At 51.6% G+C, this 115343-nt stretch carries 90 protein-coding genes, 5 tRNA genes and 1 pseudogene (2 of these 96 cut by a window edge); 56 read left to right on the top strand and 40 right to left on the bottom strand.

Annotated features, from left to right (window positions below):
* Positions 1-239 carry the end of an SGNH/GDSL hydrolase family protein gene (locus ACYVHB_RS06100; protein ID WP_461051031.1) on the top strand. It extends 394 nt beyond the left edge of the window, so only the last 239 of its 633 coding nucleotides appear in the window; its start codon lies off the left edge, out of view; its stop codon occupies positions 237-239.
* A 4-nt stretch (positions 240-243) separates the two neighbouring features.
* On the opposite strand, the gene ACYVHB_RS06095 is transcribed toward ACYVHB_RS06100, so the two are convergent.
* From ACYVHB_RS06095 to ACYVHB_RS06025, 15 genes are all read right to left on the bottom strand, one after another.
* A complete protein-coding gene (locus ACYVHB_RS06095) occupies positions 244-939 on the bottom strand; it encodes a DUF2306 domain-containing protein (protein WP_461050588.1) in 696 nt (231 codons plus the stop codon).
* Positions 940-1132: 193 nt separating this feature from the next.
* Positions 1133-2056 (bottom strand): LytR/AlgR family response regulator transcription factor, encoded by a 924-nt coding sequence (locus ACYVHB_RS06090; protein ID WP_461050586.1) that lies wholly within the window; start codon positions 2054-2056, stop codon positions 1133-1135.
* Positions 2057-2130: 74 nt separating this feature from the next.
* A complete protein-coding gene (locus tag ACYVHB_RS06085; RefSeq protein ID WP_461050584.1) occupies positions 2131-2754 on the bottom strand; it encodes a rhomboid family intramembrane serine protease in 624 nt (207 codons plus the stop codon).
* 91 nt (positions 2755-2845) lie between these two features.
* Positions 2846-3817 (bottom strand): polyprenyl synthetase family protein, encoded by a 972-nt coding sequence (locus ACYVHB_RS06080; protein WP_461050582.1) that lies wholly within the window; start codon positions 3815-3817, stop codon positions 2846-2848.
* A 63-nt stretch (positions 3818-3880) separates the two neighbouring features.
* Entirely contained in the window at positions 3881-4708 is an 828-nt protein-coding gene (locus ACYVHB_RS06075; protein WP_461050580.1) for a hypothetical protein, read from the bottom strand.
* A gap of 124 nt (positions 4709-4832) precedes the next feature.
* A complete protein-coding gene (locus tag ACYVHB_RS06070) occupies positions 4833-6629 on the bottom strand; it encodes a sensor histidine kinase (RefSeq protein WP_461050578.1) in 1797 nt (598 codons plus the stop codon).
* A 2-nt stretch (positions 6630-6631) separates the two neighbouring features.
* Positions 6632-7762: a sensor protein KdpD gene (locus tag ACYVHB_RS06065; protein ID WP_461050576.1), complete on the bottom strand. Its 1131-nt coding sequence runs from the start codon at positions 7760-7762 to the stop codon at positions 6632-6634.
* Between the two features lie 69 nt (positions 7763-7831).
* Entirely contained in the window at positions 7832-9034 is a 1203-nt protein-coding gene (locus tag ACYVHB_RS06060) for a porin (protein WP_461050574.1), read from the bottom strand.
* Positions 9035-9149: 115 nt separating this feature from the next.
* Entirely contained in the window at positions 9150-10877 is a 1728-nt protein-coding gene (kdpA, locus tag ACYVHB_RS06055) for a potassium-transporting ATPase subunit KdpA (protein WP_461050572.1), read from the bottom strand.
* 59 nt (positions 10878-10936) lie between these two features.
* Positions 10937-11500, bottom strand: a complete 564-nt coding sequence (locus ACYVHB_RS06050) for a K(+)-transporting ATPase subunit C (protein ID WP_461050571.1) — start codon at positions 11498-11500, stop codon at positions 10937-10939.
* A gap of 57 nt (positions 11501-11557) precedes the next feature.
* Entirely contained in the window at positions 11558-13615 is a 2058-nt protein-coding gene (gene kdpB / locus ACYVHB_RS06045; protein ID WP_461050569.1) for a potassium-transporting ATPase subunit KdpB, read from the bottom strand.
* A 44-nt stretch (positions 13616-13659) separates the two neighbouring features.
* Positions 13660-15375 (bottom strand): potassium-transporting ATPase subunit KdpA, encoded by a 1716-nt coding sequence (gene kdpA / locus ACYVHB_RS06040; RefSeq protein WP_461050567.1) that lies wholly within the window; start codon positions 15373-15375, stop codon positions 13660-13662.
* 17 nt (positions 15376-15392) lie between these two features.
* Positions 15393-15473: a potassium-transporting ATPase subunit F gene (locus ACYVHB_RS06035; protein ID WP_114408399.1), complete on the bottom strand. Its 81-nt coding sequence runs from the start codon at positions 15471-15473 to the stop codon at positions 15393-15395.
* Positions 15474-16148: 675 nt separating this feature from the next.
* Positions 16149-16673, bottom strand: a complete 525-nt coding sequence (locus tag ACYVHB_RS06030) for a response regulator (protein ID WP_461050565.1) — start codon at positions 16671-16673, stop codon at positions 16149-16151.
* Positions 16674-17240: 567 nt separating this feature from the next.
* Positions 17241-17313: transfer RNA gene (locus ACYVHB_RS06025), tRNA-Gly, on the bottom strand.
* Positions 17314-17418: 105 nt separating this feature from the next.
* Between ACYVHB_RS06025 and ACYVHB_RS06020 the strand changes: the two genes are divergently transcribed.
* The 9 genes from ACYVHB_RS06020 (at position 17419) to purB (ending at position 31643) form a co-directional block, all read left to right on the top strand.
* Entirely contained in the window at positions 17419-19470 is a 2052-nt protein-coding gene (locus tag ACYVHB_RS06020; RefSeq protein ID WP_461050563.1) for an OPT family oligopeptide transporter, read from the top strand.
* 139 nt (positions 19471-19609) lie between these two features.
* A complete protein-coding gene (locus ACYVHB_RS06015; protein WP_461050561.1) occupies positions 19610-20221 on the top strand; it encodes a SprT-like domain-containing protein in 612 nt (203 codons plus the stop codon).
* A gap of 6 nt (positions 20222-20227) precedes the next feature.
* Positions 20228-23737 (top strand): type IX secretion system sortase PorU, encoded by a 3510-nt coding sequence (gene porU, locus ACYVHB_RS06010; RefSeq protein ID WP_461050559.1) that lies wholly within the window; start codon positions 20228-20230, stop codon positions 23735-23737.
* Positions 23738-23852: 115 nt separating this feature from the next.
* Positions 23853-25052 (top strand): type IX secretion system outer membrane channel protein PorV, encoded by a 1200-nt coding sequence (gene porV, locus ACYVHB_RS06005; protein ID WP_461050557.1) that lies wholly within the window; start codon positions 23853-23855, stop codon positions 25050-25052.
* Between the two features lie 135 nt (positions 25053-25187).
* Positions 25188-26477: a M16 family metallopeptidase gene (locus tag ACYVHB_RS06000; RefSeq protein WP_461050555.1), complete on the top strand. Its 1290-nt coding sequence runs from the start codon at positions 25188-25190 to the stop codon at positions 26475-26477.
* Positions 26478-26637: 160 nt separating this feature from the next.
* Positions 26638-27297, top strand: a complete 660-nt coding sequence (gene plsY, locus ACYVHB_RS05995; RefSeq protein ID WP_461050553.1) for a glycerol-3-phosphate 1-O-acyltransferase PlsY — start codon at positions 26638-26640, stop codon at positions 27295-27297.
* 96 nt (positions 27298-27393) lie between these two features.
* Positions 27394-28755, top strand: a complete 1362-nt coding sequence (locus tag ACYVHB_RS05990; RefSeq protein ID WP_461050551.1) for a dipeptidase — start codon at positions 27394-27396, stop codon at positions 28753-28755.
* Between the two features lie 57 nt (positions 28756-28812).
* A complete protein-coding gene (locus ACYVHB_RS05985) occupies positions 28813-30210 on the top strand; it encodes a DUF1207 domain-containing protein (RefSeq protein WP_461050549.1) in 1398 nt (465 codons plus the stop codon).
* Between the two features lie 92 nt (positions 30211-30302).
* On the top strand, positions 30303-31643 hold the full coding sequence (gene purB / locus ACYVHB_RS05980; RefSeq protein ID WP_461050547.1) for an adenylosuccinate lyase: 1341 nt from the start codon (positions 30303-30305) through the stop codon (positions 31641-31643).
* A gap of 212 nt (positions 31644-31855) precedes the next feature.
* Here the strand turns inward: purB and proC are convergent, their stop codons facing one another.
* The 7 genes from proC to ACYVHB_RS05945 form a co-directional block, all read right to left on the bottom strand.
* On the bottom strand, positions 31856-32659 hold the full coding sequence (gene proC, locus ACYVHB_RS05975) for a pyrroline-5-carboxylate reductase (protein WP_461050545.1): 804 nt from the start codon (positions 32657-32659) through the stop codon (positions 31856-31858).
* Between the two features lie 135 nt (positions 32660-32794).
* Positions 32795-33931 carry a redoxin domain-containing protein gene (locus ACYVHB_RS05970; protein ID WP_461051030.1) on the bottom strand — a complete coding sequence of 379 codons (1137 nt, stop codon included), beginning with the start codon at positions 33929-33931 and terminating at the stop codon, positions 32795-32797.
* Positions 33931-35436 (bottom strand): Asp-tRNA(Asn)/Glu-tRNA(Gln) amidotransferase subunit GatB, encoded by a 1506-nt coding sequence (gene gatB, locus ACYVHB_RS05965; protein WP_461050544.1) that lies wholly within the window; start codon positions 35434-35436, stop codon positions 33931-33933. Before gatB ends, ACYVHB_RS05970 begins: the two co-directional genes overlap by 1 nt.
* Before the next feature lie 99 nt (positions 35437-35535).
* Positions 35536-36372, bottom strand: coding sequence for a phytoene/squalene synthase family protein (locus ACYVHB_RS05960; RefSeq protein ID WP_461050542.1), 837 nt, complete (start codon positions 36370-36372; stop codon positions 35536-35538).
* Between the two features lie 60 nt (positions 36373-36432).
* A complete protein-coding gene (locus tag ACYVHB_RS05955) occupies positions 36433-37905 on the bottom strand; it encodes a phytoene desaturase family protein (RefSeq protein ID WP_461050540.1) in 1473 nt (490 codons plus the stop codon).
* Positions 37906-38106: 201 nt separating this feature from the next.
* Positions 38107-38622, bottom strand: coding sequence for an RNA polymerase sigma factor (locus ACYVHB_RS05950; RefSeq protein ID WP_461050539.1), 516 nt, complete (start codon positions 38620-38622; stop codon positions 38107-38109).
* Between the two features lie 369 nt (positions 38623-38991).
* On the bottom strand, positions 38992-39960 hold the full coding sequence (locus ACYVHB_RS05945; protein ID WP_461050537.1) for a KpsF/GutQ family sugar-phosphate isomerase: 969 nt from the start codon (positions 39958-39960) through the stop codon (positions 38992-38994).
* A gap of 107 nt (positions 39961-40067) precedes the next feature.
* Between ACYVHB_RS05945 and recQ the strand changes: the two genes are divergently transcribed.
* The 3 genes from recQ to ACYVHB_RS05930 all read left to right on the top strand — a co-directional run bounded on the left by recQ (position 40068) and on the right by ACYVHB_RS05930 (position 45001).
* Entirely contained in the window at positions 40068-42278 is a 2211-nt protein-coding gene (recQ, locus tag ACYVHB_RS05940; RefSeq protein WP_461050535.1) for a DNA helicase RecQ, read from the top strand.
* A 102-nt stretch (positions 42279-42380) separates the two neighbouring features.
* Complete coding sequence (gene purD, locus ACYVHB_RS05935) at positions 42381-43667, top strand: phosphoribosylamine--glycine ligase (protein ID WP_461050533.1); 1287 nt, start codon at positions 42381-42383, stop codon at positions 43665-43667.
* A 281-nt stretch (positions 43668-43948) separates the two neighbouring features.
* On the top strand, positions 43949-45001 hold the full coding sequence (locus tag ACYVHB_RS05930; RefSeq protein ID WP_461051028.1) for a PSP1 domain-containing protein: 1053 nt from the start codon (positions 43949-43951) through the stop codon (positions 44999-45001).
* A gap of 75 nt (positions 45002-45076) precedes the next feature.
* Here the strand turns inward: ACYVHB_RS05930 and ACYVHB_RS05925 are convergent, their stop codons facing one another.
* The 3 genes from ACYVHB_RS05925 to ACYVHB_RS05915 form a co-directional block, all read right to left on the bottom strand.
* On the bottom strand, positions 45077-45493 hold the full coding sequence (locus ACYVHB_RS05925; RefSeq protein ID WP_461050531.1) for a hypothetical protein: 417 nt from the start codon (positions 45491-45493) through the stop codon (positions 45077-45079).
* A gap of 77 nt (positions 45494-45570) precedes the next feature.
* On the bottom strand, positions 45571-47349 hold the full coding sequence (locus ACYVHB_RS05920; RefSeq protein ID WP_461050529.1) for a M56 family metallopeptidase: 1779 nt from the start codon (positions 47347-47349) through the stop codon (positions 45571-45573).
* A 4-nt stretch (positions 47350-47353) separates the two neighbouring features.
* Positions 47354-47716, bottom strand: coding sequence for a BlaI/MecI/CopY family transcriptional regulator (locus tag ACYVHB_RS05915; RefSeq protein ID WP_461050527.1), 363 nt, complete (start codon positions 47714-47716; stop codon positions 47354-47356).
* Positions 47717-47825: 109 nt separating this feature from the next.
* On the opposite strand from ACYVHB_RS05915, the gene ACYVHB_RS05910 reads away from it, so the two are divergent.
* Positions 47826-48302 carry a gliding motility lipoprotein GldH gene (locus ACYVHB_RS05910; protein ID WP_461050525.1) on the top strand — a complete coding sequence of 159 codons (477 nt, stop codon included), beginning with the start codon at positions 47826-47828 and terminating at the stop codon, positions 48300-48302.
* Between the two features lie 7 nt (positions 48303-48309).
* Positions 48310-48939, top strand: a complete 630-nt coding sequence (locus ACYVHB_RS05905; RefSeq protein WP_461050523.1) for a phosphatase PAP2 family protein — start codon at positions 48310-48312, stop codon at positions 48937-48939.
* Between the two features lie 57 nt (positions 48940-48996).
* Here the strand turns inward: ACYVHB_RS05905 and ACYVHB_RS05900 are convergent, their stop codons facing one another.
* On the bottom strand, positions 48997-49506 hold the full coding sequence (locus tag ACYVHB_RS05900) for a DUF4293 domain-containing protein (protein ID WP_461050521.1): 510 nt from the start codon (positions 49504-49506) through the stop codon (positions 48997-48999).
* 51 nt (positions 49507-49557) lie between these two features.
* Here ACYVHB_RS05900 and mnmC2 point away from each other — a divergent pair, with 51 nt between their 5' ends.
* From mnmC2 to rpsG, 20 genes are all read left to right on the top strand, one after another.
* Positions 49558-50226: a tRNA (5-methylaminomethyl-2-thiouridine)(34)-methyltransferase MnmC2 gene (mnmC2, locus tag ACYVHB_RS05895; RefSeq protein WP_461050519.1), complete on the top strand. Its 669-nt coding sequence runs from the start codon at positions 49558-49560 to the stop codon at positions 50224-50226.
* A gap of 88 nt (positions 50227-50314) precedes the next feature.
* Complete coding sequence (locus ACYVHB_RS05890; protein ID WP_461050517.1) at positions 50315-50905, top strand: thioredoxin family protein; 591 nt, start codon at positions 50315-50317, stop codon at positions 50903-50905.
* 149 nt (positions 50906-51054) lie between these two features.
* Positions 51055-53142, top strand: a complete 2088-nt coding sequence (locus ACYVHB_RS05885; RefSeq protein ID WP_461050515.1) for a M13 family metallopeptidase — start codon at positions 51055-51057, stop codon at positions 53140-53142.
* An 88-nt stretch (positions 53143-53230) separates the two neighbouring features.
* Entirely contained in the window at positions 53231-53758 is a 528-nt protein-coding gene (locus ACYVHB_RS05880) for a hypothetical protein (RefSeq protein ID WP_461050513.1), read from the top strand.
* Positions 53759-53914: 156 nt separating this feature from the next.
* Positions 53915-53997: transfer RNA gene (locus ACYVHB_RS05875), tRNA-Tyr, on the top strand.
* Positions 53998-54011: 14 nt separating this feature from the next.
* A tRNA-Gly gene (locus tag ACYVHB_RS05870) sits at positions 54012-54084 on the top strand.
* 91 nt (positions 54085-54175) lie between these two features.
* Positions 54176-54247, top strand: a tRNA-Thr gene (locus ACYVHB_RS05865).
* Between the two features lie 140 nt (positions 54248-54387).
* The gene (gene tuf / locus ACYVHB_RS05860) at positions 54388-55575 is read left to right on the top strand and encodes an elongation factor Tu (RefSeq protein WP_461050511.1); all 1188 of its coding nucleotides are present in this window, start codon (positions 54388-54390) and stop codon (positions 55573-55575) included.
* Between the two features lie 179 nt (positions 55576-55754).
* Positions 55755-55828, top strand: a tRNA-Trp gene (locus ACYVHB_RS05855).
* 14 nt (positions 55829-55842) lie between these two features.
* Entirely contained in the window at positions 55843-56034 is a 192-nt protein-coding gene (gene secE / locus ACYVHB_RS05850) for a preprotein translocase subunit SecE (RefSeq protein ID WP_461050509.1), read from the top strand.
* Positions 56035-56119: 85 nt separating this feature from the next.
* Complete coding sequence (gene nusG / locus ACYVHB_RS05845; RefSeq protein ID WP_461050507.1) at positions 56120-56680, top strand: transcription termination/antitermination protein NusG; 561 nt, start codon at positions 56120-56122, stop codon at positions 56678-56680.
* Positions 56681-56832: 152 nt separating this feature from the next.
* Positions 56833-57276: a 50S ribosomal protein L11 gene (gene rplK, locus ACYVHB_RS05840; protein ID WP_461050505.1), complete on the top strand. Its 444-nt coding sequence runs from the start codon at positions 56833-56835 to the stop codon at positions 57274-57276.
* Positions 57277-57302: 26 nt separating this feature from the next.
* Positions 57303-58001: a 50S ribosomal protein L1 gene (rplA, locus tag ACYVHB_RS05835; RefSeq protein ID WP_461050503.1), complete on the top strand. Its 699-nt coding sequence runs from the start codon at positions 57303-57305 to the stop codon at positions 57999-58001.
* Between the two features lie 3 nt (positions 58002-58004).
* Positions 58005-58535 (top strand): 50S ribosomal protein L10, encoded by a 531-nt coding sequence (rplJ, locus tag ACYVHB_RS05830; RefSeq protein WP_461050501.1) that lies wholly within the window; start codon positions 58005-58007, stop codon positions 58533-58535.
* Between the two features lie 64 nt (positions 58536-58599).
* The gene (gene rplL, locus ACYVHB_RS05825) at positions 58600-58983 is read left to right on the top strand and encodes a 50S ribosomal protein L7/L12 (protein ID WP_461050499.1); all 384 of its coding nucleotides are present in this window, start codon (positions 58600-58602) and stop codon (positions 58981-58983) included.
* A 249-nt stretch (positions 58984-59232) separates the two neighbouring features.
* Positions 59233-63102, top strand: a complete 3870-nt coding sequence (gene rpoB / locus ACYVHB_RS05820) for a DNA-directed RNA polymerase subunit beta (RefSeq protein ID WP_461050497.1) — start codon at positions 59233-59235, stop codon at positions 63100-63102.
* 112 nt (positions 63103-63214) lie between these two features.
* Positions 63215-67585: a DNA-directed RNA polymerase subunit beta' gene (rpoC, locus tag ACYVHB_RS05815; RefSeq protein WP_461050495.1), complete on the top strand. Its 4371-nt coding sequence runs from the start codon at positions 63215-63217 to the stop codon at positions 67583-67585.
* 88 nt (positions 67586-67673) lie between these two features.
* Positions 67674-67997, top strand: a complete 324-nt coding sequence (locus ACYVHB_RS05810) for a DUF3467 domain-containing protein (protein ID WP_461050493.1) — start codon at positions 67674-67676, stop codon at positions 67995-67997.
* A gap of 118 nt (positions 67998-68115) precedes the next feature.
* On the top strand, positions 68116-68544 hold the full coding sequence (gene rpsL / locus ACYVHB_RS05805) for a 30S ribosomal protein S12 (RefSeq protein WP_461050491.1): 429 nt from the start codon (positions 68116-68118) through the stop codon (positions 68542-68544).
* 125 nt (positions 68545-68669) lie between these two features.
* Positions 68670-69137 carry a 30S ribosomal protein S7 gene (rpsG, locus tag ACYVHB_RS05800; RefSeq protein WP_461050489.1) on the top strand — a complete coding sequence of 156 codons (468 nt, stop codon included), beginning with the start codon at positions 68670-68672 and terminating at the stop codon, positions 69135-69137.
* A 153-nt stretch (positions 69138-69290) separates the two neighbouring features.
* Here rpsG and ACYVHB_RS05795 read toward each other — a convergent pair whose 3' ends face one another.
* A complete protein-coding gene (locus ACYVHB_RS05795) occupies positions 69291-70169 on the bottom strand; it encodes an OmpA/MotB family protein (RefSeq protein ID WP_461050487.1) in 879 nt (292 codons plus the stop codon).
* A 313-nt stretch (positions 70170-70482) separates the two neighbouring features.
* On the opposite strand from ACYVHB_RS05795, the gene ACYVHB_RS05790 reads away from it, so the two are divergent.
* Both ACYVHB_RS05790 and ACYVHB_RS05785 read left to right on the top strand, forming a co-directional pair.
* The gene (locus ACYVHB_RS05790; protein ID WP_461050485.1) at positions 70483-71625 is read left to right on the top strand and encodes a lactonase family protein; all 1143 of its coding nucleotides are present in this window, start codon (positions 70483-70485) and stop codon (positions 71623-71625) included.
* Positions 71626-71654: 29 nt separating this feature from the next.
* Positions 71655-72251, top strand: a complete 597-nt coding sequence (locus ACYVHB_RS05785; RefSeq protein ID WP_461050484.1) for a 3-keto-disaccharide hydrolase — start codon at positions 71655-71657, stop codon at positions 72249-72251.
* Positions 72252-72331: 80 nt separating this feature from the next.
* Here ACYVHB_RS05785 and ACYVHB_RS05780 read toward each other — a convergent pair whose 3' ends face one another.
* The 4 genes from ACYVHB_RS05780 to ACYVHB_RS05765 all read right to left on the bottom strand — a co-directional run bounded on the left by ACYVHB_RS05780 (position 72332) and on the right by ACYVHB_RS05765 (position 76923).
* Positions 72332-72820 carry a VOC family protein gene (locus ACYVHB_RS05780; protein WP_461050482.1) on the bottom strand — a complete coding sequence of 163 codons (489 nt, stop codon included), beginning with the start codon at positions 72818-72820 and terminating at the stop codon, positions 72332-72334.
* 38 nt (positions 72821-72858) lie between these two features.
* Entirely contained in the window at positions 72859-74973 is a 2115-nt protein-coding gene (locus ACYVHB_RS05775; protein WP_461050480.1) for a penicillin-binding protein, read from the bottom strand.
* A complete protein-coding gene (locus ACYVHB_RS05770; protein ID WP_461050478.1) occupies positions 74963-75361 on the bottom strand; it encodes an FtsL-like putative cell division protein in 399 nt (132 codons plus the stop codon). The genes ACYVHB_RS05775 and ACYVHB_RS05770 overlap by 11 nt, the downstream gene beginning before the upstream one ends.
* 68 nt (positions 75362-75429) lie before the next feature.
* Positions 75430-76923 carry a M20/M25/M40 family metallo-hydrolase gene (locus ACYVHB_RS05765; RefSeq protein WP_461050476.1) on the bottom strand — a complete coding sequence of 498 codons (1494 nt, stop codon included), beginning with the start codon at positions 76921-76923 and terminating at the stop codon, positions 75430-75432.
* A gap of 192 nt (positions 76924-77115) precedes the next feature.
* Here ACYVHB_RS05765 and ACYVHB_RS05760 point away from each other — a divergent pair, with 192 nt between their 5' ends.
* The 7 genes and pseudogenes from ACYVHB_RS05760 (at position 77116) to ACYVHB_RS05730 (ending at position 89821) form a co-directional block, all read left to right on the top strand.
* Complete coding sequence (locus ACYVHB_RS05760; RefSeq protein ID WP_461050474.1) at positions 77116-78657, top strand: YifB family Mg chelatase-like AAA ATPase; 1542 nt, start codon at positions 77116-77118, stop codon at positions 78655-78657.
* 89 nt (positions 78658-78746) lie between these two features.
* Entirely contained in the window at positions 78747-80921 is a 2175-nt protein-coding gene (locus tag ACYVHB_RS05755) for a glycoside hydrolase family 31 protein (RefSeq protein WP_461050472.1), read from the top strand.
* An 89-nt stretch (positions 80922-81010) separates the two neighbouring features.
* Positions 81011-82498, top strand: a complete 1488-nt coding sequence (locus ACYVHB_RS05750) for an arabinose isomerase (RefSeq protein WP_461050470.1) — start codon at positions 81011-81013, stop codon at positions 82496-82498.
* An 87-nt stretch (positions 82499-82585) separates the two neighbouring features.
* Positions 82586-85048 (top strand): annotated as a pseudogene (locus tag ACYVHB_RS05745) (family 78 glycoside hydrolase catalytic domain); the annotation flags it as partial.
* Positions 85025-85399, top strand: coding sequence for an alpha-L-rhamnosidase C-terminal domain-containing protein (locus ACYVHB_RS05740; protein ID WP_461051027.1), 375 nt, complete (start codon positions 85025-85027; stop codon positions 85397-85399). The pseudogene ACYVHB_RS05745 and the gene ACYVHB_RS05740, both read left to right, overlap by 24 nt.
* Before the next feature lie 263 nt (positions 85400-85662).
* Positions 85663-88776 carry a PVC-type heme-binding CxxCH protein gene (locus ACYVHB_RS05735; protein WP_461050468.1) on the top strand — a complete coding sequence of 1038 codons (3114 nt, stop codon included), beginning with the start codon at positions 85663-85665 and terminating at the stop codon, positions 88774-88776.
* A 103-nt stretch (positions 88777-88879) separates the two neighbouring features.
* The gene (locus ACYVHB_RS05730; protein WP_461050466.1) at positions 88880-89821 is read left to right on the top strand and encodes a hydroxypyruvate isomerase family protein; all 942 of its coding nucleotides are present in this window, start codon (positions 88880-88882) and stop codon (positions 89819-89821) included.
* Between the two features lie 87 nt (positions 89822-89908).
* Here the strand turns inward: ACYVHB_RS05730 and ACYVHB_RS05725 are convergent, their stop codons facing one another.
* On the bottom strand, positions 89909-90217 hold the full coding sequence (locus tag ACYVHB_RS05725; RefSeq protein WP_461050464.1) for an isoamylase early set domain-containing protein: 309 nt from the start codon (positions 90215-90217) through the stop codon (positions 89909-89911).
* 374 nt (positions 90218-90591) lie between these two features.
* Between ACYVHB_RS05725 and ACYVHB_RS05720 the strand changes: the two genes are divergently transcribed.
* Positions 90592-91161 carry a DUF308 domain-containing protein gene (locus tag ACYVHB_RS05720; RefSeq protein WP_461050463.1) on the top strand — a complete coding sequence of 190 codons (570 nt, stop codon included), beginning with the start codon at positions 90592-90594 and terminating at the stop codon, positions 91159-91161.
* A 68-nt stretch (positions 91162-91229) separates the two neighbouring features.
* Here the strand turns inward: ACYVHB_RS05720 and ACYVHB_RS05715 are convergent, their stop codons facing one another.
* The 3 genes from ACYVHB_RS05715 to ACYVHB_RS05705 form a co-directional block, all read right to left on the bottom strand.
* On the bottom strand, positions 91230-92720 hold the full coding sequence (locus ACYVHB_RS05715; protein ID WP_461050461.1) for a TonB-dependent receptor: 1491 nt from the start codon (positions 92718-92720) through the stop codon (positions 91230-91232).
* Positions 92721-92810: 90 nt separating this feature from the next.
* Entirely contained in the window at positions 92811-94328 is a 1518-nt protein-coding gene (locus ACYVHB_RS05710) for a S41 family peptidase (protein WP_461050459.1), read from the bottom strand.
* A gap of 186 nt (positions 94329-94514) precedes the next feature.
* Positions 94515-94868 (bottom strand): YraN family protein, encoded by a 354-nt coding sequence (locus ACYVHB_RS05705; RefSeq protein ID WP_461050457.1) that lies wholly within the window; start codon positions 94866-94868, stop codon positions 94515-94517.
* A gap of 93 nt (positions 94869-94961) precedes the next feature.
* Here ACYVHB_RS05705 and lipB point away from each other — a divergent pair, with 93 nt between their 5' ends.
* The 3 genes from lipB to rnr all read left to right on the top strand — a co-directional run bounded on the left by lipB (position 94962) and on the right by rnr (position 98860).
* Complete coding sequence (gene lipB / locus ACYVHB_RS05700; protein WP_461050455.1) at positions 94962-95720, top strand: lipoyl(octanoyl) transferase LipB; 759 nt, start codon at positions 94962-94964, stop codon at positions 95718-95720.
* Between the two features lie 11 nt (positions 95721-95731).
* Positions 95732-96136, top strand: a complete 405-nt coding sequence (locus ACYVHB_RS05695) for a hypothetical protein (protein ID WP_461050453.1) — start codon at positions 95732-95734, stop codon at positions 96134-96136.
* A gap of 171 nt (positions 96137-96307) precedes the next feature.
* Positions 96308-98860: a ribonuclease R gene (gene rnr / locus ACYVHB_RS05690; protein WP_461050451.1), complete on the top strand. Its 2553-nt coding sequence runs from the start codon at positions 96308-96310 to the stop codon at positions 98858-98860.
* 83 nt (positions 98861-98943) lie between these two features.
* Here rnr and ACYVHB_RS05685 read toward each other — a convergent pair whose 3' ends face one another.
* A complete protein-coding gene (locus ACYVHB_RS05685) occupies positions 98944-101076 on the bottom strand; it encodes a S9 family peptidase (protein WP_461050449.1) in 2133 nt (710 codons plus the stop codon).
* A gap of 48 nt (positions 101077-101124) precedes the next feature.
* Here ACYVHB_RS05685 and ACYVHB_RS05680 point away from each other — a divergent pair, with 48 nt between their 5' ends.
* Positions 101125-101799, top strand: a complete 675-nt coding sequence (locus ACYVHB_RS05680; RefSeq protein ID WP_461050447.1) for a DUF3431 domain-containing protein — start codon at positions 101125-101127, stop codon at positions 101797-101799.
* Between the two features lie 61 nt (positions 101800-101860).
* Here the strand turns inward: ACYVHB_RS05680 and rsmH are convergent, their stop codons facing one another.
* Positions 101861-102766 carry a 16S rRNA (cytosine(1402)-N(4))-methyltransferase RsmH gene (gene rsmH, locus ACYVHB_RS05675; RefSeq protein WP_461050446.1) on the bottom strand — a complete coding sequence of 302 codons (906 nt, stop codon included), beginning with the start codon at positions 102764-102766 and terminating at the stop codon, positions 101861-101863.
* 40 nt (positions 102767-102806) lie between these two features.
* Here rsmH and ACYVHB_RS05670 point away from each other — a divergent pair, with 40 nt between their 5' ends.
* The 4 genes from ACYVHB_RS05670 to ACYVHB_RS05655 all read left to right on the top strand — a co-directional run bounded on the left by ACYVHB_RS05670 (position 102807) and on the right by ACYVHB_RS05655 (position 107373).
* Positions 102807-104075 carry a TlpA disulfide reductase family protein gene (locus tag ACYVHB_RS05670; protein WP_461050444.1) on the top strand — a complete coding sequence of 423 codons (1269 nt, stop codon included), beginning with the start codon at positions 102807-102809 and terminating at the stop codon, positions 104073-104075.
* Positions 104076-104150: 75 nt separating this feature from the next.
* Complete coding sequence (locus ACYVHB_RS05665; RefSeq protein ID WP_461051025.1) at positions 104151-104621, top strand: MarR family winged helix-turn-helix transcriptional regulator; 471 nt, start codon at positions 104151-104153, stop codon at positions 104619-104621.
* 11 nt (positions 104622-104632) lie between these two features.
* Complete coding sequence (locus tag ACYVHB_RS05660; RefSeq protein ID WP_461050443.1) at positions 104633-104881, top strand: hypothetical protein; 249 nt, start codon at positions 104633-104635, stop codon at positions 104879-104881.
* 56 nt (positions 104882-104937) lie between these two features.
* Positions 104938-107373 (top strand): 3-hydroxyacyl-CoA dehydrogenase/enoyl-CoA hydratase family protein, encoded by a 2436-nt coding sequence (locus ACYVHB_RS05655; RefSeq protein ID WP_461050441.1) that lies wholly within the window; start codon positions 104938-104940, stop codon positions 107371-107373.
* 111 nt (positions 107374-107484) lie between these two features.
* Here the strand turns inward: ACYVHB_RS05655 and ACYVHB_RS05650 are convergent, their stop codons facing one another.
* Positions 107485-108126 (bottom strand): DedA family protein, encoded by a 642-nt coding sequence (locus tag ACYVHB_RS05650; protein ID WP_461050440.1) that lies wholly within the window; start codon positions 108124-108126, stop codon positions 107485-107487.
* A gap of 89 nt (positions 108127-108215) precedes the next feature.
* Positions 108216-110117, bottom strand: a complete 1902-nt coding sequence (locus ACYVHB_RS05645) for an ABC-F family ATP-binding cassette domain-containing protein (RefSeq protein WP_461050438.1) — start codon at positions 110115-110117, stop codon at positions 108216-108218.
* A gap of 153 nt (positions 110118-110270) precedes the next feature.
* Between ACYVHB_RS05645 and ACYVHB_RS05640 the strand changes: the two genes are divergently transcribed.
* The 3 genes from ACYVHB_RS05640 (at position 110271) to ACYVHB_RS05630 (ending at position 113180) form a co-directional block, all read left to right on the top strand.
* Positions 110271-111284 carry a formylglycine-generating enzyme family protein gene (locus tag ACYVHB_RS05640; protein WP_461050436.1) on the top strand — a complete coding sequence of 338 codons (1014 nt, stop codon included), beginning with the start codon at positions 110271-110273 and terminating at the stop codon, positions 111282-111284.
* A gap of 94 nt (positions 111285-111378) precedes the next feature.
* Positions 111379-111852, top strand: a complete 474-nt coding sequence (gene folK, locus ACYVHB_RS05635; protein WP_461050434.1) for a 2-amino-4-hydroxy-6-hydroxymethyldihydropteridine diphosphokinase — start codon at positions 111379-111381, stop codon at positions 111850-111852.
* Between the two features lie 110 nt (positions 111853-111962).
* Positions 111963-113180 (top strand): pyridoxal phosphate-dependent aminotransferase, encoded by a 1218-nt coding sequence (locus ACYVHB_RS05630; protein WP_461050432.1) that lies wholly within the window; start codon positions 111963-111965, stop codon positions 113178-113180.
* Positions 113181-113273: 93 nt separating this feature from the next.
* Here the strand turns inward: ACYVHB_RS05630 and ACYVHB_RS05625 are convergent, their stop codons facing one another.
* A protein-coding gene (locus ACYVHB_RS05625; protein ID WP_461050430.1) for a TonB-dependent receptor crosses the window boundary here: on the bottom strand, positions 113274-115343 show its 3' portion. The gene runs 360 nt beyond the window's last position; 2070 of the gene's 2430 nt are visible here — the last part of the coding sequence; its start codon lies off the right edge, out of view; the stop codon is at positions 113274-113276.

Here is a 115343-nt window from a genome sequence, read left to right as displayed (position 1 = left end):
CTTTTGCAAGAGACCGTGACCAAAAAGAGATCGCTACCGAAATCGATTCGTTCAATGCCATTGCGCGGGACGAATGCCAGAAAGCAGGCGTCGCTTACGTAGACATCATGCCCCTCTCGCGCAAAGTGGCTGGCGACGATTCGCACTTTACTTCTGATGGGTTACACTATTCCGGGAAACAGATGCGAGAGTGGGCTGAGCAGGCCTTGCCCGTGGTCAAAGACCTGCTAAAAAAGTAGTAAATCAGGCGACGGTCGGCTTCGACAAATTAAACTTAACAATGTAGTAGCGCACCGTCCGCCCAATGAGCATGCCCCCAACCAGCGATGGAGCAATCCAGAGCAGCGTAGCAATCCATTCGGGTGAGCCAGCGGGTGCGATCCGACCAATGTTGGTGACGATAGCCGCCGTAAATGTGGCGATGTAGGCCCCGCCCATCCGGGTGAAATGTTGGAAGAACCAGTGCATTTTTTGGGTTGGTCGCTTCATCAACTGAATGTCTCGCCGGGCAAACACGAACGTCAACCCGCCGAAGAAAGCAAACACGATCGGGAAAAATGATGTGCCATACGTAACGAGCAAATACATTCCGTAGCTAATCATTACTACACTCACGGCCAGCGTCACGTAGGTTAGGCTTCGGTCAAACGTCGTAATCTGACCATTCTTTTGCTTTGTAGCCCGCCAGCCTGTTATGGTCAAATAAAAGCTGAATACGGCAATACCCGTTAAGAACAACCGCATCAGCTTGAACGGCTGCAACACGCACAGTAACAGGGCCGTTATGGCCACGGTAATCATGCAGTAGACGAATACCAGCCCAGCCCGTTTGTGAAGCACATTGCCCTTCTGGGCAAACATGGGGATTAGGCCAACCAGCAAGGCAATGCATCCGGTGACAATATGGACGATGAGCAGGGAGGTGATGAGCGTTTTCATGACTGTCTTTGGCTTGCGTTTCGATGACGTAAATGTAAGACGTCTGATTAGCCCGCGTCGATAGGAAGGGCCGGGTGGCACTGTTTGGGACGTTTGGCAACGAAATTGGGACGTTGGGACAAACGGCAAATGCCTTAACCGGCCCGCTGCATTCCCGATTGTTCAGGCTACCTTCTGGTATTAACGGCCGGAACTATGGCGTCAGTGATTTTAACTGAACAATCAGCCCGTCATTAAAACGCCGGGCTACCGGCACCTGAAATTGCCCCCCCAGTAGGTGCAGTTTGTAGCCTTGTGCGTTGCCCGTTACCCGCTCGACCCGATCAAGATTGACAATGTAAGACCGGTGACTGCGAACAATATGCGGCTGATTGATCTGACCCTCTAAACGGCTCAGGCTGCTGCGGAGAAGGGGCTTAACGGGCTGGTCAATTCCTGTTGCGTTGCTTTTAAGACAGACCACGGTAGAGTAATTGTCGCTCGATTCAATGAAAAGCAGGGTGTTGGCACGAAGAATCAACTTGTCTTTTTCGTTGTCGGCAACAAGGGTTAGCAGGGTATCTGGCGCGTCGTTGGCCCGAACCGTCGATACCCGCTCCTGAAGCCACGGCTCCCCCGGTGCCGACGGGGGTGAGTGGTGCGGTAATTCGGCCGCCACGCGCGAGTATCGGCGAAGTTGAACAATATAGCTGGTCAGCACCCCCCCCACCGTTGGAAACAGACCGATTATGAACGTCATCCCGATCATCGCCAACCAATCGTGCGCAATTGATGGCTCGCGTATCAACCAGCCCAAGTAGAGCCGATTGCCAATGGCAATGACGATAATGAATAAGAGCGTACGGACAATTTCGTGGCCAACGGTCCAGCGTTCGTTCGAGAAATAGCGGGGGAACAGAAGCGGCAGAATAAACGAGTCAGCAGTCAAGACGAAGAACGTGACCAAGCCAAAGCCCAGAATCTTCAGCGTCTTGGCGGGGGTTTGCCACTCATATAACCCGAACGGCTGAAATACGAGCAAAAAAAATCCAACGAAAGCGCCAATAAGAAAAGCCCTGATAAGCCACCGGCGTACCGACTCCTCGGTGGGGTAAGGCTGGCGGAGTAACCTGAGCATGATTAGCTAACGAACCGGTAATTCGTTGATTTCGATGCGGGTAGAAAGAAAGTTATCAGCAGTGCTGCACCTTGTCAGAATAGGCGCCACCCGGCAATTTGATCAATAAAATTCGGTAGTACCGGCGGATACGCGGCAATCACAAACAAAATGCCAAATAGGGCACCGTAAAAGTGTGCATCGTGGTTAACATTGCCCCGCCCCCGCTGGGCTTCGTAATACGAGTAACCCAGATACAAGCCACCGAAGATAAAACCAGGAATACCGATTGGAATAAACATCAAAGAAAGCTTTATGAGCGGGTAGAACATGATAGCCGCGAACAAAATAGATGATACGCCCCCTGATGCGCCCAATGAGTTGTAGCCAGGATCGTTGCGATGTTTCAGAAAACTCGGAATGTCGGATACCAGAATACCGACTAAGTAAAAGCCAATCAGATACACGGGTCCAGCGGCCCCAAATAGTTCAGCAAAAATCTGCTCGATTATGCCCCCAAAGGCGTACAGGCTAAACATGTTGAAAAACAAATGACCCCAGTCCGCGTGCAGAAATCCCGACGTAATGAGCCGATAGTATTGCCCCCGGCTGGCTACCTGATGCGGATTCATAATCCAGCGGTCCATCAGCAATGGGTTGTTCCAGGCTAATAGACTGATACCGACGGTTATGATTATAATAATCAGCGTGACGCTCATGTTTGATGGGTGATAGGTCGTTTTGTGTATGTATGTGTTTAAGTTTTCCTGACAACCAAACACTAAATACTTAAATACAAGCACTTACTTTTCAACTTTCCCGCTCGGCTAATTGACGGACAAATTCGATGAGAAGCGTTTTGCGATCAGGGTCAGCGTTAATCTGGTCGAAGCTGGAGAAACCCCGTGAGAAGTATTCGCCGATGCGGGTCTCCGTAATCTGACGGATCTGCAATTGCTCGTAGATGGCAGTGATCGACCGTACTTTCTGGGCTTTATCGGTGACGGGTTTGCTGAGCCAGCCGATCAACTCATCCCGGACGGGTCCTTTGGCCTGTTCGAGTGCTTCGATGAGCAGAAACGTTTTTTTGTTGGCCAGGATGTCACCCCCAACCTGCTTGCCAAACTTAGCCGGATCGCCATACACATCGAGCAGATCATCTTTCAACTGAAATCCGATACCAATGTTCACCCCTGCTTCATACAGATGCCGCGTCGTTACGGCGTCAGCCCCGGCAATCAGTCCACCAAGTTCAAGGGCGTAACCCAGCAAAACCGACGTTTTAAGCCGGATCATTTCAATGTACTCGGCCTCGGTTACATCCCAGCGCGTCTCGAAATTCATGTCTAACTGCTGCCCCTCACACACCTCGGCCGCCGTCCGGCTAAACCGGGTCATCACCGGCTTCAGCTTGTCGGTGTCAACAGTAAGTAGTAACTCATAAGCATTAACCAGCATAACGTCGCCCGACAGAATAGCAATGTTTTGATTCCATTTTTCATGCACGGTCAACTGGCCCCGGCGCAGCGGTGCCTGGTCCATGATGTCGTCATGCATAAGGGAAAAGTTGTGAAAAACCTCTACTCCCAGTGCAGGCTGAATGGCTATCTGCCAGTCGTCGGTGAACAGGTGAGTAGCCATCAGTGTCAGCAGCGGGCGCATTCGCTTGCCGCCAAGGCTCATGATATAGCGGATCGGATCGTAGAGTTCGGGCGGGTGCTGCCCATAGTTAGTAAGCTGAAGTTGGTTTTGAATAGCGTCAACAAACGTGGCAGGATTCATTCGGTATCGGGCGGCATTCCGCTGGGTTTTGCGCTCAAAAATAAGCCAAACGCCCTCAAAAGCCTAACGGCTGAACTGGCGTCGGTAATTACGCTGTCGGGGTGTAATGAGCGTATAGATGAGCCGGGCCGACACAATCAGATAGCCATCGTTCCGCTTGGGATTTCCTCGTTTGGCGCCGGCGGAATTAGGGGCGGTGCCAATCTCCATCCTCCGGTCCGACAAGGAAGCCGCTACGGGCGTCATACCGCTTCGGTCTGGATAAACCGTGCTCACGTCGTCGAGGTAGTCGCTCATAACATGTGTATACAGGCCTTCGATATTGCCCTTAAACCGGGTCATGCTGAACAGCGGCACGCCAACGCCGTACCGTAAGATCAGCGGTAACCGGTTGTACGTTATGTCTTCTGTATGGAGTGGTGCCAGGCTGTAGGTAGCGCCGGAATAAGTAGCTTTGGGCGTCATGTAGGTCAGTCCGAAACCGGCAACACCATAGGGAATGATCGTGTGGTTTCGGTCCTGAGACGGCCAGAAATCATACTGAACACCAACCGACAAATCGGGATTTAAGCTGCGAAACGATAAATTGTTGTATTCCAGATGGGTGTCTTTCTGGGTGCCCCGGATGTAATAAATCTGTACGTCGCCCCGCAAGGCGAGTTGGTCCGTTAAGCGATAAACAGTTGCAGCGCTTAGGGCCACACCCGTTTGTAGATGAGCCAGATTGAAACGCTCATTGAAGTCGCCGAGGTAGCGGGATGGCCCTGCGCCCACGTTCAACGACCAGGTGCCGGGTTTCTCCTGCCAGATAACCGACCGTTGTGCTGTTATGGGAGCAACCTTTACCAGCAAACACACCCCGGTAAGCAGAAACAATCTATAAAAATTCACAAAGTCAGTACGTTACGGTGTCTTCCGAGAGGAAATGTACTGACTGTATCAGACAAATAAAAGTGATGTTCAAGGTTAACTGTATTCAACTTTCTCGCTGCACAAACGGCAGTCAGTAATAGAACTAAGCGACGGCTAATCGGAAGTAAAAAGCCGCGCCGAGGTCCACACCACTATGCAGGCCAATTTGCCCCCCCATTGACTGGATGAACTCTCTGGAGATGGCCAGCCCCAAACCCGTTCCACTATGCTGACCGTTGGGCTGGTAGCTACCAACCGCAGGCGCTTTAAAATAGCGGTCAAAAACGCGTTCCCGGTGCTCAGGTCGCAAACCTGGCCCGTAGTCGCGCACCGTAAATTCAACCTGGTCAGCTACCTGGTGGGTAGTAATGTCGATAGATGACTGGTCTGGGCTATGCCGGATGGCATTCGACAGAAAATTAATCAGCACCCAGGACGCCTTGTCGAGGTCAGCCTTCACAGACGGCAATTCAGGGGGGACAGTTACCGTGAAGCGAATTTGTTTCTGTTCAGCCTGCGTTCGCAGGGCATTGGTAGCTACCTGTACTAATTCGGCCGGGTTCACGGCCCGAATTTGAAGTTCAATATGCCCTGATTCGACTTGTGCCATGTTGAGCAGTTCGCCGGTCAGTCTGAGCAGGCGGTCGGCGTTTTCCTGCACGTGCGTGACCATTTCCTGCTGTTCGTCGTTTAACGTACCTAATCGCTTGTCCAGCAGCAGCTTTAAACTCATTTTGATGGCCGAAATAGGCGTCTTCAGCTCATGTGATATCGTGGCAATAAAATTCGTCTTAGCCAGATCAAGCTCTTTGTAAGACGTAATATTCTGGAGCACAATCAGGTAGCCAGCAGGAACGGTCTGGGTTTCACCAGTGGGTGTTACATCTACCGTGTGAATTTTCTTGTTGAAGTAACTTTCTTTGCCTTTACCCGTTGAACCCGGATCATAAATCTTCAGTAGATCCCCCGGCGTGTCAATACCAGCCGCGCTGGTCGATACGGATGTTTTGGCGATGACCGGATCAGTCATAGTGTCCTGAATGAGCGCCCGCAGCAAATCGTTGGAGGTGGCTACATCCGGGGCGTACTTACCCACCAACTGTTGCCGTTCAACGCCAAGCAATCGCTCGGCCACCGGATTGACGAACAGAATCCGGCGTTTTTCATCCAAACCAATAATGCCGTCGGGCATGATCTCCACCAGCGTATCAATTCGTTTCTTCTCAAACAAGACCTGGGCCAAATTTGAGTGTTCGTATTCGTCTAATTTTTGGGCCATGGAATTGAACGAACGCGCCAGTTCACCAAATTCATCACTGGAACGGAAGTTCAGCCGCTCTTCAAAATTGCGACTGGCCACTTGCTTAATGCCCCGCGTCAGTTCGCGCAGCGGATTGGCAATGTAGCTGGGTACGTTAATAACGAAGGAAAAAACGATCAGAAAAATCAACGTGCCAACGGCCGCCAGCCAAAACAGGCCGTCTTTGGCAGTCCCCTCGGCCGTTTCGCTTTTACGTGCGATGGCCTGCCGGTTCAAATCATCAAGCACAAACAGGTCCTGCCGGATTCGACTGATCGTCTGTTCGGTCCTAACGCCACTCCGTAACCGGGCGAACTCCCTTCGTACGGCGATGGTAGCCTGCTGTTCGCCTACCTCTGTGATGTTGGCTTCCTGTTTCTTCAGATTTGTCTCAAAATCTGTCAGCGCATTTGGATCATTAAGCGTAACTAACGCCTTTTGCATGTTGCTGACGAATTCGAGCGAGTCATAATTGTCCTCAAGAATCGCCTTTGAATCGTCCGACAGCTTGTTCAGGTAAAAGGCCGCCAACCCACCCAGCACCAGAATAATGCTGAAGAGAAAGACGAGCGAGAGCGATATTTTGGATTTGAGCGTCATCGTTACGAAAGGATGATCAAGTCGGTGTCCGATTCGGAAAGGCGGTTGAGGAGCTGGTTGAAAGCAAATGTGCGCAGAATAATCTGAACCAGATTGAAGTGCGGTTTACCAATGCAGACCGTCGTTACGTTCCGTTTCTGAACCTCTTCCATAATGCAGTTTACCACGTCGCTTCCCTTGGCCTGAATCACCTCTGCGCCCAGTTCAGTGGCCAATTTAAAATTATTAATCAGGTGTCGCTGAACGTCTAATCGAATGCGGTCTGGTGATTCGGCGGGCGTCTGTACGTAGAGCACATACCACCGCGAATTGAAATAAGCCGCCAGACGGGCCGTTTTGCGAATAACCCGACGGGCAATGTCCGAATTAGAACTGATACTGGCTAAGAACCGCTCCGGCTTAGCGTGCACGTTCGTCGGCATCGACGTTTCAATCTTCCGCTCGACGGCCGTGGCTACCTCGCGCAGGGCCAGTTCGCGGAGTTGGAGAATTTTCTCGGGCTGAAAAAAATTAACCAGTGCGGTTTCTACTTTAGCCTTATCGTAAATTTTACCTTCCTTCAGCCGGGTAATCAAGTCATCGGCGGTTAGGTCGATGTTCACCACTTCGTCAGCTACGTGCAGCACCCGGTCGGGCACGCGCTCGGTTACGCCGACGCCCGTAATCTCCTGCACTTCATCGTACAAACTCTCAATGTGCTGGATGTTAACCGCCGAAATCACGTTGATGCCCGCGTCCAGAATTTCCAGCACGTCCTGCCAGCGTTTCTCATTTTTTGAGCCAGGAATGTTCGTATGCGCCAGTTCGTCCACAATCGCCAGTTCGGGGTGCGCGTTGATAACGGCCTGCACGTCCATCTCCTCCAACTCGCGACCCTTGTAAAATAATTTTCGGCGGGAAATTACCGGTAGCCCTTCGGTTAATGCCTGCGTTTCGGCGCGGCTGTGGGTTTCAATAAAGCCGATTTTAACATCAATACCACTCCGCAACAGCGCATGGGCTTCCTGCAACATGCGGTAGGATTTGCCCACGCCCGCACTCATACCGATGTAAATTTTAAACTTACCCCGGCGGGACTCCTGAATGAGCCGAAGGAACTGTTCGGCAGATTGATCGCGGTCGTCGGTTTGCATACGGGTCAGTGGGTTGCTGAGCGACATTGCTATCCACGCAATGTCGCTCAGCACCGGTAGTAAGCAGCGTTAAAAACTAATTGCTAAACTCGTGGTCAGCGATGTGTTGGTTTTGCTAAGCCCGTTATCCGTCTCAAAGATGGCGTCTTTGCTGTTGTAGATTTTGCCTTCAATACGGAACAGAGCATTGGGTAAAATGGCATAGTCGTATCCTAACGAGTAACCGGTCGTCCGAAAACCAGGAATACCAATAATGACGGCGTCCCGGTCATCGTAATACTCAATCCGTCCGTTCAGGTAACTCTTGTCACTGGTGGCAAACCGGGCAATAATCACAGGCGAATACCATATGTAGCTGCCATCGCCCACCCGGCGGTCACCACTGACAACCGGCTTGCGGTCGGAGCCAATGTCGAAGCCCAGAATCACGCCGAACTTTCCAGCCGGATTGATGTAGGCGTAAAAGTTGTTGAAGAACCGACCCTGTTTGAGCGAATCCGGCCGGTCGGAACCAACAAACGAACTCCAGTTCAGCGTTAGCTTCGGCGACGGGCGGTACTGCACCTGTGTACTGACCGACGGGCCACTGTAGCCATCCAACCGCTTAATTCGCTGCCAGCCGTTTATGACTGATCCCAACAACGTCAACTTACCATTCGACGCGTTGTAGGTAAGTTTGGCACCCGACAGATAATACGGCGAGTTTTCGGCCAGAATGCTGCGGGTCAGCGTCCAGTTATCCTTCCCGATGGCCCCTTCAAAGCCGATGTGTGATGAGAAAACGCCTGCGTCGAGCCACAAATCACTCGTTTTGCTGAGTTTAACACCTGCGTTGGCTTCAAAAATATTCTTCACCAAGTCCTGCTCAGCAGCATAGTTGTACTGCGCGTACGTACCGGCCTGAATGGCCAGATTACCCCGAACGCGCTCGCCAACGTATGCGCCCTTGATGAACGCCAGATTGACGTTTACCTCCCGATTTCGCCTGAAATTGTAAAGAAAGCCGGGGCGTTCCTGATTCGTTTTCGGAGCCGTGAAGTCGTGGCTGTAGTACGCTTCTAAATAACCAGTCACGGTTAGACCGGAGTTGGGCGCGACTGTTGTGGCCGAACCGTCGGGCCGCGACTGGGTTGGAGCCGATGCAATTGTTGTGTCAGCCCCCAATCCTTTAACGGCTGGCGTCCCGGCGGTCGGCGTTCCGGTAGTATCGGCAGCCGACGTTCCGGTCACCTGGGCAAAAGAGTGACTCACAATCACCGATAATGCGACCATAGAAATGATATTTTTTTTCATGATTCAAGTTGACCCGATCTAACGGATCTGTGTGTTTTGTTGTACTCAAAATTTACTGCTACCGTCCAGTCTGGGTCAATCCATCGGTCCGTCGTCACGGCTGGGACAAAAACTCTGCAATGGGTCCAATAGCTAATGACGGAAATGAACTCAAGGCTCCGATAATAACAATGACGGCTGTTAGCAGCAGTCCGAACGTCCACGACTCCGTCGGCAGCACCCCCATTGTGGGCGGGGTGTAGCGTTTCTCAAATAAAAGCCCTCCAATAGCCAGCGGCCCAATGATAGGAATGAACCGGCCGAAGAACATGACGAATGCCGTTGACAAATTCCAGAAGGGTGTGTTATCGCCTAATCCCTCAAAGCCCGAGCCGTTACCAGCCGCCGAGGAGACATATTCGTACAGGATCGTTGTAAATCCGTGAAAGCTGGTCGGTCGGTCGTTCCCGTTGCTGAGCCAGCCGATGTCGGGATTGGCATTCTGAATGGCCACCGCCAAACCCGCTGCACCAAGGTACAGCAGGGGCAGCATGACGATCACAAACGAGGCAATCTGAATCTCCGGGATGCCCACCTTTTTGCCCAATAGTTCGGGAGTTCGGCCAATCATTAGGCTACCAATGAAGATGGCTATGATGATGTACAAAAACATGTACAAGAAGCCCGTTCCCACTCCGCCGTAAAACGAGTCCAACTGCATGCCCAACAACATAAATACGCCCGAAAGTGGTGTATAGCTGTCGTGCATCGATGTGAGCGTACCCGCCGGAATCACCACGTTTACTCCGCACCAGAAGGCCGATGCCAACGTACCAAAACGCATTTCCTTGCCTTCCAGACTTCCTGAAGACTGGTCGATGCCTAATTGCGTAATCGCTGGATTACCAATCAATTCCTGCTGCATCGTCGGAATCGTCAGCGCTAACCCGCAACCCGTCATAATCGTGAACAGGATGATGCCCAGTTTCCGGCGGTTCAGAAAATAACCCACAAAGACAACGAACGCCAGGGGCAACAGGAACACGTTGATCAGGTTCAGGAAGTAGCTGACAAAACTTGGATTCTCGAACGGATGAGCAGTATTCGCCCCGAAAAACCCACCACCGTTCGAGCCAAGGTGCTTGATCGACAGCATAGCCGCTACCGGACCGGTCGTCACCGTTTGTTCGGCACCCTGCAAGGTTTTGATAACCTGATACGGCTCAAACGTCATCGGAACACCCGTGAAGGTCAGCAATGCCGCACCCAGCAACGACAGCGGCACAAACAGCCGCGTGATCGACAGGATAAAATCCTGGTAAAAGTTGCCCACGCTCGTGCCCGTTTTGTCCTGCAACGACCGCACCACCGCTACGCCAACCGCCAGACTTGTTCCGGCTGACACAAACTGCAAAAACGTTAACACGGCCATCTGCGTGAAATAGGTTGCCCCACTTTCGCCCGAGTAGTGCTGTAGGTTCGTGCTGGTTACGAAGCTGATGGCCGTATTCAGCGCCAATGTCCATTCCATTGAGGGAATGTTGCCCCCCGTGGATTCAGCTTGGTTCCAAATAGGAATGTCGGCTTGCAGCAACAGCAGAGCGAAGGCATAGACCAACCAAACTCCATTAATGGTAAGCATCGCTACGGCATACTGACGCCACGTCATCGCTTGAGTGGAGTCAATGCCGCTAATTCGGTACATTAACCGTTCCAGCGGAACCAGAAAGCCGGAAACAGTCCGTTCACCTTTGAACACACGGGTCATGTACCGACCCGTTAGAACAGCTAAGCCAACGGCTGCACCGAAGAGTAGACCGAGACCAATAAGTTGAGTAATCACGACGGTGTCTAATTGAGAACCGGCCTATCCGGTCAACAACCGGACAAGCCGGTTATGAGCTACTTAAGTTGGTCAAGTGCCACGTTCAGAGCTAACACGTTCACTTTTGCCGGTCCGAAAATGCCCAGCAAGGGAGCCAGGGTTTGTTCGTCAACCAACTGAGTAAGTCGATCAACGGACAATCCGCGCACTTTAGCAATCCGGGCAACCTGAACTTTAGCCCCGGCAGGCGACAAATCCGGGTCGAGACCCGAACCCGATGCCGTTACCAATTCAGCGGGAATGTCCGCTTTGTTCACACCCGGATTATGCACTAAGAATGTGTCGATGCGGGCCTGCACCGCTTTCAGGTAATCGGGGTTGGAGGGCCCTTTGTTCGATCCGGCTGAACCGGCCGCGTTATACTCCACCGCCGAGGGACGGCTGTAGAAATACCGGTCTTCCGTGAACTTCTGACCAATCAGCTTGTAGCCAACCACCTTGCCGTTGACCGTCACGGTCTCGCCCTTGCCTCCGCCGGGTGCCAGGCGGGCGATACCCGCTACTAACAGGGGATAAATAACCGCCAATAATACCAGCATGACAAGCGTCAGGCGAATGGCTGGCCCAATGTGCGTTTTCATAATTTTAATCAAGTTTTGAGCTAATCAACGCACTGATTCAGTGCCTTGATTTTATCCTTACACGAATAGTCCGACGACTAAGTCAATCAGTTTAATGCCGATAAAGGGGGCAATGAGACCACCCAACCCATAGATCAGCAAGTTCCGGCGCAGCAACGCCGACGCGCCAATCGGTTTATACTCAACACCCCGCAGAGCCAGCGGAATCAGCATTGGAATGATGATGGCGTTGAAGATTACCGCCGACAAAATCGCTGATTCGGGGGAGTGCAATTGCATAATGTTCAGCGCCTGCAGGGCCGGAATAGACACCGTAAACAAGGCTGGAACAATGGCAAAGTATTTGGCTACGTCGTTGGCAATACTGAACGTCGTCAGCGTACCCCGCGTGATGAGCAACTGCTTCCCAATTTCAACGACTTCGATCAATTTCGTTGGGTCGTTGTCTAAGTCCACCATGTTTCCCGCTTCCTTAGCCGCCTGCGTACCCGAGTTCATGGCCACGCCTACGTCGGCCTGTGCTAAGGCGGGGGCGTCGTTGGTACCGTCACCCATCATGGCGACGAGTTTACCACCCTGCTGTTCGGTGCGGATGTACTGCATCTTATCCTCCGGCTTAGCCTCGGCGATGTAGTCGTCAACGCCCGCTTTCTCCGCGATAAACTTGGCCGTCAGTGGGTTATCGCCCGTCACCATCACGGTTTTAACACCCATTTTACGCAGCCGGTCGAAGCGTTCGGCAATGCCCGGCTTGATTATATCCTGTAGCTCGATAACGCCCTTTACTTCTTCATTTTCAATCACGACCAATGGCGTTCCACCATTAGCAGCAATCGCTTTGGCCTGGGTATCTGTCTCGGGGGGAAAGTGGTTGCCAACCTTTTCAACGATGTTCCGAATCGAGTCGGTGGCTCCTTTACGAATCCGCTCTCCGGTTAACAAATCAATACCCGACGAGCGGGTTTCGGCCGTGAACTTAATCAGCTTAGCACCGCTCGTGTTCAGACCGCGAGTAACGTCATTGCCCGCCAGTTCGACGATGGATTTGCCTTCCGGCGTTTCGTCGGCCAGCGAACTGAGCGCCGAAATACGGACCATATCCGCCTGCTTAATGCCGGGGGCGGGGTAAAAGTTGGTCGCTTTCCGATTACCAATGGTGATGGTACCCGTTTTGTCCAGCAGCAACGTATCAATATCACCTGCCGTTTCGACGGCCCGCCCTGATTTAGCGATGACATTAGCCCTAAGCGCCCGATCCATACCCGCTATACCGATGGCCGACAGCAGTCCGCCAATGGTGGTTGGAATCAGGCAGACAAACAGCGAAATCAGAGCCGCAATCGTAATGGTTGTATTCGCATAATCGGCGAAGGGTTTCAGAGCCACGCAAACGATGATAAATATCAGCGTAAAACCCGCCAACAGAATCGTCAGCGCGATTTCGTTTGGTGTTTTCTGCCGGGTGGCTCCTTCAACCAGCGCGATCATTTTGTCCAGAAACGATTCACCGGGTTGGGTTGTCACCTGCACTTTAATGCGGTCGGAGAGCACCTTCGTACCACCCGTCACCGACGATTTGTCGCCACCTGCCTCTCGAATCACCGGAGCCGACTCACCCGTAATAGCCGATTCGTCGATTGTTGCTAGCCCTTCGATAATCTCCCCATCGGACGGGATAATGTCGCCTGCTTCGCAGAGAAACACATCACCCTTGACGAGTTGGGCCGACGAGATTGTTTCAACCGCACCCGCCTTCCCGTTGGTTGAGCCGCCCCGAATGACTTTGGCAGGCGTTTCCTGACGGGTTTTGCGGAGTGATTCGGCCTGAGCTTTGCCCCGTGCTTCGGCAATGGCCTCGGCGAAGTTGGCGAATAGCACCGTAACCAGCAGAATGAGCGTGATAACGATGTTGTAACCCAGCGTTCCCTGCGTGGTATCGCCCGACACCGCGATGTAGATCGTTACCAGCAGCATAATCAGCGTGCCGACTTCAACGGTGAACATCACCGGGTTTTTAATGAGAATGGTGGGATTTAATTTGACGAATGACTCCCGAATTGCCGATCCAACAAGCTCTCGCTGGAATAGGCTGGGGGAGGATGATTGCTTTGCCATTTTGGTATTTTTTAGAAATATCACGCCGAATGCTCAGCGTTGCATTATTTCAGTGAGAAGTACTCCGCCAGTGGTCCCAGCGCGAGCGCGGGGAAGAATGACAGGGCGGTAAGGATGAAAATGACGGCGAAAATCATCAGGCCAAACGTCGGCGTATCAACTGGCAATGTGCCCGAAGATTCAGGAACGTACTTCTTCCGGGCCAGCAAACCCGCAATAGCTACCGGGCCAATGATGGGGATGAATCGTCCTAAGAGCATTACGAGGCCAGTCGAAAAATTCCAGAACACGTTATTATCACCCAACCCCTCAAAACCTGATCCGTTGTTGGCATTAGCCGAGGTGAATTCGTATAGCATCTCCGAAAAACCGTGAAACCCGGGGTTGTTGAGCCAGGCTGAGGGTTTCACTGCCCAGTCGGCGTCGCCATAGTTGATGAACACCCAGGCTGCCATAGCCGTACCGCCTTTCACAAGCAATGTGCTGAGCAGAGCTACAATTGACGCAATTTTGATTTCCCGAGCTTCTACTTTCCGACCGAACAGTTCGGGTGTGCGACCCACCATCAGACCGGAGATAAATACGGCGATGATCAGGAAATAGTAGAAGTTGAGCAGACCAGCCCCCACCCCGCCGTAGAAAGCGTTGACCATCATGCCCAGCAGTTCCATCATGCCCGACAGCGCCATTGACGAATCGTGCATGGAGTTGACTGACCCCGTCGAAATAACCGTTGTCGCGATACTCCAGTAGGCCGAGGCTAAGGGTCCGAAACGAACTTCTTTGCCTTCCATGGCGCCCGTCGGCTGGGCAATACCCATCTGCGCAATCGCCGGGTTGCCACTCAGTTCGCTAACAATAGTTGGGAAGACCAACAGCGCAAAACCAACCGTCATCACAGCGTAGATCATCCAGGCAAATCGTCGGCGATTGATGTAGAAGCCCAGGGCAAAAATCATGGCGATGGGAATCAACATCTGCGCAATCATCTGGACCATGTTGGTCAGGTAATTCGGGCTTTCGAGCGGATGAGACGAGTTTGCCCCAAACCAACCGCCACCGTTTGTACCGAAGTGTTTGATGGCAATCATACCGGCCGCCGGTCCGCGCGACACGCCCACCGTATCACCCTGCATGGTGATGAGGGTATCTTTTCCATCGAAACTGGCCGGGGTGCCGTTGAAAGCCAGGAAGATGGCAATAACGAGTGAACCGGGCAGCAACAGGCGGGTGATTGAGCGAGTAAACAGTACGTAGAAGTTGCCGACCGTCTCGGACATCTTCGGCAAAAAGGAGCGGAACAGCAGCACCGCAGCCGAAATACCCGTAGCCGCCGATACAAACATCAAAAACATTATGACGCCTAATTGCGTCAGATATGTCACTCCCGATTCGCCGGAATAGTGCTGTAAGTCGCAGTTGACCATGAAACTAATAGCCGTGTTAAACGCCAAGTCGGGCGTCTGCGAAGGGTTGCCATCGGGGTTGAGCGGTAAACTGCCCTGCGTCAGCAACAGCACAAACGCCAGCAGCAGCCAAACAAGGTTGATCGTCAGCAGCGCGGCTAAGTTCTGTTTCCAAGTTAGGTCAGCCGTTTCATCAACGCCCCCAATGCGATAAATAAGCCGCTCTAAGGGCTTCATGAAGTCGAAGAGGTTAGGGCTACCCCTAAAAACACGGGCAAGATACTTACCCAGCGGAATTGCCAGCAGGACCGTCAGGCCGTACATGACGATAACGCCAATCCATTCGGTAGTCATTGTATTGTGAATGATGGTTAGAATTTTTCTGGTTTAATCAGCACGTACAGCATGTACGCAAAAACCAGCAGTGCGGCAATAAAAACGAGCGTAATCATAGTGATCCGGTATTTACATTAAATGTGTTCGAACCACTCAATGGCTTTATAGAAAGCAGCAAAACAGAGCAGAGCCGAACCGATCAGCAACAAGAGAATACCCATAATTTGTGAGTGATACTGTTTAGTTTGATACGCTTATGCCAAAAAGTTGTCCACTTCTATATAGAATCAATGAATTAATAGCAACTATTTGACTGTCAGATTTTTAATAAAAAATTTACAGAGGCAGTGAGCAAAGCTTTGCAACAGACCATACCGAAATGGAATGGTGAATTCTCATTTTGGAGGCCCATTTTAGTTATTGTCTAAAAGCAGGAGTATCTATTGAATTGTATGGCAAACAGAGTCTGGTTCGGCGTAATCGTCGTAGGAGAAGGGTCGTAGAATGTATGGGAGATCAACTCAACGAAAACTTTCGGACCAAACGAAATTCAGCTTTCGGCAAGCATAAACGTTAGGTTCTAAACCATACCCACTTAAATTAGTTGTATGTTTATTATGCGGCTTAACTGACTCGTCAGTAAGTCGTATGGTGTGGATAGAAGCGGAAAGCAGACTGACAATGTCGGTCTGTTTTTTTGTGTTTAGCTAAAAAAGAGCCGGTCAGGTTGACCGGCTCTTTAAGTACCACCGTAATCTGTACTAACTCAATAAGGTGTGCTTAGCGGTCTACTAAAGGCTTACAACGCCTGGCGTTGGCTCCGCGCTGGTGTGTCGGTTCAAGTTAAAGGGAAACGGTAAAGTGACTAATTCCCACCAGTAGCGCCGGAAAGAATAGATACACTTAAGCCATTGATGATAAGTTGTGGGCTTAACAATGTAAGAAGCAACGTTATTGGCATAGGCTTGTTTAATATCCTGTTGGTCTTGAGAATGGCTTAAAACAATTAGGGGTATGTGTTGATGCTGGGGATTGCCTTTGATGAGCTTAATTAGGGACCGGCCATCTTCGGGGCGTGGTAGGTGCAGTTCCAGCAAGACCAGCCACGGGAGCTTACTTTGATCGAGCGCTGACTGTTCCAGATAGCCTACTGCCTGGGCCGCGTTATTGACCCAGACGGGTACTACTTCGGGAAAACACTGGGCCAAAGCAGACCGAATAATGAGCCAATGATCGGCGTCGTTTTCCACAACTAAAACCGGAACCCGGTCGGCTTTACGTCGTTTGAGGAGAGTAGTTTTGTCTATCTTGAGCATAAAGTGTAGTATATATTGTGATTTGACCTCACTTTAATCAATAGGTCACCGTTTAATATACAAAATTTTTATATGGCGATTTGTGTAAATGACATTAGAATATTTGTGATGAAGAGGAAAAAGCAGAAAAGCCAACCAAGTTGGTCGGCTTTTCGTGTACTCCCTTAATAGGTATTGATTGATTGTATGTATTTAGCGTTCAGGATAATTCTCATTCCCGACTTAATTCCCGCGCCAACTCTCTCAAATTATATTTTAATAGGTACATAAACGTCAATAGGGCATGATACACATTGCTATCATTTCAAAAGGAGATAGAGTGACCAAATGCGCGACGTGCTTCTGATGATGAGCGGTTCCGCTTTACTACACTAACCGACTCTCACTGTTGAGAGTCTAACTTATACCAACCCCGGCAATCGTCGGGGCTTTTTCATATTGATAGGTGAGGTTAAGTAAAGCGACAAAATGAAAATGCAAACCGTAGTGCAAACCGCCTAACCTCAACAACAAGATAAGCAGCTTACCTGATTAGGTAAGCTGCTTATCTTCAACCTATTACGAGTGAGCGGGAAATGGGGTTCGAACCCACGGCCTGCAGCTTGGGAAGCTGCCGCTCTACCAACTGAGCTACTCCCGCTTAAATTGGTTTAGTAGAACAAACATACGGGTAAACGGGGCACATTGTCAAGCCATTTCGGTAGATGCTGATTTTTCTTCACTTTTGGCCCCAAACTACGTTTACATGGTCTCCAACGCCCAACCCGTCCATAAACCTTTTATTTCTGCCACCGAATCTCCGGCGGAATTTACCCTGAAAGCTATTATCACCGGCGCTGTATTCGGTGTGCTATTTGGGGCAGCTACGGTTTACCTATCGCTCAAGGCCGGGCTGTCGGTGTCGGCTTCGATTCCAATTGCAGTGCTGGCTATTTCGCTCGGACGCCGGTTTCTGAATACCACTATCCTCGAAAACAACATCATTCAAACCACCGGTTCAGCGGGCGAGAGCATCGCGTCAGGCGTGGTTTTCACAATGCCGGGCTTTTTATTTCTGACAGATGGTGTTAGCGCAGATTTCTTCAACTACTGGACTATTCTGACGCTGGCTATTCTGGGCGGCCTGGTCGGAACGCTGATGATGATCCCGTTGCGCCGGTCGCTTATTGTGCAGGAACACGGCACACTGCCTTATCCGGAAGGCACAGCCTGCGCGTCGGTGCTGATTGCGGGCGAACGGGGTGGCGATTTTGCCAAAACGGCGTATCAGGGCTTAGGAGTAGCCCTTTTGTACGCGTTGTTACAAAAGGTATTGCATGTCATTGCCGAGGTGCCCGTTTGGGCGACAAAGCAGACCAATCGCTACTTCCCATCGGCGCAAGTAGCCGGGGAGATTACGCCGGAGTACCTCGGCGTGGGGTATATTATCGGTTTCAAAATCTCGGCCATGCTGGTGGGGGGGGGCATTCTGGCGTGGCTGGGGCTAATTCCATTACTGGCATCGGTGGTGCCAGGCGATACCATTGCGCTTCAACTTCAGAAGCTGGGCTACCTCGCTAACCTGCAAACGGCGGGCGGACCCGGCGGCTGGAACCCGGCAACCCATACGTTTGGCGATACGGCAGCGGCCATCTACCGGGCTTACATCCGGCAGATCGGCGCGGGAGCCGTTACGGCGGGCGGGTTTATGACACTGCTCAAAACCATCCCGACGATTGTATCATCCTTTAAACAGAGCTTTGGAAAAGGTCGTGTCGACACGGGTAACACGGCTGGCGTTGTACCCCGCACGGAGCAGGACCTGAGCGTACGCGTCGTTATTATTGGCAGCGTCATACTGATTGGTCTGATGGTCGTTTTACCCCAGATTCCGGGTGATTCGGTATTGACCAAACTACTGATTGCAGTGTTGGTAATCGTTTTCGGCTTCTTTTTCGTGACCGTTGCCAGCCGAATTGTTGGGCTGATTGGGTCATCGTCGTCGCCGGTGTCGGGCATGACTATCGCGACCATCATGGGCACCTCATTAGTGTTCATCGCTTTCGGATTAACGGGTAAGGTCTACGAACCAGCCGTACTGGTGGTAGGAAGCATGATTTGCGTGGCAGCCGCCAACGCCGGAGCTACATCGCAGGACCTGAAAACGGGTTATTTGATTGGGGCAACGCCCAAGTATCAGCAAATGGCCCTGTTCATTGGCGTCGTGGTTTCGTCATTAGTCGTTGGCGCAACGGTGAAAATTCTGGACTCGCCAACGCCCGACCTGTTAGCGCAGGGCATCACTCACGCCATTGGGTCCGACAAGTTTCCGGCTCCGCAGGGTACGCTGATGGCGACGCTTATCAAAGGCCTGCTGTCGTTCAACCTCGACTGGCAGTTTGTGCTGGTTGGCGCGTTCATCGCCTTTGTTTTCGAGTTAGTGGGCGTCAGTGCGCTGGCTTTTGCCGTAGGGCTGTACCTGCCGTTATCCACAACGTTGCCTATTTTTGCGGGTGGATTAGTCAAATACATTGTAGATTACGGAGCAAAACGGCGCGGTACGGTAGAAGAGGATGCTGACTTAGGCAAAGGCAACTTGTTTGCAACTGGTCTGGTGGCGGGCGGGGCACTGGCAGGCGTAGCGGTGGCGTTGTTATCGGTAAACGATGGCATATACAACGCCCTGACATCGATCACGCTCGAACCCACGCTCAGTGGGGCGCTGGGCGAAAGCGGCTATGGGTTGCTGGGAGCGCTGGCCTTCGCGGGTCTGGCGACCGTACTGTGGCGCGTGGCGACGAAAAGTTCACAACCCTAAAGCGGTGGGCTGATACCGGTCGTAATCAGCTACGGTTTGGGGTTACCTATTTGTTATCTGCTCACAGCTTCGCCAATTTACCTATAACTCCAGCTATCAGCCCACCGCTTTAGCGTTGGGATTATAAATTTTCCATCTCTTGACCGATATTTTTGACACTCACCTTCCGGCGGCATCGGCCGCGTATGGCCGGAAACTTTGGCAGCACTATGGTTTCATCTTCCGTGTGGTTCGGCCGCGCCAAACGCGGTTGGGCGATTTTCGAGTAGCGCCCAAGGGACAAACGGCCATTACGGTCAATACCGATCTGAATCCCTATGCGTTCCTTATTACGTATGTTCATGAGGTGGCCCACGCTCACGTCCATCAGGCATACCGACGACGGCAGAAACCGCACGGGCGGGCGTGGAAATCGGCTTTTCAGCGACTTATGGAACCGCTCCTGACTGATGCCGTTTTCCCAACGTTTATTCTGGAACCGTTACAAACGTACATGGCTGATCCAGCTGCCACTACGTCGGCCAACCCAGCCTTAATGCTGGCTCTACGGCAAATTGACGCGTCTGCAACCAATCAAATGACTCCGGGACGGGCTTTACTCCGCGACGTGCCGGAGGGTCAGGCGTTTCGGTTCGCAAAAAAGACGTACGTGCGCGGTACGTTACGCCGAACCCGCGTCGTTTGTAAAGAAGTAGCGTCCGGAAAATCATATGCCATTCTGGTTCATGCGCTGGTGGAGATAAATGAGTAATGTGTAATGAATAACGTACAAGATGTAATGAACAAGGGTAGCCTGCTCCAATTTGTCAGCGTTGGTAGGGCATTGCTTGTCATTATCCATTGCTCATTATTCATTATTCATTGCACACAAGGCCAATCGGTTCTGCAACAGGGCATTTGGGTGAAGATTGGCGTAACTGAATCGGGCGTGTATCGGCTCGATCAGGCGGCACTCGTCCGGCTAAACCCCGCTTTTGCAACGGCTGACCCCCGCCGAATCCGGCTCTACGGCAATAACGGGGCCGCGCTGCCCCAACCCAATGCGACGCCCCGCCCGGCAGATCTTACCGAAAACGCAATCCAGGTAACCGGCGAAGCAGATGGTCGCTTCGACTCAGGAGATGCACTGCTGTTTTTTGGACAAAGTCCGCACGTTGTTCGGTACGATTCTGTGGCCCATCGGTTCGCTCATCACATAAATCCGTACGCCGATACCACGTTTTATTTTGTGACTGTTGGCACTTCAGCCGGCCGACGAATCGCCGGGCAGTCGGCGGGTACAACTGGTGCTTCGCCCACCGTTACGCTGTTCGATGACTATCGCTTCCATGAAAAAGAATTAGCCAAAATCCCGACCGTGCGCTCTGGACGGGAGTGGCTGGGTGAATTCCTGAGCACCGACACCACTACGGTCGTTTCGTTTGATATGCCGGGTATTGTGCCCAATTCAGCCGTTCGGGTTAGGGCGTCGGCGGTCGCCAATGCAGCCGTATCAACAAAATTCAGCCTCCAACTGAACGATAAACCGGTGGGCGTACTGCCAATCCCTCCCCTTCCCTATTACGATCTGCGTAATAGGGACGAGGACGTCAATTATAACGACAATGCCTATAGCCAAACCGACACGTTTTCGACCGTACTGGCTACCGTTCCTACTGCACTTCGGTTAGCCATTACGTTTCAGAAAAACGGTCAGAATTCAGCGCAGGGGTATCTTGATTTTCTCTCTGTTCAGGCCCGGCGCGAACTCCGGCAATACGACCAGCCAACGTGGGTGCGTCGATTGCCGGTTGGTCAGGTTGGCGTTCGACAGACTACGGCCAGCCTGCGCGTTTGGAACGTAACCGACCCACTCGCACCCGCCGAACAGTCGTATGTTCGGTCGACTGCGCAGGAAGTTAGTTGGCGTAACACGCAATTCAGCAATTATTTCTTGTTTACGGATTCGCAGCTACTGACACCCGCATCGCTGGGAACCGTGGCTAACCAGAACGTACGCAGTCAGGCTGCGCCTAATTTGCTGATTATAACACCTGCGGCCTGGCTCGATCACGCTGAACGGTTAGCTGCGTTCCGGCGCGAACACGACAAGTTATCAGTGCTTGTTGTGACGACGACGCAGGTGTACAATGAGTTCGGGTCCGGTCAGGCCGACCCCACCGCCATCCGCGACGCCGTGCGGTACTTCTACCAGAAGCAACCCGATCAACTTCGGTATGTGCTTCTGTTCGGCGATGCAACTTTCGATTACCGGAACATTACTAAACAGATCAGCCCGGCGCAATTAGCCAACATGGTGCCCGCTTACCAAAGCCGCGAATCATTACACCCGGTCAGGAGTTTCTCGTCGGACGATTATTTCGGCTTCATGGACGCTGACGAAGGGGAGTGGAACGAAGTTGGAATCGGTCTTGACCCCGACAATGACCCGTTGGTCAACGATCACCGGATGGAGGTAGGCGTGGGGCGGTTGCCGGTGAACTCGCCCAACGAAGCTCGAACGGTAGTGGATAAGCTGATTCGATACGCGTCTGATGCGTCGTTGACGGGCGACTGGCAAACGCGGGTGATGCTTGTCGCCGACGATGAAGATGGCAATATTCACCAGCGCGACGTTGACCAACTGGCTGTCAGCATCGAAAAACGAGCGCCTGCCTACCGTCCCGAACGCCTGTTTCTGGGCGATTTTCAGCAGGAAGTCACATCGGGAGGCCAGAAAGCACCGCTCGTTAATCAGCGTATCAGTCGCGCCATTACCGATGGGCAACTAATTGTTAACTATAGCGGGCATGGTGGCATTCTGACCTTAGCTAAGGAACAGATCGTTACGCTGGAAGACATCCGCTCGTTAACCAACCGGCGACTACCCCTCTTCGTAACGGCTACGTGCCAATTTGGGCGCTACGATGATCCAAACACTACATCTGGAGCCGAGCTACTGCTGCTGAGCCGCACTGGCGGGGCCATTGGCTTACTGGCAACCACGCGGCCGGTGTTTGCCCATACGAACCTGCGGTTGAACGATGCGTTTTACAGAGCTGTCTTTAAGCCCCTCAATGGGCGGATGCCCCGTTTGGGCGACGTAATGCGGGATACGAAGAATAATAGCCTGAGCGGCACCTTCAATCGAAATTTCGCGTTGCTCGGCGACCCATCCATGCAATTGGCCTACCCAAAAGCGCAGGTCACCGTTACGCAGGTTAATAGCCGGACCGTAACGGCCAACCAAATCGACACACTGCGGGGACTGCAAACTGTTGAACTGGGGGGCGAAATTCAGCAACAAGGGCAACGGCTGTCCGATTTCACGGGAACCCTCCGGCTGACGCTCTACGACAAAGCGACCACGAAGACGACGCTGGGAGCCGAGGTCAACAGCCCTAAAATGAGTTATCAGGCATATACCAGTACGATTTTTACTGGTCAGGTGCCGGTGCAGCAGGGCCGTTTTTCGGTGCGGTTTACCATGCCGAAAGATATTGATTATGCTGTGGGACGGGCAAAGCTGTATGCATATGCCGTTCGGGCTGATAGTCTGCTCGACGCAACCGGCAGTTACGACAGCCTGCGCGTTGGGGGTAGCGTTGTGGTTGACAGTCTCGACACGCAGCCACCCGTCATGCAGATTTCGGCCGTTGGCGGAGACACCCAAGGCGACGTCGTTCGGGTGACCGGACCAGACGTGACGCTACGGATCGGCCTGAGCGACAACCGGGGCATAAACGTGGCCCGGTCCGGTTTGGGACATGAATTAACGGCTCAACTTAACGATCGCCCCCCCGTATTGTTAAACGATCTGTACGTAGCAAACGGCTCCGACGGGCGGCAGGGCGACGTTCAATATACCTTTCGCAATGTGGTTTCGGGAACCTACCGGGTGCGGGTGAAGGCCTGGGACATAAACAATAATTCGGTAGAGGGGGCGTTGAGCATTGTAGTTTCCGAACGGCCGGGATTGACACTACGTGCCTTTCGCGCCAGCCCCAATCCCGTTTTGACGGAAGCAACGTTCACCGCTGAACTGGACCGGGCTGGTGAACCGCTCGACTGGACAATTGGCATTTATGATATCAACGGTCGGCTGTTGAATCAGCAAACTGGCCAGTGTGCCGACTGCCCCGCCACCGTGAACGTTGGCACCTGGGACGGTCGCGTTAAGGCCGGACACTTAATGCCGAACGGGTTGTATATCCTGCAATTGCGGGTACGTTCGGCCACCGATGGGTCGACCGTCATGGGTAGCGGACGGTTGTTGTTAACGAAATGATTTGACGGGTTAAATTAGCCCAACTTTTTCTTATCCAACGTTTCCTTGTAATTTTGACCGCGCACAACTGCCATACTATCCCCATCAGTTGCTGTCGTTGACCACCACTTTTTATATGAAGCGCAATTTTTTCTGTGTTCTCCTCGGCGTTTGTAGTTTTCTCCCCCTCGTCATTTTTGCCCAGCCAATTGTTGGTTTGAATGGTCAGCTAAATGTGCCGACAGCAGCCGTTCCGTTCCTCAATTTCACACCCGATGCCCGTTCGGGAGCTTTGGGTGAGGCTGGAGTAGCACTGGGCGATGCCGATGCCAATGCAATTTTCTGGAATCCGTCGAAGCTGGTATTTGCCCGGCAGGACAAAGGCGCGTCGATCTCTTACACACCCTGGCTGCGTGAGCTAATCGGCGACATGTATTACACTTACCTGAGTGGCTACTCTAAAGTTGGCAAGAACTCGGTCGTGGGCGGTTCGCTGATGTACTTTGACCTGGGTACCGTTAATTTCACCACGGCAACGGGCGTGGCCGCCGGTACGTTCAACTCCCGCGAATATGCCATAACAGCGGCTTTTGTGCAGCGGCTCTCGCAGAATTTTTCGCTTGGCGTCGATCTTAAATACCTGAACTCCAGCCTCGCGTCGGGCAGCAGTACACCGGGCCTGAAACCGGGCGCTACGGCCGCTGCCGACATCAGCGCGTTTTACCGCAACGAAGCCCGTGACAATGCAACGGGCAAAGGGCTGGGCTGGGCCTTTGGCGGTATGATTTCCAACCTGGGCGGCCGAATTAGTTACGGTGGCGATCAGCGTAATTTTATTCCTACGAACCTGCGTCTGGGAACCGCCATCACCTATTATGCCGATCAATATAACAAGTTTAACTTCGTGGCCGATGTTAATAAGTTGATGGTGCCGACGCCAAACGTACAGCTTGTCAACGGCGTACCAACGAATATTAACGCTAACAAAGGCTACTTCAGCTCCGTGTTTGGCTCATTTGCCGATGCACCGGGTGGCTTTGGTGAAGAACTCCGGGAGTTCACCATTTCAACGGGCATTGAATACTGGTACAACGAACAGTTCGCCGTTCGGGCCGGTTATTTTGGCGAATCAAACACCAAGGGCGGACGTAAATACGTAACGACTGGTCTTGGACTGCGAGTACAGGATAAGCTCGGCGTCGACTTTTCGTACTTGTTACCCGTTCAGCAGGGTAGCCCCCTATCGCAGACGTTTCGAATCTCGCTGCTGCTAAATCTAAACGGAGCGAACCGACTTCTCAATGACGATGACATTACCAGTTCCGACGACAACTAAATAAATGTGTTTGAGTTGTTGCGTGTGTAGGTGCCCATTGATAGACAAACGCATACACAAACGCTAAAACACAAGGTATCCTGAAGATGGCATTTCTAACCGGAATGCCATTTTGTTTTACCCATTTTGACATCAATGACGCTCGACAGAACTCAGTCACCCGCTTTCCAGGCAATTCAGGCAATTCAACTTCCCCTTGTTCGGAAGCACACTTTAGACAATGGCATTCTGTTGCACTTAATCGCCGTTGAGCAACAGCCCGTGTTGCGGTTAGAATGCATATTTGATGCGGGCACGTGGTATGAGCAGGCCACCGACAGTCGCGGATCAGCGTTTTTCGCCGTTAAAATGCTGGCAGAAGGCATAACATCGCGCTCGGCGGCTCAAATCAGCGAATACTTCGACCGCTACGGTGCATTTGTGGAACTGAACAGCGGTCCCGACCGGGCCAGCGTGGTAGTGTATTGCCTCACCAAGTTTCTGCCCAACGTGTTGCCACTCCTCCGTGAACTGCTTACCGAGCCAACATTTCCAACGAAGGAACTGGACGAGCTTAGAAACATCACGCTTCAAAACCTGCGCGTTAACTATGAGAAGAACGCGTACGTGGCCGGGGTTCTGTTTCGCGAAAAGTTGTTTGGGCTGCACCATCCGTACGGTCGAAGCCAGCGACCCGAAGCCATCGAGCAACTGACCCGCGACAGCGTTGTCGCTTTCTACGAACGAGCCATCCATAACCGGCCTTTTCGGTTGATCGTCGCGGGGCAGGCATCGGAAAACGAGGTGATGCTGATTAATCACGAATTGGGACAACTTCCTATTCGCACCGATAATCTATCCGCGTTCACCGGCGGTTTACCCGCCAACGATGCAACGCCCGTTTTGGCCCAAAAGCCCGATAGTACCCAATCATCCATTCGGGTGGGTCGGCGGTTGTTCACGCGGTCGCATCCCGATTTTTTTAAGATGCTGGTTACGAACGAGCTACTGGGCGGCTACTTTGGTTCACGGCTGATGAAAAACATTCGGGAGGATAAGGGCTTCACCTACGGCATTTCGTCAAATATGCCGTCGTTCCGGCGCGATGGGTATTTCCTGATCGGTACAGACGTTAACAAAGAAAATACGCAGCAAACGTTGGACGAAATTCAAAAGGAGATCCGCATTCTGCAAACTGAACCCGCTTCGGCCGATGAACTCGAAACGGTAAAAAACTACATGGCTGGCGAGTTCGTTGGTTCGCTTAATACACCGTTCGAGATTGCTGACCGCTACAAAGTAATTCTATTAGACGACCTGCCCGCCGATTTTCTGACCACCTACATCCAACGAATGCGGGCCGTTACACCGGCTGATATTATGGAAATGGCAACGCGTTACTTAGCGGACGGTGAATTACACGAAGTAGTGGTGGGCGGCAAATGAGTTGCGCATGGACCGTCAATCAATAATCAAGCAACTAAGTAGACTAAAGGATTGATTAGTTGATAACAAACGCTTAATATTGCGGCCCGTTCCGCTCACTTCATTCGTCATTTTAGTTTATCACCTTGTCTTTCCAACGGCTGTTCAGCCAGTTTCCTTGATGAATAGTTTCCTAATCGGCAGTACGTGTTTAGTAGCTTACCTGATCGGTTCCATTCCAACGGCTGTTTGGTATGGCCAGGGCTTTTTCGGTATTGACATTCGCCGGTATGGGAGCGGTAACGCCGGAGCAACAAACGTATTTCGAGTGCTGGGTAAACGGGCCGGTACGATTGTTATGCTGATCGACGTGATAAAAGGATACACAGCCGCTATTCTTGCTACGCTGCTCTGGCATGCCCATATTATTACGGACACTGAGATTATGACATTGAAGATTGTCTTTGGACTAATCGCCGTCTTGGGGCATTTATACCCGGTTTTTGCCCAATTCAAAGGTGGAAAAGGTGTAGCGTCGCTGCTGGGAATGATGCTGGCCATTCATCCCGAAATGGCGCTGGTTTGCATTGGCATTTTCTTAGTCGTTGTCGTTGCATCACAATACGTATCGCTGGGTTCTATACTGTCCGCACTGGCTTTTCCAATCTTGTTGCTGCTGCGTGTTTTTGGTGAAAAAGAAAGCCCTCAGCTCATCGTATTTGGCTTCATTGTCTTTTTAATGGTCGTGCTTACGCACCAGAAAAATATTGGCCGACTGTTGCGTGGGCAGGAGAATCGCACGGTGCTGATTCGGCTACGCAAAAAGCGAGACGATCAATAAACCTGATTTCGCTTATAAGTTGGAAGCCCCGACGTTGCGCGAAAGTGCGTAACTTCGGGGCGATTTTTTGGTGAATGAAGCTTTTTTATCCGGTCCATGACTACGTACCTCGAACAGAATAAACAGCGGTTTCTCGATGAGCTGCTCGACTTACTACGCATTCCGTCGGTGTCGGCGGATTCTAAATTTAAAGGCGATGTTCGACAGGCGGCTGAGTTCGTTCGGGATAAACTGGCAGCCGCCGGGTTGGACAAGGCCGCGATTTATGAAACGCCCGGCCATCCAATCGTGTACGCCGAAAAATTAGTAGACCCCGCCCGCCCGACGGTTTTGGTTTATGGTCATTATGATGTGCAACCCGCTGATCCCTACGAGCTTTGGCAATCGCCCCCGTTTGAACCAACCATTCGCAATGAGCGGATTTACGCACGCGGGGCGTGCGACGATAAGGGTCAGTTCTATATGCACATTAAGGCGCTCGAAGCCATGCTTGCCACCGACGGGCTGCCCTGCAACGTGAAGGTGATGATTGAGGGCGAAGAGGAAGTGGGGTCTGATCATCTCGGTACGTTTGTGGCCGAACACCGCGACATGTTGCGTACCGATGTTATTCTCATTTCCGACACGAGCATTATTTCCAATGAAACGCCCTCACTCGAAACGGGTTTGCGGGGACTTTCCTACGTGGAAGTGGAAGTGACCGGCTCCAACCGCGATTTGCATTCGGGCGTCTATGGCGGGGGCGTGGCCAACCCAATTAACGTGCTGGCCCGTATGATTGCGTCGCTTCACGATGCCGATGGGCGCATCACCATCCCCGGCTTCTACGACGACGTGGCCGACCTGAGCGATGCCGAACGCACTGAGTTGGCCAAAGCTCCCTTTGACCTGGATGAGTACAAGCGCGACCTCGGCATTGCCGACGTAATGGGCGAAACGGGCTACTCGACTAACGAGCGTACTTCTATCCGACCAACGTTAGACGCGAACGGTATCTGGGGCGGCTACACGGGCGAGGGTGCCAAAACGGTGCTTCCGTCAAAAGCGTCGGCCAAGATCAGCATGCGACTGGTGCCAAATCAGACGCCCGACGCCATCACGGAGTTATTCACCAACCATTTCAAATCCATTGCTCCCGCCGGAGTGACCATCAAAGTAACGCCCCATCACGGCGGCCTACCCTATGTAACGCCGGTGGATTCAGTAGAGTTTGAAGCAGCCAGCAAAGCATTTGAAGATGCATGGGGCAAGAAACCCATTCCCACGCGCGGAGGGGGTAGCATTCCTATTGTGGCTCTCTTTGAGCAGGAGTTGGGCGTTAAGTCTATTCTCATGGGTTTTGGTTTAGACAGTGATGCCCTGCACTCACCAAACGAAAGTTACGGTCTCTTTAATTTTTATAAAGGCATTGAAACCATACCCTACTTTTACAAAAATTATGCACTTTTAAAGCGATAAACAGTATCCGGCGGGCTGCTTTGGTAACTACGTCGGATTGATCCATTTCCAAACCTTATGAAAAAATTGCTGTCTGTTCTGATGCTGATTAGTTTAGCCGGAACGTCGACGATGGCCCAGCAAATACCGGCCACTCCACCGAAACCCACCGCGCCAGCCGTCCGGACGTTAACAGCCGCCGAACAAAAGCAGAAAGACAGAGTAGATCGCGAAGTGCAGCGCGAACGCCAGATTCGGGCCGAGTGGGCGCAGAAACAACGCGAATACGAGGCAAAGCAAGCCGAGAAAGAACGACAGCGACAGGCGAAAAAAGTTGGCAATCGTGAGCAGCCTGTCCAGGTTACACCGGCGCGAAAACCGAGTCCTGCACCACCCATTAGCGTTCCGGCAACTGCCCCTGCTCCCACTCCTCAACCGGCGGCTCCTGTTCCCACTGTTGCCGAACCCACCCGAAAAGAAAAAAGAGAGAAGCGCAAGCAGGAAAAGGCAGTTGAACCAGCTCCGCCGGTGCCGGTAACGGCAGCACCTGAGACACCCGCCCCTGAACCGGTGCGGACGATTTCCGAAGCTCCCAAACCGGAGCGGATAAAGCGCGAGAAGCGAGTCAGACCCGAGCGAGCGGACACCATTTCGACCGTGAGTGCAGGTAGTAATGAGCCGACTACGAGCCGACCAAGCTGGGAGTTTTTACCCAAAGGTCATCTGTTTGACCCGATCCTGCTTGATCCGCTCGAAGCGCAAACCTACGGTAGCCTGTTGCCAATGTACACGACCGAGGGTAAACGGTATGCGGGTAGTATTGTGCCGTTCGCCTTCGGGTTCGCCAAGCCGTTTTACCGCCGAACCACCGAGCCTGGTCGTTCGGAGGAATGGGTGCTCGACCTGGCTTCTTTCACGCAGTTTGAGGCTTACCACGATGACAAACTGAACAAGGCACGACGTCAAATTGTCAACAACGATTACAAAGTCAGCATCATTTATAACGTTCGACGGGGCGCCAACACGTACCGGTTTCGGGTTTATCACTTGTCGTCGCACCTCGCCGATGATTACATCTACCGCAACAAGCTTACGGCTCCTACGCCTAATTCGGTGAATTATGAACTTTTAGATGTTACCTACAGTCGGTTGGCGCAGAACTGGCGGCTGTACGGTGGCATTGGGTTTGTTCTGCGCAAAGCTGAAGAGCGTAAATTGCTGAGTGCTCAACTCGGCGCGTATTATAAAAAACCTTCAGACCGAGCCGCCCGGTTGGTGGGGGGAGTGGACATTAAATTCTGGCAGCAAACCGATTTCCGGCCTGGCATTCACGGGGGGGTAGGTCTCGAAATAGGCCGTACCCAAAACAACCTGACGTTGTTACTGGAAGGATATTCTGGCTTTCGGCCTTACAGCCAGTTCGAGGACCAGCAAACGTCCTGGATTGGCTTGGGTCTATATTTGAATCCTTTTTGACAATGTGTAATGTAAAATGGTTAATGTGTAATGGCTCTGCACCAAGCCATTACACATTAACCATTTTACATTACACATTGTCCCTCATTCTCATGACATTATCTACACTGACGGCTATCTCTCCTGTCGACGGTCGTTATCGGAGGCAGGTTGACTCGCTTGCTCCATACTTCTCCGAATTCGGGTTGATTCGTTACCGCGTTCGCATTGAAATTGAGTACTTTATTGCGCTTTGTGAGTGGCCACTTCCGCAATTGTCAGGCGTTGATTCGGGACAGTTTCTGGGCTTACGAGCTTTATACGAAACATTCTCCGAAGCCGATGCGCAACGGATCAAAGACATTGAGAAAACGACGAACCATGATGTGAAAGCGGTTGAATATTTCATAAAAGAGAAGCTGAAGGGATCGCCGGTAGAGCCATTTCTGGAGTTTGTGCATTTCGGCCTGACGTCCCAGGACATCAACAACACCGCCATTCCACTGTCGCTGAGCGAAGCGATCACGACCGAGATCATGCCCCTTTATCGGCAAGTGCTTGAGCGATTGCAGCAATTAGCCGGGCAGTGGGACAACGTACCAATGCTCGCCCGAACGCATGGCCAACCAGCGTCACCCACGCGCTTGGGCAAGGAGCTATCGGTGTTTGTCGAACGGCTTGAAAAGCAACTTTTGCTGCTGAATGCAGTGCCAACAGCTGCTAAGTTTGGCGGAGCCACGGGTAATTTCAATGCGCACGTTGTGGCGTATCCCAACGAAGACTGGAGATCATTCGGCGATAAATTTGTAGCGAGTTTAGGAATGATCCGCAGCCAGTTTACGACCCAGATTGAGCATTACGACATGATGGCCGCCAAGCTCGACGCTTTCAAACGCCTGAACACAATCCTGATTGACCTTGATCGCGACATCTGGACGTACGTGTCAATGAATTATTTCAAGCAAAAACTGAAGGAAGGCGAAGTTGGCTCGTCGGCCATGCCACACAAGGTGAATCCAATTGATTTTGAGAATTCAGAAGGAAATCTTGGCATCGCCAACGCCCTGTTTGAGCACCTGTCTGGTAAGCTGCCCATTTCCCGTCTTCAGCGCGACCTGACCGATTCAACCGTGTTACGAAGTCTCGGTGTGCCTTTTGCGCACTCGGTCATTGCGTTAGCCTCGCTGCTCAAGGGTTTAGCTAAACTCGAACTAAACGAAGCCGCCATCCACGCCGATCTGGAAAATAACTGGGCCGTAGTAGCCGAAGGTATCCAAACCATTCTCCGGCGCGAAGGGTACCCGCAGCCGTACGAGGCCTTGAAAGCACTCACCCGCACGAATGAGAAAATTACGGAGCAAACCATTCAGCAATTCATTAACGAGTTGAACGTGTCAGACGCCGTTAAGGATGAATTGCGGGCGATTACGCCGTTTAGTTATACAGGGGTTTAATGAAAAATGTAACGTGAGTTATGAATAAAATTGCTGACGCACAGTCCTTCGACAGGCTCAGGATGACAGCCTACTCAAGCTGTTCAGCTAATCTACAGCGGTTAGCCAGTCATCCTGAGCCCGTCGAAAGACTATGCGTCAGCAACACACTGAACAGCAATGCCTTATAACTTAAACCATCCATAATTCACGTTACATTCTTCATTAACAATTCATCCCTTCGACAATTCCGTGGACCGGGCCTGGGCGGCTTTAATTCCCGCCACCAGCGTATCGGACAGCGCACCGCTCTCAAACTCGCGCAGAGCCGCTTCGGTGGTGCCGCCTTTGGACGCCACTGCGTTGATGAGTTCGTCCAGCGATTTATCGGCGGTATTGATCAGGTGATACGAACCAAGCATGGTCTGCTTGACCAGCAAAGCCGACACAGCATCGTCGAAACCCATTTGCTTACCCGCGTCGATCATGGCTTTGACAACATAATAGAAATAAGCTGGTCCACTGCCACTGAGGGCCGTGACAGCGTCGAGCATGGACTCGTCTTCTAAGAATAGTGACCGGCCCGTAGCATTGATCAGGTTCTCAACCCGGCGCAGACTTGATCCATCCACTTCCTTAGCGGCTGTGAAGCCTGTGATTCCCATACCGAGCATAGCGGGCGTGTTAGGCATCGCTCGAATCACAAGCGGGTGGCCTAATTTATTTTGGATTTGCGCGATTGGAATCCCCGCCATTATCGACAGCACAACCTGCTCAGGCTGAATAACCGCCCGTAGAGCTTCGTGCACACTGTTAAAGTCCTGCGGTTTTACCGACAAAATAATCAGGTCTGCTTCACCAACGCGAGTGCCGATGGTGTCAACGACGACACCCGCTTTCTCCAGGCGGAGCGCTGTTGACCGGTCAGCACTTTTCTCGATGAGTAACAAGTCGTCCTGCTTAACCAGATCATACTGCACAAACGATTTGGCGAACGCCATACCCATATTGCCACAGCCAATAATTGCAATTTTCATTTGTTCAGGGCGTGAAATAGTGAAAAATGTACGGGTAAATGAAGTGAGCGCATGGACAACGAAAAGGGTCAGGTTCGACCGAGCTGATGCTCCAGAACCTGACCCCACAAAACTACTGACTCACTGGCGGCTTACCTACTCTCCACCTTTCAGGACTTCCTCCAGTTTCTGCTCCAGCGCTTCTCCACGAAGATTTTTAGCAATGATTTTACCTTCCTTGTCTAATAGAAACGTGGCCGGAATAGCCTGAACACCGTACTGTTGCGCTGCGATTGACTGCCAGAATTTCAGATCTGATACGTGCGTCCAGGGTAGGTTATCGTTACGGATAGCCCGTTGCCACTCCGCCTTTGTCTTGTCCAACGAAACGCTGTAGATCGTGAAACCTTTGTCTTTGAACTTGTTATACATTCTGACAACATTAGGGTTCTCGGCCCGGCAGGGGCCACACCACGAGGCCCAAAAGTCGATCAGGACATATTTACCGCGTAACGACGATAGCGCAATGGCGTTGCCGGTGGTGTCGCTGAGCGTTATCTCAGGAGCCGACGAGCCAACCATAACCCCCTTGATGCGGGCCACCCGGCCAATCAGCGATTTAGCGTGTGGGCTGTTGGGATTCTCTTTCTCGAAGCGTTGTGCCAGCGCGTCATACGTCTCGAAATCAGTCTCGACATTCACGAAGTTCAGCGCGAACAGCGACGCCAGCGACGTACCCATTTCGGGTAACATTGCTTTCACTTTGTCGACTACTTCCCGTTCAGCGGCTGTGTACTCCTGCTCGATTTGAGCGACGCGTTTGTTGTCTTTTTTCTCGGTGGCTGCGGCAACTTGTTTGTTCCAGTTAGCAACACGAGCTTCCATATCAGTGCGCAATGCCATCAGCTTGCCATAATACTCCATATTTTTAGAGCCGGTAACGCTTGCTTTCCCTACCTGACCGGTTTTAGCGTCCATCTTGTAGCCGTCAGCTACGACGTTCAGCGTTTCACCCCCTTCAACAAGCAGTGCCAGTTTCTGGCCACCACCTACGTTCAGTATGAACACTTCTCCTCCATCGGCTACGTCCCGTTTGAGCGTGAATACACTGCCCGTTTCGACCTTGGCTGAGTCAAGTTTGCGAAACGGAGGGGCATTATTTTCTAAGTAGACGAAGCTACCCGGGGTAGCCTTTTCAATCTTGCCCGTTACCGTGAAAGGTTTGGTCGTCTGCGCTTCGGCAACGAGACCGACGCTTAAAAGGCTGGCTATGCAAAAAAACAGGTTTCGTATCATGTTGCTTGTAATTGCTTCGTTACTAACTGATTAACTAATTTCGGGTCAGCCGATCCCTTCGATTTCTTCATTACCTCACCTACGAACATACCCAGCAGGTTTTTCTTACCCCTGCGATACTGTTCAACCTTGTCCGGCCAAGCTGTCAGCACGTCTTTTACCAACGTTTGCAGCGCGTCGGTATTGCGGTTTTGAATCAGACCGTGCGCCGTTGCCAGATCTATGGGCGACGCGTCGGGTTTACCAACCAATAACGAAAACACCTGTTGAGCAGCCGTTTGGCTAATCGTACCGTCGTCAACTAGGATAATCAAAGCGGCTAATTGCTCCACCGATACCGGAAATTGCCGCTCTTGCAGAGTTCGTTCGTTAAGCTGTCCCTTCACCGGTCCGATAATCCAGTTCGAGACCGCTTTATAATTTGTCGTATGAACGCATACGGCTTCGTAATAGTCTACTAATTCTTTGGCGTCGGTCAGCAAAGTAGCGTCGTAGTCAGACAACCCGTAAAAAGTTACGAGATTTCGATACCGCTCGGCCGGCAACGCGGGCATTTGCGCCTGAATATCGGCCAGCCAGGCATCTGAAATCACAACCGGAGTCAAGTCGGGGTCAGGAAAGTACCGGTAATCGTTCATCGTTTCCTTCTCACGCATGGCCTGACTTCGGCCGGTTTGGGCATCGAACGTACGCGTTTCCTGCACAATACGTCTGCCGGATTCGGTCAGTTCAACCTGCCGCTGAAATTCGCTGTCCACCGCCCGCATCACGTTCCGAATCGAGTTCAAGTTTTTTACTTCAACCTTCGTGCCGAGATGCGTCGCGCCTTTGGGCCGGATCGACACGTTAACGTCGCAACGCAATGAGCCTTCTTCCATGTTCCCATCACAGATGCCCAAATAACGTACCAGCCGCCGTACTTCGGTCAGAAACTGTCCGGCCTCTTCAGCGGTGTGTAAGCAAGGCTCGGTCACCAGTTCAATCAGGGGTGTTCCAGCGCGGTTGTAGTCCAGTCGGGTCGTCTTACTACCGATGCCATGAATCGACTTACCGGCATCTTCTTCTAAATGAATGTGATGAATTTGAATGGTCGTCTGATGAGCCAGTCCCGTTTCCTGGTCTTTCAACGTAACGGGAATGCCTCCGCCTGCACAGATTGGCCCTTTATCCTGTGAAAGTTGGTATCCTTTGGGCAGATCAGGGTAAAAATAATTCTTTCGGGCAAACACATTATGGCGCGTGATCTCACTATTACATGCTAGTCCCATAAGCACGGCGTACTCAATAGCTTTGCGGTTCAGTTTGGGCAAGGTGCCGGGATGCCCCAGCGTAATGACGCTGATATTCGTATTTGGCTCAGCCCCAAATGCATTTGTATCAGCCGCGAAGATTTTACTATCCGTTAATAATTGGCAGTGAACTTCCAGTCCAATAACGGCTTCATAGTGAACCGGGCCGTGCTCGGCCGGTGCATCCAGTAGAGAAATAAACTCAGCAGTCATTGTTAGAAAACAAATTTGTTCTCCACAAAGGTAAGAAAACGGGAGGAGGCTACCACTCGTAGCAGACCCTAAACAGCATATGCGTAGTATCCGGTCGCGCTAAATAACATTAAGTCGATACTTGAGGTAGGTTTGAGCCAGCAGCGCAAATTTTTGCGGGTTGGGGACCCGAATGCGCTCGTTTTGGATTCGGGACGCGGAGAGCTGTTTAATCTTATTGAACAACGTCTGGTAATACGAATAAGCCAGATAAACGCCCATCCGGGCACCTTTGGGCAGATTCATGATGCCAATGTAAGCCTCGTCGAAATCGCGTTGAATGTCAGTTTCAATGAGTTGCTTGGCATCGCGTCCAAAATCGTTGAAATTCACACCGGGAAAATACGTCCGGCCACGGTCTACGAAATCGCTCTTCAGGTCGCGCAGGAAGTTCACCTTTTGGAAAGCCGAGCCGAGCTTACGGGCGGGTTCGCGCAACCGGTCGAAATCAACGCAGTCGCCCTCGCAAAATACCCGCAAGCACATAAGACCAACTACTTCGGCGGAGCCATAAATATATTCATTGTAGCCATCGGCGTCGTAATCCTGGTTGTACAGGTCCATCTCCATGCTTTTCAGAAAAGCCTCGATCAGCGCGTGTTCAATGTTATACTGCCGGACAACCAACTGAAACGACTGCAACACCGGGTTCAGGCTGATACCTTCCTCAATGGCCTGATAGGTATCGTGGCTAAACCGGGCCAAGAGTGTTTTTTTGTCAAACTCATGAAACGTGTCCACAATCTCGTCCGCATAGCGCACAAATCCGTAGATAGCGTAGATAGGGAGGTGAAACTTACGGTCGAGGGTCTTGATGCCTAATGTAAACGACGTACTGTACTGCTCCGTGATTAGCTTACTGCATTCCAGTGCGGTTTTGTTGAACAACGCCATCATAAGAGAAAAGGAGATAAATCGGTAGACGGTGTCTACTGGCGAACGGGTTGGGTTTGTAAGTTATACGAATTCTTTAGCAACTTCATCGGCAACGACCAAACCCGATATGAGCGACGGCGGTACACCTGGTCCCGGAACGGTCAGTTGACCCGTGTAGAACAGATTGTTCACCCGTTTGTTCTTCAACGACGGTTTTAAGATAGCGGTCTGCATCAGCGTGTTAGCCAGGCCATATGCATTTCCCCGAAAGGCGTTATAATCACTTTTGAAGTCGCTATGCGCGTAACTGCGCTTGAATAGGATATGATCCCGGACGTTTTCGCCGACGTACGCTTCGAGCCGGTTCATAATCATGTCGAAGTAGCGCTCACGGGTAGCGTCGTCATCGGTTAAGTCGGGGGCAACGGGAATCAGCAGAAATAGATTTTCACAACCTTCGGGTGCCACACTTGGATCGGTCTTGGACGGGGCCGACGCGTAGAAAAGAGGTTTTGTAGGCCACTGAGGTGTTTCGTAGATCTCCTGCGCGTGACGTTTGAAGTCTTCGTCGAAAAACAGATTATGATGCTGCAGGCGGGGGATGCGTTTACCAATGCCTAAATAAAATAATAATGATGATGGAGCCATCACACGCTTGCTCCAATAGTGATCGTCGTAATTTCGGTTTTCCGACGTTACCAGCTTAGTTTCTACGTGGTTGTAATCAGCTCCAGCCACGACAACGTCCGTTTCAAAAATTCCCTGGTCCGTAACGACCTGCGTTGCTTTGCCATTCAACACGTCAATCTTCTGCACTGTCTGGTTGAGCAGGATTTTAACTCCCTTCTCCTCCGCCAAACTGACCATCGCCCGAACTATTTCGTGCATGCCGCCCATTGGATACCACGTTCCCATTGCCATCTCGGCGTAGTTCATTAGACTATACATGGCGGGGGTATTCTCAGGGGTCGCCCCCAGGAAAAGGACGGGAAACTCTACGATTTCGAGCAAGCGGGGGTGCTTGAAAAACTTGCGGGCGTGCGAAGCGAATGATTGAAAAACATCCAGCCGGGTGACGTCATACAACAACTTCAAACTCAGAAATTCGGTGACGGATCGGCTTGGCTTCCACACAAATTTGTTAATACCAACATCATACTTGTAGGATGCCTGTTTGAGAAACTCCCGCAGTCGGGGACCGCTGCCAGGTTCAATCGACTCAAAAAGGGATTCCAGGTTTTCCAGACCAGCGGGCAAGTCGATGGCTTCGTCAGGACCAAACACGACCGTATAGGACGGATCGAGACGGATCAAATTGTAATAGTCGGACGGCTTTCTCCCGAATCGGGCGAAATAAGTCTCGAACACGTCGGGCATCCAATACCAGCTTGGACCCATGTCGAACGTGAAACCCTCAGCTTGGAAAACCCGCGCCCGGCCACCCGGCAAGGTGTTTTTCTCAAGGATTGTAACGTTATAGCCTTTGTCGGCCAGGCTGGTAGCAGCAGCGAGCCCGGCGAACCCGGCACCAATCACAAGAACTCGTTGGGGCATAGTCAACAGTTTGTCGTTTGTTGTTCGTAGTTTTCCAGCGTCAGTTAACTATAAACAGCAAACTACAAACCGTTCATCTAACTACCTGTAACAAAAAAAAGTTGGATGAAATCTCATCCAACTTTTCGAACCTTCCTCTTTTTTAACCAAAAACTACTCAATCTGCGGTTGTGACGTACAACCGCCTAAAAAGTCTCACAATTACGCATTATAATGCGCATAAACTTTCAACTGATCCTTCAATTCTTTTCGAGCAATGTGAATTCTGTTCTTCACGGTGCCAATGGGGATGTCAAGTTTTGCAGCAATTTCGTGGTATTTGAAGCCCCGGAAGTGCATCATAAAGGGCGTCCGGTAGGTGTCATCCAAGCCATTAACGGCCCGATTAATGTCGTTTTGTGCGAACGACGAATAAGCCATATTATCCGTGCTGCTCTCTATTGAGTTGATATAATGAAGGTTGTCCGTTGTATCTATGAAGGTATTTTTACGAACCATCCGCTGATAGTTAGTGATAAACGTGTTTTTCATGATTGTATACAACCAAGCTTTCAAGTTAGTGCCATCCGTATATTTATCGCGGTTAGTGAACGCCTTCAGCAACGTATCTTGTAACAAGTCGTTGGCATCTTCGACATCCTTGGTAAGCCGAAGGGCAAATGGACGCAACGATTTGGATACTTTGCCGATGTGATTGGTAAATTCGATCGCGGTCATGGCTGTTTAAGTTTTCTCTGTTGAACCAATTTTACAGAACCAACAGACAAATATTTAACCAGCCTTCATCAATAACCAATTCCTACTAGTTGAAAATGAGCAAATAGCTGTCTGATAGCTATTTGACGGAAATAAATTTTTCTAAATAGCATCCTTAATAAATGCGCCACCAATGTGGAGTGTGGAATATTTCCCCCATTATGTGGAAAACGGGGTGTGGAATTTGTTTAACCTCAGCCTGATATGCTTAAACAAATCTATCACGGTGGTCGTGTTGAAGGTAATAGGGCAAGCAGAAATGACCTTTCGCTTACTTCACCAAGAGTATTGAAGAGGGTTAACAAAAAATCGCTTTGTCGACATTTGGCTCTATACCAGTCCCTCTCTTAATAGATCGTGCAAGTGGATAAATCCTTTCACTCGCCTACTGTCAGCTACTACAAGTTGAGTAATACTGCGCTCCTGCATAGTTTGCAAAGCAGAAACGGCATATTCATCGGGTGATACGCAGATTGGCGAAGGGGTCATGACATCATGGGCGTGAAGTTGCAGGAATGAGTCATGCACGTAAGCCATACGTCGAATATCACCATCTGTTATAATGCCGACTAAAAATCCATCCGCATCTACCACTGCTGTGGCCCCGAGCCGGTTAGCCGAAATCTCAAAAATAACGTCACGCACCTTCATATCGAGTGACACTTGCGGGCAAGGGTTATGGGGAAATATATCCGCAACCCGCAGGTATAATTTTTTGCCGAGTGAACCACCGGGATGGTAGCGGGCGAAGTCGTTCCGCGTAAATCCCCGCGCTTCGAGCAAACTCACAGCCAATGCATCGCCGAGTGCCAACGCAACGGTTGTGCTGGTAGTAGGTACAAGGTTCATCGGGTCGGCTTCGCGTTCGGTATAGGCGTGCAAAACGTGGTCAGCGTGATGAGCCAAATACGAATGCCGGTCGCAGACCAAGGCAATTAACGGAACGCCCGTGCGCTTCAGCAGGGGAACGAGTACCTTAATCTCAGCCGTACTACCGCTCTTGGAAATGACCATTGCCACATCGTCACTACGGATCATACCCAGGTCACCATGAATGGCGTCGGCAGCGTGCATGAACAAAGCCGGGGTGCCTGTGGAGTTCAGTGTTCCCACGATTTTCTGGCCGATAAGCGCACTTTTGCCCACCCCCGTTACCACTACGCGACCCGTGGCGTTCAACACCGTTTCAACAGCCGCGTCATATTGTTCATCGAGCAGGTCAACGGCCCGTCGAATGGCTTCAGCTTCGTTCAGGAGCACAGAACGGGCAGTGCTTTGATGATTTTTTAGTAGTTTCAACGTCAGTTTCGCGGTGAAGAATAGATTGCAACGTATATTCGCTAACTTTATAAAGCAAAGATACGGCAAGCGCATAGAGTAAAGTAACTTTTGTACGATTTGTAGAAATGATGCAGGTTGATCAGACAGTCCACGTGACTATCAAAGAGCGTTTAAAAGAAATTTTTGGCTACAGTCAGTTCCGGGGCGATCAGGAAGCGATTATTCACAGCATCCTGGCGGGTCGTAATACGTTCGTTATTATGCCGACTGGTGCGGGCAAGTCACTATGCTATCAACTGCCAGCCATCATCAGTGATGGAACTGCTATCGTTATTTCGCCCCTGATTGCGCTGATGAAGAATCAGGTCGACCAATTAAATGCCTTCGGTGTCAATGCACAGTTTCTGAATTCGACGCTGTCGAAAGCCGAAATGAATAAGGTTAAAAAGGACACGTTGAACGGTACACTCAAACTTCTATACATTGCGCCGGAGTCACTGACCAAAGAGGAGAATTTGGATTTTTTGAAGAAAGCCCAAATTTCATTTGTGGCAATTGACGAAGCGCATTGTATATCTGAATGGGGACACGACTTCCGACCGGAGTACCGCAAGATTCGTGGCATTGTGGATGACATCGGTAACCTGCCGGTGATTGCGCTGACCGCCACTGCCACGCCCAAAGTGCAGCAGGATATCCAGAAGAACCTGCAAATGGAAGAAGCTGATCTTTATAAAACGTCCTTCAACCGTAAGAATTTATATTACGAGATTAAGCCGAAAGTTGAGGCAAAAAAACAACTCATAAAATTTGTTAAGCAGAATAAAGGTAAGTCAGGAATTATCTATTGCCTGAGTCGGAAAACCGTCGAGGAGATTGCTGAACTGCTTAACGTTAATGACGTGAAAGCCCTGCCCTACCACGCTGGTTTGGACCCGCAGACAAGGGTACACAATCAGGACGCTTTTTTGAACGAAGATGTTGATGTAGTCTGCGCAACGATTGCCTTCGGCATGGGAATCGACAAACCAGACGTACGGTTTGTGATTCACTACGATGCCCCAAAGTCACTTGAAGGATATTATCAGGAAACCGGTCGGTCGGGGCGCGATGGGCTGGAGGGTAACTGTATCATGTTTTATAGTTACGACGACATTGTTAAGCTCGAAAAATTCAATAAAGACAAACCCGTCACCGAACGCGACAATGCCCGGCATTTGCTGACCGAGATGGTGTCGTACTCAAATCTCGGCGTGTGCCGCCGTCGGCAACTGCTGGGGTACTTCGGCGAGTTTATGGATAAAGACTGCGGTTTCTGCGACAATTGCGTGAAACCGACTGAGAAGTTCAAAGTCCAGCACGAGGTGGTTCTGGCTTTGCAAACGGTGCTGCAAACCGATCAGCGTTTCGATGCAGCCCACCTGAGTGATGTACTGACGGCTACCAATAATCAATATGTGACGAGCTACGAGCACAACCGGCTCGATGTGTATGGCAAGGGGCGGGAATTCAACGAAACGGCGGAGTTCTGGTGTTCCCTCATCAAACAGATCACCATTTACGGGTACCTCGAAAAAGATGTCGATAACTATGGTATTCTGAAGTTGACGCAGCGGGGGATGAATTACATTGAGGATCCCTACCCCGTTACGCTGGCTAAGGATCATGACTACGCCCAAGTAACAACCGATTCTAAAGACGATGACGACCGGGATTCGGATTCGGCGTCGGGTGGAGTGGCCTACGACGAAGAGTTGCTGGGCTTGTTGAAAGCACTCCGCAAGAAGGTGGCTAAAGAGAAAAACCTGCCGCCCTACGTCATCTTCCAGGATCCGTCGATGGAAGAAATGGCGACCACGTACCCCACCACCCGCGAAGAGATGGCGCAGATTAATGGCGTCGGCATGGGGAAGGTGCAAAAGTTTGGTCGGCAGTTCATTGATTTGATTACTAAGTACGTCGAAGAAAACGAGATCGAGACCGACAAAGACGTTGTTGTTAAGTCTACCGTCAACAAATCAAAAGTCAAAATTTACATCATTCAGCAAATCGACCGCAAAGTTGACTTAGACGAGATCGCGGAGTCGAAAGCGCTGTCGATGGAAGACCTGATGGAAGAAATCGAGCACATCTGTTACTCCGGAACCCGTCTCAATCTCGATTATTACATTAATCAGGTGATGGACGAAGACCGGCAGGACGAGATATTTGCTTATTTCATGCGGGCCGAATCCGACAATATTGCCGTTGCCCTCCGCGAATTTGGGGGCGATGATTTCACCGAGCAGGATTTGCGCCTGATGCGTATCAAGTTCCTCTCGGAAGTAGCGAACTAAGTTGATCAGTTGGCAAGTCAGTCAGTTGGCGAGACAGTCGGTTAGTAACTGGCTAATTCGTTAACTGACTAACTCACCAACTGCCCGACTCACTGACTGTTTATGAACATACTAATACTGGGTTTGGGTGGGCGTGAGCACGCGTTTGCGTGGAAATTAGCGCAAAGCCCGTTGTGTGATATGCTCTACGTGGCTCCGGGTAATGCTGGTACGGCCCAAATTGCAACTAACCTGCCAATCAATTTTTCCGATTTTCCGGCCGTTGCTGACGCCGTCCGGGCGCACAGCGTTGATCTGCTCATCATTGGGCCAGAGGAGCCATTAGTGAAAGGGATTGTCGATTTCATGCGTCAGCAACCTGATCTGGCTAATCTATGGATGGTAGGACCTGATGCGAGAGGAGCACAGTTGGAGGGTAGCAAGGATTACTCGAAGCAATTCATGCAGCGCTATGGCATTCCAACAGCCTCCTCGCAAACCTTTACGGCTGCCACGCTGACCGACGGCCTGACTTATCTCGAGACTCACCCGTTGCCAATCGTACTTAAAGCTGATGGTCTGGCAGCAGGCAAAGGGGTCATCATTGCCGAGACACTGGCCGACGCTCAAGCCGCCCTTCGCGACATACTCGACGGACAGAAATTTGGCGAAGCGGGCAGTAAGGTTGTTGTGGAGCAGTTTTTGCGCGGTATCGAGTTGTCGGTATTTGTACTGACCGATGGCGAACACTACAAAATTCTGCCCGAAGCCAAAGATTATAAACGTATTGGTGAAGGTGATACAGGATTAAACACGGGCGGCATGGGGGCTGTTTCGCCAGTGGTGTTCGCCAGTGAAACATTCCTGCGTAAGGTTGAGGAAAAAGTTGTTAAACCCACGTTGGCCGGTTTGCAGCAGGAAAACATCTTTTATCAGGGATTTATTTTTATTGGATTGATGAAGGTAAACGGGGAACCGTTCGTTATTGAATATAATGTCAGAATGGGCGACCCCGAAACAGAGGTCGTGCTGCCCCGAATTCAGAATGATTTTGCCGAGTTGATGGTGGCCACGGTTTCGGGAAAGTTAAGCAGTATTACCATGCAGGTGTCGCCCCAAACCGCCGTAACAACAGTAGTGGTGGCGGGTGGGTACCCCAACGCATATGAGAAAGGTCATATCATCTCGGATCTGGGGCGCTTGGATGATATAATGGCGTTCCATGCCGGAACGATGGCCCAAAACGGTCATATATTGACCAACGGGGGGCGGGTGCTGGCCCTGACGGCTCAGGCGAACTCGCTCGAAAACGCCGTTCGCAAATCGCAGGAAGCGGCCCGAACGGTGCAGTTTGATGGAAAACAGTACCGGAAAGACATTGGACTTGACTTGATCCGGTACGCTGACTGATTCAGAGTTAGTAGTTTGTGGTTCTTAGTTGGCTAACGTAAAGCAATCGTGCCATTCCGCCGATGCGTCAGCCAGCTACGAATTACAAACCACTGACCATAAACATATAAACTATGTCATGTAAATCCTGTGCAACCGGTGGGTGTGGAACCCAACGCACAGCGTCCACTGCGGCCGACGGCTCTACGCCAGTTGTTGCCGTGGCGGGGTGTTCGAGTGGGGGGTGCAGCACCGGAGGCTGTAATAAATTGAATTCGTTTGACTGGCTGAGTGACATTGCAATGCCAGGAAAAGGATATGATGTTGTTGAAGTGAAATTTAAAGGTGGGCGGAAGGAATATTACCGCAACGTCCATCAGCTCGACCTGACGACGGGCGACTACGTAGTGGTCGAAATGCAGTCGGGATTTCACCTTGGGGCCGTGTCGATGCAGGGTGAACTGGTGCGGCTACAAGTGAAAAAGCGAGCCGTCAAAATCAACGACGACACGAAAGTGATTCACCGCGTTGCTACGCAAAAGGACCTTGACCGGCACGAACAGGCCGTTCTACGTGATCTGCCCGCGCTGTATCGCTCCCGCGAAATCGTCCGCGAACTGAAGCTGAATATGAAACTGTCCGACGTAGAATTTCAGTCGGATAACACGAAGGCAACATTCTATTACTCGTCTGAGGAGCGGGTTGATTTTCGAGAACTGATTAAGATGCTGGCGGGTGAATTCAAAGCCCGGATCGAAATGCGGCAAATTAGTCTGCGTCAGGAAGCGGGGCGGCTTGGTGGTATTGGCTCCTGCGGGCGCGAACTCTGCTGCTCCACCTGGCTCACCGACTTCAAGAACATTGCGACCTCAGCGGCCCGATATCAAAACCTGTCGCTCAACCCAGCGAAATTGTCTGGTCAGTGCGGGCGGCTCAAGTGCTGCCTGAATTATGAACTGGACACGTACATGGACGCTCTGCGCGACATTCCGGCCATTGAAAAGCCACTTGAGACCCAGAAGGGCCGCGCTTGGCTGCAGAAGACCGACATCTTCCGTAAGTTGATGTGGTTCGGCTACAGTTCGGAAAGCACCTGGCACCCGCTCCCCATTGCACGAGTGACCGAAATTCTGGAGCTGAACAAGCTGGGCATAATCCCTGAGTCGTTTGACGTGCTGACACCCATTGGCGAGAAGGAACCTATTGTGCTGGCAGCTCTGAACAGCGATCTGCAAAAGTTAGATGCGAAGTATGCGACACGGAGTAGCGGCAACAAAAAGAAGAAAAAAAAGCCCAGGGGCGGGGGAAACGCTAACGGCAACGTGCCGAAACCAACCCCGACCGGAACTGCTTAAACACAAACAGTCCCAACCAATATCAAATTGGTTGGGACTGTTTGCTTTGTGGGTATATATTCTTCGGATAAAAAGCTACGGCCTCAACCCTATCTTCGTCGTAATAAGCACCATACCGTTTCGGACGTTTTTTCCGTAGAGCGCAACAGCCCGACTGCCCTCCAGTACGCTCACCGACGCTACATTCTGTTGGCTCAATGCCCTTAGTTGACCAGCAGTGGCACCCTTCCCATTTACAACATACATCGGCGATCCACGGAATTTAGCTCGTAACCAGGCCGGAGCGGCTTTGCCAACGGCCGGACTTTGTGCAGGCAACTCGTTGAAACGCTTGTCGAGCCGGGTGCCAGGCATAATAATCGGTGCGGGAGCTTGACGAGATATAGTTTTGGGCTGTTGGGTCGCTCTACAAGGGAGCGTATCGGGTGTGATGCCTGACAACGCGGCTGATCCTGCCATTAGAACGAGCCAAAGCGAGAGAAATGATTTCATAGTCGTGTACGTACTGCTTGATGCAAAACGACTGTTGGATGGGAAACGCACCGTGACGTTTAGTCCAGAAGTAGACCCTAAAAATCGCCCGAATAAAACGGGCTAAACACGTAATAGGTACTATCGCGTTTCGCCCGCTTGGGAGTTGTTTGAATGTAAAGTACGAACCGGCGCTTGCGGTCAGTACCGTCGACCCACTCCTCAAACGACCGCTCATTAGCGTATAACCGGTCTACCTCCCGAACGTGTACGCTCTCAATATCTTTTGGTTTTACGGGCAAACCGTTGATGTACAAATCAACATCGGTTTTATAGTCATCGTAGAGCGTCAAGTGATCGTCTTTCGTACGCTTAACGAATGTGAGTTTGTTGCTAAAAAAAGTGGCTTCCAGCAGCTTGTTCATTGAAAATGTACTCGCTTTGCCAAGTGGGTAGTCGGAAACCGCTGCGGCTTTCAGGTATTTTGCCCATTGGGAGCGACGTGGGCTGGTAACCGGCGTTTTGTGCGTGGTGCTGATAAAGATTCGGTACGATTCGGGGTACTTCTCAGCACCGGCGGCATCGTCCCATTTTTGATAGACAAATAAATCAGCAACCTCCTCAAATCGCAGCGCTGATAAAGCTTTTTCGGGCGATTCCGATTGTTGGCCGTTGATAAACACCTTCGCGCGCTCCCCATCCGGTAGCTTCAGTGCCAGTCGGTCGTTTCGTAAACAGAGGATACTGGGATAATGGGTAAATGGAATGATGACTACCCGCCGTCCGTTAATAATTTCGGTTCGTTCCTCATTCTGCACTTTACCAAACAATGCAGACTGCCGAATCCAGGGCATACCTGGCGCATCCAGTTCAGCGGCTAACCGTCGGGTCGAATTCGTTAGGGGAGCATTGGAGTTTATCCGTTTCATTACGAACTGGTCATCTTCTCTTTTATGACGGCAAGCCAGCATTCCAACGCCTATTAACAGTGCCCCCAACATTGCGTACCGTCCCCAAGCTCGATAGCTGGATCGTTGGCGGTTCATCATGCCAACGCGGTGACGTAGCGAGAAGTAGCTAAAATGGTTATTGATAGTCGACCAACCAGCCGACAAACTGACTTTCACTAAGTTGTACTGATACGCTTTCGGGTCGATGCCTTCGGCTAAAACTGCCCGGTCAGCGCTGAATTCGACAGTCTGATGCACCATCTGACGGAACAGGTAAGCCGCCGGGTTGAACCAGAAAATGATGCTTACTAACTCAGCCCCAATCATGTCGACGCTGTGCCACGCCCGAACGTGAACGCGCTCATGCCGCAGAATCTGTTCCAGTTCGTCCGGCTCATGGTGGTCGGGATTCAGTACAACCCAGCCGAAAAACGAAAACGGCGAGGTCACCGCATCATTCCTCAACAGCGTAAAGTCATCGTACGGCTCATGCACCGACTGCCAAATCAACCGCATAAGTGACAGGAGCCGAACCCCAAATCGAATCAATAACATAATGACCACAGCCACATACAAACCAAGTAGTCCCTGTTGCCACGACCAATCAGACGTAATAACCTGTTGCGGGAAGGCCGGGTATGTCGGGCCATTGGGAAACGTAATTGTTACATCGGGCTGCGATACGGGCGGGGAGGGCAACACCCTCGGCACAATTACCCGCGCTGTGCGCTGCATTACCGCCCGTACGGGTTGCGGTCGCCAGTCGGGGAGTTCCAGCAACGGTAGCACGAGTGAAACCATCAGCCCCAGCCAAAGTACCAGTCGGTTGGCCTCAAAAAATGTTTCCCGCCGGAGCAACGCATAGAACGCAGCACTCACAACCGCCAGCAGGCCGTTAACCAGCACAACGTAACGCAGCGTTTCCATAGCCTTATTTCTTTTGTTCGATCATCGCCAAAATTTCCCGCAATTCATCCGCTGAAATCTTCTCGTTTTGGGCAAAGTAGCTGACTAAGTTCTTGTACGAATTGTCAAAATACTCCCCTACTACTTTCTTGATTACGAAGCGGTTCTGGTATTCTTCCTTGCTGACAATGGCGTAATACTCGTGTGTGTTGCCATACGCCCGGTGGCCGATGTAGCCCTTCTCTTCAAGATTACGGACAATGGTCGATACGGTGTTGTAATGCAGGGGCGGGTTGGTAAAATGCGGCACCATGTCTTTCACATAACCTGGCTCCATTTTCCAGAGCACCTGCATTACTTCTTCTTCTTTAGCAGTCAATTTTTCCATAGAACAAACCTAAAACTATTTCTTTCGTTTGCAAACTATCTGTGTAGTTTTTTCTCATTTGAAAAGCCAACTGTCCCATCGTAGCTTTGTATCTATGGTCAGGTACAGGATGAAACGGTTTGGAGTAGCAGTGTTTGTGGCATTGCTGACCTTCGGCTGCGATACAAATGCGGTATATAGCGAATACACCGACATTGAGGATGGTAAATGGTACATTAAAAATGCGCCTTCATTCACGTTCGACATTCAGGACGCATCAGTGCCGTACAATATCTACTATAACCTCCGCAACAGTTTATCCTACGGCTACTATAATCTATACCTAACCCGTTACCTGCGCGATGCCAGCGGCAAAGAGCTCGAATCCCGGCTCGACGAATTACTATTAATGGACCCCAAAACCGGCAAACCTAACGGTAGTGGTCTGGGCGATCTGTTTGATCATAAATTTTTGGTGAAGCGCAACTACCGTTTTCCAAAGCCGGGCCGGTATAGTATGCAGATTCGTCAATACATGCGGCAGGACCCATTGCTGAATATTCTGAGCGTTGGCATTACCGTCGAGAAGGCCGGTCCCGCCAACTAATTCGCCGATGCTATTTACTTTCTTTCGTAGAAACCGAGTCTTCTTCCTGCCCTATGCGTTGCTGTTGCTCACAGTAGGCGTTCTACAGCTACAATACACGCAGGAGAACCTGATGCAGTGGGTTAATGTCCGCAATAGCCCCGTCGCCGACGTTTTTTTCACCTACACGACCTACTTCGGCGATGGGGCGTTTTTCGTAATTAGTTGCGTTATTCTGCTTATCTACAACCGGCGGCTTGGCGCGATGGCATTTGCCAGTTTTGCCCTCTCCTCGTTAACATCCGTGTTTTTGAAGCAGGTTGTCTTTCCCGAACGGCTAAGGCCGTTAAAATTTTTTGAGCATTCTACGTACCAATACCGAATTATTGAAGGGCTGAATATTTACAGCTACAATAGTTTTCCGTCGGGCCATACGACTTCGGCTTTCGCCTTATTCAGCTTATTGGCGTTCATCGACAACCGGCGGGGACGGGGCTGGCTGTGGCTGTTGCTGGCAGCCCTGACGGGTTACTCGCGGGTCTATTTATTCCAGCACTTTGTGGAGGATGCGTATGTCGGCTCGCTCATCGGTACGACTGCGTCGGTCCTTGTTTACCTAACCATGCGCCGGTGGGTAAGCAGCCAGTCGGCCAGTTAGTCAGTTGATGAGTCAAATAGTACTGATTAACTGGTCGACTGGCTAACTTACATTCTTCTACCGTATCCGATCTGACCCACGCACCAGCTTTTCGTCCCGTCGGACAAATCGGTTAGCTAACGCATTGAACACCAATGCGGCAATGATAGCATAAAACCCTGGTAGAAACTCTCCCTGGTCGGCAGCGTTGCCATAGGCTTTACCCGCGTAGAGCGTCCGGTAAAGAACGATACCCATAATAGCCGTTAGCATCAGTGCATTAACCGCGCACAAGCCGGTCTGCGTGAGACGGTTGCGGTATTGAGAAATGGCGTAAAGCGACGACAAGGCTACCAAGGCCAATAACAATCCTAAATACCAGACAGATGTGATGGTTGTGGTCGGCGATGTTGAGGAAGGAACGCCGGGCTGTTGGGCAATTGCCTGTTGTTCGCTGTATTGAAGAGCCGTTAAATATGCCATCTCCATTGACCCTGCACCTGATTTCTCCCAAAGCGGGTTGGATAAAGCGACACCCATGGCGACGACGATGAGAAACAAAAAGATGGTTTGAACGCGTTGAATCATTAGTGATACTTGTGTTTTGAAGCGCAAAAATAGCCTAAATTTCCGTAGCCCATGAACCCAACTGTTCGCGTTGTGCTGACTGCCGATGGTTCGCACACCGTGCTGAACGAGACCCTGGGTAAGCCCTACCATTCCGTTCATGGCTCCATTCAGGAATCTCAGCGTGTGTACATCGAGATTGGTTTGCAGGCTGCGCTCGACAAATTTCCAGACGACGAACTCCGTATTTTTGAGATGGGATTTGGGACCGGCCTGAACGCATTGCTGACCACCCGCGAGGTCGAGCTACGTCAACGTCAGGTACACTACGTTGCCATCGACGCCTACCCGCTACCGCTGACTGATACCCGTCAGCTCAATTTTGATGAACTGCTTGGTACATCGTATCTGCCGATTCTGCATGAGTCGCCGTGGAATCAACCGGTGGCTATTACATCATACGTTACGCTGACGAAATTGGCAGGGATGTTGCAGGAACTACAAACGGAAGACCGTTTTCACCTAATCTATTATGATGCCTTTGCCCCGTCAGCTCAGCCTGACCTTTGGGAAGCGGACATTTTCCGACAGGTAGCCGAATTACTTATTCCCGGCGGTATGCTAACTACCTATTGTTCGAAGAGCTACGTACAACGTAACATGCGGACCGCCGGTCTGATCGTTGAAAAACATCCTGGCCCGTATGGCAAACGCGATATTCTGAGAGCGGTAAAACAGTAAAGCGGCCTGCCGGTAAGACGTTACAAATTGCGAGATCAGACAAATTTTATTCACTTCAACGCGTTATTCATCAGTAAAACATCAAGCTATGAATCGTTTGCTCCTCTTTTTTGCCGCCTTCGTGCTGCTCACGTTCGGCGCCTTCCGAACGACTTTGCCTATTGAACTACTCCGTTCGGCAGATCCTGCGCCCAAACGAATCAAGTGGCTAACCATCCAGGAGGCTTACGTGCTGACCCAGAAAACGCCCAAAAAATTTGTTGTTGATGTGTACACCGACTGGTGTGGCTGGTGCAAAGTTATGGACCGGGAGACCTTCTCAAAACCCGCTATTGTCGATTACGTCAACGAGAATTATTACGCAGTTAAGCTTAATGCTGAGCAAACCGGCGACATCAAGCTGGGTAAGCAAACGTTCAAATATGTTAGTGGCGGAAGCCGGGGCGTTCATGAATTGGCGGCTGCGCTCATGAAAAACCAGATGAGCTACCCCACGACGGTTTTTTTAGACGAAAAATTTCAACTGATTCAGCCCATTCCTGGCTATCTGGAGCCACGTATGTTCCATCAGGTTATTACTTATTTCGGTCAGAACTACCATCAGAAAGAATCCTTTGATCAATATAAAGCTGGTACATACGAAAAGTCGTTCCGAGGATCACTAACGGCAGGAAAGTAAACAGTCAGAATAGTATCAGTAGGGCATAAATCGAGCGGATAAAAATGGATAGGTTATCCGTTTTTATCCGCTCGATTCGTCTTATAGGTGGTCTGTGTGCTGCAATTCGTTATTTTTACATCCTTCGTTAACCTGATTTTACTGAATACATGAATCAACGACTGATTTTTCTTTGCGTTATCTTGCTCGTTCCCGGCCTGCTGTTTACTTCAGCCAGTTCAGCGACGCCCCCAAAAAAACCGGCTCCTCTGCCCGGTGCGCCCCCATTCAAGTTTATTGACTCGCAGAACATGGATCAATCTGTGAAACCGGGCGATAATTTTTACCAGTATGCGAATGGAAACTGGCTGCGCCAAAACGCTATTCCAGCGTCCAAAACCTCATGGAGCAGCTTTAACATATTGCGCGAGAAAAGCCTTGATGCCATGAAGGTTCTTCTCAAAGATGCGTCCAAGTCCACCACGAAAGGGCGGCTTTACCAAATAGTGGGTGACTATTACGTCAGCGGCATGGATAGCGCGGCCATTGAGAAGCGTGGTTTCGATCCCATTAAACCCGATTTGGCCCGCATTGATAAGGTCAACACTAAAATTGATTTCCTAAATGAACTGGCTTACCAGCGGACGCAGAGCAATGGTATGTTGTTTGGCTTCTCGGTGGCTCAGGATCGTAAGAACGTTACCAAATACGTACCACAGCTCAGCCAAGGCGGCATTACGCTCCCCGACCGTGATTATTACCTTAAGAGCGATGCCCGCAGTCAAAAAATCCGCGATGCATACCGCGATAACCTGACTAAAATGTTTGCCCTCATTGGTGAGGAACCAACTCAGGCTTCGCAGGATGCCGACGTAATTATGCGCGTCGAAACGGCGCTGGCGAAGGCCCAGATGCCTCGCGTAGAAATGCGCGACCCCTATAAAACGTACAACAAATTCGCCGTGGCTGAATTCGGCAAGCAAACACCTGGCATTAATTGGGCCGATCAACTGACAAGATTCGGTGCTAAAGGTCAGGATACGGTACTGGTGCAGAACCCGGCATTCTACCGCTCGCTCGACAGTCTCGTGTCGGCTACGCCCATTGAGGAGTTGCGAACGTACATGCGCTGGAATATCCTCAAAGATGCGGCTCCGTATCTGAGCAACACCTTTGTTAAACAAAATTTTGCGTTCACGAAAGTACTATCTGGCCAGAAGGAACAAACACCCCGCTGGCAGCGAGTCAGTGGCCTGATCGACGGTACACTTGGCGATCTGCTGGGTCAACTGTACGTGCAGCGTTATTTCAAGCCCGAAGCCAAACAGCGAATGCTCACGCTGGTCGACAATCTGGAAGCGTCGTATAAGGAACACATCAAAAACCTCGACTGGATGAGCGAGGACACCAAGAAAAAGGCATTGGTGAAACTGCTGGCTTTCAAACGAAAAATCGGCTACCCCGACAAGTGGAAAACGTATGACGGTGTGTCTGTCGCCCGAGATGACTTCTACGGCAACGTGCAGTCGGTGGGAAAGTGGTCGTACAACTACATGATTAATCGCTTGGGCAAGCCAGTCGATAAAACCGAGTGGGGCATGACGCCCCCAACCGTGAACGCGTACTACAGCCCCGTTAACAACGAAATTGCGTTCCCGGCGGCTATTCTACAGTTTCCATTCTACGATTACGATGCCGACGATGCTGTCAACTACGGTGGTATTGGTGCGGTAATTGGCCACGAGATGACCCACGGCTTCGACGACTCGGGGCGGCAGTACGACGCCGACGGCACCCTTCGTGACTGGTGGACCAAAACCGACGCGGCTAATTTTAAAGAACGTGCTGATCGGGTAAAAGAGCAATTTTTTGGCTTCAAAGTGCTCGACTCACTAAAAGTAAATGGTCAGCTAACTTTGGGCGAAAATCTCGCTGACCTGGGCGGGTTGGCCATTGCCTACGACGCATTCAAAAAAACGGCGCAGGGTCGGGCCACGCTTGGTAAAGCCAATCAAAAGAAAAGTTTGATCGATGGATTCACGCCTGATCAGCGATTTTTCCTGTCGTGGGCACAGGTATGGCGTAGTAATCAGCTTCCTGAATCGACCGCGCAACGAATTTTAACCGATTCTCATGCGCCCGACATGTATCGTGTCAACGGTCCCTTGTCAAACATCGACGCCTGGTATCAGGCCTTTAACGTCCAGCCCGGTGATAAAATGTACAAAACAAAAGAGCAACGGATTAAAGTCTGGTAAGAGTAAATCAATTTTGGAAAGATGCACATAAGAGTACATGCATCTTTCCAAAATTGATACCAGCGCATACTTGTAAACACTCCCGACTATGCCACGAATTTCCATTGTGTTCCTGCTGGTCATTACCTTGTCATGTCAAACAAAGCCGAAGCAGGAAGCCTCCTCATCGCCCCCCCCCGTGGATAGCGCGGCAATCTTCGCCAAACGACCTGGTCCTGATACTCCTCGGTCAGCCGCTGACAGATTAATAAGGGCGCTGTATTTTGAGCACAGTAAGAAGGAAAATCCACTATTGGAAAAGAACAATCGAGCGTTGATTGACCAGTTCTTCGCAAAATCTATTGCAGACCTCATCTGGCGCGATGCGCTGGCGTCGCCCGGAAAACTGAAACGGACGAAAGTTAATCCGCTTTTCAACGCACCAAATGAAACAATCAAGAAAACATGGGTACTTCCAGCCGTCGTTGCAGGGTCACGGGCGGTGGTGTACGTGACGTTCGAACGGAACATTAAACCCGAGGAAATCCGCATCGACATGCAGCAAATAGCCGGACGGTGGCGAATTAAGGATATGTTTTATCCTGACGGTAAGCAACTAACCCAACTTTTACAATAATAGCCAGTTGTATAGTATGCCTTGGTTTGACTTTAGCAACTAATCAACTAATTCACCTTTTTTTTAAGTCATTTGTTGACAACACCACAAAACCTCCTAATTTTGCAACTCCAAACCCAAAACGGGTGCGGAACGTGTTCTTTACAAGTACTTTTTGGGGAGTTTCCAGAGTGGCCAAATGGATCAGACTGTAAATCTGCTGGCGTACGCCTTCGGAGGTTCGAATCCTCCACTCCCCACAGAAAGTAAGTAAGCGGAAGTAGCTCAATTGGTAGAGCGATAGCCTTCCAAGCTATAGGTTGCGGGTTCGAGACCCGTCTTCCGCTCTATTAATGAAGAATAAATAACGCAAAATGCATAATGCTCTTGAAGCACCTATTATTCATTTTGCGTTATGCATTTCCATTACTAAAACAAGCCGTTATAGCTCAGTGGTAGAGCACTTCCTTGGTAAGGAAGAGGTCCGGGGTTCAAATCCCCGTAACGGCTCAGGACTTCTCCGCGAAGTCTTTTTACGTTTTAAGCCGCAGCGGCATCTACTCTCGCAAGGGATGATCTCGTCGGCTTAAATTGCCGTTTAACGAGTTCATTCAAAAACAATCAACAGTTCACAATAGCGTTTTAAAAACATGGCAAAAGAGAATTTTGACCGCTCGAAACCGCACGTTAACATCGGTACGATTGGTCACGTTGACCACGGTAAAACGACGCTTACGGCTGCCATTACGAAAGTGCTGGCCGGAAAGGGTCTGGCCGCAATCCGGGACTTCTCCTCGATCGACAACGCTCCTGAAGAAAAAGAGCGCGGTATCACTATCAATACATCGCACGTTGAGTACTCGACTGTTAACCGCCACTACGCGCACGTTGACTGCCCAGGCCACGCTGACTACGTAAAAAACATGGTTACGGGTGCTGCTCAGATGGATGGCGCTATCCTCGTGGTAGCGGCAACGGATGGGCCAATGCCACAGACGCGTGAGCACATCCTGCTCGCCCGTCAGGTTGGTGTGCCTCAACTTGTTGTGTTCATGAACAAAGTGGACATGGTTGATGACCCGGAACTGCTCGAACTCGTTGAAATGGAAATTCGCGAGCTGTTGAGTTTCTACAACTTCGACGGTGACAACATTCCGGTTATTCAGGGTTCGGCGCTTGGTGGTTTGAATGGCGATGCCAAATGGGTGGCAACTATCGAAGAGTTGATGCAGAATGTGGATGATTTTATTCCGCTGCCTCCGCGTCAAACAGAACTGCCGTTCCTGATGCCGGTTGAGGACGTGTTCTCGATCACGGGTCGTGGTACGGTAGCAACGGGCCGCATCGAGCGGGGTATTATCAACTCGGGTGAGCCGGTTGAGATCCTCGGTATGGGTGCCGAAAACCTGAAGTCGGTTGTGACGGGTGTTGAAATGTTCCGGAAAATTCTGGACCGTGGCGAAGCCGGTGACAACGTAGGTTTGCTGCTCCGTGGTATCGAAAAAACCGATATTCGCCGGGGTATGGTAATCTGCAAGCCAGGTTCGGTAACACCACACGCTAAATTCAAAGCTGAGATTTACGTACTCTCGAAAGAGGAAGGTGGCCGTCACACGCCGTTCTTTAACAAATACCGTCCTCAGTTCTATTTCCGCACCACCGACGTAACGGGCGAGATTGTTCTGCCAGAGAACGTTGAGATGGTGATGCCGGGTGACAACATCACGATTGATGTGTCGCTGATCAATAAAATCGCTATGGAAAAAGGCCTGCGTTTCGCTATTCGCGAAGGCGGCCGTACGGTTGGCGCTGGTCAGGTAACGGAGATCCTCGATTAAGCAAATAACTCAGAACAAGTGCATTTCTTCGGAGGTGCACTTGTTTTTTGAGATTATTTCGTACTTTTGCAGTCCGAAATTCGGATTGAAACGGTAAGACGCTGGTGTTAGAAAAAGCGGTCAGTTGTTAACATGATCGTCTATCCAACTTCCGGCGTTTGTCGTCTACCACAGGTTATACGGGTGTAGTTCAAGGGTAGAATAGCGGTCTCCAAAACCGTTGATGGGAGTTCGAATCTCTCCACCCGTGCCAATTCCTTACACAGAATGGATAAGTTTATTTCGTTTCTGAAAGCTTCCTGGGAGGAGGTTCAACACAACGTAACCTGGCCTAAATTCAGCGATCTGCAGTCCAGTTCTACGTTGGTACTGATCGCTTCAATCATTTTTGCGCTAATGGTCGGGTTGATCGATTTGGTGTTTGAGAATGCACTGAACGCGTTTTATCAGTCATTCTAAATTAGTGTTTGAGTTTATAAAAGGTCTGTGTGCTTAGTTACGATAGAAACGCACAAACCAAAAAAACTCAAAAACTTGTAACTATATGAACGGCATACAGTGGTACGTCATTCGGGCGGTGTCGGGACAGGAGAAGAAGATCAAATCCTACCTCGATAACGAGATTATCCGGCAAAAGTTAGACGAAGTAATTCCGCAGGTTCTTATCCCAGCGGAAAAGGTGTATGAAATGCGCAACGGCAAGAAGCGCGTTCGGGAGAAGTCATTCTTTCCGGGCTACATTCTTATTTCGGCTGATCTGGGTAATAATCGCGCCCTCGACATGATCCTGAACATGCCGGGTGTATTGGGTTTCTTAGGTAACTCACAAGTTGGCACAACATCGAAAGTACCTGTACCACTGCGTGAGGCCGAGGTGAATCGCATCCTGGGTAAGGTAGAGGAGGAAACTCAGGAAGTAGCGACCAGCACCGTTGCCTACCTCCGGGGTGAGTCCGTAAAAGTAGTTGATGGCCCATTTGGCGGGTTCATTGGAACCGTAGAAGAAGTATTCGACGACCGGAAGAAATTGAACGTCGTCGTGAAAATATTTGGCCGGAATACCCCGGTAGAACTCAGTTACGCGCAAGTAGAGAAGGAAAGCTAAGGGCAACCTAACTTTCAATCGGTCGGGCGTCTCATGCTTCCCTCAGGAGACAAACGGCCACAACAGGTGAGTTGATGCCGACGAATGCTGGTGTGTGAATGTGACGGATCACCCAGTAGGTAGCAGGCAGCAGTCACAAATTAATCAAGACAATGGCAAAAGAAGTAGGTGGCTATGTAAAGCTGCAAGTCAAAGGCGGGCAAGCCAATCCCTCTCCTCCAATCGGTCCGGCGTTAGGTTCCAAAGGTTTAAACATCATGGAATTCTGTAAGCAGTTCAACGGCCGGACGCAGGACAAAATGGGGACGGTGTTACCAGTTCTGATTACGTATTATAAGGATAAGTCCTTTGATTTCGTCATCAAAACCCCGCCCGCACCGATACTGCTGATGGAAGCGGCCAAGCTGAAAGGCGGCTCCGCTCAACCAAACCGGAACAAAGTCGGTACTGTATCGTGGGATCAAATTCGGACCATCGCTGAAACGAAGATGCCCGATTTGAATGCCTTCACGGTTGAATCGGCGATGAAGCAGGTGGCCGGTACGGCCCGCAGCATGGGAATCACGGTGACGGGTGCAGCGCCATTCCAGAACTAAACAGACTTGCCGAAGCAAACACACACATGGCTAAGTTAACAAAAAAACAGAAGGAAGCTCAGTCGAAGTACGACGCTGCCAAAGAGTATTCGCTTGCGCAGGCAGCCGATATTCTGAAGGAAATTTCGTACACTAAATTCGACGCTTCCGTGGATATTGACGTCCGGTTAGGCGTTGACCCGCGTAAGGCCGACCAAATGGTGCGTGGCGTTGCTACGTTGCCCCACGGTACGGGCAAAACGGTTCGCGTTCTGGTGCTTTGCACCCCGGACAAGGAAAACGAAGCAAAAGAGGCTGGTGCCGACTTTGTGGGCTTAGATGACTATATTCAGAAGATTGAGCAGGGCTGGACGGACGTTGACGTGATTATCACGATGCCGAACGTCATGGCTAAAGTTGGTCGTCTGGGTAAGGTACTGGGGCCACGTGGTTTGATGCCGAATCCAAAATCAGGCACGGTTACGCCCGACGTAGCCAAAGCCGTTCGTGAGGTGAAAGCCGGCAAAATCGACTTCAAAGTCGACAAAACGGGTATCATTCACACCAGTATTGGTAAAGTATCGTTCACGCCGGATAAACTGGTTGAAAACGCGCAGGAAGTAATTGCCACACTCATGCGTTTGAAGCCGTCATCGGCCAAAGGCACATACGTGAAAACGATCTACCTGTCGAGCACAATGAGTCCGGGAGTAACCATCGACAAAGGCACAGTAGCCGGAATTTAAGCCATGAAACGCGACGAAAAAGGAGTAATGATTGAAGAGTTGACGGGCAAGTTCCAGTCAATTCCCTTCTTCTACATCACGGAAGCCAATGGCATGACGGTTGCTGAAACAAACAACCTCCGTCGGATGTGTTTTGAGCGGGGTATTGAGTACAAAGTGGTGAAAAACACGTTCATCAAAAAAGCACTCGAAACCCTCGAAGCGGATTTTACTCCCTTCAACGACACGGTCTTGCAAGGTCAGTCGGCGGTGATGTTTCATCCAACTAACGGCAAAGAACCAGCAAAACTGATCAAAGAATTTCGCAGAACAAGCGATAAACTTCAACTGAAAGGCGCATCAATTGATACAAGCCTATTCATTGGGGCGGATCAGCTTGATACGCTTATTGCGCTGAAAAGTCGTGAAGAGTTGATCGGCGAAATAATTGGCCTGTTGCAGTCGCCTGCAAAAAACGTCATTTCGGCGTTGCAGAGTGGTGGCAACAAACTGGCTGGCATCCTCAAAACGCTGTCGGAGCGCGAGGAAGCATAATAAATGTGGGGCCTCGTTCCGCATCTTCATCTTATTGTATCACAATCAAATAGAGAATACGACAATGGCAGATTTGAAAGCGTTCGCTGAGCAGCTTGTAAGCCTAACGGTTAAAGAAGTTAACGAACTGGCTACTATCCTGAAAGACGAATATGGTATTGAGCCGGCTGCTGCGGCTCCTGTAATGGTAGCTGGTGGTGGCGGTGGTGCTGATGCTCCGGCGGCTGTTGCCGAAAAAACGTCTTTCGACGTCGTCCTGAAATCGGCTGGTGCCGCTAAACTGGCCGTAGTAAAATTGGTGAAAGACCTGACGGGTCTGGGCCTGAAAGAGGCTAAAGAATTGGTCGACACAGCGCCGAAGGCAGTTAAAGAAGGTGTTAGCAAAGACGAGGCTGAAGGCCTGCGCAAACAACTCGAAGAAGCTGGTGCTGAAGTAGAAGTAAAGTAAGCAAAGCCCTTTCGTATATCGCTCCAGGCAGGGGAGGCCGGACCATCGTCTGGTCTTTTCCTGTTTGGAGACTTTTTTGTCTATGCCCTTGCAAAAGACAAACTTATTCGTATTGCATTACGTTGTCTATTTATGCTCCACGGGTCGGGTGACGCCCAGAGCCTGATAGACCGCTTAGTTCGAGTGCCGTTGCAAATCCTCGCAACGTACTTATAGAGAACCGGTTACGTAACTAAACGAAACACAATCTTGGCTACAAACGCGAAAATCAGTACGCGCAAAAATTTTGCGACGATTCAGCCAGTGATTGGGTATCCTGACTTTTTGGATATTCAAGTTAAATCCTTCAAAGATTTTTTCCAGCTTGACACGCCTTCCAACCAACGGTCGGAAGAAGGGCTGTTTAAAGTTTTTCAGGAAAATTTTCCAATTTCTGACTCCCGCGAAAATTTCAAGCTGGAGTTCATTGATTATTTGGTTGATCCCCCCAAGTATTCGGTTGACGAATCCATTGACCGGGGATTGACATATTCGGTGCCCCTGAAAGCGAAACTGCGCTTGTCAAACAACGACCCCGACAACGAGGACTTTGAGACGATTGAGCAGGAAGTGTTCTTGGGTAACATTCCGTACATGACCGAGAAAGGTTCGTTTGTCATCAACGGAGCCGAACGGGTGATTGTTTCCCAGTTGCACCGTTCGCCGGGCGTGTTTTTCTCGATGAGCAAACACACCAATGGCACCAAATTGTACTCGGCGCGGATCATCCCGTTCAAAGGCTCGTGGATCGAGTTTTCGACGGACGTGAACAACGTTATGTACGCGTACATTGACCGGAAGAAGAAATTTCCAGTCACGACGTTGCTACGCGCCATCGGGTTTGGTTCGGATAAAGACATTTTGGATTTGTTCGGCTTGTCGGAAGAAGTACCGGCAACGCCTGCTAACCTGAAAAAAGCTATTGGTCGTCGGTTAGCCGCCCGGGTGTTGAAAACCTGGACGGAAGACTTCGTGGATGAGGACACCGGCGAGGTGGTTTCCATCAGCCGGAATGAAGTGCTGTTGGAGCGCGATTCGGCTATCAAAGCGGATGATATTGATGTAATTACAGAATCGGGGCAGAAGTCAGTCATCCTGCACAAGGAAGACATGAACATGGCCGATTACAACATCATTTATAATACGTTGCAGAAGGACAGTTCCAACTCGGAGAAAGAGGCCGTCGAGCAGATTTACCGGCAACTCCGAAACGCCGATGCACCTGATGAGCAGGCAGCCCGCGAAATTATTCAGAGTTTGTTCTTTTCTGACAAGCGGTATGATCTTGGCGACGTTGGTCGGTATCGGATCAACAAAAAGCTTGGTCTCGAAATCTCGTCCGAGATGAAGGTGCTGACCACACAGGACATTGTGTCCATTGTGAAGTACCTGATCGGTCTGATTAACTCGAAAGCCGTTGTGGATGACATTGACCACCTGAGTAACCGACGCGTTCGGACCGTGGGAGAGCAATTGTACTCCCAGTTTGGCGTGGGTCTGGCGCGAATGGCACGGACAATTAAAGAGCGGATGAATGTTCGGGATAACGAGGATTTTAAACCCGTTGACCTGATTAACGCCCGGACGCTGTCGTCGGTGATCAATTCGTTCTTCGGCACTAACCAGTTATCGCAGTTCATGGATCAAACCAACCCGCTGGCCGAAGTAACGCACAAGCGTCGGATGTCGGCGCTGGGACCGGGTGGTCTGTCGCGGGAGCGGGCCGGTTTTGAGGTTCGTGACGTACACTATACCCACTATGGGCGGTTGTGCACCATCGAAACGCCGGAAGGACCGAACATTGGTTTGATCTCGTCGCTTTGCGTCTATGCCAAAATCAACAGTATGGGCTTCATCGAAACACCGTATCGGATCATCGAAAACGGCAAGGTGTCGATGGATAAGCCCGTGATGTACCTTACGGCGGAAGAGGAAGATACGCACTATATTGCGCAGGCCAACGCTGGTATCGACAAGAAAGGCAACTTCACCGTCGACCGACTGAAGGCCCGCTTTGAAGGCGACTTCCCAATTGCCGAGCCGCAGAATGTGACGTTCATGGACATTGCCCCGAACCAGATTGTTTCGGTGGCCGCGTCGATGATTCCGTTCCTCGAACACGACGACGCTAACCGCGCCCTGATGGGTTCGAACATGCAGCGTCAGGCGGTGCCGTTGCTCCGTCCCGAAGCGCCGATTGTGGGCACGGGTTTGGAGGGTCGTGTCGCGGTCGATTCGCGGACGTTAGTTATTGCTGAAGCTGATGGTGTCGTTGAGTTTGTTGATTCAAGCAAGATCATCGTTCGGTACACACTTGACGAGGATCAAATTGCCGTGTCGTTCGACGAGGATCGCAAGACGTATAACCTCATCAAATTCCGTCGGACGAACCAGGACACGTGCATCAACATTAAACCGACGGTGCTGAAGGGCCAGAAGGTGAAGAAAGGTGATGTGTTGTGCGAAGGCTATGCGACGCAGGCAGGTGAGCTGGCATTGGGTCGGAATATGAAGGTTGCCTTCATGCCGTGGCAGGGCTACAATTTTGAGGATGCTATTGTGATCTCGGAGCGTGTGGTGCGTGAAGATATTTTTACGTCGATCCACATCGAAGAGTTTGAACTGGAAGTGCGCGACACCAAGCGGGGCGAAGAGGAACTGACCTCTGAAATTCCAAACGTGAGCGAAGAAACGGTTCGTAACCTCGACGAAAGCGGCATTGTCCGTGTGGGTACGGAAGTGAAAGAAGGCGACATCCTGATCGGAAAGATTACGCCGAAGGGCGAAAGCGATCCGACGCCGGAAGAAAAACTGTTGCGGGCCATCTTCGGCGATAAAGCCGGTGATGTGAAGGACGCGTCCAAAAAAGCACCGCCATCCTTGAAGGGCATTGTTATTGACACCAAGTTGTTTGCGCGTCCCGCCAAAGAAGACCGGGGTAAGCACAAAGACGAAGTGAAGGTGCTGATGAAGAAGTACGGTCGTGAGCTGAATGACTTCCGCGCCCGTATGGTCGACAAGATGGTTGAGTTGCTGGATGGTAAAACGACTTTGGGCGTCAAGCACAAATTTGGTGACGACGTTGTCAGCAAAGGCGTGAAATTTTCCCGTAAGAATATAACGGAGAACCTGTTCCCGGACAAGAACAATTATCGTGACGAAAGCACCTACGCCGTTCCGGAAGAAGCTAATCTGCTGTCGGATTTGAACTTGGAGGGCTGGACTGATGACGACAAGCTCAATAAGATGATTGTTGCTCTGATAAAGAACTTTAACAATCGTCGGAGTGAAATCACGGGGCGGTTCAAGCGCGAACGGTTCGCACTCGAAGTGGGTGATGAGCTTCCAGCGGGTATCGTGAAACTGGCTAAAGTGTACATCGCTAAGAAGCGTAAGCTGAAAGTAGGTGACAAGATGGCTGGTCGTCACGGAAATAAAGGGGTAGTTGCCCGGATTGTGCGCGATGAAGATATGCCGTTCCTTGAAGATGGGACGAAAGTCGATATTGTACTGAATCCGCTGGGTGTACCGTCCCGGATGAACCTTGGGCAGATCTACGAAACCGTACTTGCTTGGGCTGGTCAGAAGCTGAATCGTAAGTATGCAACGCCGATTTTCGACGGAGCGACCGAGCAGCAGGTTGTTGACGAGTTGAACGAAGCGGGTTTACCATCGTTCGGCCGGACGTACCTTTATAACGGCTTGACAGGCGAACGTTTCGATCAGCCGGTGACGGTCGGCATCATTTATATGCTCAAACTGGGACACTTAGTGGACGACAAGATGCACGCCCGCTCGATTGGACCTTACTCACTTATTACGCAGCAACCGCTGGGTGGTAAGGCACAGTTTGGTGGTCAGCGGTTCGGCGAGATGGAAGTATGGGCGTTGGAAGCCTTCGGCGCTTCGCATATCTTACAGGAAATTCTGACCGTAAAATCAGATGACGTGGTCGGCCGTGCGAAGGCATACGAGGCCATCGTGAAAGGCGAAAACCTGCCGAAGCCTAACATTCCTGAATCATTCAACGTACTCGTTCACGAGCTGCGCGGTTTAGCACTTGAAATTACGCTTGAGTAAAGTGGTTTGTAGTTTATAGTTCGTGGTTTGTGGTTGGCTAACGCCAGAAGAACTACAAACTACGAAATATAAGCTATGATCTGCTCTTTTTAACTACTATAATCTCCAACCAATGTCGTTCAAAAAGAACAAGAAACTCAACAGCGACTTTGCCACTGTGACCATCAGTCTGGCATCGCCCGAGTCCATTCTGGAGAGTTCCTACGGCGAAGTGACACAGCCGGAGACAATTAACTACCGGACTTACAAACCCGAGATGGGTGGCTTGTTTTGCGAGCGCATCTTTGGGCCGGTGAAGGACTGGGAATGTCACTGTGGAAAATACAAGCGGATTCGCTATAAAGGCATTATCTGCGACCGCTGTGGCGTTGAAGTGACTGAGAAGAAGGTACGCCGGGAGCGGATGGGCCACATCGAATTGGTGGTGCCCGTTGCGCACATCTGGTATTTTCGCAGTTTGCCAAACAAAATTGGTTACCTGCTTGGCCTTTCGACAAAGAAACTCGATCAGATTATCTACTACGAGCGGTACATGGTGGTACAGCCTGGGATCAAAGCCGAAGACGGTATCAACCAATTAGACTTCCTGACGGAAGACGAGTACCTCGATATTATTGACAAATTACCAGGTAACAACCAGCACCTCGACGATAAGGACCCAAACAAATTCATTGCCAAGATGGGGGCCGAGTCACTGGAAATGCTGCTGTCGCGCGTGAATCTTGATGAATTGTCGTATTCGTTGCGTCACGCGGCTGCTACCGATACGTCGCAACAACGTAAGGCTGAAGCGCTGAAGCGTTTAAAAGTCGTAGAAGCGTTTCGGGAAGCGAACGGCCGGATTGAGAACCGTCCCGAGTGGATGATTATCAAGATGGTACCGGTTATTCCGCCCGAACTGCGTCCGCTCGTCCCCTTAGACGGTGGCCGGTTTGCTACGTCCGACCTGAATGACTTGTATCGTCGGGTTATTATCAGGAACAACCGCCTGAAGCGACTAATCGAAATCAAAGCGCCGGAAGTAATTCTGCGTAATGAAAAGCGAATGTTGCAAGAAGCAGTCGATTCGCTGTTCGACAACTCGCGGAAGGTGAATGCCGTTCGTTCGGAAGGCAACCGGGCGCTCAAGTCACTGTCCGATATGCTGAAGGGCAAGCAAGGCCGGTTCCGGCAGAACTTGCTTGGTAAGCGCGTTGACTACTCAGGCCGTTCGGTTATTGTGGTTGGTCCTGAGTTGAAACTGCACGAGTGTGGTTTGCCGAAAGACATGGCGGCTGAGTTGTTCAAGCCGTTTGTGATTCGTAAACTCATTGAGCGGGGAATTGTCAAGACGGTAAAGTCGGCGAAAAAAATCGTTGACCGGAAAGATCCTGTGATCTGGGATATTCTAGAAAACGTGCTGAAAGGACACCCCGTTCTGCTGAACCGGGCACCAACGCTGCACCGCTTGGGTATTCAGGCGTTCCAGCCGAAGCTCATCGAGGGAAAAGCCATTCAGTTGCACCCGCTTGTCTGTACTGCCTTTAACGCTGACTTTGACGGTGACCAGATGGCCGTTCACGTGCCCCTGGGTCAGGAAGCCGTGCTGGAAGCGTCACTGCTAATGCTGGCATCGCACAATATCCTAAATCCTGCCAACGGTGCGCCGATTACGGTGCCGTCGCAGGACATGGTACTTGGTTTATATTACGTGACCAAAGGCCGTAAGAGTATCCCTGAGTACCCGATTACGGGCGAGGGCATGACGTTCTACGGTGCTGAAGAGGTTATCATCGGCATCAACGAGGGCAAGGTTTCCAAGCACGCCAACATTAAGTGCCGGGTGAAAGTCCGGGACGAAAACGGTGAGTTGGTTTTCAAATTGATTGATACGGTGGCTGGTCGGTTGTTGTTTAACCAGGCAGTGCCGGAGGAAGTAGGCTACATTAACGAACTGCTGACGAAGAAGAAGCTGCAACAAATTATTGCGCTGATCTTTAAAATTTCGGGTGGCGCACGGACGGCTCAGTTCCTTGATGAGATCAAAGAACTCGGTTTTCAAATGGCGTTCAAGGGTGGTTTGTCTATCGGTTTGAGCGATGTTATGATTCCCGACGCCAAGCAGGGATTGGTGGCGGAAGCACAAGCCGAAGTACAGACCGTCTGGGATAACTACCTGATGGGTCTGATTACGGAAAACGAACGCTACAACCAGGTTATCGACATCTGGACGCGGGTAAACTCGCGCCTGACCGAGACGCTGATGAAGCAGCTCGAAGCCGATCAGGGTGGTTTCAACTCGATCTACATGATGATGCACTCGGGGGCCCGCGGTTCCCGTGAGCAGATTCGGCAGTTGGGTGGTATGCGGGGGCTGATGGCTAAGCCGCAGAAAAACCTGCAGGGCTCAGTGGGTGAGATCATTGAGAATCCGATTTTGTCGAACTTCAAAGAAGGTCTCGACGTGTTGGAGTACTTTATCTCGACGCACGGTGCCCGGAAAGGCCTAGCCGATACGGCATTGAAAACTGCTGATGCTGGTTACCTGACCCGTCGTCTGCACGATGTAGCACAGGACGTTATCATTAGCGAAGACGACTGTGGCACGTTGCGTGGCTTGCAGGTGTCGGCGTTGAAAGACAACGAAGATGTCGTAGAACCCTTATCGGAACGTATCCTAGGCCGGACTACGGTTCACGATATCTATGATCCATTGCTTAAAGACGGCAACGGCAAACCGCTGTTAATTCTTGCCTCTGGCGAACTGATTACGGAGGAAGTGGCCGCGCAGATCGACGAAACAAGCATAGAGACCGTCGAAATACGGTCGGTGTTAACGTGCGAATCGCGGCAGGGCGTTTGTGCTAAATGTTACGGTCGTAACCTGGCGTCGGGCCGGATGGTCGACATTGGTGAAGCAGTTGGCGTAATTGCCTCGCAGTCGATTGGTGAACCGGGTACGCAATTAACGCTGCGGACGTTCCACGTAGGTGGTACTGCATCCAACATTGCCGTTGATGCGTCGATCAAAGCGAAATTCGATGGACTCATCGAGTTCGAGGAAATGCGGATGGTTGAAACACAGGATAATGAAGGCAATCCGCAGACGGTCGTCATGGGCCGTTCGGGTGAGATTCGTATCGTGAATCCTGCTGACCGTAACGTGGTCCTGATTAGCAATAACGTTCCGTACGGTGCATTCCTGCGGGTGAAAGACGGTGATATGGTGAAAAAAGGCGACGATATTTGCGCCTGGGATCCTTATAATGCTGTGATTCTTTCGGAACTAACGGGTTCGCTGTCGTTCGATGCGGTAGAGGACGGCATTACTTATCGCGAAGAGTTCGATGAACAGACAGGTTTTCAGGAGAAAGTGATTATCGAAACCCGCGATAAAGCCAAGAACCCGGCTATCGTCGTCAATGGCACCAGTACGCTGTTGCTTCACCTTGAAGCGGTTACTGAGGGTGGCCAGTTACAAAAAAGCTATAACCTGCCGGTTGGTTCACGTCTCGTGGTCAAAGAAGGACAGGCGATTAAAGCCGGTCAGCCACTGGCAAAGATTCCGCGTAATGTGGGTAAAACCCGTGATATTACCGGTGGTCTGCCACGCGTGACTGAATTATTTGAAGCCCGGAACCCGTCGAACCCAGCCGTGGTAAGCGAAATTGACGGCGTTGTAACCTACGGTGCTATCAAGCGTGGTAACCGCGAAATCTTCATCGAATCGAAAGACGGTACAAGGAAGAAGTATTTGGTTCCGCTCTCTAAGTTTATCTTGGTGCAGGATAACGACTTTGTGCGGGCTGGTGCTCCCCTGTCCGACGGGGCTATCACGCCGAGCGACATTCTGGCAATCAAAGGGCCCACTGCCGTTCAGGAGTACTTAGTGAACGAAATTCAGGAAGTGTACCGCTTGCAGGGGGTGAAGATCAACGACAAGCACATCGAAGCCATCGTGCGGCAGATGATGCAGAAAGTTGAAATCATCGACTCCGGCGACACGAATTTCCTCGAAGGACAGGTAGTTGACAAATGGGCGTTCCGGGAGGAGAATGACAAGATGCTCGATGCTAAAGTTGTGATGGACGCCGGTGATTCGGAGAACCTGAAACCGGGTATGATCGTGACGACCCGTCGCCTGCGCGATGAGAACTCCAGCCTGAAACGTCGTGACATGGCCCTCGTGACCGTGCGCGATGCAATGGCCGCCGTTTCGCAGCCGACGCTGATGGGTATCACCCAATCATCACTCGGCACGGATAGCTTCATTTCGGCAGCTTCGTTTCAGGAAACGACGAAAGTATTGAGCGAAGCGTCAATCCGGGGTAAGCGCGACGTCCTCGACGGGCTAAAAGAGAACGTAATCGTTGGTCACCTGATTCCGGCGGGTACGGGTCTGCGTCGTTACCAAAGCGCGATCATTGGCTCAAAAGAGGAACTGGAAACGATTACCGAATCGAAAGAGCAATTTACCCGGAGCAAGAAGAAAGCAACGGTGTAAAGCATTGAATAGAGTTACTATAGAAACGCCCTTGTCAGTAATGACCGGGGCGTTTTTTAATTGGTATTTTTATCGTAAGAAAGCAGCTATGACTCCTCCACAACAAAACCCCGAAGGATCGATTGACGTCGAATTGAGTGAAGAAATTGCCGAAGGCACTTACGCCAATCTGGCCATGATTGCCCATTCTAACAGTGAGTTCATCCTGGATTTTATTCGCCTGATGCCGGGTGTTCCTAAGGCTAAAGTGAAGGCCCGCATTATTCTGACGCCCGAACACGCCAAGCGGCTGCTGGCGGCTTTGCAGGAAAATATCGGTCGTTTCGAGGAAGCCTATGGTGACATTAACAGCCCAACCGACACGTTCCGATTTCCAAGTGGTGGGTTTGGCGGGCCGGTGGGGCAAGCATAGAATTAGGGGAATCTGGTTCCATAAATACTTAACAACCAACACTTGAGGTACAGTATGTTTTCCGTATCTTTGCACCTCAAAATTCGGGAAGACTGTTTTTCGTAAACTCAATTTAAGAATGCCTACCATACAACAATTGGTGCGCAAGGGCCGTGAGAAACTGGTTGACAAATCGAAGTCGCCAGCACTGGATTCCTGCCCACAACGTCGGGGCGTATGCACACGGGTGTATACGACGACGCCGAAGAAGCCGAACTCGGCCCTTCGTAAAGTTGCCCGCGTTCGTTTGACGAACGGCCGGGAAGTAAACGCCTACATTCCGGGCGAAGGTCACAACTTGCAGGAGCACTCGATTGTGCTGATTCGGGGTGGCCGGGTGAAAGATTTACCGGGTGTGCGGTATCACATTGTTCGGGGTGCATTGGATACGGCTGGCGTAAGCGGTCGTTTGCAAAGCCGCTCGAAATACGGCGCGAAACGTCCGAAGCCAGGTCAGGCTCCGGTTAAAGGTGGCAAAGGTGCACCGCCAGCGAAGAAGAAAAAGTAAAGTGCATAATGCATAATGAATAATCACTTGCTTTCATTATATATTATTCATTCCTCATTATGCATTCAACGAAAACTGCCCGTTGAAAAACTACGGCAGAGTAAGACCAAAAATCTGAAGCAATTATGAGAAAGGCGAAACCGCCCAAGCGTTACGTGTTACCCGATCCTAAATACAAGGAGGTCCTCGTGACTAAATTTGTGAATAACCTGATGTACGAAGGCAAGAAAAGCCTGGCGTACTCGATCTTCTACGACGCTCTTGATGTAGTAGCTAAACGCACCAGCGAGAGTGGTTTGGACACGTGGAAAAAAGCGTTGAACAACGTCATGCCCACGGTTGAAGTAAAAAGTCGTCGCGTCGGTGGAGCAACCTTCCAGGTGCCAACCGAAGTACGGGCAGACCGAAAAGTCGCGGTAGGCATGAAATGGCTTATTAAGTATGCTCGTTCGCGAGGTGAAAAAACAATGGTAGACCGGTTAGCCGCTGAAATTGTGGCAGCCGCTAAGGGCGAAGGCTCGGCGGTGAAAAAGAAGGACGATACGCACCGCATGGCCGAAGCCAACAAGGCGTTTTCACACTTCCGGTTCTAAACCAATTATACCGACCACGGTCCCGGTGGTCATCGAAATTACAAAAGCCGCTCAATTATTGGGCGGCTTTTTGTTTTGCGTTAAAAAAGGTAAGGAGCTTTGCCAGAGTTTTAGAACTCCGACAAAGCTCCTTACCTTTTTTAACGCAAAACGCTATTTACCAGCCTGACCGTTCGATAGCAGATTGAAGAACTGATCCAATTTTGGAGTAATGATAATTTCCGTCCGGCGGTTCTGCTGACGTCCTACCGACGTAGTGTTGTCATCTTTCGGGCTAAACTCTGAGCGGCCACCAGCCGTCATGCGTTCCGGCGCCACTCCAAACCTACCCTGTAACGTTCGCACAACGGATGTAGCACGCAGAGCGCTCAGGTCCCAGTTGTCTTTGATGGAAGCTGTCGAGATGGGTACAACGTCGGTGTGACCTTCGACTAAGATGTCAAGTTCTTTGTGGTCGTTCACTACTTTTGCCACCTTACCCAGCACCGTTTCGGCTTTGGGCGTAATATCGTAGCTACCTGATCTGAACAGCAGCTTGTCTGAGATGGATACATATACCACCCCTTTTTTAACTTCAACCTGTACGTCTTGATCGTTAATATCATCCAGCGAACGTTTTAGGTTCATAACCAATGCCAGATTAATCGAATCTTTACGCTGGATGCTTGTGTTCAAATTGTTGACATACTTGGTTTGCTCGTTAAGCGTTTCGAGCGATTTTTTGATGCTCTCCGCGCCTGACTTGCTCACGATAGATAAATCCGACATCCGGTCAAGCAGGTTAGTATTCGTCCGTTTCAGGTAGTCGATCTGGGCTTGTAAATCAGCCGCCTGCTTATCTCTACCTTGTAAATCAGTGTCTTTAGCGGACAATTGCGAACGCAGATCGGCCGTACGCTGGTCGCAGTCGTTGAGCGACGCAACGGCTTTGTCGCGGGCTTCCTGTAAGGTTTTGATTTCAGCCAATCGCTTCTTACTGTTGCAGGAAGAAAGCATAGCTACGGCTGCGAAAACAATCAGTATTCGTTTCATAAGGATAATGAAAAAATTAATGGGTAACGAACAGTTAGGTTTTGACGACGTGAATTGTTGGCTCAGCCAATCGTATCACAAAAGTAAGTGATTCTGATTAACCGTTTTGCCAGTTCCACCTATGTTAAACAATTCTGTCGGCATTGTTTCTGTTCAATTTAACAAAATTTGACTCACGACAAACGCAGCCAGCTTTTTCAAGCCATTAACAATTACTTGATCTGATTATTTTTGACCAGTTGGCAGTCAGAACAGCACGCATCGGTAGTTGAGCTGCCCTTTTTACTTATACAATTGGCGACTAAATACACACATGCACAAATTATTTGTTGATATCACGACGCTTTTAACTCTCTTGAGCATGGTGGCAGATGCACAGTCTGTTAAAGATATCATGTATGTGGGTACCTACTCACTCCGGGGCAGCAAAGGAATTTACGTCTTTGAATTCGATCGGAAAGCAGGAATCATGAAGCCTCTCCAGTCGGTTTCTAATGCAAAAAGCCCATCGTTCCTGGCGATTCACCCATCCGGCAACTATCTATATTCAGTCAATGAGGCCGCCCAGGCGGGCCCAAACAATGCCGGAGCTGTTAGTGCCTACGATGTTGACCGGGCTACCGGCAAGCTCAACTTCCTGAACGATCAGTCATCGTTGGGTCAGGGTCCGTGCCATATCAGCATTGATCAAACGGGCAAAACTGCGTTTGTCTCGAACTATGGCGGGGGTAGTTTGGCGGTATTGCCCATCAAAACGGATGGTACTTTAGGCGCAGCCACCGATAGCGTTCAACATACAGGCACGGGGCCTAATACCAAGCGGCAGGAGAAAGCGCATATTCATTCGGCCACGCTCTCTGCGGATAATCGCTTTCTGTACGTTGCGGATTTAGGCACGGACAAACTGCACCTTTACGAAGCCGACGTTAACAGCAGCACCATAAAGCCTGCACAAATGCCGTTTGTAACGGTAAAGCCAGGTTCGGGTCCGCGCCATTTTGCATTCCATCCCAATGGCAAATTCGCTTACTTAGTTGAGGAATTGACCTCGTCGGTGGCAGTATTTAGCCGCGATGCTAAAACAGGTGCGCTAACACTGTTGAGCGATAACGTTAAAACCTTACCTGCTGATTTTAGCGTACAAAATACCAGCGCCGATATCCACATTGATCCATCGGGTCGGTTTTTGTATCAATCGAACCGGGGTCGGGACGCACTGGCCCTGTTTTCTATCGGCAATGACGGAAGGTTGACCTCGCTGGGCGATGAGCCAACGATGGGTAAAACACCCCGCAATTTTCTGATCGATCCGAAAGGTGATTTTGTCTTTGTGGCTAACCAGGACTCAGACAACATCACTATTTTCCGACGCGATCAGAAAACCGGAAAACTAACCTATACGGGCCAGTCGGTGAGTGTGCCCGCTCCGGTATGCGTGATTATGGGGTCACGGTGACAATTATACACAACTAAATTTCTGACAGAATGAATCGAATCTTGCTTTCCGGGTTACTGCTCGCCTTGTTTATTATGGCTGCTCCAGCCAAAAAAGTTGTGCTGTTCAATGGCAAAGATCTAAGCGGCTGGAAGGTGTATGGTACCGAAAAGTGGTACGTTGCCAATGGAGAATTGGTTTGCGAAAGTGGTCCCGACAAGCAGTACGGCTATTTAGCAACCGAGCAAGCGTACAAGAACTTCGATCTGTCGGTGCAGTTTAAACAAGAGGCCAACGGCAATAGCGGGGTTTTCTTCCGGTCGAGCATTGAGGGAACAAAAATCAGCGGCTGGCAGGTCGAAGTAGCACCGAAAGACCACGATACGGGCGGAATCTATGAATCCTACGGCCGGGGATGGATGGAGAAGATACCCGACGAGAAAGAATCGATTCTAAAACCCGGCGAATGGAATACGCTTCGCATCCGGCTTGAGGGTGACCACGTTCAGACGTACCTCAACGGCAAACCAATGGTTGATATGCATGATGCAAAGATTGGGAAAGCTACCGGTTCCATCGCCTTGCAGATTCACGATGGCGGGGGCATTAAGGTTCGTTGGCGGAAGTTGGTGCTGAAGCCATTGTAAAGTGTTTGGGTATGTACGTGCTGAGGTGTTATTGCACATACACGTACTCAAACACCTGACCACCTGCACACTCAAATACTTTATCCCAACTCGCTTAACAGTCCTTCTAAATCCAGGGTATCCGTGAACATCTCTATTGATCCATCCGGTTTACGTGGCCATTGATTCATTGGCCGGTCCCAGTATAGTTCAACCCCGTTTTGGTCAGGATCGTTAAGATAAATGGCCTCTGAAACACCGTGGTCCGACGCCCCCGTGATTGGATAGCTCGCGTCGATCAGCCGCTGAAAGGCGACCGCTAAATCACGGCGTGTAGGATACAAAATGGCCGTGTGAAACAACCCGGCGCTTCGTACCGGAGCCGGTGGCATGCCTTTGCTATACCACGTGTTCAGTCCAATGTGGTGATGGTAACCGCCCGCCGAAATGAAAGCGGCCTGATCGCCGTATAGGGTCGTAACGGTGAAGCCCAGCAGATCGCGGTAGAACGTCAAGGCACGGTCCAGATCGGTAACTTTCAAATGAATATGCCCGATACGGGTTTGATCGGGAATTGTATAAGGAGACATGTGTGCTGCGTTAACCGCCGAGTGAACGTCTTTATCGCTTACCCCAGTTTTAGTGTAATGATTTTGTCAGTCGTTGCTACTGTAATAGCTCCCGGCGTAACCGACTGCTCTTTCACCTTCCCCCGTCCCTCAACGAGCACCCGGAAGCCCCGGTTTTCAAGCAAAAAGAGAGCATCGCGCAAGGTTAAGCCACGCACATCAGGAACCTGGTCGGGCCGTGTTGGCCGTGATTTCCAGCGGCCATTGGCCGTCGTTTCAACCCAACCCTCTACTGACGGTTCGCTGTTCATGTTCAGAGTAGCGCTTATCGTGTGCAAATCGTCGGCATAACCCGCCAATAGTGCACCCGCCGGACGTGCCTGCCGCCCGCCCGAACGAATCGGCGCGTGCATTCGGACATCGTAAGCCACAATTCGATCAGCCACCTCTTTGAATACGGGCGCGGCCACGGCTCCGGCGTAGAGCAGGTACTCAGGGAGGTCGCCCTGTGGCGTATCCACCACCGTAATCATGCTATACTTAGGATTATTGGCTGGAAAATAGCCAATGAATGAGGTGTGATATTTACCAGCCTGATACAGTCCATTTATTATTTTCTGAGCCGTACCGGTCTTTCCGGCGATGGCGTAGTGCGGGTTGTTAATGTGTTTTGCCGTGCCTTGCTCCACTACGCCCCGCAACAACTCCTGCGCCTTACGGGCGGTTTCTGACGAACAAATCGGTTCCGAACTCACCTCCGGTACGTTATCCTGGATCACCTCATCGGCGAGTTTGACCTGACGGACCAGCATTGGCCGTACCCAGCGCCCGTCGTTAGCCACGGCGTTGTAGAACGTCAGCATCTGCAATGGAGTAATCTGCATTTCGTAGCCGTAGGACATCGACGGCAGCGACAATTTGCTCCAGCCTTTCATATCGGGATTGCGAACAACCGGCACGGCCTCGCCTTTCATGTGAATACCCGTTGGTTGGGTCAGCCGAAACTGGCGAAGATACTGGCAGTACAAGTCGGGACGGCTGTAGAAGTAGCTCTTCATTAACAGATGAATGCCAACGTTCGACGACTTCTCGAAGACCTGCCGTGCAGTAATCGTTCCCCATCCCCCCCGTTTAGTATCTTGAATAGACAGCCCGTTATACCGCACAGACCCGCTCCCGGTGACAACCGGCTGATTCAGCGAAATGGCTTTTTCTTCCAGCAACGCCATCATCGTTGCCAGTTTAAACGTTGAACCAGGGTCAGTGCGGCCTGCTAACGCATGGTTGAAATTTTCGACGTAGCCACTCCCCCGCTTCGAGAGGTTGGCCATTGCCCGGATTTCGCCGGTGGCTACTTCCATTACGATTACGCAGCCTTTGGCCGCGTTATATTTTTCGAGGGCCGACCGCAGTGCCGATTCAGCCATGTCCTGAAAGTTGACGTCGATAGTCGTGTACAGATCCATACCCGATTCGGGTTTCATATCGGGACCGTCGTTAACGGGTTTGCGAATACCGCCCGAAAGTACTTCGACCAGTCCTACAGCGTTTTTACCAGCCAGAGCGGACTGGAAAGAAGCCTCCAGCCCAATCAGGCCCCGCCCGGTTTTAGCGTCGAGGTTTCCAATTGTTCGCTCGGCCATTGACCCAAACGGATGGTACCGTTCGTAGTACGGCCGCAACACGCCCCCGCGAGCTGCCACTTTCGCCGACGAGCGAAAAAAAGGCCATTTCAGCATCATCTGCCGCTCCTGAAAGGTGACACGATGGCGGTTCAGCAGTACGTACCGGCGTTTGCGGGCACGGGCGTCGCGAACCAGGTCGGTATAGTCGCGGGCGGATCGGTCTTTGTAAATGCGGGCCAGCAACAGGCCCAGCGAATCTACTTTACGGTTGAAATACTCGGGCTTGGCTACCGTTGGATCAAGCCCCACCACGTAGGTCGGCAGAGATGTGGCGAGCAGGCTACCATCGGCAGCAAGGATATTGCCCCGCATGGCCCGGATGGTATCGCGCTGAATAAGAGTTGCCGCCACGCGTTCGCGCCAGAACTGGCCTTTGAACGTCTGGAAATACTGAACGTAAACCAGCCGGAGCATTACGGCAAAAGCAAGGGCTATAACGACGTAGAAAACGTGGTTGGCCCGCTGGATAATATCCTGCTTAATGTTCATTTGACTTGACGACTAATTTGTGGGGTGGCGTTTGGCTATCGGCTAAACCCAGGGTACTAACCCGTTTCATAATCTCAGATTGTTTGCCGCTTTTCATAAAATCGGCGTTGAGCACCGTGTATTGCGATCGGAGTTCGTCAACCTGCGTTCGTGCCCGCTGAATTCGCCGGACGAGCCGTTCGGCGTTGTGATTCAAGCCAATATAAACAATGAGCAGGAGCGTTACCCACAAAATACGGTCGATGTGGCGGATTGGCCAAGCGTTGTCTTCGCCGAAAAGCCGGTCAAGACCGATGAATTCATTGAGCCACGACGCCAGCCGAAGTTGACGCCGTTGCTTTTTCTGTTTCGGAACGCGCTCGGGTTCGCGGAAGGTGTTTTTAGCCATGACGGGATAGACTGCGATGTGGTTACAAACAACTGAAAATAGTGACAAACGAACGTTCGGCTAACAGATTACTCCTTCCATCGCCATTCATTGGCGATTTGCAGCGGAGTCCTGAGTCCCTGCGCCACCAGATAATCGCGGGTTTGGGTGTCGGTTTGTCGGCGAGCCGGTATGTTATCTGCGTCGGCGAGGGCATACAGGAGCATGGCTGAGTACCGAACGGTATTGCGTAACTGGTCTGCGTTGACGAGGTTGATTTTGTCGCAGTCAGCGTGGTAGCAGTCGAGCACCGAGCGGTCGAGGTGGCCGTTCATGCCTATAATCGGTATGCCCTGGAGCATAAACGGCTGATGGTCGGAGTGCAGCCCCGCCCGGTTCTCCAACTGATTGGCAAACGCCGGGTCGGTTTGTTTCATCGTCTCACCAACCGTGGTGAGAAACTGGACCATGTCGGTCCGGCCAAAGGCATTCAGGCCGTTGGGGTCATTCGTCATGTCGAGGTTCATCATGTAGCGTACCTTGTCTAACTGCCCCGATTTCCGAAGACCCTCGACCATCGCCCGCGAACCGAGCAGGCCCTGTTCTTCGCCCATAAACAGCACGAACTCAATGGTGCGTTTAGGTTTGATTTTCAACGCTTTGAACGTTCGGGCAATGTCCATAATCGCAAATGAGCCAATGCCGTTGTCGATGGCGCCAGTCGCCAGATCCCACGAGTCCAAGTGTCCCCCGATAATGATCTTCTCATCAGGGTATTTCGATCCTTTGATGGTAGCAACTACGTTGCGGGCGCGAATTTTTTTGCTGGTATTGGTCATGTTGATTACCGCGTGCAGTTGTCCCTGTTCTTCCTGCATCCACGACCGCAGCGACTGGGCGCTTTCGAGCGAAATGCACACCGATGGAATCGGAATCAGCTTACCCGTTACCGACGCCGTGCCGGTCAGCAGCACGTTGCCCACCACGAGGTTAACCATAATAACTCCCGAAGCCCCATACTGAATAGCCAAAGCCGTTTTCTCCGAGCGGTGCAAATTGCGGGCGCCTTTTGTGGGAGCCGACAAACCGATATTGACCAGCACGACTTTACCCCTAATTTTGTCCTTCAACTCCGCAAAATCACCTTCCAGCCCGTTACCAAGGTCAATAATTTCGCCCCTCACGTGTGCTTCAACGGGCGAGTGCGCCAACGCAACCACGGCTACTTCGCGGAAGTTGTCACTACTTTTGGGTACCACCGACAGCGTAACGGTATCGCGTGCCCAAGCCTCCACTTCAAATGGTTCATAGCGCACCTCCTGGAAACCATACGACGATAGTAGGTTGTAGGCATAATCCTCGGCGCGGGTTCCGTTGGGGCTACCCGTGAGCCGGTGCCCCACCCGTTGCGTTGCGTCCGACAGCGTTTCATAAGCGCGGCTGTGTTGCTTGACTTCGGTATTGATGCGGGAGAAGGTCTTTTCGAGCGAAACGTCAGGAGGAAAAAAGGCAGTCAGGCAACCGGCGGTGCCGATACAGAACAGAAAGAGCCGGAAGCGGGGCACGTAAAACGTTCGGTGCATGGAAGGGAATTTCAATTCTCTGATAAATATACAATAAAAGCGGCTGATTTCGAGGCCCGAATCAGTAGACGCTTTGTGTGGAAAAAGCGTTCGGCTGCTCCACAAAAAATGTTGCTGCATCGCGTTTTTTTATCAGACGGTCGTTCCGTAGTTTTGATACTTATCGCCTTTAACCGTCTACCGTACCTTGACATGTTAGCCAAAACCTACGGCGCGGCCGTTTATGGCGTCAATGCCAGCATTATTACCATTGAAGTTGTTGTTGCTCAGGGGTTACATTTTCACCTCGTCGGTCTGCCCGACAGCGCCGTCAAAGAAAGCGAACAGCGGGTTGAAGCCTCCCTGAAATTTTTTGGCTACCGGATGCCCCGCCAAAAAGTCGTCGTTAACCTCGCTCCTGCCGACATTCGGAAAGAAGGCTCGTCTTATGACCTTCCGATTGGCCTGTGCGTACTCGAAGCCTCCGAACAAATTACGACGACGCGCAAGTTAGACGACTACGTGATTATGGGCGAACTGGCTCTCGACGGCACGCTGCGACCCATTAAAGGCGTACTGCCCATTGCTATCGAGGCTCGCAAACGTGGTTATAAAGGTTTTGTTCTGCCCACCGAAAACGCGCAAGAAGCGTCAATCGTCAATCAGTTAGACGTAATCGGCGTAACAACGATTCAGGAAGCGGTTGAATTTTTCGAGGGCAAACGGGACATTACGCCACTGGAAACCGACACCCGCGATCTGTTTATGAGCCAGGTCAATGCATATGATGCCGATTTTTCGCACGTGCAAGGACAGGAAAACATCAAACGGGCGCTCGAAATCGCGGCTGCCGGGGGGCACAACGTCATTATGATTGGGCCGCCGGGCGCGGGCAAAACCATGCTGGCCAAACGGTTGCCAAGTATTCTGCCGCCGTTGACGTTGCAGGAAGCCCTCGAAACGACCAAGATTCACTCCGTCGCAGGCAAGCTTGGTACTCGCTCTACCTTGATCGCTACCCGGCCCTATCGCGCTCCGCACCACACAATTTCGGATGCGGCACTGGTCGGTGGAGGAAGTTTCCCGCAACCGGGCGAAATATCCCTGGCGCACAATGGTGTCCTGTTTTTAGACGAACTGCCGGAGTTCAAACGCTCGGCGCTGGAGGTCATGCGCCAGCCGCTCGAAGACCGCAAGGTGTGCATTTCGCGGGCCAAATGGGCGGTGGAGTTCCCGGCCAGTTTCATGCTTATTGCCAGTATGAACCCCTGCCCCTGCGGCTACTACAATCATCCCGAAAAAGAGTGCGTTTGCGGGCCGGGCGTGGTGCAGAAGTATTTAGCTAAAATCAGCGGGCCCCTGCTCGACCGGATCGACCTGCACGTGGAGGTAACGCCCGTTTCGTTCGATCAGATGACGGCCAACCGCCCGTCGGAACCCAGCGAAGTTATTCGGGAGCGGGTCATGCGGGCGCGGGAGGTCCAAACGGCGCGGTTCGCCGAACAGCCGGGCGTTTATTCCAACGCCATGATGCCGTCGCAGTTGGTGAAAGAGATTTGCGTTATCAGCGATGCGGGCCGGGCACTGCTTAAAACTGCCATGGAGCGTCTGGGATTGTCGGCCCGCGCTTACGACCGTATCCTGAAAGTGTCGCGCACCATTGCCGATTTGTCCGTCAGCGATGAGATCAAAATCGAGCACCTTGCCGAAGCCATTCAGTACCGGAGCTTAGACCGCGAAAACTGGGCGGGGTAGGTATTGTGGCTTATTGATAAATTCACTCACCATTAGAAGTCATCGTGTTGGTAGCTTTTGTGATTATTCACTTGTTATACTAAGATCTTATGGGCAAAATAGAGGACTATCATTTTGCACTAAAGACCAACACCTTGAAAACGCTTCTCCTGCTTTTACTGACGGTTTCCCTCGCAACGGCGCAGGCTATAGTCTGGACACCCGTGCAGCCGGGCGTCTGGAAAGCTACAGTTGGCAAACCCGAAGTCTATAACCTACTGACGGCCAGTGGAGCCAAGCCCAGCACATCGGGTTTAACGAAGCTGGGGCAAGCTACATTTCCGTTACCAAAATCAGCCATCACAGCCCGCATCGCTGACGGAAAAACGTACCTGCGTTTCCCCCTTAACCGAACCGAGCAACTCTACGGCTTTGGCCTGAACTTCCAGACGGTGCATCAGCGGGGTCGAATTCTGAACCTGCATGTCGATCATTTTCGGGGTTCCGATAACGGCCGAACCCACGCCCCAACGCCATTCTATGCCTCGTCTAACGGTTACGGCGTCTTCATTAATTCGGCCCGTTACCTGAGCGTTTACGCGGGGACCGCCGTTCGTAAAGACAGTTCCGACCCACCCGAATCGCAGGATCGAAACACAGATAAATCGTGGGACAGTAGCCCCTACTCCGACGCCGTAGAAATTCTCGTACCAGCGGCCGGGGTAGAGCTATACGTGTTTGGCGGCCCGAAACTGCTGGATGTTGTCCGGCGGTATAATCTGTTCAACGGCGGGGGCTGTCTGCCGCCCCGCTGGGGACTGGGGTTTCAGCAGCGGGTAAAAACGCTGTATACATCGGACCAGGTGCTGGCCGAAGCCGAGCAGTTTGAGCAGAAAGGTTTCCCCCTTGACGTGATCGGGCTGGAACCAGGCTGGCAGAGTAAATCGTATCCCTGCACGTTTGAATGGGACAAAACACGCTACCCAGACCCAAAAGGCTTCTTGCAAACGATGCTGGCTAAGGGCGTTCGGGCCAATCTGTGGCTCAATCCGTACGTGTCGCCATCGGCGTCAATTTTCAAAGCCATCCAGCCTTACACAGCCTCGCACACGGTCTGGACAGGCATTGTCCCCGACTTGACCCAACCACGGGCACGGCAGATTTTCTTCGGTCAGTTGACGAAAGATGGCGTAAACGCTGGCGTGAGCGGCTACAAAATTGACGAGGTCGACGGCTATGATTCGTGGCTCTGGCCCGACGTCGCAACGTTTCCATCGGGCCACGCGGCCGAGCAGATGCGGCAAACCTACGGTCTGCTGGTGCAACTCTACAGCACCGATATGTACCGGAAACAAAACAGCCGTACGTATGGGTTAGTCCGGGCGTCGAACGCAGGCGGCTCATCGTTTCCGTATGTGATTTACAATGATTACTACAAACACGAAGATTTCATCACGGCGTTGATTACCAGTAGTTTTTCCGGAGTGCTCTGGACCCCTGAAGTGCGCTCATCCGACACCAGCGAAGAATGGCTGCGCCGAATTCAGACAGTCGTTTTCTCGCCATTAGCCATGATTAACGCGTGGGATAGCGGCACAAAGCCTTGGTCGTTTGCGGACGTGAGCAAGGCCGTGCAGGACATGGCCCTGTTGCGGATGCAGATGATGCCCTACTGGTACAGCGAGTTTGCCAAATACCATTTTGAGGGAACGCCCCCCTTCCGGGCGATGAACCTGGAAGAAGGGTTTTCGTCGGAAGTCAAAAGTGAGTTGCTGACGACAAGTTTAGAAAGAAATCCCTACGCCGAAGCCGTCAGGAAAGAAACGAAAGATCAGTACATGGCTGGTGAATATCTGCTGGTCGCCCCCTTGTTTATGGGGCAGAAAAGCCGCACCGTCACGTTGCCAACGGGCAATTGGTACGATTTATACACCGGCGAACTCGTTGGCAACGGTCAGCAGATTACGGCATCGCCGGGGCTGGATCGTATTCCAGTTTACGTAAAAGATGGTGGCCTTGTGCCCATGACGCCCGCCCGGCTCCACGCACCCAAAGCGGGGGAAACAGTGCCCATCGAGGTCCGCTACTACGGCAGTAAACCGGGCGTGTACCAACTTTATGACGACGATGGCGAGACATTTGATTACGAAAAAGGGCAGTACAGTTTTCGGGAGATTCGCGTAACGAAGCAACCGAACGGTTCCCTCAATGGCACCATCTCGGCCCCTGAACCGGGAAAGCCCAACAGCGTTGGGACGGTGACATTCACGCAGATGACGAAGTGATGTTTTTTCGATACGGAGAAGGCGGCAGACCCGCTTTTTATTTGACTATCTCAGAGAAGTGACAGTCCGACCCTAAGCAACGCCCCAACATGCAGGCCATTCCGCAAGTCTCAGCTGATTATAATGGACAGCTTACCCAATCCGGTCAGCAGCAACATCCGCTTACGGTTGGCTTGTTTGGTATTGGATTGGATGTGTACTGGCCCCAGTTCGAGGGATTGGAAACTCGTTTGATCGGGTATCTACAAGTGGTTGAACAACGGCTCCAACGGCCGTACGCCCAAATCATCAACATGGGACTGGTCGATACGCCCGAAAAAGCCATACTGGCGGGCCATCGCTGCCGCCAGGCTGACGTTGATATTCTGTTCATTTACGTAACGACCTATGCCCTCTCGGCTACGGTGCTGCCGGTGGTGCAGCGGGCTAAGGTTCCGGTTGTTCTGCTGAATCTGTCTCCCGAAGCAGACATCGACTACGCGTGGTTCAACCAACTCAACGACCGCACCCGCATGACCGGCGAGTGGCTGGCTTTCTGTGGAGCCTGTCCCGTGCCCGAAATTACCAATGTCTTCCGCCGGGCAGGGATTTCCGTTCAGCAAGTGACCGGTATGCTTCACGACGACCCTATCGCCTGGCAACAAATCGACGAGTGGATCGACGCGGCTCAGGTGGCGCACGTGATGGCGCATAATTGCTTAGGGCTGATGGGCAATTATTACAGTGGTATGCTCGACATCTATTCTGACCCGACTCTACAGCTAATCACCTTCGGGGGGCAGATGAAGATTCTGGAAGTTGACGAACTCTCAGCCCTGAAAGGAACGGTTGACGACGAAGCCATCCGGCTCCGGGTAGCCGAATTTTATGACCGCTTCGACGTGCAGTCCGACTGCTCACCTACCGAATTGAAACGGGCTGCCCGCACCTCCGTAGCGTTGGACAAACTGGCTGAACAGTATGGACTTGGTTCGCTGGCTTATTACCACAAAGGCACGGGTAACCCGGTCAATGAAGATACGATGAGTTCGATTATTCTGGGCACGTCGCTGCTCACGGCGCGGGGTATTCCGGTGGCGGGCGAGTACGAAATTAAGAATGCCCAGGCCATGAAAATCATGGATAGTTTTGGGGCAGGTGGTTCCTTCACAGAATACTACGCAATGGATTTTACCGACGATGTGGTGCTGATGGGGCACGACGGGCCGGGCCATATCAGGATTGCGGCCAGCAAAACCAAGGTGCGCCCGCTACAGGTCTACCACGGCAAGGTTGGGGCGGGGTTGTCGGTCGAGATGTCGGTGCAAACAGGACCGGTAACGCTGCTGTCGGTGGTCGAAACCGGCAAGGGCAAGCTGATGCTGCTGGTAGCCGAAGGCGAGTCGGTGGCGGGGCCAATACTGGAGATTGGTAACACGAACAGCCGGTATCGGTTTGCGCCGGGTGCCCGGCAGTTTGTCGAACGCTGGAACCAGCACGGCCCGGCCCACCACTGTGCGGTAGGTGTGGGACACATTGCGTCGAAAATCAGGAAATTGGGTGAACTGCTCGCTATTGAGGTTGTTCAGGTTTGCTGATTGCCGTTCGCTGACCGGGCTGGACTCTTCGTGCAACGTTTACTTCTCCGTCGGGCGCTATCAGTCCTTCAAGCACTCAACATCGCCATGAATTATAGAGTCATATGCCGCGTCCTTGTCAGCCTGCTGGGTAGTCTGGCCGGACCTGCTTTTGCGCTTATCGCCCAATCGTCGGGCAACGTAATGCCCGTTAATCTGCGTTGCGAGTTCAGTGATAATCCGCTGGGCATCGAAACGACAACTCCTCGTTTGAGCTGGCAACTGACATCGTCCCAGCGTAATCAGAGCCAGACTGCTTATCGCATTCTGGTGGCCACCTCGCCCGAAAGCCTGCAAAAAGAGCAGGGTACTATGTGGGATTCGGGGAAGCAAATGACCGACCAGTCGTTGCTGGTGCCGTATGCCGGAAAGCCTCTCATGGCCGCAGAGCAATATCTCTGGAAGGTGCAAGTCTGGGATAAAGCCGGTAAGCCATCGGCCTGGAGTTCGGCGGCTCACTGGCGAATGGGCCTGCCTACGGCGGCTGACTGGGGCAGGGCGCAGTGGATTGCGCTGGAGAAAATGGACCCGAAGCAGCGGGTTGTGCCCGCTGTCGAGTTCGGTAATACGCTGGAGTCTCAGCACAGTCGGCCCGATTTAATGACGGCCAAAAACGTCCTGCCGCAGTTCCGCAAAGAAATCAGGGTCCAGAAGCCGGTCAAAAGTGCCACGGCCTTCGTGTCGGGGCTGGGGCATTTCGAGTTGTTTCTGAATGGCAGCAAAGTGGACGACCACGTGCTGGACCCCGGCTGGACGCAGTACAATCAGGTAGCGCGGTACGTCACGTTCGACATCACGAAACAAATTAAAAACGGAGCGAATGCGGTCGGGGTGATGCTCGGCAACGGTTTTTTCAACATTCCCAACGAGCGGTATAAAAAGTTTGTCCTGACCTACGGCTACCCGATGTTCATTGCCAACATCCTCATCGAATACGCCGATGGTACGACGCAGACTGTAGTGAGTGACACAAGCTGGAAAGCCACCAAAAGCCCGATTACGTTCAGCAGCGTATTTAGTGGTGAAGATTACGATGCCACGCAGGAGCAGACCGGCTGGATGAACGCCGGGTTCAACGACCAATCGTGGCAGACGCCCGTTGTGGTGCAGGGACCATCTCAGCTGTCGGCGCAGGAACAGGAGCCGATCAAAATTCACGAAACATTCACGGCGGGTCGGCCGAAAAGCCCGACGAAAGGCATTTGGGTGTATGATCTGGGGCAAAATATGTCGGGGCTTCCACAACTGACCGTCACCGGCAGGCGCGGAGCCAGCGTTAAGATGACCCCCGCCGAACTGCTGACCGACAGCAGCTTGGCCGATCAGCGGGCGGTGGGTCCCGTTGTTTTTTTTACGTACACACTGCGCGGCACCAGCGCAGAAATCTGGCACCCGGAGTTCACCTATTACGGCTTTCGGTACGTGCAGGTGGAAGGAGCCGTTCCCGCCGGTGAACCCAATCCCGACAACCTGCCGGTCGTTCAGGCAATCAACGGGTTGCACACCCGCAATGCGGCCCGCCGGGTGGGGTCGTTTACCAGTTCCAGTCAGCTATTCAACCGCATCAACACCCTGATCGACTGGAGTGTCCGAAGCAATATGGCCAGCATACTAACCGACTGCCCGCACCGCGAAAAACTCGGCTGGCTCGAAGTGACGCACCTCATGGGCAACTCGGTTCGCTACAACTACGATATCGCCCAATTTTACGCGAAAATGGTACACGATATGCAGTAGGCTCAAACACCCGACGGACTCATTCCCAGCGTTGCGCCGGAGTATCCCCGATTTGGGGGCGGATTCCGGGACTCGCCCGAATGGGGCAGTGCCGCCGTGATTCTGCCCTGGTATCTATATCAATGGTACGGCGACCGGCAATTACTGACCGAGAGCTACCCGATGATGCAGAAATACGTAGATTATCTGGCCAAAAAAGCAGAAGGCAACATTCTGACGCACGGCCTCGGCGATTGGTATGACCTCGGTCCCAAACCGCTCGGCCCTTCCCAGCTTACGCCCAAAGGCATCACGGCAACGGCAACCTATTACTACGACCTGACTATTCTGGCCCAGACGGCCCGGCTACTTGGCAGAACCGACGAAGCCGCCAGCTACGATCAACGGGCAACGGCAGTGAAACAGGCGTTTAACCAGACGTATTATAATCCAGAAACGGCGCAATACGGAACAGGAAGCCAGACAGCAAATGCGATGGCGTTGTACATGAACTTAGTCGAACCCGAAAACCGGACGGCTGTCTCGGTCAGCCTGATTAAGGAAATAAAAGCCCGAAATAATAGCCTGACGGCGGGCGACGTGGGCTACCGCTATCTGTTGCTGGCCTTGGGTCAGGCGGGCGCATCGGACGTCGTGTTCGACATGAACAGCCGTACAGACGTGCCGGGCTACGGCTATCAATTGCAGAAGGGTGCCACCGCCCTGACCGAATCCTGGCAAGCCAACCACGACGCGTCAAACAACCACCTGATGCTGGGCCACCTGATGGAATGGCTTTACGCGGAACTGGCAGGAATTCAGGAAACCCCAGCGTCGATAGCGGGCAAAGAGCTGGTCATTTATCCAAAAATGGTGGGTGATGTGAAAACCGTAGACGCCAGCTATGACTCACCGTATGGCCGGGTTAGAAGCCAGTGGAAAAAGGACGGTTCTCAGGTCGAACTGACGGTAGATGTACCCGTCAACACAACAGCAATTGTCTACGTACCTGCCGATAAGCCGACTTCGGTAACCGAAAGCAGTCAGCCCATTAGCCAGCAGAAGGATATTCAGTTTGTGCGGCAGGAAAAGGGGAATTCAATGTATAAAGTTGGTTCGGGGACGTATCGATTTCGGGTTAATTGATACGATGGCTACTTTTCACCGTCAACTCAGATTTTCGATTGGTCCAGTACCAAAGCTTAGACCAAAGTAACGGGCAAGATAGCTGATAGAAATCAATGAGGAAATTTACGGAGTATCCTCCTTTAGTAGACGAGTGGCGGTGGCCTCCTTATTTTCTACGTTGCGCATACAAAATAGATAAACAGTCAGTTGCGTATGTCGGGCCTGATTTATGGCTATATTTACCCGTTAAAATTCAACCCGTTGTCTTCCCGTTTTAACTCATGAACAACGTTCGTTTTCCTAAATTTTCGACCCTCTCCCGACGAGCAATAGTCGTGTCGGCGGCTGGTTTGCTGGTGGGTGGCACCTTCATTGGAGCCTATCAGAACCGCAATCTTAACGCGGCTTCGAGCAATTACCTGACTACGCTGTTTGCCCAATTAACGGACGATGACAAACGAGACCCCAAGTACGCCGTTGGCAGTTTGAACGTAGCACCGGGGCTGGAGGCAACGCTGTTTGCGGCTGAGCCGATGCTTAAAAATCCAACCGACATCGACGTGGACGCCCGAGGCCGTGTATGGGTATGTGAGGCTTATAACTACCGCCCGGCCATCAATGGCAACCCAACCGATACCAAAGGCGACCGGATCGTAATTCTGGAAGATACCAACGGCGACGGCAAAGCCGATGTCAGTAAGGTATTTTACCAGGGGCAGGAACTCGAATCACCACTTGGAATTTGGGTGCAGGGCAATAAAGTTATCGTCTCCGACAGCCCGAATGTGTGGGTGTTCACCGATGAGAACGGCGACGACAAGGCCGACAAGAAAGAACTATTATTCACTGGCATTGGGGGCGAACAGCACGACCACGGCATGCACACGTTCGTGTTCGGCCCGGACGGCAAATGGTACTTCAATTTTGGTAATGCCGGTGAGCAACTGTTGGATAAGGACGGCAAGCCCGTTGTAGATGTTGCGACCGGCAAACCAATTGATAAGCAGAATTTCAAACAGGGCATGGTGTTCCGTTGCGATCCCGACGGAAAGAACGTGGAGTTACTGGGCCAGAATTTCCGGAATAACTACGAAGTAGCCGTCGATTCGTACGGTACCTTGTGGCAGTCGGACAATGACGATGACGGAAACAAGGGCGTCCGCATCAACTACGTTATGGAATATGGCAACTACGGCTATACCGACGAACTGACCGGCGCGGGCTGGCAGGCCAATCGCACCAACCTTGAACCTGAAATTCCCAAACGTCATTGGCACCTCAACGACCCCGGCAGTGTGCCAAACCTGCTTCAGACCGGAGCTGGCTCGCCAACGGGCATGATCGTCTACGAGGGTAAGCTGTTGCCCCAGCAGTTCCAGGGGCAGATGATTCACTGCGATGCCGGTCCGAATGTGGTGCGTTCCTACCCGGTGCAGAAGGACGGCGCGGGTTACAAAGCCGAGATGGTGAACGTGCTGGAAGGTGCCCGTGATCAATGGTTCCGGCCCGCCGACGTGTGTGTGGCCCCGGATGGTTCGCTCATCATTGCCGACTGGTATGATCCCGGTGTGGGTGGGCACCAAGCCGGTGACCAGAGCCGGGGCCGCGTGTACCGCGTTGCTCCGGCCAACTCGCCCTACACTATGCCGAAGATCGATGTTTCAACGACTGAAGGAGCCATCGACGCGCTGCAAAGTCCGAATATGTCGATTCGCTACGCTGGCTGGCAGAAACTGCATGAAATGGGAAAGAAAGCGGAAAAGCCGCTCGCCAAATTCTACAAAACCGTCGCTGACCCGCGTCAGAAAGCTCGTGCTCTGTGGCTGCTAAGCAAATTGCCCGACAACCGAGGTCAGCGTTACGTTCAGGCCGCCCTGACCGATGCCAATCCCGACCTGCGCATTACGGCACTGCGGGCCGCCCGGCAGATGCCCGGCGATATTACAGCTACGGTGAAGCAATTGGTCAACGACGGAGACGCGCAGGTGCGCCGGGAATGCGCCATTGCGCTACGGGGCAGCAAGTCGGCCGAGGCTCCGGCGTTGTGGGCACAATTAGCCAATAAACACGATGGTAAAGACCGCTGGTATCTGGAAGCCCTCGGTATTGGTGCCGAGGGTAATTGGGATACATACTATACGGCATGGACTAAACAGCTTAACGGAGATCCACTCGCCAACGCCGGTGGCCGCGACATTGTCTGGCGTGCCCGTACGAAGGAATCCGTACCGATGCTGGCTAAATTAGCGGGCGACCCGAGCACGGACTTAAGCCAGCGGCTGCGCTATTTCCGGGCGTTCGATTTCAACCCCGGTGCGACGGAAAAGTCAACTGCGTTGCTCGCTATATTACAGGCGAACAGTGGCTCTTCGGATGTAACAAAACTGGCGCTGCGTCACCTCGACCCTGCCTTCGTGAAAACATCACCCGTGGCCACAAACGCGCTGAATAAACTCATGAACGATGTATATGGTACGCCCGAATACGTCGAACTCGTGACCCGTTACGAACCAGTATCAGAAAACGTCCGGCTGAAGCAGTTGGCTATTCAAAAGGCAATGGATGGTATGGGTAGGGACGCGGCTAAACAACTGCTTAAGCAGAAAGGTGGACCATTAGTGTGGGAAGTTATTGACGGCAATGACCCGGATGCCGCCATGAACATGCTGGTAGCTCTGCGCCGGGTTGGCAATAAAGAGTCGATTGACATACTAAAAACCGTTGCCTTAGATGAGAAACGACCAGTAGCGCTCCGCCGGGAGGCAACCCGTTCGCTTGGCGGTAGCAACGACGGCGAAAATGAAGTAGTCGCTTTGCTAAAATCAGGAAAAATCAACGGCGAGTACAAAGCTGCCGCTGTACAAGGCGTGAGTGGCGCCTGGCGCAAGCAAATTCGGCAGGAGGCCGCCCGTTACCTCGATGGGGGTGCCGAAACAGGCAGCAAGAAACTACCCGCCATGACCGAACTGTTAGCCATGAACGGCGATGCGACGAAAGGCGTCAACGTATTCAAAACCAACTGTTCCGTTTGCCATCAGGTAAATGGAGAAGGTATGGACTTTGGTCCGAAACTGTCCGAAATTGGTTCTAAACTCCCTAAAGAAGCACAGTACCTTGCTATTTTACATCCCGACGCGGGCATTAGCTTCGGCTACGAAGGCTGGGAAGTGAAATTTAAAGATGGCAGTACAATGGCCGGAATCGTTTCGAGTAAAACCGAAACGGATTTGCAGATGAAGTTTCCTGGTGGTGTCGTATCAAACTATAAAATGGCCGATGTAACGTCGATGAAGAAAATGGATGCGTCCATGATGCCCTCGGGCTGGCAGGATGCCATGAGCACACAGGAACTGGTCGATTTAGTCGAGTATCTGGCGAGTATGAAAAAGAAATAATATCGTTTCTTTGCAAGACCCCTTTCCTGAGGGGGCATCTTCAACTGGAGGATGCTCCCTTATTTTTTAAGCCCCTAAACGCAAACCTACATACTCACTTGTCATGCAACGACGCAACTTTGTTAAATCAACCCTTAGCGCAGCCGGGTTGGGTGCGGCCAGCTTTGGCGAATCAGTAGCCGCCAACTGGCATGCACAGCCTAACTTCTTAGCCAAGAACAACTTCAAACTTGCCTACGCACCACACTTCGGGATGTTTGAGAACAGTGCAGGCAAAGACCCAATCGATCAGCTTAAGTTTATGGCCGACATGGGCTTTACGGCTCTGGAGGACAATGGCATGATGGGCCGCGACCCGGCCCTGCAGGAGAAGATAGGAAAGGAACTGACCCGCCTTGGTATGACAATGGGCGTTTTCGTGCTTGATAAAGGCGGTAACTCGCAGAATACCCTGGCCGCTGGAAGGCCCGAATACATCGAAATTTTTTTGAAAGGCTGCCGTCGGGCGGTCGAAACGGCCAAGCGCGTAAACGCGAAATGGACAACGGTCGTGCCCGGCGATTTTGAGCGCAACCTGCCCATTGGCATTCAAACCGGTCACGTTATCGACGCGTTGCGCCGGGGAGCCGACATCCTGGCACCAGCCGGTTTAGTGATGGTGCTCGAACCACTCAGCGATACTCCCAACCTCTTTCTGAGAACGTCAGACCAGACCTACGAAATCTGCCGGGGCGTCAATAGTCCATCCTGCAAGCTCTTGTTTGACATTTACCACATGCAGAAAAACGAAGGGCACGTTATTCCGCATATCGACTGGTCCTGGAGTGAAATTGCTTATTTTCAGATCGGTGACAATCCTGGTCGCAAGGAGCCAACAACGGGTGAAATTAATTACAAAAACATTTTCAAACACGTTTATAAAAAGGCCAAAGCGGAGAATAAAGAATTTGTTTTTGGCATGGAACACGGCAATTCGATGCCCGGTAAAGACGGCGAGATGGCATTAATTAAAGCCTACATCGAGTCGGACAGTTTTACAGTGTAAAAAAAGTAGCAGTAAGGGGTAAAAGGGATATAGGGTAAGTGACTGTTGACAGTACTTACCTCATATCCCTTTTACCCCTTACTGCTCTTACAATACCACCACCGAGTTTTCGTCGGGCGAAACTCCGCTGGCTACATATTTATCGGCGGCCCAATCATTCTCCCAAGTCGTACCATCCAGAATGTAGCGGTATTGATATTCGCCACCTACGGGCAGTTCAACCGTTGTTTTATACGAACCATCTTTCTGCTTCTTCAGTACCTGAGCGCTGGCATCCCAACCATTGAATTCGCCAGCGACAGCGACCGTCTTAGCACCATTGACAGCTTCGGCTGGCAACGCAAACGTTACTTTACAGACAGGCTTACTTTTGATGAATTGTTTGGCAACCGCCATGATGAGTCTTTGTTTGGTTTACATCGCAAAATTATATAACAAAAACGTTAAGTTCATAATTATCAACACATTATATATAGAATATCTTTAAAAGTTTATAATCAATGTGTTTTGATTTATAATTATTGGTCTAAATGCAAAGCCATTATTCACAATAGTATTCATAGACAGTTTTTTCCAGACAATTAATAATTTACCTGTTAAGACACTTTTATCATAGTAAATCAGTACGCTACATAAGGCAAACCAGCGGTTGGAAATAGCCAATCGCAACACCACTGATCTAAACAATTCTGCGTGTTACCTTGCTCACTAAACAAACAACCGTGCCCCCGCGTTGTGAAGCATACAAATCAATGTAATATCAAAATCGAATGGAACGTAATAATCCGACAACTCAACGCTGGTGGCTTATGATTGCTCGTGGCGTACTATACATTTTGATTGGTGCCGCCATGTTTGTTTTTGCCAATTCTTACTCAGCGCAGTCTGGTCACGTAATTGGTGCAATGGCGGCCATTGCCGGTATCTGTCAATTAATCTTTTCTTTCACAAATCAACAAGCGGATAAAAATAATATTTGGGGCGTTCTGCACGGAGTCACCGATGTCGGCTTTGGCGTGGCTATCTTCATCTTCTCTGAAGGCACAATCAAAGGTTTTGTGGACGTGCTGGGCTTTTGGGCCATGATGTACGCCTTTTTGCAGGCGGTTCAGGCGATGTATTCGTTCATGGCGGCTCGGGGGGCGGGCGTCGTCAGCAACACCAGTTTCATTCACTTTGGAAACGTTCTGGTCGCGGGTGGTCTGACGTTTACGCTCTTGCTCCGCCCAGCGGGTTTCGACGATTCAATGGGCTTCATTGGCATCTTCCCCATTATTCTCGGCATTCTTATTATTGTGCTGACCCGACAGATGCGGGCACAGGCGGAGCGGTCATTTTAAGTGTATTGGTTTATCATCCCGACCGGTCCGCCGGTGCGGCAGGAGGGATCTCAAATTTCCGCTGTTACCTACGTCTGATTGGTCAGAACAACGCCGTTTGCAATCTGCTGCTCCTGTTTCTGGCGTACCTGTTGCCCAATGGGCACGTATTCAACATCAGAGGGGTAGCCGAACAAGCAATAATCTTTGATTCGTTTGGCCACTCGTTCGGGTACCATCTGCTCCCAGCCCTCCTGTCCTTCCTGAATCATCGTCAGCACATTATCCGTAGAGATGTGCAGGTTTTGTTCGTTGTAATCCGTAATATCCTCGATTTTGTCATTCCTGACCAAGTACTGAAATAACGGCTCCAGCGTTGGCGGAAGTTTGAACTCATTACAAGTGTAAATGGAGCCTTCTTTCAACGTTGGGTACACGAACAGCTTCACCTTTCGGCTAAACAGCGTGGCAAACGACTCCAAGATACCGCCCGGCAGGAACTCATAGTGGCCTTCCTCAAAAATGTATTCCAAATTCGGAATACCCACTACCAGACCAATCTTCAGCCGGGTCAACCGCGCCAAGTATGCAACCAACTTATAATACTCTAAGTAATTAGAAATCATTACCGTCTGACCCATCGAGCACAGAATGTCGACTCGATCCAGAAAGTCTTTCTCGTCAATGCCCTGCTCGTTGGCTTTTAAGTTGTGTAGCGTTAACTCAGCCATCGAAATCACGCGGTTAGCGTCGACATCAGGTTCAGCTTTAAATTGCTTCACTCCGTTCTCGATCATGTCCATCTGCACGTTGGTGACGGGTCGCAACCGTCCACGCATGACCAGAATGTGTTTTTTATACAGCGCTTCCGATGGTTGCAACACCTGCCCGTCCGGTCCGAACAGGGCGGCATCCGTAAAACTATTTTTAACCAAATGCAACGTCATCAGCCGGTTGTCGACATCAACAAAATCAGGCCCATTGAATCGGATCATATCGATCTGTATGCGTTCCAGCAAAAGATCGTCCATTAATGAAAGCACCAGCGTTTCGGGTGATTTGGCGTAATAATAACAGCCGTAAATCAGGTTAACACCAATGACTCCCAATGCCTGCTGTTGCAGCACATTTTCATTGTCGAGCATTCTGACGTGGATGATCACGTCGTTGAAACCCGCCTGCGGGTTCAGTTGAAACCGGCACCCGATCCAGCCGTGGGCATCATTCGTTTTCTGGTAGTTAAGCGCGACGACTGTGTTGGCGAAAGCAAAAAACGTTGTGTCGGGACCGCGCTTTTCGGCCAACCGCTTATCCAGCAAACTGTACTCCCGGTTGAGCATTTTTACCAGGCGCGATTCTACTACGTAGCGACCACTTTCCTCCACGCCGTAAATGGCGTCGCTGAAGGTCATATCGTAGGCCGAGATGGTTTTGGCAATTGTACCCGAGGACCCACCAGCTTTAAAAAACATCGCGGCTGTCTCCTGCCCAGCACCTATTTCGGCAAATGAACCGTATATTTTGCGGTCGAGGTTAATACGCAGTGCTTTTTGCTTCGTACCTATATTTTTTTCGTACATCGTATGGGGCGGCTTGCTGCTGATAAAGTTACAGGATAAAACACCAAAAGCAGCCTTGTGGGGCTGCTCCTGACGTAAAATTGTGTATGATTATTGGGGCAATGTTAGCAACTTATCGGTAAAAAACATATTGCTGCCACCCGCTTTGCGCTCAATGGATGAGCCAACCGACGTAACAGGCCGCTCATCCGATGCGGCCCGGCGTGCCGTGCGCGTACCCGTAATCTGGAATAGTGCCTCGCTTAAGTAACGTTCCGTAACGTCGCCCAGCGGTTTGAGCGCCAGCGGTTCGCGCAGTTCGACGGTTGGAACGAAACCCGTTGAATAATCCGACTGATTGTCCTTGTTGAAGGACTTCGTCGTAATGGGCTGCATTCCCCACTTGATACGCTTGTTCTCCGTATCTTCAATGGTGATAGACCCCACGTTCTTGCCGTATGAGGTTCGGCCAATGGTAAATACCTGCTGATTGAAATACGGTTTCAACCCGTTGATCATCAGCTCACTGGCCGAAGCGGTGCTACCCGTCGTGAGCACGTACACCCGTTGCAGCTTGCTACCAATGTTGTTAGGCTTATTAGATTGCAGGTAATCGTAAAAGAAGTCGTCACCGTATTGTTTTTTCAACTCCGGCGTAATCGTCGCGTTCCACTCTTTGCGGGTGAACACCGACTTCGTGCCCGTGATGCCCCTAGCAATCAGGCTGGCCATGTTCGTGGCCGAGGAGACATACCCGCCCGGATTATAACGAAAATCGAGAATCAGTTCGTTAACGCCCTGTGCCTTGAATTTGGCAAAAACGTTGTCGATCTGATTGTCATACGTTTTGTCGTTGGGCCCTCCAGGACCCGTCACAAATTGATTGTAAACCAAATAACCAACCTTCTTACTGCCAATCGTATACACTGAATCTAAATAAACCGGGTTTTCCTGAAAAACAACCGCCGTTACGGACCGCGTTACGTCGGTGTCTACCGTAACTGTTTTCGTTGGATCTGCTTTACCAGCCTCGACTCTGGCTAAGCCGTAGGTTTTCGTATCGCCCTCACCAAATAACAGATCACCGAAGAAAGATGCACCCGGCGTGTTGCTCAGCGTTACCCCGTTGACCTTCGAGATGATATCGCCCCGTTTAAAACCAGCTTTGGCCGCCGGTGACCCCGGCAGTACGTACAGAACACTGGCAACAACGTCAGCCGATCCCTCACTCCGTAAATAATACGTCAGTTCCATACCTGTTGTCTTCGACTGGCCACTCAGGCTGGCTTTTAAATCGTCAGCGCTCTCCTGAATCCAAGAGAAACGGTCGCCGGTCGGGTTGGTGGTCGCGTTGAACTTGTATAAGATCGAATCAAAAAACTTGTCAGGGGTTAACGTTTTGTCAGGATTGGCCGGAATCTTGTCGTTCCAGTAATACAGGAGCTTCATGTTTTCCAGAATCCAGTCGTTAACTTCTGCTGACGTAACGGCTCCAGTAGCTACCGTTGTCGATGTCGTTGGTGCCGTTATGGGGGCTACTTCTTCGGGTGTCTTACAAGAACTCAGCAGAAACGCGCCAAAAGCCAACAGGGGCAAAGCGGTACGCAAAAAACGGGTTACTACGTTCATAAACAGTTGAGTTGGATTGCCATTGGGTTGTCTATAGTAAACGAATTGAAGACCAAAAAAGATGCATTATGGCCTATTTAATCAGCCATAATGCATCTTTCTTAGACAGTCTCACTACGGCGTTCAGCGCCACATTGGGGGCAATTCGTAAAATGGACGAGCAGCAAACTTCCCTGTTTTTCACCCTCAGAAAAATGCATCTTCCACGTGATTTATCCGCATTTCATTGCCCACTATTGACACAGCCACAATATCAAAACGAATATCAAACTGCCAGTTGTGGCTGAAGATGTAGTGTTCGGCGGCTTTCATCACCAATTTGGCTTTGGTGTACGAAACGAACTCCTCCGGATTACCAAAACTGAGGTTGGTCCGGGTTTTGACTTCAACAAAGACCATCAGCTTTCCTTTCTTGGCGACGAGGTCAATTTCGGCGTGCTGGTAGCGGAAGTTACGGGCCATAATTTCGTAGCCTTTCTCCTGCAGGAATCGGCTGGCTTCGGCTTCACCCTGTTTGCCGGTTTCATTGTGCTGAGCCATTGACGGTGGGGTTTACTACGGTACGGGTCGAACGAAACCCGGCTATCCTATTGTTATTAAAGAGAATGCGACCTTCGCATGTTCCGTAAAACAATGAATAGTCGCGTCAATAAACAAGTAGAAGTCAGGGAATTAGGATTGGTTGAGTATGGGGCAACCTGGGATGAGCAGGAGCGGCTGTTTGCTCAGATCGTTGACCAGAAACTCCGGAATCGAACCCTTCCCGACGACGCGCAGCTACCCACCCCCAATTACCTGCTTTTCTGCGAACACCCGCATGTGTATACCCTCGGCACGAGCGGCCACACCGACAATTTGTTAGTGGATCAGGATCGACTTACCAATGAGTTGGGCGCGTCGTTCTTTAAGATTCGGCGCGGGGGCGACATTACGTACCACGGACCCGGTCAGTTGGTGGGCTACCCCATTCTGGATCTGGATAACTTTTTTACCGATATCCACCGGTATATGCGGTTATTAGAAGAAAGCATTATCCTGACCCTCGCCGACTATGGCCTGAATGCAGGGCGGATCGACGGCTTAACGGGCGTTTGGCTCGACAACGAAGGCGGTCCCGAGCCAAGGAAAATCTGCGCAATGGGCGTGAAAGCAAGCCGTTGGGTAACGATGCACGGCTTTGCCTTGAACGTTAATACGGATTTGAGTTATTTTAACCATATTGTCCCCTGTGGCATCACCGATAAGGCGGTTACGTCGATGGCGGCTGAGTTGGGCCATTCCGCATCGCTGACCGAAGTAGCTGACCACGTTTGGAAGCACATGAGTGGGTTGTTTGAGATGAAACTGATCGAAACAGTTGAAACACGGAGCGGTAGGCCGTTGCGTGTTTAAGATAATTAGTGATGAAGAAAGACATTAATTTTTTGCCCGTCGAGGGCGTACAGATAGCCATAGCGCGAAAGGAAAACATCATTGGCGGGTACGATTGGCAGGTGTTTTTGATTAATCAGAAAGACGTACCCATCAAAACGGTGTTTGTGACATCGAAAGGCTACGGTCTCAAGGACGACGAAGAGCAAAAAACATCCACGCTCCGGCATTTCTTTGTGGAGGTGCAACCCGGTGCGCACGAAGTTGTCGAGTCGATTATGCCCGATGTATTTCATCTTAACAATGAATACTGGGTTAGCTACTACATTGATAATCAAGTTTTTGACAAGAAATATATTTTTGTGCCGGATAGCATTGTCGAAGAGCATTTAGTACCTATCCCTGCGCTGGGTCTGGAAGGTATTCTGCACGCATAAGCATCCGGCAAGATAGTTGACTATGTCCTGATGTCAGTAGTTATGTACTGCATACAGGCTACGCTCCGCTCGTGAGCCACGAGCATACTACAGATAGCGGTCCGGACATTTCCATTAATTTTTAGTCTGGATCGCTCACACAAATCACGGGTTGAAGCCTGTGAATAAAGAATGAGAAACGGAAAACCAAAACAAGATAAATACAGTCAGTCCGCGCCAGGACGGCCCGCGTCAGGCAAGCCCAACACAGGCAGCGCATCGGCGACGACTCGACCCCGCGAGAAAGGGGCAGAAAAACAGAATCGGACCGGTTCGGCACGAGTCCGGCCGATTCAGCAAACCGACTCGTTTTTGGACGAGATGAAAAACGATCTGACGGCGTTTTTCCAAATTAACGACGGCGAGTCTTTTACGCAAAAGCAGGTGCTGGACCATTTCGACACGGGCGACCGCAAAACGAAACTGCTGCTGCATGGCCTGCTGGCCGAACTTACGGACGAAGGCACCATCATCCGCCAGCCCGATGGCAGCTACCGCGCCGACGAAGCGGCTAACCTAACGGAGGGCGTAGTGGACCATGTCAACTCGAAGTTTGCCTTCGTTGTGCCCGCTACGGCCAGTGGCGTTCGGGGTGAGCGTAGCGACGACATTTGGGTATCGACCGATGACCTCAACGGAGCCGTTGATGGCGACCGGGTGCAGGTGCTGAAATATGCGGATTTGGGCAATCGCTCCCGGCGCGTGGAAGGCAAAGTCGTCAGCGTTGTTGAGCGGGGCCGCACCGAACTGGTTGGCCGGATTGAAGTATGGCCCACCTACGGCTTCGTCATTCCCGACAGCAAGAAGGTTTACGAAGATATTTTCATCCCAAAAGAGAAAATAGGCGGGGCTAATGATGACGATAAAGTCATTGTGCGGCTCACCAAGTACCCATCCGGGGGTGGCGGCAAACAACGCTTCGAGGGTGAGGTGATTACAGTACTGGGCGTGGCGGGTGACAATAACACCGAAATGCACGCTATCCTGGCGGAGTTCGGTCTGCCGATTCACTTCCCTGAAGATGTGGAGCAGGAAGCTGAAACGATCCCGACCAAAATTACAAAGCAGGAGGTGGCCAAACGGCGCGACATGCGTGGAATAACCACGTTTACTATTGACCCAGTCGATGCCAAAGATTTTGACGATGCGCTGTCGGTGCAAATGCTCGACAATGGCAACTACGAAATTGGCATTCACATTGCCGACGTAACGCATTACGTCCGGCCCGGCTCCCGGTTGGAAGATGAAGCGTTCAAACGCGCAACGTCGGTGTACTTGGTCGACCGCGTGGTGCCAATGCTGCCCGAAAAACTGTCGAATGGCCTGTGTTCGCTTCGTCCGAACGAAGACAAACTGACGTTCTCGGCGGTGTTTGAGCTTACCCCCGACGCCCGCATTGTGAACGAATGGTTTGGGCGTACCGTAATCCACTCAAATCGGCGGTTTTCGTACGAAGAAGCGCAGGACATTCTGAATAACAACAATGGTGACTACCTCGCCGAACTTCAGTTGCTGAACGAACTGGCTTTTAAACTTCGCAATGAACGGTTTAAAAGTGGAGCCATCAATTTCGACACGGTTGAGGTACGGTTTAAGTTAGATGAGAACGGTGTTCCACTATCCGTATATCCTAAGCTCCGGCAGGACACGAATAAACTCATCGAGGAGTTCATGCTGCTGGCTAACAAACGTGTGGCCGAGTATGTACACCTACTCTCGAAGAAGAACAAGAATGGCGACGAGAACACGATGGTTTACCGAGTTCACGAAGGTCCCGACGCGGACCGGCTACAGCAATTCGCCGATTTTGCCGGTCGCCTGGGCTACAAGCTGAACGTGGACGATGAGCATTTGTCCAACTCCATGAACCGGTTTATGGCCCTTATCGAAGGCAAACCCGAGGCTAACATGCTGTCACAACTGGCGGTCCGAACTATGTCGAAGGCGCGGTACAGCACCGAAGATCTGGGCCACTTTGGCCTGGCGTTCCGGCGGTACTCGCACTTTACGTCACCCATCCGTCGCTACCCGGACATGATGGCGCACCGGCTGCTGCAACATTATTTAGACAAAGGCAAACCCGAAGATCGTGACCCGCTCGAAGATCAGTGTAAACATGCATCGGCCCGCGAGAAGATGGCCACCGATGCCGAACGGGCCAGTACCAAGTACAAGCAGGTCGAATTTATGAGCCGGATGGACCCCAACCGAACGTTCGAGGGCGTTATTTCGGGCGTAACCGAATTCGGCATCTTCGTAGAGATCACCGAAAATAACTGTGAGGGTTTGGTACGGATGCAAGACCTGAGCAACGATTTTTACGAGTACGATAAAGAAAACTACCGGATCGTCGGGAGCCGGACCAAAAAGATGTACACCTTCGGAGATCAGGTGGTAGTCCGCGTGAAAGAAACCAATCTCGCCCGTCGAAGCATGGATTTCGCGCTCGTCAGCGACAAAGCCGGACACGTTACCGATTCGGGCAACGATGGCCGGTCGAGCCGGTCCGGTTCAAGTGGTCGGCGCGATGGTGGCAGCCCACGATCGGGTAGTTCGCGGTCGGGCGCTTCCGCTCGTGGTTCTTCATCGACTTCCCGCAGCACCAGCAGTGCTCCTAAACCAAAGCGCACGGAAAGTACCGCCCCCAAAGGCGAAAACCGGCGTGGTGGAAGAGGAAAGCGGTAACTGACACAGGGTCACAAATGGTGAGGGGTCAACTTTGCCAAAGTCCTGGACTTTGGCAAAGTTGACCCCTCACCATTTGTGACTTACTGCTTCTCCCCTACCAGATTTAGCATGAATGCGTATTCCAGCGCGATCTCTTTCAGCGCCTGAAACCGCCCCGACGCGCCACCGTGGCCCGCTTCCATATTCGTGTGGAGCAGAAGTTGATTATTATCGGTTTTCATGGTGCGGAGTTTGGCTACCCATTTGGCGGGCTCCCAATATTGCACCTGCGAGTCGTGCAGGCCGGTCGTTACGAGCAGGTTTGGATACGCTTTCTTCTCGACGTTGTCGTAGGGTGAGTACGACAGCATATAATCGTAGTACACCTTTTGTTTGGGGTTGCCCCACTCCTCAAACTCGCCCGTCGTGAGCGGAATGGTTTCGTCGAGCATCGTCGTCACCACGTCCACAAACGGCACGGCCGCAACCACGCCCCGGTACAATTGCGGAGCCTGATTGACAACCGCGCCCATCAGTAAACCACCCGCGCTACCACCCATCGCAAACAGCTTGTCGGCGCTGGTGTATTTGTTTTTGATAAGGTACTCTGACACGTCTACGAAGTCGTTAAACGTATTTTTCTTCTTCAGCATCTTGCCGTCTTCGTACCACCGGCGACCCATTTCCTGCCCGCCCCGGATGTGAGCAATGGCGTAGATAAAACCCCGGTCGAGCAGGCTCAGCCGCGTAGAACTAAAACCAGGGTCGGTCGAGTAGCCGTACGAACCGTACGAATATTGCAGTAACGGGGCCGAACCGTCTTTTTTGGTGCCTTTGCGGTACACAATCGACACGGGCACCTGCACCCCGTCGCGGGACGCGGCATAGACACGCTCCGACACGTAGTTGTTCTTGTCAAAACCGCCCAAAACCTCCTGTTCCTTCATCAGCGTTTTAGCCTTCGTATCCATGTTGTAGTCGAAGGTGGAGTTGGGCGTCGTTAGCGATGCGTAACTGAACCGCAGCACGTTCGTGTTGAAATCGGGGTTGTAGCCGATACCCGCGACGTAGGCCGGTTCGCCAAAATTCAGGTATTCGTCAGCTTTGTTTTTCTGGTTGATGACCCGGATATTGGTCAGGCCCGCCTTGCGTTCGCCCAGCACCAGGTGATTGGCGAACACGTCCATGTTGGCTAAGTACACGTCCGGGCGGTGAGCAATCACCTCTTTCCACGCCGTGCGGTCGGTAGTTTTGCCTTCGGGTACTTCCATAAGCCGGAAATTTTCGGCCTTCCAGTTCGTGCGGACGTAGAACTTGTCTTTGTAATGCACAATGTCGTACTCGTGGCCTTTCTCGCGGGGCAGGAACGTCGTAAACTGACCCGTCGGCCTGCTGGCTTCGAGCAGATAATATTCGGTGGCCACGCCGTTGTGGTCGGACGCGATGGTAATGTATTTCTTGGACTTTGACCGGCCCAATCCCATGTAAAACTGGTTGTCTTTTTCTTCGTATACCAGCGCGTCGGCCTTTGAACCAGTGCCCAGCGTATGACGGTAGACCTGATAACCAAGCAATGTTTGCGGATCTTTTTTGACGTAGAACAGCGTTTTGTTGTCCGTTGCCCACGCGAAACTGCCCGCTTCCGTATTCGGGATGGCTTCGGGATACAATTTGCCCGTTTTGAGGTTTTTCACCCGCAATGTGTAGAGTCGCCGACTTACGGTATCTTCCGCGAAGATTGCCAGTTCATCATTGTCCGATACTTCGTAGCCGCCAATCTGGTAGTAGTTGTGGCCCTTTGCCATGGCGTTGCCGTCGAACATGATTTCTTCGGCACCCTGCAACGAGCCTTTTTTGCGGCAGTAGATTGGGTATTCGCCCCCCGTCACGTAACGAGTGTAGTAGTAATAGGTACCTTCCTTGTACGGCACCGACTCATCCTGTTGCTTGATGCGACTTTTCAGTTCCTCAAACAACTTGTCCTGTAAGTTTTTGACGGGAGCCAGCACCTGGTCGAGATAGGCGTTTTCGGCCTTCAGGTAGTTGATAACCTCCGGATTTTCGCGCTCGTTGAGGTAGTAGTAATTGTCGATACGTTTGTCGCCATTTATAACGAGTTCTTTGGGTTTGATGGCCGCTTTGGGGGCCGCACTGGACGGTGCCATAATAGATTGTGCCTGGGTCATGCCGTATAGCGTGAGCGTGGTGATGAGGGTAAAACACGTTCGTTTCATATCGCAGTTCGTTTGTTATCTGTAAAAATAAAGGTTTTAAGTAAAACTATGATTGAACTCGTCGTTGCCCGATACACCGAAGACCTCTCCTGGCTTCGCAAACGCCCCGCTAACCTGACCGTAACCGTGTATGATAAAAGCCCCGACGCATCCGGTGGCGAACAAGTGACTGCATTGCCCAACATCGGCCGCGAAGCCCACACGTATTTGCACCACATTGTCAGCCGCTACGAGTCGCTGACCGAGTGGACGGTTTTCTGTCAGGGAAAGCCCTTCGATCACGCGTATGATTTCAAAAAAACGATGCGGGACTATGCCGCCAGTCCAACGACCATTGGCCCGTTCAAATGGCTCGGCCACCTGATCGACACCGACGATAAGCAGGGCGAACGCCTATTTCGGCCGTGGAGCAAAAACGAAGACGGGCGCGGCCTCGACCTGCGGAGCTTCCATCAGGCACTGTTCGGCACCGATGGCCCCAACAACTACACCTTCGTGCTGGGTGCGCAGTTCGCCGTTCACCGCGAGTTAATCCGTCAGCAACCACTCTCTTTTTACGAGCGGGCACTCACTGTTTCAATCACCTTTCCTGATGCCGCCCATTGTTTTGAACGTAGTTGGGACCGCGTATTCGGTGTTATTGGCATCGACGCCGACTGGCTCGCCGGGCGGCAAACGGTGTATCTCAAACCGATGAGACATCAGGTGCTGGGGCACCATTAGTACCAATTTCCCTCACCCCCGGCCCCTCTCCCATAGGGCGAGACGGTCGGCCGTTGCCGGATCAAATCTTCTCGGCGATGCGCAGTTTGGCACTCCGGGCGCGGGGGTTGCGGGCTACTTCGTCGGGCGTGGCTTCAATGGGTTTGCGCGTTACACTGCGCAACGGTTTGATCTCGTTGCCGTACAGATCCTTCTCGACCTCGCCCTGAAATTTTCCTTTATTAATAAAGTTCTTGACCAAACGGTCTTCCAATGAATGGTAAGCCATAACCACCAACCGCCCGCCCGGTCTCAGCATGTCGGGGACCTGTTCCAAAAACTCTTCCAGCGCCTGCAACTCTTCGTTAACCTCAATGCGCAACGCCTGAAACACCTGCGCCGAATACTTGTTTTCCTTGCCACGCGGAGCATACCGCTGCAATACCGCTTTCAGATCGTTGACGGTATTTATCGGTCGGTTTGAGCGGGCCGATACGATAGCAGCCGCTAAAGTTTTGGCGTTCGTCACCTCACCGTACATGCCCAGAATCCGGTGCAAATCGGTCTCGCTGTATTCATTGACAACCTGCCGGGCAGTCCGGTCGCCCTGCTGGTTCATGCGCATATCCAGATCGGCGTCGAACCGAGTCGAAAAACCGCGTTCGGGCGTGTCGATCTGGTGCGACGAAATGCCCAGGTCAGCCAGAATACCATCGATCTGCTCTACTTTATATAACCGCATGTATCGCTTGAGATTACGAAAATTCGATGCCACAAACGTCAGGCGTGGGTCATTCAACGCGGCTGCGTTCGCGCGGGCATCGGCGTCCTGATCGAAGCCAAATAACCTACCCGCAGGCAGTTGATCTAAAATTTCGCGGCTGTGCCCCCCCCCGCCGAACGTAACGTCGACGTAGATACCGCCGGTTGTAAGATTCAGTCCGTCGACACAGGCTTGCAGCAGAACAGGTTCGTGGTAATTAATCATGGAGAAACTAACCGTATGGAGTGGTCGTTATTTTTTTATCATGAAAAAAATTATCTATCTCGCAGCCTTCGGTCTGCTGTCGCTACCAACGGCCTGCTCCAGCCAGTCATCACCGGCAACGGTCAAACCGGGCACGTACCGGGCCGTTCTTAAAACCAAGGGCGGTGAGCTACCGTTTGGGTTGGCTATTCAACCAGTAGCTAACGAACCCAACACCTACAGCGTGTTTGCGCTCAACGGTAACGAACGGTTGCCCATGGACCCGGCTACGGTGCAGGGCGACTCGATTCGCATTCCGATGGCCTTATTCGAGTCGGAACTGGTGGCAAAGATAGACGGGAATACGCTCCGGGGCGAATGGCGTCGGCGACGGACGGCTCAGCAAACGCAAACCTTACCGTTTGATGCTCAGTTAGGATTAACATACCGCTTTACGCCAGATGGCAGAACTGCCAGTGCGAACCTGAGTGGCAACTGGGCGACGGATTTCGACTTCAAAACCGGGCGCGTCGACACAACCGATGCAGTGGGCGTGTTCAAACAAACAGGCAACCGCCTAACGGGTACGTTTCTGACGCCCACCGGCGATTATCGCTATTTGGAAGGAAACGTCGTAGATGATAGCCTATTTTTATCCTGCTTCGACGGGTCCCACCTATTTTTGTTCAAAGCCAAACATAACCCAACCAATCAAACACTCATGGGTGGGTTTTGGTCGGGTGTAGCGGGCTACGAATCATGGGTAGCGCGGCTCGATCCCAATGCAAAACTGCCCGATCCGGCCAAACTAACGTATCTGAAGCCGGGGGCCAAAACGCTCAACGTCTCCTTCCCCGAACCCAACCGTGGCGACGGACCGGGCAAAACCGTTTCGCTGACGGACCCACGCTTCAAAAACAAAGTGACAGTGGTGCAGATTCTGGGGTCGTGGTGCCCAAACTGCATGGACGAAACCAACTTTCTGAGTCCGTGGTATAAGCGCAACAAAAGCCGGGGGGTCGAGGTGCTGGGGCTGGCGTTCGAGCGGTCGCCGGATATGGCCGTGTCAGGGCCGAAGATCGAACGCATGAAAGAGCGGTTTAAGATCGATTACCCCGTCGTACTGGCCGGTACAAATGACAAGGCGCAGGCCAGCAAAGCCTTGCCCGATCTAAACGCCGTTGTTGCGTTCCCCACCACGATTTTCTTGGATAAAAAAGGGCAGGTGCGCCATATCCACACGGGTTTTAACGGTCCGGGCACGGGCGTTTACTACGATCAATACGTAGACGAATTCAATCGCTTAGTGGATAAGCTGCTGGCCGAATAAAACCGTATGCACGCATACTATTTTCTGAAAATATAGTAGTTTTACAGGGCCAAGATGACTAAGGCAATACCTGCCATGAAGAAAGAGAAAACCGTTGACTTTCATATAAAATGGGGCTGGCATGCCATTTCGCGCATGTATAACGCCTACGCGTCGCGCTACGACCTGACAATGGCAATTGGTTACGTGCTGCTGAATATTGACCTGGACGAAGGTACGCCTGCTACCAAAATTGGGCCGCTACTGGGTATGGAACCGCGCTCGCTGGTGCGGATGCTGAAGAGTTTGGAGGAGCGCGGCTTGATACGGCGCGAAATCGACGGAAACGACAAGCGCTTTGTACGCATCTACCTCACCGAAACCGGCCGGGAGAAGCGGGAGATGGCCCGCGAAGGCGTTATCCAGTTTAATAACATGATTCGGGAACGCATTCCGCTCGACAAGTTGGTGACGTTTATGGAAGTTATGAAGGACATCAACCGGATTGTGGAAGAAGAAAATGCCAAGATCAAAGCCGGAGAACCGGAGGAGTTGACCCTGGACTAAATCTACCAACCATGACCCTACCGCTGCCTGCTGACAAGCGTATGATGAGTTTTGAGCGTCTGATGGGTGTTGTGATCACGTTTTACCGGGCGAATCCAAAAAACTCACCCAACAAATGGACATCAGCCGCGATGAGGTTGCCGTTCAAAGTCATTCATCTGAACGATTTGATTACTGAGAAACTCGCCACCGGGCGATCCAAAGATTTGGGGGATGTAGAAGAACTAATTAAACTCAAAAATGATCGGAACACCGATTAGATGGATCCACACAGTTGCTCTTCCATCCGTCTTATCTGTATTACGTTTTTTTACTTATGGAAGCTACCTTAGAAAAACCCAAAACCACTTTGAAAAATCGGACCATCCGGCGCGTAGCCGTCCTGGGATCGGGCATTATGGGATCGCGGATTGCGGCTCACTTTGCCAATATCGGTGCCGATGTACTGCTGCTGGACATTGTTCCGAAGGAGCCGAACCCGGCCGAGCAGGCAAAAGGCCTCACTACCGATAGCCCCGCCGTACGCAACCGCATTGTCAACGACGCGTTTCAGGCAATGCTCAAAGCCAGTCCAGCATCGCTTTACAGTTCTAAATTTGCTGAGCGCGTCAAGTTGGGAAACTTCGACGATAACCTGAAGGACATTGCCGGGTACGATTGGGTAATTGAGGTTGTGGTGGAACGGTTAGACGTTAAACGATCCGTGTATGAGCGCGTTGAGCAGTTCCGCAAACCGGGAACGCTCATCACGTCCAACACGTCGGGGATTCCGATGCACCTGCTCACCGAGGGCCGGAGTGACGATTTCCGGCGCCACTTCTGCGGGACGCACTTTTTTAACCCGCCCCGCTACCTGCGGCTGCTGGAAATCATTCCCGGCCCCGATACGGACCCCGTCGTGGTGGATTTTCTGATGAATTACGGTGATTTGTACCTCGGCAAAACGACCGTACTGGGCAAAGACACACCCGGTTTTATTGCCAACCGGCTTGGTATTCAGTCGTTGATCCAAACCATCCGCGTGGCCGAAGACATGGGCCTGACGGTGGAAGAAGTCGATAAACTGACTGGTCCGGTAGCCGGTCGGCCGAAGTCGGGTACGTTCCGGCTGTCGGATGTGGTGGGGCTGGATACGACGGTTAACGTAGCGGGTAACCTTGTCAAGATGGAGCATGACGAAGCCCGGCTGTCGTTTGAGTTACCCGCATCGGTGCAGAAGCTAATGGAAAACAAGTGGCTCGGCGACAAAACCGGACAGGGCTATTACAAGAAATCCAAAGATGCCAGTGGCAAAACCGAAATCCTGGCGCTCGACCTGAAAACGTTTGAGTACAAGCCATCGCAAAAGGTAAAATTCAGTACGCTGGAAAGCACGAAAGCGATTGACAACCTGAAAAAGCGCTTTCCAGTGCTCGTGGCTGGTCAAGACAAAGCGGGTGAATTTTACCGCCGAACCTTCGCCGATGGCTTCACCTACGCTACGTACCGCATTCCTGAAATCTCCGACGAACTGTACCGCATCGACGCGGCCATTACGGCTGGTTTTGGCTGGCAGTTAGGCCTGTTCGAGACGTGGGACGCCATTGGCGTCAGGAAAGGACTGGAGATGATCGAAGCGCAGGGCCAGAAACCCGCGCCGTGGGTCTACGAAATGCTCGATGCCGGTTTCGATCAGTTCTACAAAGTTGACGGAGGCAAACGGCAGTATTACGATATTCCAACGAAGAGCTATAAAGCGATTCCGGGTGTAGAGCAATTTACAATTCTGGAAAACCTGAGCAATGGACAAGTTTGGAAAAACGCGGGGGCCGCTATCTACGACATCGGCGACGGCATCCTGAACTTAGAGTTCCGCAGCAAGATGAACACATTCGGCACGGAGGTATCCGAAGGGCTGACTAAAGCCATCAGCATGGCCGAGAAGGACTTTCGGGGTTTGGTGATCGGTAACGATTCAACGGAAGCGTTTTCGGCTGGGGCTAATCTGGGTACGCTGTTCATGTATGCCGTGGAGCAGGAGTTTGACGAGGTCAATCTAATGATTGCGCAGTTCCAGAAACTCATCATGCGCCTGCGCTATTCGGCTATTCCAGTGGTGGTAGCGCCACACACGCTCACGTTGGGCGGTGGCTGCGAAGCGGTGCTGCACGCCGACCGCGCCGTGGCCCACGCCGAAAGCTACATTGGTTTGGTTGAAGTGGGCGTTGGTCTGATTCCCGCCGGGGGTGGTACGAAAGAAATGGCAGCCCGCGCGTCGGACCTCTACCAGACGGGTGATCCGGAACTGAATATTCTGCAAAACATATTTATGAACATCGCCACGGCGAAGGTGTCAACCTCGGCGCAGGAAGCCCGTGAGATGAACTACCTGCGCGCTACGGATCAGATTGTGCTGAACCGCAGCCGACTAATTGCCGAAGCCAAACAAGCCGCCCTCGAACTGGCCGACAATGGCTATACGCAACCCAAAATGCGGACGGACATTAAAGTGCAGGGCCGAACCGGCATCGCGCTGTTCAAGGCCGGTCTGACGGCGATGCGCATGGGCCGCTACATCTCGGATCACGATATGAAAATTGCCGACAAATTAGCTTACGTTATCTGCGGGGGTGATTTAACGTCACCCCAAGTCGTGTCGGAACAGTATCTGCTTGATCTTGAACGCGAAGCATTCCTGTCGCTAACCGGCGAGAAGAAGACACTGGAGCGGATCCAGAGCCTGCTGGCAGGTGGGAAACCGGTGAGAAACTAAGAAGAGTTTAACAAGTTTGTGCGGTTTCCCTCCGGGATTCGTAGTTTGTAGTTGCTGGCTTAGTCAACGACTGCAAACTACGAATCCCGGAGGGAAACCGCACAAACTTTCTCACACCTTTTCCGCCCGCTCTTCCTTCCGGGCGTTTAAATACCCACGTATGAGTGTAAACGTGGTAATGCCGAGGAAGAAGATGACAATCCAGTGGACGTAGTTGATAATCCACGGGAAATTTTCTCCAAAATAGAATCCCCCCCCAACTAAGGTTGTTACCCAAATGGCTGCCCCCACGAGGTTATACAGCATGAAAAAGCGGAAATTCATGTGTATCAGCCCGGCCAGAATCGGCGCAAACGTGCGAACGATGGGTAAAAACCGAGCTACAATCAATGCGCTCGTACCGTATTTCTCGAACGCCACACGTGTGTTTTCAATGTATTTCTTCTTGAAAAACAGCGAGTCCTGTCGGTTTTGAATACGCCCACCAAAGTAGTGTCCCGTTAAGTAGCCGAGCAGCGACCCCAGCACGGCCGCCCCAAAAATGCACGTCATCAGCAGCCACAGCGGCACATTTAGCACTTTCGTACCCGCAAATACACCCGCCAGAAATAGCAGATAATCGCCCGGCAGGAAGAAGCCGAAGAAAATGCCGTTTTCAACGAAAATAATGAGCGTAATCAGTACCAGCCCACCCGTACGGATAATCTCCTCTGAATTGAGCAGGTATTGAAAAAAGTCGATGAGCTGGTTCATAATGTAGAATGGACGTCCACGTCCGTTCAGCCGCAAGGCTAATTTGATGTGTTATTAGCCTTGCGGCTGAACGGACGTGGACGTCCATTCTACACATACTCCGCCAGTTCGAGCCAGCGGTCAGATTTTTGAGCAACGGTTTGGTCAATCTCCTGAATTTCCCGCGCCCAGGCTGTTAGCTGTTCGTGGTGCCCTCCGCCGTTGAGTAGACCCGTAATTTCGGTTTTGCGTTGCTCCAGTATCTCAATTTCGGTTTCAAGCGTTTCATATTCACGAATCTCTTTAAACGACAATTTTTTCTTAGATCCGTTCACATTTACGTTCGCCGGTGTTGAGTTAACCTTAGGGGTGGGGGTTTGGTTCTGAAGGATCGTACCAGCGGGTCGGTTGTCAGCGCGTCCGTCAGTGCGAGGTTTAGAATCACGCCACTCACGGTAGTCGGTGTAATTACCCGGAAAATCGCGCACTTTGCCTTCGCCTTCCAGTACAAAAACATGCTCCACAAGCCGATCCATAAAGTACCGGTCGTGGGTCACGATCAGGACGCAGCCCGCAAAGTTGAGCAGAAAGTCTTCCAGTACATTCAGTGTCATAATGTCGAGGTCGTTGGTCGGCTCGTCAAGGATCAGAAAGTTCGGGTTCTGCACTAACACCAGTAACAACTGCAACCGCCGTTTTTCGCCCCCGCTCAATTTGGCAACAAAGTCGTATTGCTTCGGCCGGTCGAACAGAAACCGGCTCAGCAGTTGCGTAGCCGTGATGGTATCGCCGTTAGCGAGTTTCATTACTTCGGCCACATCCTGCACAACATCAATAACGCGCTGATTTTCGGGTAAATCCAGTTCTGTTTGGGTGTAATAACCAAATTTGACCGTGCCGCCCGTTATGATCTTGCCTGAATCGGGACGCAGTTCGCCGGTGAGCATGTTCATAAGTGTAGTTTTACCCATGCCGTTCTTCCCAATCAACCCCACGCGGTCAGGGCGCTTGAACGTGTAGGTGAAATGATCGAGCAGCACCTTGTCACCGAACCGTTTGCTCAGGTTCTCAACCTCTAATATTTTACTGCCGAGCCGAGCCATGCGCAGGTTCAGGTCGAGGTCGCCGTCAGATTTCTTACCATTCGTTTTTTCTTTCAGATCTTCAAATGCGTCAATACGGTACTGCGCCTTGGTGCTCCGGGCTTTGGGTTGCCGACGCATCCATTCCAACTCACGCCGGAACGTGTTGCGGTCTTTGGCCAGTTCCGACGCAGCCGCCGTTTCACGTTCTTCCTTTTTTTCCAGAAAATAAGCGTAGTTGCCTTTATAGGTATACAACTGCCCATTGTCCATCTCGGCGATTTGGTTGCAGACCCGGTCCAGAAAATACCGGTCGTGCGATACCATCAGTAGCGTACCGTTGCTGGTCGTCAGAAAGTTTTCCAGATACTCGATAGCTTCGAGATCGAGGTGGTTGGTCGGCTCATCCAGAATAATCAGATCAGGATCCTGAATCAGCACCCGCGCCAGAGCCACCCGTTTACGTTGCCCACCCGACAGCGAACTAACCCGCTGCTCAATGTCCTGAATACCCAGCTCGCCCAGCATCTGCCGGATTTGCGCTTCGTAATCCCAGGCTTCGAGCTTTTCCATGTCGGCCATGGCGCGTTCAAGCCCAGCATGATTTTCGCTGGACAGTGCCATTTCGTAAGCCCGCACGGCATCGAGTTGAGCGCTTTCGCCCGCCAGCACGGCCTCCATTACGGTTAGCGCGTCGTTGAATTCCGGTTGCTGATCGAGGTAGCCAATACTGATGTCTTTGCGCACACTGACAAGACCGGCATCGGGCGGCATAGTCCCGGCTAAAATGGATAACAACGTAGTTTTGCCGGAGCCATTAGCGCCAACAATAGCGATTTTGTCGCCCCGGCTAATGCCAAAGGTAAGGTTGCGAAACAGCGTACGGTCGCCGTAGGATTTAGTTAAATTTTCGGCTGATAAGTAATTCATACTAACTAACCCTGTAAGATCCTGGACGGGGGTGCCCGGCCCTTGCAGGTGTGGGTGGTGGTTTTGTGTGCTTTTACAAAGGTACAACAAAGGAAATCGTTCGTACTTTTACCTTTAAAGGCGTACTAAGCTCCTTCTCTTAATCAACCAATAATGCACCTGAACCGTTTCCTGATGGCGGTTGTCCTCACGACCACAACGGCAACCTGCACAATTGCTCAAACGACAACGCCCGCTAAATCCTATACCCAGACGATTCCCGGCAGTAATCAGACTTACGCGATGGTAGCTATTCCGGGCGGCAAGTTTCTAATGGGCAGCTTACCCGATGAAAAAGGCCATATGCCCGACGAGTCACCAAAGCACAGCGTTACGGTCGAGCCTTTTTACATGGGCCAATATGAAGTAACGTGGGACTTGTATGACCTGTTTGCCTTCACCAACATGGAAAAAGAGATGGCAGCGAAGTATACGGAGGCCGACGCGAACCTGACCAAAACCGACGCGACTACACGACCCAGCCCCCCTTATGTCGATATGTCATTCGGAATGGGGCGGGCGGGCTATCCAGCCATCAACATGACCCAGTACGCAGCGATCAAGTTCTGCGCCTGGCTCCACGCCAAAACGGGCGTGTTTTACCGCCTGCCGACCGAAGCCGAGTGGGAATACGCCTGCCGAGGCACTGGCCCAAACGCCACGCTGGCTTACTCATTTGGCAACGATGTGAAAAAGTTAGGCGAATACGCGGTGTTTACCGGCAACAGCGGGGGCGGGTATAAGAAGGTCGGCACCAAAAAGCCTAACTCATTCGGGCTGTACGACATGCACGGCAACGTAATGGAATGGACGAAAGACCAGTATATTGAAGACTATTACAAGCAGAAAGCTACCGGAAAAGTTACCGAACCGTACGCGCCCACGACAACCCTTTACCCCAACGCTGTGCGGGGCGGCTCGTGGGACGACGAACCGGCAGTGCTGCGTTCAGCCGCCCGGACGCCCTCGGCCCCGGCCTGGAAAGTCCTCGACCCGCAAAGCCCCAAATCCGACTGGTGGCTAACGTCGGCTTCGTTCGTCGGCTTCCGCATTGTAAGGCCCGTCAAAACGCCAACTGAGGACGACATTAAAGCGTATTATGACATCAAGCCAATCAAAGACTATTAATAAAGAGCGAATGAGTGAAAGAGTGGCTGTGCTTTGTCGTCAGCATCTTTCACGCTTTCACGCTTTCACTCATTTGCTCTTTCACTCTTTATCTATGCTCTATCTTCTGCTCGGCGCGAACCTCAACGACCGCGCTCAAGCGCTGCGTCGGGCTACGAGTCTGATTGCTGAGCGTGTCGGAGAAGTAATGAAGCAGTCGGGATTGTACGAAACAGCGCCATGGGGCATCACCAGCCAACCAGCGTTTTTGAATCAGGTGCTGGCCGTTGAAACGATGCTGGCACCGGAGGCTGTGCTCGTCCAAACGCAGGAAATTGAGCAGGAACTCGGTCGCGTTCGGCAGGAAAAGTGGGGCGCACGGGTTATCGACATCGACATTCTGTATCATAGCCAGTTAGTTGTGACCACTGAAACGCTCATCATTCCGCATCCGCATCTTCATCAGCGCCGGTTCACGCTCGTGCCACTGGCCGAAATCGCACCCGATTTTGAGCATCCTATTTTACGGAAGACGACAATTAATTTACTGGCCGAGTGTACCGACGCTGGCAAGGTCATCGCGGTATGAATCCGTTTTAAGTTCGCTAATAGCTTCGCCCTTGCACTCAAAAGGTTTTACCTTTGTGCCGGGCCGCCGGAGCGGTCAGTTTGTTGTCATTTCATAAAAACCACCCTGCTATGCCTGCCACGCTCGACACCGTGCGTTTGTTAGCCGACCGCATCAATGCGCTGGAAGAATCGTCCACACTGGCGATGACCAAAAAAGCCCGCGAATTAGCCGCGCAGGGCCATAACGTAATCAGTCTGAGTGTGGGTGAGCCTGACTTTAAAACCCCCGCTCACATCTGCGATGCCGCTAAAAAAGCTATCGACGATGGTTTTCACGGCTACTCCCCCGTAGCTGGTTATCCCGACCTGCGCAAAGCCATCGCCGACAAATTCAAGCGCGACAACAACATCGACTGGAAACCGGAAAACATCGTTGTGTCGACGGGAGCTAAGCATTCGTTAGCTAATGTGATTCAGGTGCTGATTAACCCCGGCGACGAGGTACTGATTTTTTCTCCGTATTGGGTTAGCTATTCCGAAATGGTGAAGCTCGCGGAGGGCAAGGCGGTTGTGGTAGATGGTTCGTTCGAGAATAATTTTAAAGTAACACCCGAACAGTTCGAGGCCGCCATCACGGATCGTACCCGTATTGTGATGTACGCGTCGCCCAACAACCCGACCGGCTCAATCTATTCCGAAGCCGAGCTTCGCGCCATTGCCGACATCGTGGCCCGCCATGAGAACATTTATGTGCTGGCCGACGAAATCTACGAATACATTAATTTCACGCCCGAAGGCCATTTCAGCATGGGATCAATTCCTGAAGTAGCTGATCGGGTCATCACGGTCAACGGTGTGGCGAAAGGCTATGCCATGACCGGCTGGCGCATTGGCTACATTGGTGCGGCTAAGTGGATTGCCGAAGGCGTTGAGAAATTGCAGGGGCAGGTAACGTCTGGCACCAACTCCATCGCCCAAAAAGCTACCGTAGCAGCTCTGAACGGCCCAATGGAGCCAAGTTTGGACATGGCCAAAGCGTACCACCGTCGGCGCGACTTGGTTGTAGGCCTGTTGCACGAGGTTCCGGGCTTCCGCACCAACATTCCCGAAGGTGCTTTCTATGCGTTTCCCGACATCAGCTATTACTATGGCAAATCAGATGGCACAACGACGATAGGGAACTCCGACGATTTTGCGGGCTGGCTCCTCAACACGGCCTACGTTTCAACGGTAGCCGGATCGGGTTTTGGTGCACCTAACTGTCTGCGCATTAGCACGGCCGCTTCGGACGAGGCCCTGACCGAAGCCGTGCAACGCATCAAAGACGCAGTGGCGACGTTGAAGTGAAAAGAGTGGTAAGCCGCCCGTGCGGTCATAAATAGTTGGCGCGGAAGCAACACATGCGCCAGCTACTTACGACCGCACGGGCGGCCCCGTTCTTTACTTACCACTCTTTCCAAACGGTACAACGGCCTTCACGCTCACGTTCCGGCCCATGTTGAAGACCCCGGCCCGGCCCGTAAACTCGTTTACGCCAAAGTATTTTAACCGGTTCTGATGGCTCTGGTAGGCTACGTCAAACAGGTTCTGCACGGTAACATACAGCGAAAATAAAGTCCGGCCCTTGCTGCCAAGCACGTCACTACCCGCACCCAGATTAATAAGTGTGTAGGCAGGTGTCTGCGTTTCGGTGCCGTAAGCTAAGAGTGCCTGATTTTGCCGGGCGTTGTGTTCGATTTCAAGCAACGTGTACAGATTTCGCCAGCGATTGCCTGCTTCGGCTTTCGTGAACTTCAGTTGACCAATCACGCGGGGCGGTGGCAGAAACGGCAGATACCGTGCCGAGTCAATAGTAGCTGACAGGTTGCGCGACCGTACCAGCGAATAGGATGTGGTGAGGTGAAACCACCGCGCCGAACGCGGATTAATACTAAGCTGCGCTTCCCCTCCAAACAGGACGGCGTTGCCCTGGTTATACCGATACGTCAGGATTGGCCGGTCCGGGTCCACGATGGAGTCGCGGCCGAAGCGGTCAAGTACCTTTTCCGAATAGGTAAAATTATTGATCCGATTCTGAAACAGGCTGGCGGTTATGTTTACACTGGGCGATTCGTAATTAACCCCCAGATCACTCTGAAACGAGGTTTCTGAGCGTAGATTTGGGCTGCCAATTTCGTATCGGAACGTACCGGCATGTTCGCCGTTAGCCGACAGTTCGGGCGTCGACGGGGCGCGGAATCCACGCCCTAAATTAACTTTTACCGTCCAGCGGCCCGACAGCGCATAGGTCGCACCAAAACTGGCTGTTGGGTTTGAGTAGGTTTTATCTAAGCCCGCAAAACGCACCTGGCTTCCCTGAGTCGGATTTTCGCTGAAAACGCCTTCCCTACTGGCGTAAAGTCGATTGATACTCATCTTCCGAACGTCCATTCGTAAACCCCCGTTGACCGTAAGTCGGTCAGTTTTCTTTTGGGCGAACAGAAACAGCCCGTTATCCCACGAGCGGTAGCCCGGATAGAGTACCTGCAATCCCCGGTTCTGATTATACTGACGCAGCCCGTTGCCGCCAATCGTGAAATCCCAGCCGTTGCGCCCACCGAGGTAATACTTCAGATCGTAGAAGACGTTTTGCAGATAAAAGAAAAGGTCGGGCTGACCGGGCGACAGCGTACTGGCAAATTCCTGACGCCGGTTCTGAGTATAGCTGACAATGGCGGAGATGTTACCCCTGCCTATTTTAGCAAATGTATTCCATGACGTTTTGAAATTGTTCAGGCTCTGGTAATTAGCCGGTATAATGGCCCGGCTGCGCAAGATGGCATCCGAAACGGGACGCAGCGCTTCTGAGTCAGCCGACACCCGAACAAGCTCCTGGAAGCGCCCCGTACGGTCCCGTTCGCCCGTTACGACGTTAATATCCTGGTGCCAGTTGGATAGGTATAGTTGCGAATAGCCCCACTTTCGGTTGACTCCAATTGTGCTGTTCACGTCAAATTCGCGGTAGGCCGAGCCATAAACTCGCCCGTCATAGCGATTTTGGTAGTTACCAGCGTTCTTGGAACTTATGCGCACTCGTCCAAACAAACCTTTCTGCGTTGTGCCCTCCACCACCCCCGACAATCCGATCAGGCCATTGTTGCTTTGGTAGTTGGTCAACAGTTGACCGCGCATAACACCCGCTTCGGGCGGGCGGGTTGAAATCAGGCTCATCACCCCCCCCAGGCCGTCGGAGCCGTAGAGAAGACTACCGGACCCTTTAATAATTTCGTAGCGCTCAATAGAGTATTCATCGATTTGCAGGGCGTGTTCCTCACCCCATTGATTGTCTTCCTGCCGAACGCCATCATGCACCGTAATGACCCGGTTGAAACCCAGCCCGCGAATGACTGGTTTAGACAGGCCCACGCCCGTTGTAATCTGCGACATGCCCGGCAGTTTCCCAACCGCATCGACCAAATTTGTCGAACTGGTTTGCAGCCATTGGATTTTATTATACGTCAAAATCGGGAC

Source organism: Spirosoma arcticum (assembly GCF_054779955.1).
The sequence above is the reverse complement of the archived record's forward strand: the minus strand, read 5'-3'. Positions and strand labels throughout refer to the sequence as shown.

Excerpts from the sequence above, each read along its gene's own strand:
- ACYVHB_RS05775 (WP_461050480.1), bottom strand. The coding sequence starts at position 74,973 with ATGAACATTAAGCAGGATATTATCCAGCGGGCCAACCACGTTTTCTAC.
- ACYVHB_RS05770 (WP_461050478.1), bottom strand. The coding sequence starts at position 75,361 with ATGGCTAAAAACACCTTCCGCGAACCCGAGCGCGTTCCGAAACAGAAA.
- rsmH (WP_461050446.1), bottom strand. The coding sequence starts at position 102,766 with ATGATTAATTACCACGAACCTGTTCTGCTGCAAGCCTGTGTCGACGGA.
- ACYVHB_RS05660 (WP_461050443.1), top strand. The coding sequence starts at position 104,633 with ATGACCCTACCGCTGCCTGCTGACAAGCGTATGATGAGTTTTGAGCGT.
- ACYVHB_RS05920 (WP_461050529.1), bottom strand. The coding sequence starts at position 47,349 with ATGGAAACGCTGCGTTACGTTGTGCTGGTTAACGGCCTGCTGGCGGTT.
- ACYVHB_RS05790 (WP_461050485.1), top strand. The coding sequence starts at position 70,483 with ATGCACAAATTATTTGTTGATATCACGACGCTTTTAACTCTCTTGAGC.
- ACYVHB_RS05650 (WP_461050440.1), bottom strand. The coding sequence starts at position 108,126 with ATGAACCAGCTCATCGACTTTTTTCAATACCTGCTCAATTCAGAGGAG.
- rpoC (WP_461050495.1), top strand. The coding sequence starts at position 63,215 with ATGTCGTTCAAAAAGAACAAGAAACTCAACAGCGACTTTGCCACTGTG.
- porV (WP_461050557.1), top strand. The coding sequence starts at position 23,853 with ATGAAGCGCAATTTTTTCTGTGTTCTCCTCGGCGTTTGTAGTTTTCTC.
- ACYVHB_RS05640 (WP_461050436.1), top strand. The coding sequence starts at position 110,271 with ATGCACCTGAACCGTTTCCTGATGGCGGTTGTCCTCACGACCACAACG.
- ACYVHB_RS05665 (WP_461051025.1), top strand. The coding sequence starts at position 104,151 with ATGAAGAAAGAGAAAACCGTTGACTTTCATATAAAATGGGGCTGGCAT.
- ACYVHB_RS05990 (WP_461050551.1), top strand. The coding sequence starts at position 27,394 with ATGACTACGTACCTCGAACAGAATAAACAGCGGTTTCTCGATGAGCTG.
- ACYVHB_RS05760 (WP_461050474.1), top strand. The coding sequence starts at position 77,116 with ATGTTAGCCAAAACCTACGGCGCGGCCGTTTATGGCGTCAATGCCAGC.
- ACYVHB_RS05955 (WP_461050540.1), bottom strand. The coding sequence starts at position 37,905 with ATGCCCCAACGAGTTCTTGTGATTGGTGCCGGGTTCGCCGGGCTCGCT.
- ACYVHB_RS05735 (WP_461050468.1), top strand. The coding sequence starts at position 85,663 with ATGAACAACGTTCGTTTTCCTAAATTTTCGACCCTCTCCCGACGAGCA.
- proC (WP_461050545.1), bottom strand. The coding sequence starts at position 32,659 with ATGAAAATTGCAATTATTGGCTGTGGCAATATGGGTATGGCGTTCGCC.
- plsY (WP_461050553.1), top strand. The coding sequence starts at position 26,638 with ATGAATAGTTTCCTAATCGGCAGTACGTGTTTAGTAGCTTACCTGATC.
- ACYVHB_RS05960 (WP_461050542.1), bottom strand. The coding sequence starts at position 36,372 with ATGATGGCGTTGTTCAACAAAACCGCACTGGAATGCAGTAAGCTAATC.
- ACYVHB_RS05765 (WP_461050476.1), bottom strand. The coding sequence starts at position 76,923 with ATGCACCGAACGTTTTACGTGCCCCGCTTCCGGCTCTTTCTGTTCTGT.
- ACYVHB_RS05655 (WP_461050441.1), top strand. The coding sequence starts at position 104,938 with ATGGAAGCTACCTTAGAAAAACCCAAAACCACTTTGAAAAATCGGACC.
- ACYVHB_RS06085 (WP_461050584.1), bottom strand. The coding sequence starts at position 2,754 with ATGAGCGTCACGCTGATTATTATAATCATAACCGTCGGTATCAGTCTA.
- ACYVHB_RS06060 (WP_461050574.1), bottom strand. The coding sequence starts at position 9,034 with ATGGTCGCATTATCGGTGATTGTGAGTCACTCTTTTGCCCAGGTGACC.
- ACYVHB_RS06050 (WP_461050571.1), bottom strand. The coding sequence starts at position 11,500 with ATGAAAACGCACATTGGGCCAGCCATTCGCCTGACGCTTGTCATGCTG.
- kdpB (WP_461050569.1), bottom strand. The coding sequence starts at position 13,615 with ATGGCAAAGCAATCATCCTCCCCCAGCCTATTCCAGCGAGAGCTTGTT.
- ACYVHB_RS06035 (WP_114408399.1), bottom strand. The coding sequence starts at position 15,473 with ATGATTACGCTCGTTTTTATTGCCGCACTGCTGGTTTTTGCGTACATG.
- ACYVHB_RS05795 (WP_461050487.1), bottom strand. The coding sequence starts at position 70,169 with ATGAAACGAATACTGATTGTTTTCGCAGCCGTAGCTATGCTTTCTTCC.
- ACYVHB_RS05705 (WP_461050457.1), bottom strand. The coding sequence starts at position 94,868 with ATGGCTCAGCACAATGAAACCGGCAAACAGGGTGAAGCCGAAGCCAGC.
- ACYVHB_RS06080 (WP_461050582.1), bottom strand. The coding sequence starts at position 3,817 with ATGAATCCTGCCACGTTTGTTGACGCTATTCAAAACCAACTTCAGCTT.
- rpsL (WP_461050491.1), top strand. The coding sequence starts at position 68,116 with ATGCCTACCATACAACAATTGGTGCGCAAGGGCCGTGAGAAACTGGTT.
- folK (WP_461050434.1), top strand. The coding sequence starts at position 111,379 with ATGCTCTATCTTCTGCTCGGCGCGAACCTCAACGACCGCGCTCAAGCG.
- rplL (WP_461050499.1), top strand. The coding sequence starts at position 58,600 with ATGGCAGATTTGAAAGCGTTCGCTGAGCAGCTTGTAAGCCTAACGGTT.
- rpsG (WP_461050489.1), top strand. The coding sequence starts at position 68,670 with ATGAGAAAGGCGAAACCGCCCAAGCGTTACGTGTTACCCGATCCTAAA.
- ACYVHB_RS06095 (WP_461050588.1), bottom strand. The coding sequence starts at position 939 with ATGAAAACGCTCATCACCTCCCTGCTCATCGTCCATATTGTCACCGGA.
- rnr (WP_461050451.1), top strand. The coding sequence starts at position 96,308 with ATGAGAAACGGAAAACCAAAACAAGATAAATACAGTCAGTCCGCGCCA.
- ACYVHB_RS05880 (WP_461050513.1), top strand. The coding sequence starts at position 53,231 with ATGCCACGAATTTCCATTGTGTTCCTGCTGGTCATTACCTTGTCATGT.
- purB (WP_461050547.1), top strand. The coding sequence starts at position 30,303 with ATGACATTATCTACACTGACGGCTATCTCTCCTGTCGACGGTCGTTAT.
- ACYVHB_RS05670 (WP_461050444.1), top strand. The coding sequence starts at position 102,807 with ATGAAAAAAATTATCTATCTCGCAGCCTTCGGTCTGCTGTCGCTACCA.
- rplK (WP_461050505.1), top strand. The coding sequence starts at position 56,833 with ATGGCAAAAGAAGTAGGTGGCTATGTAAAGCTGCAAGTCAAAGGCGGG.
- ACYVHB_RS05985 (WP_461050549.1), top strand. The coding sequence starts at position 28,813 with ATGAAAAAATTGCTGTCTGTTCTGATGCTGATTAGTTTAGCCGGAACG.
- ACYVHB_RS05810 (WP_461050493.1), top strand. The coding sequence starts at position 67,674 with ATGACTCCTCCACAACAAAACCCCGAAGGATCGATTGACGTCGAATTG.
- ACYVHB_RS05900 (WP_461050521.1), bottom strand. The coding sequence starts at position 49,506 with ATGATTCAACGCGTTCAAACCATCTTTTTGTTTCTCATCGTCGTCGCC.
- ACYVHB_RS05890 (WP_461050517.1), top strand. The coding sequence starts at position 50,315 with ATGAATCGTTTGCTCCTCTTTTTTGCCGCCTTCGTGCTGCTCACGTTC.
- ACYVHB_RS05750 (WP_461050470.1), top strand. The coding sequence starts at position 81,011 with ATGCAGGCCATTCCGCAAGTCTCAGCTGATTATAATGGACAGCTTACC.
- ACYVHB_RS05630 (WP_461050432.1), top strand. The coding sequence starts at position 111,963 with ATGCCTGCCACGCTCGACACCGTGCGTTTGTTAGCCGACCGCATCAAT.
- ACYVHB_RS05950 (WP_461050539.1), bottom strand. The coding sequence starts at position 38,622 with ATGACCGCGATCGAATTTACCAATCACATCGGCAAAGTATCCAAATCG.
- ACYVHB_RS05910 (WP_461050525.1), top strand. The coding sequence starts at position 47,826 with ATGAAACGGTTTGGAGTAGCAGTGTTTGTGGCATTGCTGACCTTCGGC.
- porU (WP_461050559.1), top strand. The coding sequence starts at position 20,228 with ATGAATAACGTACAAGATGTAATGAACAAGGGTAGCCTGCTCCAATTT.
- ACYVHB_RS05730 (WP_461050466.1), top strand. The coding sequence starts at position 88,880 with ATGCAACGACGCAACTTTGTTAAATCAACCCTTAGCGCAGCCGGGTTG.
- ACYVHB_RS05695 (WP_461050453.1), top strand. The coding sequence starts at position 95,732 with ATGAAGAAAGACATTAATTTTTTGCCCGTCGAGGGCGTACAGATAGCC.
- ACYVHB_RS05710 (WP_461050459.1), bottom strand. The coding sequence starts at position 94,328 with ATGAACGTAGTAACCCGTTTTTTGCGTACCGCTTTGCCCCTGTTGGCT.
- purD (WP_461050533.1), top strand. The coding sequence starts at position 42,381 with ATGAACATACTAATACTGGGTTTGGGTGGGCGTGAGCACGCGTTTGCG.
- ACYVHB_RS06000 (WP_461050555.1), top strand. The coding sequence starts at position 25,188 with ATGACGCTCGACAGAACTCAGTCACCCGCTTTCCAGGCAATTCAGGCA.
- ACYVHB_RS05930 (WP_461051028.1), top strand. The coding sequence starts at position 43,949 with ATGCCAGGAAAAGGATATGATGTTGTTGAAGTGAAATTTAAAGGTGGG.
- ACYVHB_RS05925 (WP_461050531.1), bottom strand. The coding sequence starts at position 45,493 with ATGAAATCATTTCTCTCGCTTTGGCTCGTTCTAATGGCAGGATCAGCC.
- ACYVHB_RS06065 (WP_461050576.1), bottom strand. The coding sequence starts at position 7,762 with ATGCAAACCGACGACCGCGATCAATCTGCCGAACAGTTCCTTCGGCTC.
- secE (WP_461050509.1), top strand. The coding sequence starts at position 55,843 with ATGGATAAGTTTATTTCGTTTCTGAAAGCTTCCTGGGAGGAGGTTCAA.
- ACYVHB_RS06020 (WP_461050563.1), top strand. The coding sequence starts at position 17,419 with ATGGTCTCCAACGCCCAACCCGTCCATAAACCTTTTATTTCTGCCACC.
- ACYVHB_RS05905 (WP_461050523.1), top strand. The coding sequence starts at position 48,310 with ATGCTATTTACTTTCTTTCGTAGAAACCGAGTCTTCTTCCTGCCCTAT.
- tuf (WP_461050511.1), top strand. The coding sequence starts at position 54,388 with ATGGCAAAAGAGAATTTTGACCGCTCGAAACCGCACGTTAACATCGGT.
- ACYVHB_RS05645 (WP_461050438.1), bottom strand. The coding sequence starts at position 110,117 with ATGAATTACTTATCAGCCGAAAATTTAACTAAATCCTACGGCGACCGT.
- gatB (WP_461050544.1), bottom strand. The coding sequence starts at position 35,436 with ATGACTGCTGAGTTTATTTCTCTACTGGATGCACCGGCCGAGCACGGC.
- ACYVHB_RS05715 (WP_461050461.1), bottom strand. The coding sequence starts at position 92,720 with ATGTACGAAAAAAATATAGGTACGAAGCAAAAAGCACTGCGTATTAAC.
- ACYVHB_RS06070 (WP_461050578.1), bottom strand. The coding sequence starts at position 6,629 with ATGACGCTCAAATCCAAAATATCGCTCTCGCTCGTCTTTCTCTTCAGC.
- ACYVHB_RS05755 (WP_461050472.1), top strand. The coding sequence starts at position 78,747 with ATGGGCAAAATAGAGGACTATCATTTTGCACTAAAGACCAACACCTTG.
- ACYVHB_RS05685 (WP_461050449.1), bottom strand. The coding sequence starts at position 101,076 with ATGAAACGAACGTGTTTTACCCTCATCACCACGCTCACGCTATACGGC.
- ACYVHB_RS06090 (WP_461050586.1), bottom strand. The coding sequence starts at position 2,056 with ATGCTCAGGTTACTCCGCCAGCCTTACCCCACCGAGGAGTCGGTACGC.
- recQ (WP_461050535.1), top strand. The coding sequence starts at position 40,068 with ATGATGCAGGTTGATCAGACAGTCCACGTGACTATCAAAGAGCGTTTA.
- rplJ (WP_461050501.1), top strand. The coding sequence starts at position 58,005 with ATGAAACGCGACGAAAAAGGAGTAATGATTGAAGAGTTGACGGGCAAG.
- ACYVHB_RS05780 (WP_461050482.1), bottom strand. The coding sequence starts at position 72,820 with ATGTCTCCTTATACAATTCCCGATCAAACCCGTATCGGGCATATTCAT.
- ACYVHB_RS05885 (WP_461050515.1), top strand. The coding sequence starts at position 51,055 with ATGAATCAACGACTGATTTTTCTTTGCGTTATCTTGCTCGTTCCCGGC.
- ACYVHB_RS05740 (WP_461051027.1), top strand. The coding sequence starts at position 85,025 with ATGCTGGGCCACCTGATGGAATGGCTTTACGCGGAACTGGCAGGAATT.
- ACYVHB_RS05785 (WP_461050484.1), top strand. The coding sequence starts at position 71,655 with ATGAATCGAATCTTGCTTTCCGGGTTACTGCTCGCCTTGTTTATTATG.
- ACYVHB_RS05720 (WP_461050463.1), top strand. The coding sequence starts at position 90,592 with ATGGAACGTAATAATCCGACAACTCAACGCTGGTGGCTTATGATTGCT.
- rplA (WP_461050503.1), top strand. The coding sequence starts at position 57,303 with ATGGCTAAGTTAACAAAAAAACAGAAGGAAGCTCAGTCGAAGTACGAC.
- mnmC2 (WP_461050519.1), top strand. The coding sequence starts at position 49,558 with ATGAACCCAACTGTTCGCGTTGTGCTGACTGCCGATGGTTCGCACACC.
- ACYVHB_RS06030 (WP_461050565.1), bottom strand. The coding sequence starts at position 16,673 with ATGCTCAAGATAGACAAAACTACTCTCCTCAAACGACGTAAAGCCGAC.
- ACYVHB_RS05725 (WP_461050464.1), bottom strand. The coding sequence starts at position 90,217 with ATGGCGGTTGCCAAACAATTCATCAAAAGTAAGCCTGTCTGTAAAGTA.
- lipB (WP_461050455.1), top strand. The coding sequence starts at position 94,962 with ATGAATAGTCGCGTCAATAAACAAGTAGAAGTCAGGGAATTAGGATTG.
- nusG (WP_461050507.1), top strand. The coding sequence starts at position 56,120 with ATGAACGGCATACAGTGGTACGTCATTCGGGCGGTGTCGGGACAGGAG.
- ACYVHB_RS05915 (WP_461050527.1), bottom strand. The coding sequence starts at position 47,716 with ATGGAAAAATTGACTGCTAAAGAAGAAGAAGTAATGCAGGTGCTCTGG.
- ACYVHB_RS05680 (WP_461050447.1), top strand. The coding sequence starts at position 101,125 with ATGATTGAACTCGTCGTTGCCCGATACACCGAAGACCTCTCCTGGCTT.
- kdpA (WP_461050567.1), bottom strand. The coding sequence starts at position 15,375 with ATGACTACCGAATGGATTGGCGTTATCGTCATGTACGGCCTGACGGTC.